This is a genomic window from Exiguobacterium sp. SL-9 (genome assembly GCF_004336985.1).
In the GTDB taxonomy this organism is placed as follows: Bacteria; Bacillota; Bacilli; order Exiguobacteriales; family Exiguobacteriaceae; genus Exiguobacterium.
Genome location: NZ_SJUO01000001.1, coordinates 226,585 through 341,927, shown reverse-complemented (window position 1 = coordinate 341,927; position 115,343 = coordinate 226,585). Strand labels below are relative to the sequence as shown.

General features: G+C 52.6%; 120 protein-coding genes and 2 pseudogenes (2 of these 122 only partly in view). 108 read left to right on the top strand and 14 right to left on the bottom strand.

What is annotated here, in order from left to right; translation table 11 throughout:
* The 18 genes from infB to EVJ34_RS01705 all read left to right on the top strand — a co-directional run.
* A protein-coding gene (infB, locus tag EVJ34_RS01790; RefSeq protein WP_131433984.1) for a translation initiation factor IF-2 crosses the window boundary here: on the top strand, positions 1-157 show its 3' end. The gene continues 2,063 nt to the left of window position 1, outside the view; the window shows 157 of its 2,220 coding nt (coding positions 2,064-2,220); the start codon falls outside the window, past its left edge; the stop codon is at positions 155-157.
* Positions 158-175: 18 nt separating this feature from the next.
* On the top strand, positions 176-526 hold the full coding sequence (rbfA, locus tag EVJ34_RS01785) for a 30S ribosome-binding factor RbfA (protein ID WP_131484557.1): 351 nt from the start codon (positions 176-178) through the stop codon (positions 524-526).
* A 48-nt stretch (positions 527-574) separates the two neighbouring features.
* A complete protein-coding gene (gene truB, locus EVJ34_RS01780) occupies positions 575-1,483 on the top strand; it encodes a tRNA pseudouridine(55) synthase TruB (protein ID WP_131484556.1) in 909 nt (302 codons plus the stop codon).
* A 14-nt stretch (positions 1,484-1,497) separates the two neighbouring features.
* Positions 1,498-2,424, top strand: a complete 927-nt coding sequence (locus EVJ34_RS01775; RefSeq protein WP_131484555.1) for a bifunctional riboflavin kinase/FAD synthetase — start codon at positions 1,498-1,500, stop codon at positions 2,422-2,424.
* Positions 2,425-2,548: 124 nt separating this feature from the next.
* Positions 2,549-2,818 (top strand): 30S ribosomal protein S15, encoded by a 270-nt coding sequence (gene rpsO / locus EVJ34_RS01770; protein WP_015881433.1) that lies wholly within the window; start codon positions 2,549-2,551, stop codon positions 2,816-2,818.
* A gap of 132 nt (positions 2,819-2,950) precedes the next feature.
* Complete coding sequence (gene pnp, locus EVJ34_RS01765; RefSeq protein WP_131484554.1) at positions 2,951-5,167, top strand: polyribonucleotide nucleotidyltransferase; 2,217 nt, start codon at positions 2,951-2,953, stop codon at positions 5,165-5,167.
* Between the two features lie 50 nt (positions 5,168-5,217).
* Entirely contained in the window at positions 5,218-6,435 is a 1,218-nt protein-coding gene (locus EVJ34_RS01760; protein ID WP_131484553.1) for a M16 family metallopeptidase, read from the top strand.
* 83 nt (positions 6,436-6,518) lie between these two features.
* Positions 6,519-7,979 carry a UDP-N-acetylmuramoyl-L-alanyl-D-glutamate--2,6-diaminopimelate ligase gene (locus EVJ34_RS01755; protein ID WP_236634504.1) on the top strand — a complete coding sequence of 487 codons (1,461 nt, stop codon included), beginning with the start codon at positions 6,519-6,521 and terminating at the stop codon, positions 7,977-7,979.
* Positions 7,980-7,982: 3 nt separating this feature from the next.
* A complete protein-coding gene (locus tag EVJ34_RS01750; protein WP_131484552.1) occupies positions 7,983-9,236 on the top strand; it encodes a lipid II:glycine glycyltransferase FemX in 1,254 nt (417 codons plus the stop codon).
* Positions 9,233-9,886, top strand: a complete 654-nt coding sequence (locus EVJ34_RS01745) for a M15 family metallopeptidase (protein WP_131433998.1) — start codon at positions 9,233-9,235, stop codon at positions 9,884-9,886. Before EVJ34_RS01750 ends, EVJ34_RS01745 begins: the two co-directional genes overlap by 4 nt.
* A gap of 95 nt (positions 9,887-9,981) precedes the next feature.
* A complete protein-coding gene (locus EVJ34_RS01740) occupies positions 9,982-11,649 on the top strand; it encodes a ribonuclease J (RefSeq protein WP_131434000.1) in 1,668 nt (555 codons plus the stop codon).
* 62 nt (positions 11,650-11,711) lie between these two features.
* Positions 11,712-13,895 (top strand): DNA translocase FtsK, encoded by a 2,184-nt coding sequence (locus EVJ34_RS01735; RefSeq protein ID WP_131484551.1) that lies wholly within the window; start codon positions 11,712-11,714, stop codon positions 13,893-13,895.
* 403 nt (positions 13,896-14,298) lie between these two features.
* Positions 14,299-15,018 (top strand): GntR family transcriptional regulator, encoded by a 720-nt coding sequence (locus EVJ34_RS01730; RefSeq protein ID WP_131434004.1) that lies wholly within the window; start codon positions 14,299-14,301, stop codon positions 15,016-15,018.
* A gap of 128 nt (positions 15,019-15,146) precedes the next feature.
* The gene (locus EVJ34_RS01725; RefSeq protein WP_131434006.1) at positions 15,147-16,232 is read left to right on the top strand and encodes a BMP family lipoprotein; all 1,086 of its coding nucleotides are present in this window, start codon (positions 15,147-15,149) and stop codon (positions 16,230-16,232) included.
* A 61-nt stretch (positions 16,233-16,293) separates the two neighbouring features.
* On the top strand, positions 16,294-17,820 hold the full coding sequence (locus EVJ34_RS01720) for an ABC transporter ATP-binding protein (RefSeq protein ID WP_131434008.1): 1,527 nt from the start codon (positions 16,294-16,296) through the stop codon (positions 17,818-17,820).
* Positions 17,817-18,881 carry an ABC transporter permease gene (locus EVJ34_RS01715; protein ID WP_131434010.1) on the top strand — a complete coding sequence of 355 codons (1,065 nt, stop codon included), beginning with the start codon at positions 17,817-17,819 and terminating at the stop codon, positions 18,879-18,881. The genes EVJ34_RS01720 and EVJ34_RS01715 overlap by 4 nt, the downstream gene beginning before the upstream one ends.
* Positions 18,878-19,837, top strand: a complete 960-nt coding sequence (locus EVJ34_RS01710) for an ABC transporter permease (protein WP_131434013.1) — start codon at positions 18,878-18,880, stop codon at positions 19,835-19,837. The genes EVJ34_RS01715 and EVJ34_RS01710 overlap by 4 nt, the downstream gene beginning before the upstream one ends.
* A gap of 82 nt (positions 19,838-19,919) precedes the next feature.
* Positions 19,920-20,726: a thermonuclease family protein gene (locus EVJ34_RS01705; RefSeq protein WP_131484550.1), complete on the top strand. Its 807-nt coding sequence runs from the start codon at positions 19,920-19,922 to the stop codon at positions 20,724-20,726.
* Positions 20,727-20,764: 38 nt separating this feature from the next.
* Here the strand turns inward: EVJ34_RS01705 and EVJ34_RS01700 are convergent, their stop codons facing one another.
* Entirely contained in the window at positions 20,765-21,013 is a 249-nt protein-coding gene (locus EVJ34_RS01700; protein ID WP_131434017.1) for a ferredoxin, read from the bottom strand.
* A gap of 143 nt (positions 21,014-21,156) precedes the next feature.
* Here EVJ34_RS01700 and EVJ34_RS01695 point away from each other — a divergent pair, with 143 nt between their 5' ends.
* The 7 genes from EVJ34_RS01695 (at position 21,157) to EVJ34_RS01665 (ending at position 27,931) form a co-directional block, all read left to right on the top strand.
* Positions 21,157-22,179 carry a YpbB family protein gene (locus tag EVJ34_RS01695; RefSeq protein ID WP_236636611.1) on the top strand — a complete coding sequence of 341 codons (1,023 nt, stop codon included), beginning with the start codon at positions 21,157-21,159 and terminating at the stop codon, positions 22,177-22,179.
* A complete protein-coding gene (locus EVJ34_RS01690) occupies positions 22,163-23,590 on the top strand; it encodes a RecQ family ATP-dependent DNA helicase (RefSeq protein ID WP_131484549.1) in 1,428 nt (475 codons plus the stop codon). The genes EVJ34_RS01695 and EVJ34_RS01690 overlap by 17 nt, the downstream gene beginning before the upstream one ends.
* Positions 23,591-23,631: 41 nt before the next feature.
* A complete protein-coding gene (locus EVJ34_RS01685; protein ID WP_131484548.1) occupies positions 23,632-23,835 on the top strand; it encodes a hypothetical protein in 204 nt (67 codons plus the stop codon).
* A 163-nt stretch (positions 23,836-23,998) separates the two neighbouring features.
* A complete protein-coding gene (locus EVJ34_RS01680) occupies positions 23,999-24,856 on the top strand; it encodes a MerR family transcriptional regulator (RefSeq protein WP_131434023.1) in 858 nt (285 codons plus the stop codon).
* 61 nt (positions 24,857-24,917) lie between these two features.
* Positions 24,918-25,499, top strand: a complete 582-nt coding sequence (locus EVJ34_RS01675; protein WP_131484547.1) for an adaptor protein MecA — start codon at positions 24,918-24,920, stop codon at positions 25,497-25,499.
* A 96-nt stretch (positions 25,500-25,595) separates the two neighbouring features.
* On the top strand, positions 25,596-26,513 hold the full coding sequence (locus EVJ34_RS01670; RefSeq protein ID WP_131434027.1) for a D-alanine--D-alanine ligase: 918 nt from the start codon (positions 25,596-25,598) through the stop codon (positions 26,511-26,513).
* 149 nt (positions 26,514-26,662) lie between these two features.
* Entirely contained in the window at positions 26,663-27,931 is a 1,269-nt protein-coding gene (locus EVJ34_RS01665; protein ID WP_131434029.1) for a Glu/Leu/Phe/Val family dehydrogenase, read from the top strand.
* 55 nt (positions 27,932-27,986) lie between these two features.
* On the opposite strand, the gene EVJ34_RS01660 is transcribed toward EVJ34_RS01665, so the two are convergent.
* Both EVJ34_RS01660 and EVJ34_RS01655 read right to left on the bottom strand, forming a co-directional pair.
* The gene (locus tag EVJ34_RS01660; RefSeq protein WP_131484796.1) at positions 27,987-28,994 is read right to left on the bottom strand and encodes a YpdA family putative bacillithiol disulfide reductase; all 1,008 of its coding nucleotides are present in this window, start codon (positions 28,992-28,994) and stop codon (positions 27,987-27,989) included.
* Positions 28,995-29,030: 36 nt separating this feature from the next.
* Positions 29,031-30,002, bottom strand: coding sequence for an asparaginase (locus EVJ34_RS01655; RefSeq protein WP_131434031.1), 972 nt, complete (start codon positions 30,000-30,002; stop codon positions 29,031-29,033).
* Between the two features lie 107 nt (positions 30,003-30,109).
* On the opposite strand from EVJ34_RS01655, the gene prsW reads away from it, so the two are divergent.
* The 27 genes from prsW to EVJ34_RS01520 all read left to right on the top strand — a co-directional run bounded on the left by prsW (position 30,110) and on the right by EVJ34_RS01520 (position 51,815).
* A complete protein-coding gene (prsW, locus tag EVJ34_RS01650) occupies positions 30,110-30,766 on the top strand; it encodes a glutamic-type intramembrane protease PrsW (RefSeq protein ID WP_131434033.1) in 657 nt (218 codons plus the stop codon).
* A 20-nt stretch (positions 30,767-30,786) separates the two neighbouring features.
* Positions 30,787-31,452 (top strand): flagellar brake protein, encoded by a 666-nt coding sequence (locus EVJ34_RS01645; RefSeq protein ID WP_131484546.1) that lies wholly within the window; start codon positions 30,787-30,789, stop codon positions 31,450-31,452.
* A gap of 74 nt (positions 31,453-31,526) precedes the next feature.
* On the top strand, positions 31,527-32,204 hold the full coding sequence (cmk, locus tag EVJ34_RS01640; protein WP_131434308.1) for a (d)CMP kinase: 678 nt from the start codon (positions 31,527-31,529) through the stop codon (positions 32,202-32,204).
* Positions 32,201-32,824: a lysophospholipid acyltransferase family protein gene (locus EVJ34_RS01635; protein ID WP_131434037.1), complete on the top strand. Its 624-nt coding sequence runs from the start codon at positions 32,201-32,203 to the stop codon at positions 32,822-32,824. Before cmk ends, EVJ34_RS01635 begins: the two co-directional genes overlap by 4 nt.
* Positions 32,825-32,964: 140 nt before the next feature.
* Positions 32,965-34,113, top strand: coding sequence for a 30S ribosomal protein S1 (gene rpsA / locus EVJ34_RS01630; RefSeq protein ID WP_034777315.1), 1,149 nt, complete (start codon positions 32,965-32,967; stop codon positions 34,111-34,113).
* Between the two features lie 129 nt (positions 34,114-34,242).
* Entirely contained in the window at positions 34,243-35,553 is a 1,311-nt protein-coding gene (gene der, locus EVJ34_RS01625) for a ribosome biogenesis GTPase Der (protein WP_131434039.1), read from the top strand.
* A 17-nt stretch (positions 35,554-35,570) separates the two neighbouring features.
* Entirely contained in the window at positions 35,571-36,614 is a 1,044-nt protein-coding gene (locus EVJ34_RS01620) for an NAD(P)H-dependent glycerol-3-phosphate dehydrogenase (RefSeq protein WP_131484545.1), read from the top strand.
* 80 nt (positions 36,615-36,694) lie between these two features.
* Complete coding sequence (locus EVJ34_RS01615; protein ID WP_114165607.1) at positions 36,695-36,895, top strand: DUF2768 family protein; 201 nt, start codon at positions 36,695-36,697, stop codon at positions 36,893-36,895.
* A 3-nt stretch (positions 36,896-36,898) separates the two neighbouring features.
* Positions 36,899-37,609: a hypothetical protein gene (locus EVJ34_RS01610; RefSeq protein WP_131434043.1), complete on the top strand. Its 711-nt coding sequence runs from the start codon at positions 36,899-36,901 to the stop codon at positions 37,607-37,609.
* Positions 37,610-37,718: 109 nt separating this feature from the next.
* Positions 37,719-37,991, top strand: coding sequence for an HU family DNA-binding protein (locus tag EVJ34_RS01605; protein ID WP_021067196.1), 273 nt, complete (start codon positions 37,719-37,721; stop codon positions 37,989-37,991).
* A 126-nt stretch (positions 37,992-38,117) separates the two neighbouring features.
* A complete protein-coding gene (locus EVJ34_RS01600) occupies positions 38,118-38,690 on the top strand; it encodes a heptaprenyl diphosphate synthase component 1 (RefSeq protein ID WP_131434045.1) in 573 nt (190 codons plus the stop codon).
* 20 nt (positions 38,691-38,710) lie between these two features.
* Complete coding sequence (locus EVJ34_RS01595; RefSeq protein ID WP_131484544.1) at positions 38,711-39,412, top strand: demethylmenaquinone methyltransferase; 702 nt, start codon at positions 38,711-38,713, stop codon at positions 39,410-39,412.
* 3 nt (positions 39,413-39,415) lie between these two features.
* A complete protein-coding gene (locus tag EVJ34_RS01590; RefSeq protein ID WP_131434049.1) occupies positions 39,416-40,378 on the top strand; it encodes a polyprenyl synthetase family protein in 963 nt (320 codons plus the stop codon).
* Positions 40,379-40,469: 91 nt separating this feature from the next.
* On the top strand, positions 40,470-40,886 hold the full coding sequence (gene ndk / locus EVJ34_RS01585) for a nucleoside-diphosphate kinase (protein WP_114165613.1): 417 nt from the start codon (positions 40,470-40,472) through the stop codon (positions 40,884-40,886).
* 117 nt (positions 40,887-41,003) lie between these two features.
* Entirely contained in the window at positions 41,004-41,783 is a 780-nt protein-coding gene (locus EVJ34_RS01580) for a CheR family methyltransferase (RefSeq protein WP_034779832.1), read from the top strand.
* A 10-nt stretch (positions 41,784-41,793) separates the two neighbouring features.
* Positions 41,794-42,954, top strand: coding sequence for a chorismate synthase (gene aroC / locus EVJ34_RS01575; protein WP_131434051.1), 1,161 nt, complete (start codon positions 41,794-41,796; stop codon positions 42,952-42,954).
* Positions 42,948-43,994 (top strand): 3-dehydroquinate synthase, encoded by a 1,047-nt coding sequence (locus tag EVJ34_RS01570; RefSeq protein WP_131434053.1) that lies wholly within the window; start codon positions 42,948-42,950, stop codon positions 43,992-43,994. The genes aroC and EVJ34_RS01570 overlap by 7 nt, the downstream gene beginning before the upstream one ends.
* A 1-nt stretch (position 43,995) precedes the next feature.
* Positions 43,996-45,246, top strand: a complete 1,251-nt coding sequence (gene aroA / locus EVJ34_RS01565; protein ID WP_131484543.1) for a 3-phosphoshikimate 1-carboxyvinyltransferase — start codon at positions 43,996-43,998, stop codon at positions 45,244-45,246.
* Positions 45,247-45,282: 36 nt separating this feature from the next.
* Positions 45,283-46,554, top strand: coding sequence for a tetratricopeptide repeat protein (locus EVJ34_RS01560; protein ID WP_131434057.1), 1,272 nt, complete (start codon positions 45,283-45,285; stop codon positions 46,552-46,554).
* A gap of 24 nt (positions 46,555-46,578) precedes the next feature.
* On the top strand, positions 46,579-47,112 hold the full coding sequence (locus tag EVJ34_RS01555; protein ID WP_034777333.1) for a ReoY family proteolytic degradation factor: 534 nt from the start codon (positions 46,579-46,581) through the stop codon (positions 47,110-47,112).
* Between the two features lie 165 nt (positions 47,113-47,277).
* The gene (locus tag EVJ34_RS01550; protein ID WP_201739653.1) at positions 47,278-47,718 is read left to right on the top strand and encodes a DUF2487 family protein; all 441 of its coding nucleotides are present in this window, start codon (positions 47,278-47,280) and stop codon (positions 47,716-47,718) included.
* A gap of 110 nt (positions 47,719-47,828) precedes the next feature.
* Entirely contained in the window at positions 47,829-48,332 is a 504-nt protein-coding gene (locus EVJ34_RS01545; RefSeq protein WP_131434059.1) for a QcrA and Rieske domain-containing protein, read from the top strand.
* 15 nt (positions 48,333-48,347) lie between these two features.
* Entirely contained in the window at positions 48,348-49,019 is a 672-nt protein-coding gene (gene qcrB / locus EVJ34_RS01540) for a menaquinol-cytochrome c reductase cytochrome b subunit (RefSeq protein ID WP_021067209.1), read from the top strand.
* A 33-nt stretch (positions 49,020-49,052) separates the two neighbouring features.
* On the top strand, positions 49,053-49,847 hold the full coding sequence (locus EVJ34_RS01535) for a menaquinol-cytochrome c reductase cytochrome b/c subunit (protein ID WP_131434061.1): 795 nt from the start codon (positions 49,053-49,055) through the stop codon (positions 49,845-49,847).
* Between the two features lie 99 nt (positions 49,848-49,946).
* Positions 49,947-50,561: a DUF1405 domain-containing protein gene (locus tag EVJ34_RS01530; RefSeq protein ID WP_131434063.1), complete on the top strand. Its 615-nt coding sequence runs from the start codon at positions 49,947-49,949 to the stop codon at positions 50,559-50,561.
* Positions 50,562-50,599: 38 nt separating this feature from the next.
* Entirely contained in the window at positions 50,600-51,283 is a 684-nt protein-coding gene (locus tag EVJ34_RS01525; RefSeq protein WP_131434065.1) for a zinc metallopeptidase, read from the top strand.
* Positions 51,284-51,344: 61 nt separating this feature from the next.
* Positions 51,345-51,815 carry a GreA/GreB family elongation factor gene (locus EVJ34_RS01520; RefSeq protein WP_131484542.1) on the top strand — a complete coding sequence of 157 codons (471 nt, stop codon included), beginning with the start codon at positions 51,345-51,347 and terminating at the stop codon, positions 51,813-51,815.
* Positions 51,816-51,855: 40 nt separating this feature from the next.
* Here EVJ34_RS01520 and EVJ34_RS01515 read toward each other — a convergent pair whose 3' ends face one another.
* Complete coding sequence (locus EVJ34_RS01515) at positions 51,856-52,731, bottom strand: YitT family protein (RefSeq protein WP_131434069.1); 876 nt, start codon at positions 52,729-52,731, stop codon at positions 51,856-51,858.
* Positions 52,732-52,842: 111 nt separating this feature from the next.
* On the opposite strand from EVJ34_RS01515, the gene bshB1 reads away from it, so the two are divergent.
* The 14 genes from bshB1 (at position 52,843) to nth (ending at position 66,471) form a co-directional block, all read left to right on the top strand.
* Positions 52,843-53,526, top strand: coding sequence for a bacillithiol biosynthesis deacetylase BshB1 (gene bshB1 / locus EVJ34_RS01510; protein WP_131484541.1), 684 nt, complete (start codon positions 52,843-52,845; stop codon positions 53,524-53,526).
* Positions 53,523-54,644, top strand: coding sequence for an N-acetyl-alpha-D-glucosaminyl L-malate synthase BshA (gene bshA / locus EVJ34_RS01505; protein WP_131484540.1), 1,122 nt, complete (start codon positions 53,523-53,525; stop codon positions 54,642-54,644). The genes bshB1 and bshA overlap by 4 nt, the downstream gene beginning before the upstream one ends.
* Positions 54,641-55,780 (top strand): CCA tRNA nucleotidyltransferase, encoded by a 1,140-nt coding sequence (locus tag EVJ34_RS01500; RefSeq protein ID WP_131484539.1) that lies wholly within the window; start codon positions 54,641-54,643, stop codon positions 55,778-55,780. The genes bshA and EVJ34_RS01500 overlap by 4 nt, the downstream gene beginning before the upstream one ends.
* The gene (locus EVJ34_RS01495) at positions 55,753-56,715 is read left to right on the top strand and encodes a biotin--[acetyl-CoA-carboxylase] ligase (protein ID WP_131484538.1); all 963 of its coding nucleotides are present in this window, start codon (positions 55,753-55,755) and stop codon (positions 56,713-56,715) included. The genes EVJ34_RS01500 and EVJ34_RS01495 overlap by 28 nt, the downstream gene beginning before the upstream one ends.
* Before the next feature lie 217 nt (positions 56,716-56,932).
* Positions 56,933-57,769 (top strand): 3-methyl-2-oxobutanoate hydroxymethyltransferase, encoded by an 837-nt coding sequence (panB, locus tag EVJ34_RS01490; protein WP_131434079.1) that lies wholly within the window; start codon positions 56,933-56,935, stop codon positions 57,767-57,769.
* The gene (gene panC / locus EVJ34_RS01485) at positions 57,766-58,596 is read left to right on the top strand and encodes a pantoate--beta-alanine ligase (protein WP_131484537.1); all 831 of its coding nucleotides are present in this window, start codon (positions 57,766-57,768) and stop codon (positions 58,594-58,596) included. The genes panB and panC overlap by 4 nt, the downstream gene beginning before the upstream one ends.
* 5 nt (positions 58,597-58,601) lie before the next feature.
* Positions 58,602-58,985: an aspartate 1-decarboxylase gene (gene panD / locus EVJ34_RS01480; protein ID WP_021067221.1), complete on the top strand. Its 384-nt coding sequence runs from the start codon at positions 58,602-58,604 to the stop codon at positions 58,983-58,985.
* A gap of 107 nt (positions 58,986-59,092) precedes the next feature.
* Positions 59,093-61,903, top strand: a complete 2,811-nt coding sequence (gene dinG, locus EVJ34_RS01475; RefSeq protein WP_131484536.1) for an ATP-dependent DNA helicase DinG — start codon at positions 59,093-59,095, stop codon at positions 61,901-61,903.
* A 66-nt stretch (positions 61,904-61,969) separates the two neighbouring features.
* Positions 61,970-62,155, top strand: coding sequence for a YpmA family protein (locus tag EVJ34_RS01470; protein WP_016509977.1), 186 nt, complete (start codon positions 61,970-61,972; stop codon positions 62,153-62,155).
* Between the two features lie 17 nt (positions 62,156-62,172).
* Positions 62,173-62,631 carry a hypothetical protein gene (locus EVJ34_RS01465; protein WP_236636610.1) on the top strand — a complete coding sequence of 153 codons (459 nt, stop codon included), beginning with the start codon at positions 62,173-62,175 and terminating at the stop codon, positions 62,629-62,631.
* A 21-nt stretch (positions 62,632-62,652) separates the two neighbouring features.
* Positions 62,653-63,840, top strand: a complete 1,188-nt coding sequence (locus EVJ34_RS01460; RefSeq protein WP_131434087.1) for a pyridoxal phosphate-dependent aminotransferase — start codon at positions 62,653-62,655, stop codon at positions 63,838-63,840.
* A gap of 20 nt (positions 63,841-63,860) precedes the next feature.
* Complete coding sequence (asnS, locus tag EVJ34_RS01455) at positions 63,861-65,162, top strand: asparagine--tRNA ligase (protein ID WP_131434089.1); 1,302 nt, start codon at positions 63,861-63,863, stop codon at positions 65,160-65,162.
* A gap of 59 nt (positions 65,163-65,221) precedes the next feature.
* A complete protein-coding gene (locus EVJ34_RS01450) occupies positions 65,222-65,809 on the top strand; it encodes a DnaD domain-containing protein (RefSeq protein ID WP_131434091.1) in 588 nt (195 codons plus the stop codon).
* On the top strand, positions 65,809-66,471 hold the full coding sequence (nth, locus tag EVJ34_RS01445; protein WP_131434093.1) for an endonuclease III: 663 nt from the start codon (positions 65,809-65,811) through the stop codon (positions 66,469-66,471). Before EVJ34_RS01450 ends, nth begins: the two co-directional genes overlap by 1 nt.
* Before the next feature lie 39 nt (positions 66,472-66,510).
* Here the strand turns inward: nth and EVJ34_RS01440 are convergent, their stop codons facing one another.
* On the bottom strand, positions 66,511-67,362 hold the full coding sequence (locus tag EVJ34_RS01440) for a DUF3800 domain-containing protein (protein WP_131434095.1): 852 nt from the start codon (positions 67,360-67,362) through the stop codon (positions 66,511-66,513).
* 363 nt (positions 67,363-67,725) lie between these two features.
* Here EVJ34_RS01440 and recU point away from each other — a divergent pair, with 363 nt between their 5' ends.
* The 8 genes from recU (at position 67,726) to EVJ34_RS01400 (ending at position 76,462) form a co-directional block, all read left to right on the top strand.
* The gene (recU, locus tag EVJ34_RS01435; protein ID WP_131434097.1) at positions 67,726-68,322 is read left to right on the top strand and encodes a Holliday junction resolvase RecU; all 597 of its coding nucleotides are present in this window, start codon (positions 67,726-67,728) and stop codon (positions 68,320-68,322) included.
* A 21-nt stretch (positions 68,323-68,343) separates the two neighbouring features.
* On the top strand, positions 68,344-70,956 hold the full coding sequence (locus tag EVJ34_RS01430; RefSeq protein ID WP_131484534.1) for a transglycosylase domain-containing protein: 2,613 nt from the start codon (positions 68,344-68,346) through the stop codon (positions 70,954-70,956).
* Positions 70,957-71,045: 89 nt separating this feature from the next.
* Positions 71,046-71,606 (top strand): hypothetical protein, encoded by a 561-nt coding sequence (locus tag EVJ34_RS01425; protein WP_236636609.1) that lies wholly within the window; start codon positions 71,046-71,048, stop codon positions 71,604-71,606.
* 14 nt (positions 71,607-71,620) lie between these two features.
* A complete protein-coding gene (locus EVJ34_RS01420; RefSeq protein ID WP_131484533.1) occupies positions 71,621-73,870 on the top strand; it encodes a DEAD/DEAH box helicase in 2,250 nt (749 codons plus the stop codon).
* A complete protein-coding gene (locus EVJ34_RS01415) occupies positions 73,867-75,024 on the top strand; it encodes a ribonuclease H-like domain-containing protein (RefSeq protein WP_131484532.1) in 1,158 nt (385 codons plus the stop codon). Before EVJ34_RS01420 ends, EVJ34_RS01415 begins: the two co-directional genes overlap by 4 nt.
* Positions 75,021-75,566, top strand: a complete 546-nt coding sequence (locus EVJ34_RS01410) for an SLOG family protein (protein ID WP_131434105.1) — start codon at positions 75,021-75,023, stop codon at positions 75,564-75,566. Before EVJ34_RS01415 ends, EVJ34_RS01410 begins: the two co-directional genes overlap by 4 nt.
* Positions 75,567-75,571: 5 nt before the next feature.
* Positions 75,572-75,868 (top strand): cell division regulator GpsB, encoded by a 297-nt coding sequence (gpsB, locus tag EVJ34_RS01405; RefSeq protein WP_483297297.1) that lies wholly within the window; start codon positions 75,572-75,574, stop codon positions 75,866-75,868.
* Positions 75,869-75,886: 18 nt separating this feature from the next.
* Positions 75,887-76,462 (top strand): nuclease-related domain-containing protein, encoded by a 576-nt coding sequence (locus EVJ34_RS01400; protein WP_131434109.1) that lies wholly within the window; start codon positions 75,887-75,889, stop codon positions 76,460-76,462.
* Between the two features lie 28 nt (positions 76,463-76,490).
* Here the strand turns inward: EVJ34_RS01400 and EVJ34_RS01395 are convergent, their stop codons facing one another.
* Complete coding sequence (locus EVJ34_RS01395; protein WP_021067239.1) at positions 76,491-76,784, bottom strand: hypothetical protein; 294 nt, start codon at positions 76,782-76,784, stop codon at positions 76,491-76,493.
* A gap of 95 nt (positions 76,785-76,879) precedes the next feature.
* Here EVJ34_RS01395 and EVJ34_RS01390 point away from each other — a divergent pair, with 95 nt between their 5' ends.
* Positions 76,880-77,128, top strand: a complete 249-nt coding sequence (locus EVJ34_RS01390) for a hypothetical protein (RefSeq protein ID WP_131484531.1) — start codon at positions 76,880-76,882, stop codon at positions 77,126-77,128.
* Positions 77,129-77,161: 33 nt separating this feature from the next.
* Here the strand turns inward: EVJ34_RS01390 and EVJ34_RS01385 are convergent, their stop codons facing one another.
* Complete coding sequence (locus EVJ34_RS01385; protein WP_131434113.1) at positions 77,162-78,697, bottom strand: FAD-dependent monooxygenase; 1,536 nt, start codon at positions 78,695-78,697, stop codon at positions 77,162-77,164.
* Between the two features lie 107 nt (positions 78,698-78,804).
* Between EVJ34_RS01385 and EVJ34_RS01380 the strand changes: the two genes are divergently transcribed.
* The 13 genes and pseudogenes from EVJ34_RS01380 (at position 78,805) to EVJ34_RS01320 (ending at position 90,320) form a co-directional block, all read left to right on the top strand.
* A complete protein-coding gene (locus EVJ34_RS01380; RefSeq protein ID WP_131484530.1) occupies positions 78,805-79,431 on the top strand; it encodes an NUDIX hydrolase in 627 nt (208 codons plus the stop codon).
* A gap of 41 nt (positions 79,432-79,472) precedes the next feature.
* The gene (locus tag EVJ34_RS01375; RefSeq protein ID WP_131434116.1) at positions 79,473-79,673 is read left to right on the top strand and encodes a DUF2187 family protein; all 201 of its coding nucleotides are present in this window, start codon (positions 79,473-79,475) and stop codon (positions 79,671-79,673) included.
* A 17-nt stretch (positions 79,674-79,690) separates the two neighbouring features.
* On the top strand, positions 79,691-80,875 hold the full coding sequence (locus tag EVJ34_RS01370; protein WP_131434117.1) for a DUF2157 domain-containing protein: 1,185 nt from the start codon (positions 79,691-79,693) through the stop codon (positions 80,873-80,875).
* The gene (locus EVJ34_RS01365; RefSeq protein WP_131434118.1) at positions 80,872-81,336 is read left to right on the top strand and encodes a GDYXXLXY domain-containing protein; all 465 of its coding nucleotides are present in this window, start codon (positions 80,872-80,874) and stop codon (positions 81,334-81,336) included. The genes EVJ34_RS01370 and EVJ34_RS01365 overlap by 4 nt, the downstream gene beginning before the upstream one ends.
* A gap of 226 nt (positions 81,337-81,562) precedes the next feature.
* Positions 81,563-82,270 (top strand): 3D domain-containing protein, encoded by a 708-nt coding sequence (locus tag EVJ34_RS01360; RefSeq protein ID WP_131484529.1) that lies wholly within the window; start codon positions 81,563-81,565, stop codon positions 82,268-82,270.
* 159 nt (positions 82,271-82,429) lie between these two features.
* Positions 82,430-83,146: pseudogene (locus EVJ34_RS01355) on the top strand (ABC transporter ATP-binding protein); the annotation flags it as partial.
* A gap of 10 nt (positions 83,147-83,156) precedes the next feature.
* Positions 83,157-84,662, top strand: a complete 1,506-nt coding sequence (locus EVJ34_RS01350; RefSeq protein WP_131484527.1) for an ABC transporter permease/substrate-binding protein — start codon at positions 83,157-83,159, stop codon at positions 84,660-84,662.
* A complete protein-coding gene (locus EVJ34_RS01345) occupies positions 84,659-85,537 on the top strand; it encodes a diacylglycerol/lipid kinase family protein (RefSeq protein ID WP_131484526.1) in 879 nt (292 codons plus the stop codon). The genes EVJ34_RS01350 and EVJ34_RS01345 overlap by 4 nt, the downstream gene beginning before the upstream one ends.
* Positions 85,538-85,669: 132 nt before the next feature.
* Entirely contained in the window at positions 85,670-87,022 is a 1,353-nt protein-coding gene (locus EVJ34_RS01340) for a sodium-dependent transporter (RefSeq protein ID WP_131484794.1), read from the top strand.
* 183 nt (positions 87,023-87,205) lie between these two features.
* On the top strand, positions 87,206-87,922 hold the full coding sequence (locus tag EVJ34_RS01335) for a 5-bromo-4-chloroindolyl phosphate hydrolysis family protein (RefSeq protein WP_131484525.1): 717 nt from the start codon (positions 87,206-87,208) through the stop codon (positions 87,920-87,922).
* The gene (locus EVJ34_RS01330) at positions 87,906-89,135 is read left to right on the top strand and encodes a toxic anion resistance protein (RefSeq protein ID WP_131434129.1); all 1,230 of its coding nucleotides are present in this window, start codon (positions 87,906-87,908) and stop codon (positions 89,133-89,135) included. Before EVJ34_RS01335 ends, EVJ34_RS01330 begins: the two co-directional genes overlap by 17 nt.
* A gap of 52 nt (positions 89,136-89,187) precedes the next feature.
* Entirely contained in the window at positions 89,188-89,763 is a 576-nt protein-coding gene (locus EVJ34_RS01325) for a deoxycytidylate deaminase (RefSeq protein ID WP_131484524.1), read from the top strand.
* Between the two features lie 200 nt (positions 89,764-89,963).
* Positions 89,964-90,320, top strand: coding sequence for a hypothetical protein (locus EVJ34_RS01320; protein ID WP_131484523.1), 357 nt, complete (start codon positions 89,964-89,966; stop codon positions 90,318-90,320).
* Positions 90,321-90,481: 161 nt separating this feature from the next.
* Here EVJ34_RS01320 and hisJ read toward each other — a convergent pair whose 3' ends face one another.
* Positions 90,482-91,294 carry a histidinol-phosphatase HisJ gene (gene hisJ, locus EVJ34_RS01315; protein ID WP_131484522.1) on the bottom strand — a complete coding sequence of 271 codons (813 nt, stop codon included), beginning with the start codon at positions 91,292-91,294 and terminating at the stop codon, positions 90,482-90,484.
* A 109-nt stretch (positions 91,295-91,403) separates the two neighbouring features.
* Between hisJ and EVJ34_RS01310 the strand changes: the two genes are divergently transcribed.
* The 9 genes and pseudogenes from EVJ34_RS01310 (at position 91,404) to hisIE (ending at position 98,351) form a co-directional block, all read left to right on the top strand.
* Positions 91,404-92,327 (top strand): ATP phosphoribosyltransferase regulatory subunit, encoded by a 924-nt coding sequence (locus tag EVJ34_RS01310; protein ID WP_131434137.1) that lies wholly within the window; start codon positions 91,404-91,406, stop codon positions 92,325-92,327.
* Entirely contained in the window at positions 92,324-92,932 is a 609-nt protein-coding gene (gene hisG, locus EVJ34_RS01305) for an ATP phosphoribosyltransferase (RefSeq protein WP_034777382.1), read from the top strand. The genes EVJ34_RS01310 and hisG overlap by 4 nt, the downstream gene beginning before the upstream one ends.
* The gene (hisD, locus tag EVJ34_RS01300) at positions 92,929-94,146 is read left to right on the top strand and encodes a histidinol dehydrogenase (protein WP_131484521.1); all 1,218 of its coding nucleotides are present in this window, start codon (positions 92,929-92,931) and stop codon (positions 94,144-94,146) included. Before hisG ends, hisD begins: the two co-directional genes overlap by 4 nt.
* A complete protein-coding gene (locus tag EVJ34_RS01295; RefSeq protein ID WP_131484520.1) occupies positions 94,143-95,156 on the top strand; it encodes a pyridoxal phosphate-dependent aminotransferase in 1,014 nt (337 codons plus the stop codon). The genes hisD and EVJ34_RS01295 overlap by 4 nt, the downstream gene beginning before the upstream one ends.
* On the top strand, positions 95,143-95,730 hold the full coding sequence (hisB, locus tag EVJ34_RS01290; protein WP_131484519.1) for an imidazoleglycerol-phosphate dehydratase HisB: 588 nt from the start codon (positions 95,143-95,145) through the stop codon (positions 95,728-95,730). The genes EVJ34_RS01295 and hisB overlap by 14 nt, the downstream gene beginning before the upstream one ends.
* Positions 95,727-96,314 carry an imidazole glycerol phosphate synthase subunit HisH gene (gene hisH / locus EVJ34_RS01285; RefSeq protein WP_131484518.1) on the top strand — a complete coding sequence of 196 codons (588 nt, stop codon included), beginning with the start codon at positions 95,727-95,729 and terminating at the stop codon, positions 96,312-96,314. Before hisB ends, hisH begins: the two co-directional genes overlap by 4 nt.
* Positions 96,292-97,005 (top strand): 1-(5-phosphoribosyl)-5-[(5-phosphoribosylamino)methylideneamino]imidazole-4-carboxamide isomerase, encoded by a 714-nt coding sequence (hisA, locus tag EVJ34_RS01280; protein WP_131484517.1) that lies wholly within the window; start codon positions 96,292-96,294, stop codon positions 97,003-97,005. Before hisH ends, hisA begins: the two co-directional genes overlap by 23 nt.
* On the top strand, positions 96,998-97,765 hold the full coding sequence (gene hisF / locus EVJ34_RS01275) for an imidazole glycerol phosphate synthase subunit HisF (RefSeq protein ID WP_131434149.1): 768 nt from the start codon (positions 96,998-97,000) through the stop codon (positions 97,763-97,765). The genes hisA and hisF overlap by 8 nt, the downstream gene beginning before the upstream one ends.
* Positions 97,714-98,351, top strand: a pseudogene (gene hisIE, locus EVJ34_RS15975) (bifunctional phosphoribosyl-AMP cyclohydrolase/phosphoribosyl-ATP diphosphatase HisIE). Before hisF ends, hisIE begins: the two are co-directional and overlap by 52 nt.
* Before the next feature lie 39 nt (positions 98,352-98,390).
* Here hisIE and EVJ34_RS01260 read toward each other — a convergent pair.
* Positions 98,391-99,314, bottom strand: a complete 924-nt coding sequence (locus tag EVJ34_RS01260; protein WP_131484515.1) for a DUF7916 family protein — start codon at positions 99,312-99,314, stop codon at positions 98,391-98,393.
* Between the two features lie 90 nt (positions 99,315-99,404).
* On the opposite strand from EVJ34_RS01260, the gene EVJ34_RS01255 reads away from it, so the two are divergent.
* On the top strand, positions 99,405-99,959 hold the full coding sequence (locus EVJ34_RS01255; protein ID WP_131484514.1) for a maltose acetyltransferase domain-containing protein: 555 nt from the start codon (positions 99,405-99,407) through the stop codon (positions 99,957-99,959).
* Between the two features lie 39 nt (positions 99,960-99,998).
* Here the strand turns inward: EVJ34_RS01255 and EVJ34_RS01250 are convergent, their stop codons facing one another.
* The 5 genes from EVJ34_RS01250 to EVJ34_RS01230 form a co-directional block, all read right to left on the bottom strand.
* On the bottom strand, positions 99,999-101,003 hold the full coding sequence (locus EVJ34_RS01250; protein WP_131484513.1) for a pyridoxal phosphate-dependent aminotransferase: 1,005 nt from the start codon (positions 101,001-101,003) through the stop codon (positions 99,999-100,001).
* The gene (locus EVJ34_RS01245) at positions 101,000-101,758 is read right to left on the bottom strand and encodes a transporter substrate-binding domain-containing protein (RefSeq protein WP_131484512.1); all 759 of its coding nucleotides are present in this window, start codon (positions 101,756-101,758) and stop codon (positions 101,000-101,002) included. The genes EVJ34_RS01250 and EVJ34_RS01245 overlap by 4 nt, the downstream gene beginning before the upstream one ends.
* Positions 101,759-102,019: 261 nt before the next feature.
* A complete protein-coding gene (locus tag EVJ34_RS01240; protein ID WP_131484511.1) occupies positions 102,020-102,742 on the bottom strand; it encodes a nucleotidyltransferase domain-containing protein in 723 nt (240 codons plus the stop codon).
* 30 nt (positions 102,743-102,772) lie between these two features.
* Positions 102,773-103,291, bottom strand: a complete 519-nt coding sequence (locus EVJ34_RS01235) for a DNA topology modulation protein (protein ID WP_131434164.1) — start codon at positions 103,289-103,291, stop codon at positions 102,773-102,775.
* A gap of 33 nt (positions 103,292-103,324) precedes the next feature.
* Entirely contained in the window at positions 103,325-103,819 is a 495-nt protein-coding gene (locus tag EVJ34_RS01230; RefSeq protein ID WP_131484510.1) for a hypothetical protein, read from the bottom strand.
* 140 nt (positions 103,820-103,959) lie between these two features.
* On the opposite strand from EVJ34_RS01230, the gene EVJ34_RS01225 reads away from it, so the two are divergent.
* From EVJ34_RS01225 to EVJ34_RS01180, 10 genes are all read left to right on the top strand, one after another.
* Entirely contained in the window at positions 103,960-105,423 is a 1,464-nt protein-coding gene (locus tag EVJ34_RS01225) for a phytoene desaturase family protein (RefSeq protein WP_131484509.1), read from the top strand.
* Positions 105,424-105,439: 16 nt separating this feature from the next.
* Complete coding sequence (locus tag EVJ34_RS01220; protein WP_131434170.1) at positions 105,440-105,868, top strand: GNAT family N-acetyltransferase; 429 nt, start codon at positions 105,440-105,442, stop codon at positions 105,866-105,868.
* Positions 105,869-105,969: 101 nt separating this feature from the next.
* Complete coding sequence (locus EVJ34_RS01215) at positions 105,970-106,401, top strand: YlbF/YmcA family competence regulator (RefSeq protein WP_114165669.1); 432 nt, start codon at positions 105,970-105,972, stop codon at positions 106,399-106,401.
* A 50-nt stretch (positions 106,402-106,451) separates the two neighbouring features.
* Positions 106,452-108,977 carry a DNA mismatch repair protein MutS gene (gene mutS / locus EVJ34_RS01210; protein WP_131484508.1) on the top strand — a complete coding sequence of 842 codons (2,526 nt, stop codon included), beginning with the start codon at positions 106,452-106,454 and terminating at the stop codon, positions 108,975-108,977.
* Positions 108,978-108,981: 4 nt separating this feature from the next.
* Positions 108,982-110,805 (top strand): DNA mismatch repair endonuclease MutL, encoded by a 1,824-nt coding sequence (gene mutL / locus EVJ34_RS01205; protein ID WP_131484507.1) that lies wholly within the window; start codon positions 108,982-108,984, stop codon positions 110,803-110,805.
* A gap of 163 nt (positions 110,806-110,968) precedes the next feature.
* On the top strand, positions 110,969-111,622 hold the full coding sequence (locus EVJ34_RS01200) for a 50S ribosomal protein L25/general stress protein Ctc (protein WP_131484506.1): 654 nt from the start codon (positions 110,969-110,971) through the stop codon (positions 111,620-111,622).
* A gap of 210 nt (positions 111,623-111,832) precedes the next feature.
* On the top strand, positions 111,833-112,669 hold the full coding sequence (locus EVJ34_RS01195) for a formate/nitrite transporter family protein (RefSeq protein WP_131434314.1): 837 nt from the start codon (positions 111,833-111,835) through the stop codon (positions 112,667-112,669).
* A gap of 196 nt (positions 112,670-112,865) precedes the next feature.
* Positions 112,866-114,710, top strand: a complete 1,845-nt coding sequence (locus tag EVJ34_RS01190; protein WP_131484505.1) for an anaerobic ribonucleoside triphosphate reductase — start codon at positions 112,866-112,868, stop codon at positions 114,708-114,710.
* Entirely contained in the window at positions 114,688-115,143 is a 456-nt protein-coding gene (nrdG, locus tag EVJ34_RS01185) for an anaerobic ribonucleoside-triphosphate reductase activating protein (RefSeq protein WP_131484504.1), read from the top strand. Before EVJ34_RS01190 ends, nrdG begins: the two co-directional genes overlap by 23 nt.
* A gap of 54 nt (positions 115,144-115,197) precedes the next feature.
* Positions 115,198-115,343, top strand: the 5' portion of a protein-coding gene (locus EVJ34_RS01180) for a fumarylacetoacetate hydrolase family protein (RefSeq protein WP_131484503.1). It continues 673 nt past the right edge of the window; only the first 146 of its 819 coding nucleotides appear in the window; its start codon is at positions 115,198-115,200; its stop codon lies beyond the right edge, outside the window.

Here is a 115,343-nt window from a genome sequence, read left to right as displayed (position 1 = left end):
ATACGAAGGAAAACTCGATACGCTCCGCCGCTTCAAAGACGACGTCAAAGAAGTCGCGACAGGCTACGAGTGTGGGATTAAAGTAGAGAAGTTCGACGACATCAAAGTGGAGGACGTCATCGAGGCGTTCATCATGAAAGAAGTCGAACGTAAATAAAGCGAGGAGGGAACACGTATGAACATTCGTGCCCAACGCGTCGCAGAGCAGATGCGTAAAGAGATCACAGATATCTTGCTCCGTGAAGTCAACGACCCACGTACGAAGAACGCTACAATCACGAGCGTTGATGTGACGGGAGATTTGCAGCAAGCGACGGCCTACTACACGGTGCTCGGAGACGACGCCGACGTGAAGGCTGAGACGCAGGCAGGTCTTGATAAAGCGAGTGCGTTCATTCGCCGCGAAATCGGCAGCCGCATTCGTCTTCGCAAAACGCCAGAATTGTCGTTCGAATACGATTCATCGGTCGCATATGGTAGCCATATCGATTCATTGATTCGTGACTTAAATCGGAACGACCAATAAATTGAAGGGGGGACTCGTGTCTCCCCTTTTTTGATGGGAGGAATTCAAGTGGAACCTACAGGTGTATTGATTTTAGATAAAGACAGCGGCATGACGAGCCACGATTGTGTGTTCAAGCTCCGCAAACTGTTCCAAACGAAAAAAGTTGGGCATACGGGCACGCTCGACCCGGAAGTGACCGGTGTGTTGCCAATCTGCCTCGGACGGGCGACAAAACTGTCGCGTTTTTTGACCGATGAAGGGAAACGTTACGCTGCCGAGATTACAATCGGGACGGCGACGATGACCGAGGACGCCTATGGCGAGGTCGTTGAGACGCGCGAAGTCGGTCCGGAAGCGTTCACTGCTGCGGACATCGATCGTGTCCTCGAGACGTTGACAGGAAAAATCGAGCAAATCCCGCCTTACTTCTCTGCTGTCAAAGTGAATGGGAAGAAATTGTATGAGTATGCCCGCAAAGGTCAAACAGTCGAGCGGCCGCGCCGCATCGTCGAGATTCATCGCCTCGTCCGCACGACCGACCCCATCATCGAAGACGGGGTCTGCCGTTTCCGAATCGATGTCGAATGCGGGAAAGGGACATTCATCCGCACGCTCGCCGTTCAAATCGGGGAGCGACTGGGTTACCCGGCTCATATGAGCGACCTTCGTCGGACCCGTTCCGGTTCGTTCGAGGAGACGGATGCTGTCACGTTGCGCCAACTTGGTGAGATGGAGACGGTCGAGGAGCGCATGAGCCATCTCATCCCGCTCGAAGACGTGATCAAACGCTGGCCAGCGATGACGATTCCAGCCAATCGGGAACGGTATATTCGAAACGGAGGTCGTTTGAACGACGTCTCGCTCGAATTTGAACTGTTTACTGTCTATAATGAAGAAGGAATTCCACTTGCCCTCTATCGACGGCTTGACGGAACAACTGATGCAACTGTCGAGGTCATGTTGACCATCGACTAAGGGGGAAATGAAGTATGGAAACGATACATCTGACTTATCCTGAGACACCGGACCTCGTCCCTTCGGTCATGGTGCTCGGATTTTTCGACGGCGTCCACTCCGGCCATCAAGCGGTGATTCGGCATGCGCAGGCGCAAGCGAAACAGCTAGTCGTCCCCGTGACCGTCATCACGTTCGACCCGCACCCGAAACAAGTGTTGTCGAACAAACCGGATGCGGTCCGCTATATCACACCGCTCCAGCGGAAATTGAACCGGATTGCGGCGCTCGGTGTCGAACGCTGCATCGTCATCACGTTCACAAAAGAGTTGGCGAGCCTGTCGCCACAACAGTTCGTGGATGACTATTTAATCGGCGCGGGCGCGGTCCACGTGACGGCAGGATTCGACTATTCTTACGGCAAGTTCGGCGAAGGGACGATGGAGACGCTGCCGTATCATGCGCGCGGTCGCTTCACGACCTCGGTCGTCGCCGAACAGACGAGCGGCGGCGAAAAAGTATCGTCGACGCGGATTCGTCAATTGCTCGGTGCCGGAGACGTCGATGTGGCGAGCGAACTGCTCGGTACGCCGTACGTCATCTGTGGGGAAGTCATCCACGGTGACGCCCGTGGTCGAACAATTGGTTATCCGACGGCGAACGTTGTCATGGACGCCTCGTATGTCATGCCGCGTCTAGGCGTCTACGCGACGCGTGTACGGCTTCAAGATGGCCGGACGTTCGACGCGATGACGAACGTCGGACGACGCCCGACGTTTTATGCGACTGGTGACGTATCGATCGAGAGCCATTTGTTCGATTTCTCAGAAGACTTGTACGGGCAACTGATTGAGATTGAATGGATGAATTATTTGCGTGACGAGCGAGCGTTCGACGGACTCGACGCGCTCATCGCCCAACTCAAACAAGATGAGACGGCCGCTCGGGCAATCCTGTCTTGACTTTGGATGGGTGGTACGGTATCCTATTTTGGTACGCAAAGTACACCGTTTCGCTTGGCTGATCGATTCACCAACGTCGGCTCGGCAACGCGGCAATTTTCTATTAAATGGAGGTGGAGAGGCAATGGCACTCTCAAAAGAACGTAAGAACGAAATCATCGCGGAATACGCGACAAAACAAGGTGACACTGGTTCACCGGAAGTTCAAGTTGCAGTATTGACTGAACAAATCAACACTTTAAACGATCATCTTCGTACACACAAGAAAGACCACCACTCACGTCGCGGTCTTTTGAAAATGGTTGGACGTCGCCGTAACTTGCTTACGTACCTTCGTAACAAGGACGTTACACGTTACCGTGAATTGATTCAACGCCTTGGTCTCCGTCGTTAATCCGAACGGACCATGTGACGGGCTGGGACACTTGTTCCTAGTCCGTTTCTTCTTTTTTAAAAGGAAAATCATTAGACATTCATATGAATGAGTTACATAATAAACTAGATAAGGTTTGAGAGGAGAATGTTCATGTTAGGTACGAAACAAGTATTTTCTACAGAATGGGGCGGTCGTCCGCTGTCTGTAGAAGTCGGCCAACTTGCGAAACAAGCAAACGGCTCGGCACTCGTCCGTTATGGGGACACGGTCGTGCTCGCCACGGTCACAGCATCGAAAGCGCCGAAGGATTTAGATTTCTTCCCGCTCACGGTCAACTATGAAGAAAAATTATACTCGGTCGGTAAAATCCCAGGAGGTTTCCTCCGTCGAGAAGGACGTCCTGGGGAGAACGCGATTTTGACATCGCGCCTCATCGACCGTCCAATCCGTCCGCTCTTCCCAGACGGATTCCGTCACGATATCCAAGTCATGATTTACGTCATGTCGAACGACCCGGACTGCCCAGCTGAAATGGCCGGCATGCTCGGAACGTCAATCGCGCTCTCGATTTCAGACATCCCGTTCGATGGCCCGATCGCCGGAGCGACAGTCGGACGCGTCAACAGTGAGTTCGTCGTCAACCCGACGACGGCTCAGCTCGAACAGACAGACCTCGAACTCCAAGTCGCCGGAACGGCAACTGCGATCAACATGGTTGAAGCAGGTGCAAATGAAGTACCGGAAGACGTCATGCTCGAGTCGATCTTGTTCGGTCATGAAGAAATCAAGAAATTGGTCGCTTTCCAAACGGAAATCGTGGAAGCTGTCGGGAAACCGAAGTTCGAATACACGGTATCGAAGTTTGATGACGCTTTGACGGCTGAGCTCGAAGCAGCTCGTCCAGAAATCAACGCCGCAGTTCAAGTCGAAGAGAAGCATGCACGCGACGAAGCCATCAACGAAGTGATTGCGAAATACGTAGCTGCATATGAAGAAACACTTGCTGACGAACCAGCCAAGTTGAAAGAAGTGTCTGGCATCTTGAACAAGTTCGTCAAAGACGAAGTCCGCCGCTTGATCACGGTCGACAAAGTTCGTCCTGACGGTCGTCGTCCGGAAGTCATCCGTCCACTCGCGTCGGAAACGGGCTTATTGCCACGCGCCCACGGCGTTGGCTTGTTCACACGTGGACAAACACAAGTCATGTCGGTCGCGACACTCGGCGTCATCGGCGATGCGCAAATCATCGACGGCATCGGTCTCGAAGAGAACAAGCGCTTCATGCACCATTACAACTTCCCGCCGTTCTCGGTCGGGGAAGCTCGTCCGGTGCGTGCGCCAGGACGTCGTGAAATCGGTCATGGTGCCCTAGGAGAACGTGCACTTTTGCCAATCATCCCGAAAGAAGCGGACTTCCCGTACACGATCCGTCTCGTCTCGGAAGTACTCGAGTCGAACGGTTCAAGTTCGCAGGCGTCAATCTGTGGATCGACACTCGCTCTCATGGACGCAGGTGTGCCGATCAAGGCGCCGGTTGCCGGGATTGCGATGGGTCTCATCATGGAAGGCGAACATTACACGGTCCTCACGGACATCCAAGGTCTCGAAGATCATCTCGGCGACATGGACTTCAAAGTAGCAGGAACGAAAGACGGGATCACGGCGCTCCAAATGGATATCAAAATTGCCGGAATCACGCGTGAGATTTTGGAAGAGGCACTCGAACAAGCTCGTTCAGGCCGTCTCCACATCTTGAACCATATGCTTGAGACGCTCGACGCACCACGTCCACAGTTGTCGCAGTATGCACCGAAAATCGTGACGATGACGATCAATCCGGATAAGATCCGCGATGTGATCGGACCGGGCGGGAAGATGATCAACAGCATCATCGACCAAACGGGCGTCAAAATCGATATCGAGCAAGACGGGACGGTCTTCATCGCGTCGACCGATCAAGACGGTATCGACATGGCGATGGCCCTCATCGGCGACATCGTCCGTGAAGTCGTCGTCGGCGAAGAGTTCGATGCAACGGTCCGCCGCATCGAGAAGTTCGGCGCGTTCGTCGAATTGTTCAAAGGGAAAGACGCGCTCGTCCACGTCTCTGAGTTCAGCTTAGAGCGTGTCGCGAACGTGGAAGACGTCGTCAAACTCGGCGATACAATCAAAGTCCGTGTGACGGAGATTGACGACAAAGGCCGAGTCAATGCCTCGCACAAAGTGCTCATCCTTGAAGGATTGTCACCGGAAGAACGCGAAGCATACGAAGCAAAACGTAAAGCGCAGCGCGAAAGCCGTCCACCACGTGACAGCCGTCCGCCGCGTCGTGACGGAGATCGCCGTCCGCCACGCTCGACAAACTAATCATGATGGCCATCGTCTGGTGCGATGGCCTTTTTCATAGGAGTGATAACATGGAATGGATCACATTAGATAACGGCGTCCGCATCGTGATCGAACCGATGGCGGATGTGCGTAGCACATCGACCGGTGTCTTCATCAAAGCTGGGACGCGAACGGAAGACGTGACCGAGATTGGGATCAGTCACTTGATTGAACATATGTTGTTCAAAGGAACGAAAACGAGAACGGCAAAAGAAATCGCTTCGTTCTTCGATGAACTTGGCGGTAGCGTCAACGCGTTCACGTCGAAAGACCACACGTGCTATTACGTAAAGACGCTTGACGAGCATGCGGTCGTCGCATTCGATGCGCTCGCCGACATGCTGTTCGATTCGTTATTTGACGAGGCGGAACTCGAGAAAGAGAAACGGGTCGTCTTAGAAGAGATTAAAATGTATGAGGACACGCCGGAAGACCTCGTCCACGAACTGCTCGCGAAAGCCGTCTATAAAGACGATATCCTCGCCGAACCGATTCTCGGGACGGAAGCGAGCGTCCTCGGGTTATCCCGGGACCAATTGCTCCGGTACGTCGCCTCGACGTATACGGGTAACCGCGTCGTCGTTTCGATTGCCGGCCATGTGACCGATGAATTGATTGAGGTGGTCACGAGAAGGTTTGCCGACCTCCCATCAGGGGAATCACCGAAAGAATCGACGACACCGATCTTGTATAGCGACGTGGTGAAAAAACAGAAAGAGACAGAGCAAGCACATCTGTGCTGGAACTTCGAGGCGATTGCCGCCAAAGACGACCGACTGCCGCATTTAGCTTTGTTGAACAATGCCATCGGGGCGACGATGTCGTCACGACTGTTCCAGTCGATTCGAGAAGAGGAAGGCCTCGCCTACTCGATTTACTCGTACTATACGACGTTCGACGACCACGGGACGTTCACAATCTATATCGGGACATCGCCGGAAACACTCGCTCAAGTCGAGACGATCATGACGCGTGAGCTCGAGACGTTGAAAGCGGATGGATTGTCTGACGAAGAGGTCGAGAAAGGTAAACGGCAATTGAAAGGGTCGCTCGTCCTCGGAAACGAGAGCACGAGTGCACGGATGAACCGTAACGGACGAAATCTCGTTCTGCTCGATGAAGTCGAGGACTTGAACGAAGTGCTCGACAAAGTCGATCGCATTGAAACGCGTGACGTCAACGCCCTCATCAATGAGGTACTCGGCCACGTCCCTGCCAAATCATATGTCCTTCCGTCCGAAGACTGACTTGAAACCGAATTGTAAGTTCTCTACACTGATTAAGAGGTATTCTTTACTTTGGACAGGAACAGGTGAAAGAAGGGAAAGACTTGAACTTAACGGATTTAGCTAACCACATACAATTGATTAATCAACCAAACTTACAAGGCATCACAGTGACCCATGTGACGACCGACTCGCGTGAAGTCGTCCCTGGGACGCTCTTCGTCGCCATCAAAGGCTATACGGTCGACGGTCATGACTACGCCGATCTAGCGGTCAGCAAAGGCGCTGTCGCCGTCGTCAGTGAACGGCCGCTCTCTTTGAGTGTGCCGAACTTGATCGTGCGCGACAGCACGCGTACGGTCGGTTTATTGGCGTCTGCGTTCTATCAATATCCGTCTGAGCAGATGCGTCTGTTCGGGATCACGGGAACGAACGGCAAGACGACGACGACAACCATTTTACGTGACGTACTTACAGAACTCGGACATAGTACCGGCTTGATTGGCACGGTCGAGGTTCGCATTAACGATACGGTCGTCCCAAGTAAAAACACGACGCCGCAAAGTTCAGAGCTCCAACAGTTGCTCGCCCGGATGCACGCAGAAGGGGTGACCGATGTGATGATGGAAGTCTCATCGCACGGACTCGAACTCGGCCGCGTCATCGGAACGGACTTTGATATCGTCGGATTCACGAACTTGACGCACGATCACCTTGATTTTCACGGCACGTTCGAGAACTATGCACGTGCGAAAGGCTTGTTATTCGCACAGCTCGGACAGATGGCGTCACGTCACAAAGTCGCCGTGTTGAACGCGGACGACCCATACAGCAAGCTGTATGAGACGATGACAGGGGCGCGAGTGATCACATATGCGATTGACGCGATGGCAGACGTGACGGCATCAGATATCGTTCAGACGCTGTCAGAGACGAGCTTTTGCCTCAACTATCAAGGCGAACGCCATCCGTTGACGGTCCAATTCATCGGCCGCTTCAACGTATATAACATCTTGCTCGCGACCGGTTGCCTGCTCGCGGCAGGCTATCGCTTGCCCGAAATCGTCCAGGCACTCGAAGCGATCCATCCGGCCAAAGGGCGGATGCAACGCCTCGATGTACCGGGCTATAACGTCTATGCGGATTATGCCCACACGCCCGACGGCATCGAGCAATGCTTGAAGTCGCTCGTCGGCGTGCCGAAAGAGAAGATTGTGTTCTTGATCGGGACAGGCGGAAATCGTGACATCACGAAGCGACCGACGATGGGGGCGATGGCCTCGAAATATGCGGGAACGGTCGTCATCACGACGGATGACCCGCGATTCGAAGCATACGACTCCATCACGAGCGGCATCGCTGCCGGGATGACCCACGACAATTTTGTTGAAATTGGGGACCGGGAAGAAGCAGTCCGCTATGCAGCCAAATTGGCCGAGTCCGATAATATCGTCGTCTTGGCTGGCAAAGGACATGAAAAATATCAAATCATTGGCAATGAGAAAATTCCGCTAGATGAAGAAGCGATCGTCCGAGCGACAATTTTGAAGACGGAGGAATCTTGATTTATGGCAGTACAACCGATCACCTTGACAGAGAAAGAGCATGACGAATTCGTCAAAGCACATGACCGTGGGGATTTGCTCCAACTTTCGAGTTGGGCCAATGTGAAACGACAAAACGGTTGGTTCGCCGAGCGAATCGCCGTCGCCACAGCCGGTGTGACGAGCGGAGTCGCGTTACTGTTGTTTAAACGGGTACCGAAGCTCCCGTTCACGCTTTGCTACGCGCCTCGCGGTTTCGTCGTCGACTATGACGATGTGGCGTCGTTGACCGCGTTGACCGAAGAGGCGAAACGGGTCGCCAAAGCGAATAAAGCGATCACTGTAAAAATTGATCCGAATATCGACCGAGACGAAGTACCCGGCCTCTTGACCGAAATGGCGAGCCTCGGCTTTACCCATAAAGGATATGGTGGGGGGTTCGATTACGCCCAGCCTCGGTTCACAATGGAGACGGACTTACGTCCGAGCGAGAAAGAGATTTTTGGCAAGTTCCATCACAAGTTCCGCTATAACGTGCGTTTGGCAGAACGAAAAGGAATCATCTGCACCGAAGTCGGACGTGACGGCCTCAAGACGTTCGCCGACTTGATGAAAGTAACGGGCGAACGGGACGGCTTTGCCATCCGTGGCCTCGATTACTTCGAGAACTTGTACGATTGCCTACAACCCGATGACGCACGCTTGTTCTTGACGAAACTTGAACCGAAGCTCGCGCTCGACCAACAGATGGCTACGCTTGAAAAAGCGGAGCGTGACCTCGGGAAAATTGAACGATCACTCGAGACGGAAACAATCGAGAAGAAACGGACGAGCTTGTTGAACCGCCAAAAACAGACGCGTGAACAAATCGAGAAGATTCAAGCAGCATTGCCGGAACTGACGGAGTTGCACGAGAAATACCCGAACGGACTCGTCTTGTCGGGTGGTCTGTTGACGCTCGCCGGACGACGCTCCTATTATTTGTACGGAGCGTCCTCGAATGAGTTCCGTGAATTCATGCCGAACCACCTTATGCAATGGACGATGATGCAAGCGGCCAAGGCGAGCGGTGCCGAACGCTATGATTTTGGTGGCGTATCGGGCAGCACAGAGCCTGATGACGAATACGCCGGACTCTATGCGTTCAAATCAGGTTGGGGCAGCGATATGATCGAGAAGGTCGGCGAGTTCGATCTCGTCTTGAATCGTCCGCTCTATTTCGCCCTTGAAACAGGATTACCGCTCGTCAAAGGACTCCGTAAACGGTTGCGCCGATGAAATGGACCGGCGTTTTGACGTTCGCGATGACGGCATTTTTAGTCGGAATCTTTTTAGCGTACACGTTGTCACGTCCGGGGCCGATGCCGTGGGTCGATGAACCGACGTTTGAGGCGGGGATGTGTGAGCGCAACACCCGCTCGGAAGATGTCATCGTCGAGCGGAGCGAGAAGGCGTTCGCCAAACTGCATCCGCATGTGCGGGAGCGAAGCGAATCATTCGTGCGTCTGGCCTATTCGTGCCTCGGTCTCGAGGTTCGCCTGACGTCCGGATATCGTTCAGCTGATGAGCAGAACGCCCTCTACGCCCAAGGCCGCTCGAAACCAGGTCAAGTCGTGACAAACGCCAAAGCGGGCGAGAGCTATCATAACTATGGACTCGCCGTCGATTTCGTCATCATTCACAACAACCGCGCCGACTATGATTTGGAGTCAGACCATAACCGGTCGGATGAACCGGATTGGCAAGAACTAGGGGAGCTTGGCAAGGCGCTCGGCTTCGAATGGGGCGGGGATTGGAGAAGTTTTCCGGATTACCCACACTTACAAATGGACTTCGGTTTGTCGATTCGTCAGCTCGCTTCCGGGAAACGTCCGGATGAGAAAGCGACGATGCCGCTTGCCGATGTGATGAAGCCTCTCGTCGATTGAACGGAAATGTTGGCATATCACCAGTTTTCCGATACAATATTCAGTAGCGATAAGTGGACGAAACAGAATATGCAACATCTAGGAGGTTTTTGTTAGTGTCAAAGAAGAAGACAGAGAACGTTAGCGTCTTTGCGCTTGGAGGCGTAGGCGAAATCGGGAAGAACATGTACGTCGTGGAACTAGACGACGACATCTTCGTCATCGATGCCGGCCTTATGTTTCCAGGCGATGAGATGCTCGGGATTGATATCGTCATCCCGGACATTACGTATTTGAAAGAAAATAAAGATCGGGTACGCGCGATTTTCATCACCCATGGTCACGAAGACCATATCGGTGGACTCAGCTATGTACTCCGTGATTTGAAACACGTTCCCGTATATGGGACGAAATTGACGCTCGGTTTGATCGAGCTCAAATTGAAAGAGGCTGGCTTATTGAAAGAAGTCGACCTCCGTTTGATTGACGCCAAAACGAAATTGACTATCGCTGATCATTTCATCACTTTCTTCCGCGTCAACCACTCGATTCCGGACTGTGTCGGGGTCTGTATCCAAACGTCACAAGGCGCCATCGTACATACGGGCGACTTTAAGTTTGACTACACACCGGTCGATGGGAAACAGTCAGACTTTAACAAGTTGGCAGCCATCGGTCAACGCGGCGTTCTATGCCTCTTGTCGGATTCGACGAACGCGGAACGTCCAGGTCAAACTGGTTCGGAATCGCTCGTCGGTGCCGAGTTGAATGATGTCATCTATCAAGCCGAAGGTCGCGTCATCGTCGCGTCATTCGCTTCGAACGTGCATCGTCTGCAACAAGTGTTCGCGGCAGCCGAAGCGAATGACCGCAAAGTCGCCGTCGTCGGACGCAGCATGGTCAACATCGTCGAAGTGGCTCAAAAGCTGAACTACTTACGCTTTAAGCCGAAGACACTCGTCGAGCTCTCGCAAGTGAATCGTTTGCCGGACAACAAAGTCGTCATCTTGACGACCGGTTCACAAGGTGAGCCGATGGCGGCCTTGACGCGCATGGCGCGCAACGCCCATAAACAAGTGAACATCCGCTTGAACGATACGGTCGTCATCGCGGCGACACCGATTCCAGGGAACGAGAAGTCGGTCTCGAAGACGATTGACCTGCTCTTCCGTTCAGGTGCGAACGTCATCTATAACCAACGGAAAGTACACGTTTCGGGACACGGTTCGGCCGAAGAGCTCAAGCTCATGTTGAACCTCGTCAAACCGAAGTACTTCCTCCCGATTCACGGAGAGTACCGGATGCAGATGGCCCACTCGAAGCTCGCCGAACAAGTCGGTGTGAAATCGAACAACATCTTTATCGTCGAAAAAGGGGATGTCGTGGAGTTCACGGGACGTAAAGCTCGGATGACTCGAAAAGTACCAGCCGGCAATGTTTTGATTGACGGAATTGGTGTCGGGGACGTCGGCAATATCGTCCTCCGTGACCGTCGTCTTTTGTCACAAGATGGTGTCGTCCTCTGCGTCGTCACGTTGAACCGGAAACAGAAGAAATTGATTTCAGGACCTGAACTCATCTCGCGCGGATTCGTCTATATGCGTGAATCAGAAGAGATGATCTCAGAAGCGAACCGCATCGTCACGAAACAGATCGAGAAGAGTCTCCAAGCTGGAAGTGATTGGACCGAGTTGAAATCAAATATCCGCGAGCGGCTCAGCGTCTACTTGTTCGAGCAGACGAAACGTCGTCCGATGATCTTGCCGATCATCATGGAGATTTAAGGAATTGAGATTGAGGCAAAAGTCATCAGACTTTTGCCTTGTTTTTTTAGGAGGAATCTAAGGTGGCACAAAAAACGAGAAAAACTCCGGTGAAGCGGAAGCGACCGACGACGAGACGTACGAAAAACCAGCCCATCCCACTACATACATATGGCTGGATCGCATTCGTCTTATCAATCACGGCGTTCATCTTCTCCCTGTTCGATTTCGGATGGGTCGGCAATCAGACGTCGCTCCTTGCGACGACGTTGTTCGGGGGCTGGGGGGCTGTTACGTATTTGGCAATTGCATTCACGTTGCTCGTCTTTTTAAACAAGTTTCGGCCGATGCAACGGACTGGCATGTTGTTATTGTTCGTCTCGTTTCTCATGTTCGGTGATCTCGTATGGGGGGCCGAACGGGGCGCGGTCAACGGGGCGCTCTATCGACTCAATCAATATTTACTCTCCGATTTCGGCATTATTTTTTTAGGTGCCCTCAGTATGATTGTCGGTATCTCGCTGTTATCCCCGACGATTTGGCGAACGCTCGGGGCTAGATTGCTTGAGACGGGTACGGCCATCAAACAAGAGTGGAACGACCGGGAACGGGTCAAACCGGCCCAAGTGTCAAATCGGAAGAAAACGGTTCCGGGACCAGCGAAAGTCGACCCGACACCGGCCGCGGTTGAAGCCGAGCCTGAAGCGGATGCGGTGACGATGCACGATATTCCAATCGTCGGGTTCAGTGAGAAAGTCGTCGCCGAGAAACGTCCGAAAACAGAGGAGGCGGCGCCGTCGGAAGAAGTGGTCGACCTACCGACCGAGGACATGATGATGACGGCGTCACAAGACGTATCGGACACGTATGAGTTGCCGACGTTCACGATTCTCAGTGAGCCGGTCGTGACCGATCTGTCCGGGGAAAACGCCCGCCTGAAAGCGAACGCGACGAAACTTGTCCAAACGCTGAAATCGTTCGGCGTCGGGGTGAAAGTATTGAAAATCCACCTCGGTCCGACCGTGACAAAGTATGAACTGCAACCAGACATCGGTGTCAAAGTGAGCCGCATCACCTCGCTCAGTGATGACCTTGCCCTCGCGCTCGCCGCGAAAGATATCCGCATCGAGGCGCCAATCCCCGGAAAGGCCGCCATCGGGATTGAAGTCCCGAACCAAGAAGTGGCACCGGTCTGTCTCCGAGAAGTGCTCGAAGCTGATCCGGTCAAGCGGGAGCAGTCGCCACTCCTTGTCGCTCTCGGGCGTAGCATCAGTGGGGAAACGGTGACAATCGCTTTGAATAAAATGCCGCACTTGCTCGTCGCAGGGTCGACCGGGTCCGGGAAATCGGTCTGCATTAACGGCATGATTGTGTCGCTCTTGATGCGCACACGACCCGATGAGGTCCGGCTCATGATGATTGACCCGAAAATGGTCGAGTTGAATGTTTATAACGGCGTTCCGCATTTGTTGACACCGGTCGTGACGGATCCGAAGAAAGCGGCCCAAGCGCTCAAGCAAGTCGTTGCCGAGATGGAACGGCGCTATGAGTTGTTCAGCCGTTACGGCGTTCGAAATATCGAAGGATACAACGAACTCGTCGACAAGTCGGACGATGAGGATGCGAAACGTCTGCCGTTCATCGTCGTCATCGTCGATGAACTCGCGGACTTGATGATGGTCGCCTCGAACGATGTCGAGGACGCCATCATGCGTCTTGCCCAGATGGCTCGGGCGGCGGGGATCCATATGGTGCTCGCCACGCAACGTCCATCGGTCGATGTCATCACGGGCGTCATCAAAGCGAATATCCCGTCACGTATCGCTTTCGCTGTCTCGTCACAGACAGATTCACGGACCATCCTCGACGGAGGAGGGGCCGAGAAGCTACTCGGACGAGGTGACATGCTCATGCTCGCCAACGGAATGAACAAACCGATTCGTGTGCAAGGTGCGTTCGTATCGGACCAAGAAGTCGAAACGGTCGTCAATCATGTCATCGCCCAGCAACGGGCCCAGTACGTCGAGGCGATGATGCCGAAAGAAGAAGAGGTCACGACAATCGACTCGGACGATACATTGTTCGATGAAGTCGTACAGTTTATCTTGACGCAAGAGACGGCGTCCACTTCGATGATTCAACGAAGATTCCGAATCGGTTATAACCGGGCCGCCCGTTTGATCGATTCGCTTGAACAGGCCGGCTATGTCGGACCTTCAGAGGGCTCCAAACCGCGGAAAGTACTCATTAACCAACCGGAAGCATAAAACAAAAAAACGAATGATAATTGACCGCATGTCATTATCGTTCGTTTTTTGTTTTATTTTAACGAATCTGATGTGAATGGGGGATGCCGAGGGAAAGTCATGTTAAGTTGAACTAATATAGCACATCTGACCTATTCGAGGCATTAAGACATACTACTAAAACTGTTGAACCGCTTTCATTTTTTAATACCGTTTTCATTTTACGATTTCTTTTCAAAGCAGGTCAGAACAGGTAATATAGACTATGAAGCGTTTGGAATCCCTTCACTTTAAAATATTTCCCTGATTCCGAACAAAAAGTATTGCGTTCTATTTCTCGAATCCCTATACTTAATATTGGCAAGGACATTCATACGTCAGATGTCTGAGCACTGGTAAGAAATAGGTAAAGGTGGTGAGGCCCATGTCGATCAAGCTCGATCATCGCTTGCTCTATCTTCGCGTGATTGAGAAAATCAAGCAAGATATCGACGATGGTGTCTATCGTGAAGGAGAGAAACTTCCTTCAGAATTCGAGTTGTCGAAGCAACTAGGAGTCAGTCGAGCGACGCTCCGAGAAGCGCTTCGTATCCTCGAGGACGAGAAATTTGTCGTGCGGAAACATGGCGTCGGGACTTTTATCAGTTCAAAACCCCCGTTTACTTCTGGGATCGAAGAGCTGTTCAGTGTCACGGACATGATCATGCGCGCCAAAATGACACCAGGAACGAAAGTGTTGGTGGCCGAAAAGGTTCTAGCAACCGAGAGAGAAGCCGAGCGTTTAAAAATCGAACCGAACTCACCGATTTATCGGATCGTCCGGATTCGATATGCGGATGAGACACCAGTTGTCTACTGTGTCGATAAAATTCCAGCCCATCTCGTCTCGAATCCGAAGGCGTTGACGGAAGGGAAGTCGTTGTTCGACGCGCTCGAAACAGAGGTAGGACGTCGGGTCGCATATGCGATCACGCACATCGAACCGAGTGTGAACGCTGAAATTTCGACGCAACTTCAAACGGACCAACCGTTACTGGCATTGAAACAATTGCATTACGATGAGAGCGATTTACCGTTGCTCGATTCGGCGAACTTTTTCCGAGCGGACCGCTTCGACTTCCACGTCGTTCGAAAACGCGTCTAAGCACGTTCGTTTTATCCGGAAACAGTTATTTTTGGGGAATAGCGTGAAAGCGCTTTCTTATACCGGTGTAAAGACTACTGATGACATGACAACCTTAATTGTTATGATCCGAAAGGGGAAACACGACGATGAACAAGAAAAAAACAATTCTCTCAGCTTTAGCAGCAGGTCTCACACTCTCGACAGTACTCGCAGCATGTGGCGGGGATGACAATGAAGGTGCTTCAAACGGAGAAGGCGGCGGTGAAGGTAGCGACTTCAAAGTGGCGATGGTAACTGATACAGGCGGTGTCGATGATAAATCGTTCAACCAATCAGCTTGGGAAGGTCTCACAAAGTTCGGGGAAGACAACAACTTGACAGAGAACGAAGGTTTCAAATATCTTCAATCATCAAAACAAGCAGATTACCAGCCAAACTTGCAACAATTGGCGCGCGACAATTTCAACTTGATTTACGGAATCGGCTTCTTGATGGGCGAAGACATCCAAAAAGTTGCTGAGCAGTTCCCAGACAACAACTTCGCCATCGTTGACATGGTCGTGGATGCACCGAACGTCGCATCAATCACGTTCAAAGAGCAAGAAGGTTCATTCCTTGTCGGTGTCGTCGCGGGTCTTACAACGACGACTGACAAAGTCGGTTTCATCGGCGGAGTTGAGTCAGACTTGATCAAGAAATTCGAGAACGGATACAAAGCCGGTGTCATGGCCGTTAACCCGGACGCGACAATCGACGTGAAATATGCTGAAGACTTCAACTCAGCTGAAAAAGGAACAGCCATCGCTTCAGGTATGTACGGCGCAGGCTCAGACATCATCTATCACGCAGCAGGCGGTACAGGTGTAGGGGTATTCACAGAAGCGAAAAACCGTAAGAAAAACGGTGAAGATGTATGGGTAATCGGGGTTGACCGTGACCAGTATGAAGAAGGTCTCCCAGAGAACGTAACGCTTACTTCAATGGTAAAACGTGTTGACACGGCAACTTACGAAGTTTCAAAACTTGCGATGGAAGATAAGTTCCCAGCAGGCGAAATCGTTGAGTTCTCATTGAAAGACGAAGGTGTAGGAATCGCTGAAACATCAAGCGAAAACGTCTCAGCTGACGTCCTCTCAAAAGTTGAAGAGTACCGTACACAGTTGATCGACGGAGACATCACGGCTCCAGCAACTGACGCTGAGTTCGAAGAGTTCATGAAAACAGTAAAATAATTCATTGAGTTAGGGGGGACCCATGCGGTCTCCCTTTACTTAAAGTTAGGGGTGGACTTTCTTGGAATATGTAATTGAAATGCTCAATATTCGCAAAGAGTTCGGAACGTTCGTGGCCAACGACAATATCACCCTCCAATTGCGCAAAGGAGAGATTCATGCGTTGCTCGGCGAGAACGGTGCCGGGAAATCGACGCTCATGAACGTCCTGTTCGGTCTTTATCAGCCAGAAGGCGGGGAGATTCGTGTACGCGGGGAGAAAGTGAACATTGAGAATCCGAACATCGCCAACGAACTCGGGATCGGCATGGTACACCAACACTTCATGCTCGTCGAGAAGTTCACGGTGACCGAGAACATCATCCTCGGATTAGAGCCGAAGAGTGGTTTGACGGTCGATCGGGCGACGGCGCGTAAAAAAGTCATGGAAATCTCGGAACAGTATGGTCTTCGGATTGATCCGGATGCGAAAATCGAGGACATCTCGGTCGGCATGCAACAACGGGTCGAAATTTTGAAGACGCTCTATCGCGGAGCTGAGATTTTGATTTTTGATGAGCCGACCGCTGTACTGACGCCGCAAGAGATTCAAGAACTCATTCAAATCATGAAGCGTCTGATTGAAGAAGGTAAATCGATCGTCTTGATCACGCATAAACTGAAAGAGATCATGCAAGTCGCCGACCGCTGTACGGTCATCCGCCGCGGACGTTATATCGGTACGATTGATATCGATGAGACGGTCAATGAAGATCGTTTGGCAGAAATGATGGTCGGGCGTGAAGTCAACTTTGATGCGGAATATTCCAAGGCAGATCCACAGCAAGTCGTCCTCGACGTCCAAAAGCTTGTCGTCAAAGACAGTCGTGGGCTCGCAGCCGTCGACGGCTTGGATTTACAGATTCGTTCAGGAGAAATCCTCGGGATTGCCGGGATTGACGGGAACGGACAGACCGAGTTGATTGAAGCCATCTCAGGCTTGAAAAAACCGGAGTCTGGAAAAGTATTGCTAAATGGGAAAGACGTGACCGGGTTCACACCGCGTAAAGTAACAGAGTCTGGTGTCGGCCACATCCCGCAAGACCGTCATAAGCACGGACTCGTCCTCGATTATTCAATCCGAGACAACATGGTCCTCCAAACGTATTATAAAGAGCCGTTCTCGAAGCGCGGTTTGATGAACTATAAAGCGGTGGCAGAGAAAGCGAAAGCGTTGATTGAGAAGTTTGACGTCCGAACTCCATCGGTCGATGTGCCGGCCCGCGCCTTGTCGGGTGGAAACCAGCAGAAAGCCATCATCGCTCGCGAAGTCGACCGGTCGCCTGACTTGTTGATTGCGGCACAACCGACACGGGGTCTTGACGTCGGGGCAATCGAGTTCATTCATGAACAGCTCATCAAAGAACGTGAAAAAGGACGCGCCGTCTTGTTGATCTCGTTCGAGCTCGAAGAGATTTTACATGTGGCGGACAGAGTCGCGGTCTTATATGAAGGCAAAATCGTCGGGATCCGTGATCCGAAAGAGACGACGGAGCAAGAACTCGGCTTCTTGATGGCCGGCGGTAAGAGAGGAGAAGAAACAGTATGAATAAGCTAGGATTCAATCGACTGCTCATCCCGCTCTTGTCAATCTTGATGGGACTACTCGTCGGAGCGATCGTCATGCTCATCGGCGGTTATGACCCGATCAGAGGGTTCTCTTCGCTGTTCGAAGGCATGGTCGGCAGTCCGTATGCGATCGGCGAGACACTTCGCGCCGCAGCGCCGCTCATCTTCTCAGGTTTAGCCGTCGCGTTCGCGTTCCGGACCGGCCTGTTCAACATCGGTGTCGAAGGCCAAGTATTGATTGGTTGGGTGGCAGCTGTTTATGTCGGAATTAACTTTGATTTGCCGATGTTCATTCACTTGCCGCTCGCGCTTCTCGCGGCCATGTTCGCGGCAGCGCTCTGGGCGTTCGTGCCTGGTTTCTTAAAAGCCAAGTTCCACGTCCATGAAGTAATCACATCCATCATGATGAACTATATCGCGCTCTATACGACGAACGCGATTTTACGCAGTGTCATCGGGGTGACGAACGAACGGACCGAGTCAATCAACGAGTCGGCATCGCTCGCGTCGCCATGGCTCCAAGAAATGACGCAGTTCTCACGCTTGCACTGGGGTGTCCTCATCGCTGTGCTCGCGGCCATCGTCTACTACTACATCTTGCAACGGACGACGCTCGGTTATGAGCTTCGGGCCGTCGGTTTCAACAAACATGCGTCGCAATACGCAGGAATGAGCGTCAACCGGAACATCATTCTCTCATTCGTCATCTCGGGTATGTTCGCAGGACTCGCCGGGGCGATGGAAGGTCTTGGTACGTTCAACGGCATGACACTCAGCGCCTCGTTCACCGGAGTCGGTTTCGACGGGATCGCCGTCGCGCTTCTCGGTGCGAACACGGCCGTCGGTGTCGTCTTGGCAGCCATCTTGTTCGCCGGACTCAATATCGGCGGACTCGCGATGCAGCTTGGGGCGAACATTCCGTCTGAACTCGTCAAAGTCATTATCGCGGCCATCGTCATCTTCGTGGCATCGGGTTATGCGTTCAACTATGTGATCGACAAATTCAAAGGAAATCGTAAGAAAGGGGTGGAGAAAAAATGAGCTTCTTAGAAGTCCTCTATATCGTCGTTCCGGTCGCGTTGGCCTATGCGACTCCACTCATCATTGCAGCGCTCGGCGGCATTTTCAGTGAACGTTCGGGCGTCGTCAACATCGCCTTAGAAGGTATCATGGTCATCGGTGCCGCGACTGGAATCATCACGACGCTTACGTTGACGAACATGGGGCTTGGCGGTCTCAGTCCATGGATCTCGCTCTTGGTCGCCATGGTCGTCGGTGCGCTCTTCTCGCTCTTCTTGGCTGTTCCGGCCATCCTGTGGCGAGCTGACCAAACGGTACTCGGTGTCGCCATCAACATGCTCGCGATCGGACTTGCGATCTTTGTCGTCCGCGTCCTCTATAACAAAGGGCAGACCGATTTCATCGAATTTCGGATCGCGAAAGAGAACGTGCCGATTCTCTCGGACATTCCTGTACTCCGTATGTTCTTCATTAACGTCCAGTACACGTCGTTCATCGCCATCGCGCTCGCGTTCGTCGTCTGGTTCGTCATCTTCAAGACGCCGTTCGGTCTACGTCTCCGCTCGGTCGGGGAACACCCGATGGCGGCTGACACGATGGGGATCAACGTCACGAAAATGCGCTTCATGGGCGTCATGCTCTCGGGTGCGTTCGGCGGACTCGCCGGTGCGGTCTACGCCGTCACCGTCACGACGAACTTCAGTGGGACGACGATTGTCGGTCAAGGATTCTTGGCCATCGCCGCGATGATCTTCGGGAAATGGAATCCGCTCGGCGCGCTCGGAGCCGGCCTGTTCTTCGGTTTCGCCCAAGCGTTGTCAATCATCGGAAGTAACTTGCCGGTCATCAGCAACGTACCACAAGTGTTGCTCTTGATTGCGCCGTACGCGCTCACGATCCTTGCCCTCGCAGGTGTCGTCGGACGTGCCGATGCACCAAAATCGGTCGGTATCCCATATATTAAAGGGAAACGCTAATCATCAAAAGGACAAATGTCCATTTCATCAAGGTTGTTTGACGCTTAAGTCAAACAACCTTTTTTGTTATACTGGTGTAGAGGTGAGACAATTGAAAAAATGGTGGCAACTGCTGATGGCTGTCGCGTTGAGCGTTTCGCTCGCGGGCTGCTCCGTTGATGACTGGTTCGCCGAACAGATCGACCCGCCGGAATCGCTCGTTGAACTAGAGTCCGAATTCCCCTCGGCGTCGGTCTCACAACTTGTCGAACGGCCGCTCGGTAAGACCGAGACGGTCACGCTCGACCGCGTCATCGATGGCGATACGCTCAAAGTCGAGTTCGAGAACGGGGCGACCGAGTCGATTCGTCTCTTGCTTGTCGATACGCCGGAAACGAGCCATCCGACGCTACCAGTCCAACCGTTCGGGGAGGATGCGAAATCGTTCGTCGAACGTTGGTTACCGGAAGGGGATACGATCACGCTCGAATATGACGTCGGGCGCTATGATCGTTATCAACGGACGCTCGCTTACGTTTGGTATGACGATGCGATGCTAAACGAGGAATTGTTGCGCCGAGGTCTGGCGCGTGTTGCCTATGTGTATGCGCCGAACACGCAACACATCGATGCGTTCCGGGAGGTCGAACGGGCCGCGCGTAAAGAGTTGCTTGGGATTTGGAGTCTTGAGGATTATGTGACAGGCAATGGCTTTGACCATGAGGCGACCGAGCCGGCCAAACCGGCACGGGACACGGACGATTGCGACATCAAAGGGAATATCAATCGGGACGGAGAGAAGATTTATCACGTTCCGGGCGGGGCGAGCTATGAGCGAACCATCCCCGAGGCGATGTTCTGTACGGAAGAAGAAGCGCGTGAGGCCGGTTTCCGGTCAGCGGCTCGATAAAAAAAGACATGTGCGCCTATGAGGCACACATGTCTCGCTTATTCGTACTTGAGCGCGTCGCCGTCGAACGATTCGTCCGCGACTTTGATCGAGTCGGTCGGACATCCTTCGAAAGCGTCCATCAAGTCCTCACTCAATTCGTCCGGGACTTCAATCGTACCCGTGTTGTCGTCCATCAAGTTGAACGCGAGGCCTTCGTCATCATAGTCGAAGATGTCCGGGGCGGCTGCTCCGCAGGCCCCACATGCGATACATGTATCTTTATCAACAATCGTAAATTTTGCCATTTGTAACCCTCCATACGTTTCGTCTCTCTGCATAGAAATGATTTTCTACTGACTATGAGTAATTGTAGTCTACATACCCAAATATTTCAATGAGGAAACGAATAACGTTTTGGAAGCATAATTTTGACCGAGGAGGTGGAACGATGGTTCATTTAGCGGACGGGGTGTTATTGCTCTCGATCGAGCGTTTGAAAGGGGAGCGCAGTGAGCGTAGTTTGTTTCATGTATTGAACGGAAAACGTTCGGCGACGACGCTGCAAGACGCCTTTTTTTATGACTTGGAACCGATTTTTGGATTGTTCCCCTATACGAAGTACGACTATGAAAAGTTGCTCGCTTCGTTCGAAAAACGAGGCTGGCTCAACCGTTCGAGTTTCACGTTGACCGATGCCGGCAAGATGCTAGCGTCTCCCGAGGCCGTCAGTGACCTGTTCGACCGTCTCGGCGGTGAATACCGGGATTATACGACGATGACGTGGAAACGGCTCAGCTTGTTCGTCCAGACGTTCATGTCGCTTGAGCACGAGCGGACGTTCTACCCGGTCCAGGCCGATCGGTTAGCTGAACGTTGGGTCAAACAGATCGTCCGGACCGAGCGGGAGTGGCAACCGCTGATTCACAGCTTTCATCAGGAGCTTGAGACAGCGCTTGAAGAAGTCGGAGACCCATATGCGACCGCCGTCGTCTATCGATTCACGGGCGCGTTCGAGACGGGATACACGTATGAACAAATCGCGGCGCTCTTGGACGTCGATGCGCGGACGGCCCGACTCTACTTTTTGGCCGGCTGGAACGCGCTCTTGTGGAAGTTGCCGCGGGACGCAAAGCTGCTCGGCTTCGCTCACGGTTTATCGAGCGAACGGATGACGTTGTCGGCGCGGGAATCGTATGAACAGTTTTTGGCCGGCCGATCGTTCCAACAAGTCCAATCACAGCGGCGGTTGCGTACGAGCACAATTGAGGACCACGTCGTCGAGATGGCGATGTATTTAGACGAGTTCCCGCTCGATCAATTCGTTCCACTCGAACAAATCAAGCAAGTCGAGCAGCTGCGTGACGAGTCGAGCTGGGCGCTCAAGCCGATTTTTGAACAAGTCGACGGAATCAGTTATTATCAAATCCGATTGGTGTTCGCACGATTGAAACGAGGTGAGACATTTGTTTGAAAAGACGTTGAAGCGGGTGTTCGGCTATGACACTTTTCGTCCGGGACAGCGTGAGGTAATCGATGCGGTCGCCGACGGGCAAGACGTGCTCGCCATTATGCCGACCGGGGCTGGCAAGTCGTTGACGTTCCAACTCCCGTCTTATATTAAAAATGACGGGCTGACGATCATCGTGTCGCCGCTCTTGTCGCTCATCGAGGACCAGATGCTCCATATCCGCGAACGAGGCGAGCGTGGGGTGGCGCGATTGACGTCGATGGAGACACTCGAAGAGAAGCAAGACATCTTGAACCATTTGAAACGTTACCGCTTCTTATATTTATCGCCCGAGCAACTCGCCGTGCCGCACGTGACGCGGGCGCTCGCACGGACGAAAATTCAAATGCTCGTCGTCGACGAGGCGCACTGTATCTCGCAGTGGGGTCACGAGTTCCGGCCTGAGTATGCCCGCTTAGGCGAATTGCGAAAACAGCTCGGCAGTCCGCAATGCATGGCCGTCACCGCGACAGCGCCGGAGGCGGTAAAACGTGACATTATCGAGAAGTTGGCGCTGTTCTCGCCGTCACAGTTTGTCCATTCGGCCAACCGTCCCGAGATTCGTCTGATTGTCGAACGCCTCGAATCGGAGGATAAGATGCGACGGTTGAGCGAACTCGTCCACGATGTTCCGAAACCGGCCGTCATTTATACGGCGACTCGGCGTGAGGCAGAAGCGCTCGCCCTCCACCTCGATGACGCCTTGTTTTATCATGGTGGCATGTCGACTGAGGACCGCCGGCTCGTGCAGTCGCAATTCTTACGAGATGAAGTCGCCATCATGGTATGTACGAGTGCGTTCGGGATGGGTGTGAATAAAGATAACGTCCGGTCGGTCATCCATTATCAGGTCCCGGCCACGCTCGAGGCGTATATGCAAGAGATTGGACGTGCCGGACGTGACGGAAACCCTGCTTTTGCCGTCTTACTTTATGCTGAGGGTGACGAACGCATCCAACAGTTTTTGATTGACCAACAATATCCAAAAGACAAAGATATCCGTCTCGCTTATTTGGAACGTGACAACGGCACGAGCCTTGCCCAGTTGCCGCGCCTGTTGCGATTGAACGAGGAAGACCCGGTCTGGGGCTTGTTGAGTCAAATGCTCGCCGAGCGGACGCTTGCCGAGGCGATTGATTGGGTAAAAGATAGAAAGCGGGCTCGGTATCGTCAACTCGGGCAGATGATGGACTATGCCCTCATCAAAACGTGTCGGCGTGACTACTTGTTGAACTACTTCTCGGAACAACCGGTCAAACAAGCCGATTGTTGTGACGTCTGTGGGGAAATCGTGTTCCCGCCGTCGGTTCAACCTGTGTCTAAAAATGTGACAGATTGGAAACATCGGTTGGCTCGCATCTTCTCCTTTGAATGATATCATAGTAAAATGATAAAAAAGGTAAAGGAGGGCACACGTTGCGATATCGGAACCAAGCGGACTCACTGCGTGAACAAGTGGTGGACACGTTGCCGTCTCGCGCTGAACGGCAAGAGCATGAGCGCAAAGAAAAATTGAACGATAATTGGCTAAAGCGGCCGCTCGCTATGATGCTGACATTGACGATGTTTGCCATTATTCTTGTATTTTTATATATAGGTCGTCACACCTTATTTTTCTGACAATACGACGGGGACGTCGTATTTTTTATTACGTACTTCGTTCGGTCAGACGGATCTGCTCAATCTCGCCAATTTCTCACAAGAATTGCACAATAAAACAGGTAAAGCGCTTCGGATGGGTCTATACTAAAAAAGAAGAACCTGTAGGAAAGGAGGGGCTGCTGTGCCGAAGTACTCCATTAAGACGGTCGCGTCTCTCACCGGGGTCAACCCGACGACGATTCGGGCGTGGGAACGCCGCTATCAATTTATTGTGCCGAGCCGGACCGAATCCGGCCACCGACTGTATTCCGACCAAGACGTCGAAAAGATTAAATGGGTCGTTGAGAAACAACGGGAAGGCTTGACCGTATCCCAAGCGATTCAACAACTACATGTTGCCCCGAAGCCGAAGCCTGCCCGCCTCTATGACGAGGAATTAATGGATGGGTTGCTCGAGGCGTTACTTTCGTTTGACGAACGCAAGGCGCACGATTTGATCAATCGTGCTTTTAATACGTTCAGCTTTGAAAAGGTCACGAAAGACATCATCGGTCCGTTGTTGATGGAAATCGGGACGCGTTGGGAGAATGGGGACATCACGATTGCGCATGAGCACTTTGCGACCGCTTTTTTGCGGGCTCGTTTGTCGACGCTCTCCTTACAGATGCCGATGAATCCATTTTTACCGCGGATCATTTGTGTGTGTTCCCCAGGCGAGATGCACGAGATCGGCCTGTTGTTCGTGACGCTTTATTTGCGCCAATACGGGTATGATGTGATCTTCCTTGGTGCAGGCTTCCCGAAAGAAGATTTAAACGAGGCGTTGCACGATATCGACGCGAAGTGCTTGATTTTCTCCTGCACATTGACGGAACATCTTGAAGGTCTAAAAGAAGCGATGCGCTTTATCCAAGCCGACCATCCGGATCTTGTCATCGGAGCCGGGGGATATGCGGTCAGCCTTCACGCATCCGAGTTTGGATCGGCCTTCCTCGGTGATACGCCTGAAGCATGGACTGAGTGGTTGTCAACTATTTGACAGGTTGAACAAACGAGAGTAGCTTATAAAGTAGGATTGATTAATCTTTGGAGGTTTTCGTTTGAGATTTGAAAAGCAAACTAAAGAACATTTAAGGGTATATTTGACCGCGAGCGACCTTTCTGTTCGAGGGATTGCCATCGATACGATTGTCGGAGAGAGCGGCCAAGACCTATGGCGGGAATTGCTCGAGACAGCGGAGGCGGAATTCGGCTTCATGCCCCAAGGTACTGTCGACTTGAACGTGACGATGTTTCCCCGCGACGGACTCGTCATTGACGTTCAAAAAGTCGAAGCGGCCGCCCCGGAATCGGATCAAGAACAAGTCGAGATTCGGCTCACGATTGATGTGATTCATCATCTGATTTATCAGTTTGAGGATATTGAGGACGTCATCAACGCCTCGGTCCGTCTATTCCCACATATGCAACAGACGGAGCAGGGTGGGGCGCTTTACCATTATGATGGACGCTATTATTTACATTTTGTCGAAGTGCTCAAACCGGACGTCGAGGAGCGCTTGGCCGCCATCTTGTCGGAGTACGGGCGCACGACGACTGTCAGTCCGTACGTCATGATGGAATACGGCAAGACGATTCAAACTGAACAAGCCGTGAAACAGCTGTACGATACGTTCGCGTAAGTACGGCTTTTTAACTGTTCTGTTTCTATTGTTTTCACCCGACACATGGTATGATAAAACTTGAATTTTTGAGATGTTAGCCGAAGGAGAGATTTGATGAAAGTCGCGGTATTATATGGTGGTGTATCAGGTGAGCGGGAAGTGTCGCTCACGAGTGGTAAAGGAATGATCGAGGCGCTCGAAGAACGCGGGCACGAGGTCGTGGCGATTGATTTTCACCCGGACCGGGCTGATGAGCTATTGACGCTTCAAGCCGATGTCGTCGTGAGCGCCCTGCATGGGAAATATGGAGAAGACGGACGCGTCCAGTCACTGTTAGAGATGGCCGGATTGCCGTACACGGGATCAGGTGTCTTGGCGTCAGCGCTGGCGATGGACAAAGCCCGTGCGAAAATCATATTCGCCGCTGCCGGCATCCGCATCGCCCGTGACGTCCTTATCGAGACGGGTGACGATATCGACGCGAAAATCGCTGAGTGGGGCGCTGAGTTCCCGTGCGTCGTCAAGCCTGCTCAAGAAGGGTCATCGAACGGATTGACGATCGCGATGGACGAAGCGATGCTTCGTCAAGGGATCGACAAAGCGTTCGCGTGTGATACGGCCGTGTTGGTCGAACAATATATTAAAGGCCGTGAGTTGACGGTGCCTGTTCTTGGGAATCACGGGGCCGAGACCGCACTGCCGGTCATCGAAATCATCCCGAAAAATGAGTTTTATGACTATGAGTCGAAGTATTCAGAAGGCGGGTCGATTCACGTCTGTCCGGCTGAGTTGCCGGATGCGTTGACCGAGGAAGTTCAAACGGCTGCCATCAAAGCACACCGTGCCCTCGGATGTAGCGGTTATTCTCGTTCGGACTTCCTCGTTTCTGAAACGGGACTCGCTTATATTTTAGAGACGAACACGCTCCCGGGTATGACACCGCTCAGCTTGTTCCCAGACAGCGCCCGTGCTGTCGGAATTTCGTACGGTGAGCTGTTAGAGCGATTCATTGAACTGGCACTGGACAAGTAAGAAGGGACCCACCCTTCTTTTTTGTTTTAGAAAACGCTTTCATTATTTTTGTAAAAGCCTTTCAAATTGGGCGCGTATCAGCTATACTTTTAAACGAATACGAGGTTGATTCTTGGGGGAGAATTGACAATTTAGGGGAGGAAACCTTCATGATTACGGATCAAGAAAAAGGTCATCAAAAACGAAAAAACATCCTTGAATCGACACAAGAAGTGATACACGAGGCGCTTGATAAACTTGGGTATCCAGAAGAGATGTACGAGCTCTTGAAAGAGCCGCTTCGGATGTTGACCGTCCGCATCCCGGTACGTATGGATGACGGATCGACAAAGATTTTCACAGGATACCGGGCGCAACATAACGACGCGGTCGGGCCGACGAAAGGTGGCATTCGCTTCCACCCGAGCGTGACGGAAGTCGAAGTGAAGGCGTTGTCGGTCTGGATGAGCTTGAAGGCCGGAATTGTCGACCTTCCATACGGTGGCGGTAAAGGCGGGATTGTCTGTGATCCGCGTGAGATGAGTTTCCGTGAAATCGAACGATTGAGCCGAGGTTATGTCCGAGCCATCAGTCAAATCGTCGGACCGACGAAAGATATCCCAGCTCCGGACGTGTTCACGAACTCGCAAATTATGGCGTGGATGATGGATGAGTATAGCCGCATCGATGAATTCAACTCACCCGGTTTCATCACGGGTAAACCACTCGTCCTCGGTGGCTCGCATGGACGTGAGACGGCCACGGCAAAAGGTGTCGCCATCATGATCCGGGAAGCAGCGCTGCGCCGAGGGATCGAGTTGAAAGGGGCGCGTGTCGTCGTCCAAGGATTCGGGAACGCCGGGAGCTTCTTGTCGAAGTTCATGCATGACGCCGGTGCGAAAGTGATCGCCGTCAGCGATGCATATGGTGCGATTCACGATGAGAACGGCCTCGATATCCCGTATCTTCTGGATCGTCGAGATTCGTTCGGGACGATTTCGACGCTCTTCAAGAACACGATTTCGAATAAAGAAATGCTCGAACTCGACTGCGACATCTTGGTCCCGGCCGCGATCGAGAATCAAATCACTGAAGACAACGCCGATCACATCAAGGCATCGATCGTCGTCGAGGCCGCCAACGGACCGACGACGAACGAAGCGACCCGTATCTTGACAGAACGCGGCATCCTGCTCGTTCCAGACGTGCTCGCGTCGAGCGGCGGGGTGACCGTCTCGTACTTTGAATGGGTCCAAAACAACCAAGGTTACTATTGGACGGAAGAGGAAGTGGAAGAGAAGCTTGAGAAAGTGCTCGTCCACTCGTTCAATACGGTATACAACACGTCGTCGGCCCGGAAGGTCGATATGCGTCTCGCCGCCTATATGGTCGGTGTACGTAAGATGGCCGAAGCGTCGCGTTTCCGCGGTTGGGTATAATCAGACAGCAAAAAAGAGGGAGAGCCTGGCATCAGGTTCTCCCTCTTTTTGTCGATTACGTTGTCACACCGTTACGCTCCCGAAGCGTCTCGGCAATGGCTTGGCCGTGGAACCGGCCGTTCTCGATAAAAATCTTATTGGCATCATTTCCGGCGGCGACGACACCGGCGATGAACAAGCCGTCAACGTTCGTTTCGAACGTCATGTCGTCAAATGCGGGCACGCCTGTCTCCTCGTCGACTTGAACCCCGGCATCGGCGAACAGCCCGTGGTCGGGCAAGTAGCCCGTCATGGCGAGCACGTGGTCGGTCTCGAGTCGGAGTTCTTCGCCGTGTTGACGATAGACGACGTGATGCGGCTCAATCCGTACAATCTCCGCCTCGAGCTCGAGGCGGACCTTGTCGTGGCGGACGAGCGAGTCGAACGTTGGCAGCACCCACGGTTTGACAGACGGGCTATAGCCGTCCCCGCGATAGAGTACCGTAACGTGGGCTCCGGCTTTCTCGAGCTCGATGGCCGCATCGACCGCGGAGTTTTTTCCGCCGATGACGGTCACGCGTTGACGGTAGAACGGATGCGCCTCTTTGAAGTAATGCGTGACGTGCGGCAATTCTTCACCCGGGACGTCGAGCGTACGAGGGCGTCCGTAATAGCCCGTGGCCAGGATGACATAGTCGGCCTTACGCTCTTTGGCGCCATCGCGATCATGATGTGACCGGACGAGGAAGCCGTCCTCGGTACGCACCACTGCTTCGACCGTCTCAAAGGGTTGGACGTCGAGCCCGGTCCGGCTGACGACTTCCCGGTAATAGACGAGTGCATCTTGACGACGCGGTTTCAAATCTTTACAGATGAACGGGATATCCCCGATTTCAAGCAAATTGGCAGACGAGAAGAACGTCTGATGAGTTGGATACCGATAGATGGCGTCGACGATATTGCCGCGCTCGATGACCGTGCACGAGATGCCGATACGCTCTAACTCAATCGCAGCCGACAGCCCACACGGTCCGGCGCCGACGACGATAGCATGTTTATTCAATGAAATCACCTCATCCCTCATTGTATGGAAGGACGAATCGGTTGGCAAGTCGCCAACTCAATGTTGGAAGCTAAAGCTGTGCTCCATGACCGCCTGGGACGATCCTGCTTCAAGCTCGACGAGGAGGCGGAGTCTCGCTTTTTGTGAGTTCAATCCGTTCGAGAAGATGATGCCCATCTCTTTGAGTTGTTGGCCTCCGCCGACGTAACCGTACACGTCTTGGACGATTCCATTAAAACAGCGGCTGACGATGACGACCGGCATCCGTTCGACGAGCATTTCGAGCGCCGGGACGATCGACGGCGGGACGTTTCCTTGCCCGAGCACTTCAAGCACGAGTCCATCATAGCCGAGCGCGTGCACGGCCTCGATCAAATCCGGCTCCATCCCGGCGACGACTTTCAATACCGCGACCCGCTTTGTGATCGAGGGTATCATCTTTGGTTGTTTCGTCGTCGGCTGACTGTAGATGAGGACGTGATCTTTCGTCACCATGCCGACGTTCCCGAAGTGGACCGATTTGAACGTGTCGACCGAGGACGTGTGCGTTTTTGTCACGTTGAACGCGGAGTGAATCTCTCCGTTGAAGACGACGAGCACCCCTTTACCGCGTGCGACATCACTTTGGGCGACCCGAAGCGCCGTGATCAGATTGAATTCGCCGTCCGAACCGACTTCGTTCGACGAGCGCATCGCTCCGGTCAAGACGATCGGTACCGGCGCACCGAGTGTGATTTGTAAGAAGTAGGCTGTCTCTTCGAGTGTGTCGGTCCCGTGCGTGATGACGACCCCGTCGTACGTGTCTTGCGTCAGTTGTTGATTGATGAACTGGGCGAGCTCGAGCATTTTTTCCGGTGTCATGTGCGGTGACGGGATGTTCGAAAAATGTTTCGTCGTGATGTTCGCGATGTCCGTCGCTTTCGGTAATGTCGCGTCAATCGGATTGACCTCGCTCGGCATGACGTGTCCCGACCCCGATTGAGACATGGCGATCGTACCGCCGGTGTGGATGAGTAACAAATGATTCATAACAGACCTCCAACTTTTTTGTTCGTTTCTTCCATTTTCTAGGTGCGACCTACTTTTTCTTTCCTCTATTTCAGTGTATGCTTAACGTGAGAGAGGAGAGATGCATCATGATTGCAATCGCCTTGTCTGCGGTTGCGCCAGGGTTCGCCCTTCTTTCCTACTTCTATCTCCGCCATGAGTTGGAAGCGGAACCGCTCGGCTATGTGATCCGTTCGTTCGTCGCCGGGGCCATTCTCGTCTTTCCGATCATGTTCGTGCAGTATGCGTTCGTGGAAGAAGGGGTGCTCGTGGGCCCGTTTTGGAAGGCGTTCGTGGCCACCGCGCTATTGGAAGAGTTTTTTAAGTGGTTCATGATTTATTATACAATATACATACATAAAGTCTTCGATGATTACTACGACGGGATTCTCTATGCGGTCGCCTGTTCACTCGGCTTTGCCACATTAGAGAATTTTCTATATTTATGGGTATACGACTCGATTGAAATCGCGATTTGGCGTGCCGTGTTGCCGGTGAGCGGTCATGCGCTCTTCGCTGTCGTCATGGGGTTTTGTCTCGGTCGGGCTAAACATTCCACCCATGAACGGTTTTGGCTATTCACGGCGGTCATGGCAGCTACGCTATTGCACGGCATGTTCGACTATATCCTGCTCGTCGAACCGATGAACAAAGTGCCGGCCGTCGTCTATATCGTCGTGCTTTGGATGGTCGCGCTCTTACTCGTGCGGACCGCCAATCGCTCCAATCATCGCCAATACAAATAGAATAAAAGGGGAATCGTTTCATGTTAAAAGTAGGTCAAGAGTTACGGATAGAAGTTGAAGGGAGAAAAGAAGGGAAGACGAAAATTGCGGCCATTAATGACCAAATCGTCTGGATCGAGTCCCCGAGTGAGACAGATACGTTGAAGACATTTTTCTTGCACGAAGACGAATCGATGCGCGTCTATTTCTTCGTAGGCGAAGAACAGCTCTATGCGTTCGACACGGTCGTGACGAGACGGGTGAGCGATGCGCAGTTGACGCTTCGCTACGCGTTCAACGTGCCGGATGAAAAGAAAATTAGACGCGTGCAGCGCCGCGAGTATTTGCGGGTCCCGGAAATGATCAACGTGACCGTATCCGCAGAAGATGGCCAAGCGTTCCCGTCGTTTGAGACGACGTCGCTCGACGTGTCGGCCGGAGGTATGCGAATCGTGGCGAACCGAACCCCGGTCGCGGTCGACGAGTCAATCATCGTCTCGTTTCATATCGCTGACGACCGTGGCGTACCGCAGACGTTCCGTGTCAAGAGTCGCCTCGTTCGCATTCATGAACAGGCAGTCAAACAAGAATTATCCCTTTGCTTTGAAGAATTATCATCTCGGGACCAAGAGACGATTTTGCGTTATTGCTTCCGAGCCCAGCTCGAAGCGAGAAAACGGACCGGCTCCGTATTTTCTTCACGATAAAAAACTGGTATGATGTTCTCGGAACAAATGACCGAGAGGAGGCGGGTATCGGGATGAGCCGATACCCGATTTTTATGAATAAACCGTTACAGATTGCATTAGATGGACCGGCTGGGGCTGGGAAAAGCACGATTGCGAAAACACTCGCCAAAAAATTAGGATACGTCTATATCGATACGGGCGCGATTTATCGCGCCGTCACGTATCGCGCGCTTCAAGACGGCGTCGGTCTCGAAGACGGCCCGATGCTTGCCGAGATGATTGACAACATGGATTTACGGCTCGTCCCATCTGAGGACGGTCAACGCGTGTTCGATGGTACCGAAGAAGTGACCGAGGTCATCCGGACGAGTGAAGTGACGAACAACGTCAGTTTCGTCGCGCGCCAACCGGAAGTGCGGGCCGCCCTTATGGACTTGCAACGAGACCTCGCCAGCAAAGGCGGAATCGTCATGGATGGTCGTGATATCGGCACGCACGTCTTACCTGGGGCGGACTTGAAAGTATTTATGACGGCTACGGTCGAAGAACGGGCCCGTCGTCGGCATGAAGAGAACGTGGCGAAGGGATTGCCGAGCGACCTCGGACAGTTACAGCTCGAGATCGCCCTCCGCGATAAGCGTGACTCAGAACGCGATGTCGCCCCGCTTCGCCAAGCGGATGATGCACATTTCCTTGACACGACTGAATTGTCGATTGATGGGGTCGTCGAAGCGATCGAACAATTGATGAAGCAGGTGATTGGACGATGAAACCGTTAAACAACGGACCGTTCGGCATGTATCGTCTTGCAGTTGCGGTCGTCAATATCATTCGCAGATTAAGTTTTCGCGTCGAATATATCGGACGTGAAAACGTTCCGCTCGACGGATCCATGATCGTCTGCTCAAATCACCAATCGAACTGGGACCCGGTGTTACTCGCCGGGGCGATGCCGAAACAACGTCAGCTCCGATTTTTTGCTAAAAAAGAACTGTTTGAAGTGCCGGTATTGAAACATATCTTAAATCGCGCCGGCCAAATTCCGGTTTCACGCGGAGAAGGCGATCGCCAGGCGCTCCGGGTCGTTTTGCAAAAATTAAAGGAAGATGAGGTCATCTCGATCTTTCCTGAGGGCACACGCTCGAAAGACGGGACGCTCGGCAAAGCCCAGGCCGGGGTCGGGTTCTTCGCGCTCCGTTCGGAGACATCGGTGCTCCCGGTGGCCATTATTGGGACGTACAAGTTCCGTTCGAAGCTTAAGGTCGTGATCGGCAAGCCGGTCGACTTGAGCGCGTTGAAAGCGGAGAAGGCGAGTGCGCAAACGGCGGCAGATTTGATTATGGCCACAATCGGTGATTTGTACATGCAGCATTCACGGAACGTTCGCTAATTTCAGGTTTAATCTATTGCTAGGAGAGGAACTAACCTGATAACACCTTGACAAATCTTTCGAATTATAAGAAGTTTATACTAGGTGTAAGCGCCTTTGGGCGCTCCTTTTTGTACTCATCGTGAGGGGGTAGTGTTGGAATGGTCGAAGAAATGAAAGATATGCCTGATTTTGAGATTAATCGGGGTCAAATTGTGACCGGTACTGTCGTCAAAATCGAGGACAAGCAAGCGTTAATCGATATCGGTTATAAAACCGAGGCAATTTTACCAATCAGTGAAGTATCAAGCATGCATTTAGACGATTTAAACGAATCACTCCATGTTAACGACGAAATCCGTGTCAAAGTGAAAAAGGTCACGGACGAAGAAGTGGTCGTTTCGAAGAAAGACGTCGATGCCGAGGCAGCTTGGGATCAAATCGTCGAGAAATTCGAATCTGGTGAAGTATTCGAAGTCATGGTGAAAGACAAGGTCAAAGGTGGACTTGTCGTTGACATCGGTATCCGTGGATTTATCCCGGCTTCGCTCGTAGAGAACCACTTTGTCGAAGACTTCTCATCCTATTTGAATAAACCGATTACGGTTAAAGTCGTCGAGATCGACCGCGAGAAAAATCGTGTCATCTTGTCGCATAAAGCAGTTGCCGAAGCGGAAATGAGCGCGAAGAAAGCGGAGACGCTCGAGTCGCTTGAAGTCGGTCAAATCATTGAAGGGACGGTTCAACGTCTCACTGATTTCGGAGCGTTTGTCGATATCGGCGGCGTTGACGGCCTCGTTCATATTTCGGAGATGGCCCATAGCCGGGTTGAGAAACCGAGCGATGTTGTAACTGAAGGGGACAAGGTCAAAGTGAAAGTCCTAGGACTTGACCTCGACAACGAGAAAGTGAAGTTGTCGATTAAAGAGACGCAGCCAGGACCTTGGGAATCGGTAGAAGGCAAAATTCAACCGGGCGACGTGATCGATGGGAAAGTCAAACGTCTCGTCACGTTCGGCGCATTCGTTGAAGTCGCGCCGCAAGTCGAAGGGTTGCTACACATCTCGCAAATTGCGAATCGACACATCGCGACACCGTCTGAAGTGTTATCAGAAGGTCAAGACGTGAAAGTAAAAGTGCTCGACGTCCATCTTGACGAGAAAAAGATTTCGCTTTCGATGCGTGCTCTTGAATCGAGCGATTCAACGCGTGAAGACGCGGACCAATCGTTGCTTGACGAGTATAGTGACCAAGGAGGTTTCTCTGTCTCTGAGTTGACAGGAGAAGAGACCTCGGACGATTCTAAATAAGACGATCGTTCAAGCGGGAGCCAGACTCCCGCTTCTTTTTGTATGGTCACAGAAATATGGCTGTGATATGATAGTACAGTTGCAATTAGAAACGATAAGTTATTGAATGAAAGTTAGAGAGGTGTTTATATGGGAATTCCAGCAGTGGCCATCGTAGGCCGCCCGAATATTGGGAAATCCACGATTTTCAACCGGATTATCGGAGATCGCGTGTCGATCGTCGATGACAAGCCGGGGGTAACACGCGACCGCATTTACGGGACGGGTGAGTGGTTGAACCGTAAGTTTCATTTAATCGATACAGGTGGAATCGAGGTCGGTGACGAGCCGCTTCTCGTTCAAATGCGCCATCAGGCCGAGCTTGCAATCGATGAAGCGGACGTCATCATCTTCATGGTGAACGGACGCGAAGGCATTACAGCAGCAGACGAAGAAGTAGCGAACTTGTTATTCCGTTCGAACAAACCGATCGTCCTCGCTGTCAACAAAGTCGACAACTTCGAGATGCGCGAGCTCATGTATGAGTTCTATTCGCTCGGATTCGGCGACCCGTTCCCGATTTCAGGGACGCACGGCCTCGGTCTCGGGGATTTGCTCGATAAAGTGCTCGATTTGGCACCAGATAAAGATGACTACGAGTATAACGAAGAAGTGATCCAATTCTCACTCATCGGACGTCCGAACGTTGGGAAATCGAGCTTGACGAATGCGATTCTCGGTGAAGAACGCGTCATCGTCTCGGATATCGCGGGGACGACTCGTGATGCCATCGATACACCGTTCACACGGGACGGTCAAGAGTACGTCATCATCGACACAGCCGGGATGCGTAAACGCGGAAAAGTATATGAGTCAACCGAGCGTTACAGCGTCATGCGTGCCCAGAAGGCAATCGAACGCTCGAACGTTGTCCTCGTCGTCATCGACGGCGAAGAAGGCATCATCGAGCAAGACAAACGCGTCGCTGGACTCGCCCACGAAGCGGGGAAAGCCATCGTGCTCGTCGTCAACAAGTGGGATGCCGTCGACAAAGACGATAAGACGATGAAAAAGATGGAAGAGAAAATCCGCAAGGAGTTCTTGTTCCTCGACTATGCTCCAATCGTATTCTTGTCGGCGCTTACGTCGAAACGTCTTCAGACGCTTCTGCCGGTCGTCAAAGAAGTGGCTGATTCACACCGCCGTCGGATTTCGACGAGCGTGTTGAACGACGTCATCGTTGACGCTGTCGCGATGAACCCGACACCGACGGACAAAGGACAACGACTCAAGATTAACTACGCGACGCAAGTGGCCATCGAGCCGCCGACGTTCGTGTTGTTCGTCAACGATCCAGAGTTGCTTCACTTCTCGTACAAACGTTATCTAGACAACCAGATTCGCCGCGCATTTGACTTCACTGGTACACCAATTCATATCGTGGCGCGTCAGAAAAACTAGTAATGGGGGTGCCTTCTATGGCAAAAGTTGCTGTCATCGGTGCAGGGAGTTGGGGAACGGCGTTATCGCTCGTCCTCGCTGACAACGGACATGACGTCCTGCTTTATGGACGTGAAGAAGAGCATGTGCATGAAATCAATACCGACCATACGAACTCGACGTATTTAAAAGATGCACCGTTACCGACCTCGATTCGAGCGACGACGGACTTGGCAGAAGCGGTCGCTGGCCGCTCGATCGTGTTCCTCGTCGTCCCGAGCTCGGCGATTCGTCCAGTGTCTCGTGAGTTGAACGCACTTCTCACGGAGCCGGTCGTCCTCGTGCATGCCGCCAAAGGAATCGAGCCGAAGACGCACAAACGTCTGTCGGAGATTATCGCCGAAGAAATCGATCCGTCGAAACGTCGGGCCATCGGTGTGTTGACAGGTCCGACGCATGCAGAGGAAGTGGCCGTCCGTAAATTGACGACGATCACAATTGCCTGCGAGGACTTGGACGTGGCCGATGAGATTCAAGAGTTACTCACGAACGATCAGTTCCGGGTGTATTTGAACTCGGACGTGATCGGGGCGGAGTATGGGGGTGCCCTTAAAAACATCATCGCGCTCGCAGCAGGGATGACCGATGGCCTCGGGTATGGCGATAACGCCAAAGCGGCCCTGATGACGCGCGGAATCGTTGAAATCGCGCGGCTCGGAGTCAAACTTGGCGCCAACCCGGCTTCGTTTTCGGGCTTGACCGGGATCGGTGATTTGATTGTCACGGCCACGTCCCAGCATAGCCGTAACTGGCGTGCCGGGAACGCGATTGGTCGCGGTGAGAAACTCGAGGACGTGCTCGGTCACATGGGCATGGTCGTCGAAGGGGTTCGTGCCTGTGAGGCGGCGCATACGCTCGCTCGGGAAGCCGGTATCGAGATGCCAATCACGGAAGCCCTTTACAACGTGTTGTTCGAAGGCAAGAGCCCGCATGATGAGGTACAAAAGTTAATGAGACGCCCGCAGAAGCATGAGATGGAAGAAGTCTTCCACTTTGAAGGCGGCGAAGAGCAAAGGGACTGACGTTTTCGTTCAGTTCCTTTGTTTTTTTTGCTACACTTATGTACGGAGAAAGAATTAAAGAGAAAGTCGAGGGGATAGACGTGACACCGTCACTCATCAAGATGTGGATTTCATTTGCGGGGATTGGAGCGTTTGCCATCGCCGCGCTCATGGTTGCAGTCAGCCATACGAAGCTTTCAGGATGGTTTGCGGCGCTCGTCCGCGTCATCGCATTCGTCATATTTTTATTCGGAACGATCATTATGATTTATGTGGTCGCTTCGGGACCGACAGGAGGGTAACACGTGAAACGGATTTTGTTGGTCGCTAGTCTTTTGGCGGCGACCGTGCTCAGTGGATGTATGTTCCCGGACTCGAACCGGGTCGATAACGTCCCGTATGAAGATCAATTGAAATCGGTCCAGACGGCTGTCGACTCGTTCAAAGAGACGACCGGTGTTTTGCCAATCAAAACGAAACCGGCTGAAACGCCTCTGATGGAGCGCTATCCCATCGAGTTCGCCCGTCTCGTGCCTGGTTATTTGGCCGATCCTCCGGCGAACAGTTTCGAAGGGGGCGGACTGTTTTTATACGTCCTTGTGGATGCTGAGACCGAACCGACTGTCAAACTCATTGATTTGCGCGTGACCGAACGGTTGCAAACGTTACAGACGAACATCAACGCTTTCCGGGCCAAAGAAGGGAAATTCCCGTTTGACGGCTCGGTCGGCAAAAATCAGTTCACAATCGACTATGACCTCATCTTCGTCTCGGAAGAGCCGACGGTCCCGAGTCCATACACCGAAACCGAGTTGCCGATCTATGTCGATGGGAGCGGACAATTATTTGTCGATTACCGGACCGACCTTGAAGCCGCCCTTGAGAACACGGATGTAGAGCCAAAAGTCGGGGAAGACATTCGGTATTTGCTTTATAATGACTCCCCGTTCGCCCCTGCTTATTCGCAAGGGTACACGATTAATGAACAAGGTGAGGTCGAGTTTTTAAACAACTGATTGTCAGAACCGGTCGAATATAGGCTTTTCACTTAAAAAATGTTGTCATATCAACGTTTGTACGATATGATTAATCCCGTAAACTCCCTGTGAGAGGAGGTGAATCGTGATGAACAAAACTGAATTGATCCAAGCAGTTGCGGAGAAAGCAAACGTTTCGAAAAAAGAAGCTACACAAGTTGTAGAAGCTACATTCGAATCTATCACTGAAGCACTCCAAAACGGTGATAAAATTCAATTGATCGGTTTTGGTACTTTTGAAGTTCGTGAACGTGCTGCCCGTAAAGGCCGTAACCCACGTACAAAAGAAGATATCGAAATCCCGGCGAGCAAAGTTCCTGCCTTCAAAGCAGGTAAAGCGCTCAAAGATGCGGTCAAATAATGTGCAATACATAAGTCGCCGAAAGGCGGCTTTTTTGTGCCTCAAAGCGAGTTCACATGGCGTGAATGTGACAAAAATGTGCTATACTATGTCAGAATGACAACGAAGAGGACGAGGGGGGATAGCATGGAACAGATGACATACGAAACCGTTGTCACCGACCTTGCTCGTCAAATCGAAGAACGCATGACCCATCCGTATTTGACGAGACACGAGATTGTACCCGCAGTCGACATGCCTTTACTTCGTTGGATGGTCGAGATGATTGAAATCGAATCGAATCAACAACGTCAGCTCGTGCTTGCGACGTATTTTGCGCACCAAGCGCTCGAACTGCACGATCAAGTAAAGGATAGCCCGAACGGATCGCTCGAACGGCAACTGAAAGTGCTCGCCGGCGATTATGCCTCGGCTCAATTTTATAAAATTCTGGCCCTATTTCCTGCAGACTATAGCAGTCGCTTCGGCCGGACGGTCCAGCTCGTCAACGGGGCGAAGTGTACGCTCGCGTTAGATACGGATGTGCCTGTCACGACGTGGATGGAAGCGAACTTCGGATTGATCAAAACGTTTTCTGAAGTGATCGGTCAGGCTTACTTGACCGCTTACGGAAAAACGATCATCGAACGAAAGGCGGCGGAACTTCGCCAAGAACAACGAGAACAGCTATCGACGCTCCTGGCGCACGCTGTCGCTTAGAACGGAAAGGATGTTACGTATTGCAACCGAAAGAAAAAGAGCAAAAAGTATATGACGTGTTTCAATCAATCTCACCGAGCTACGATACGATGAACTCGATCATCAGCTTCCGTTTGCATAAATGGTGGCGCAAAGCGACGATGCGTCGCATGCAAGTGTTCCCGGGGGCTAAATGTCTCGACGTCTGTTGTGGGACGGCTGACTGGACAATCCAACTCGCCGAGGCGGCCGGGAACACCGGCGTCGTCAAAGGTCTCGATTTTTCCGAGAACATGCTCGCGGTCGGACAAGAAAAAGTGGAGGCATATCCAACAATTGAACTCATCCATGGGAATGCGATGGCATTGCCGTTCGGCGACCACTCGTTCGATTATGTGACAATTGGTTTTGGTCTCCGCAACGTGCCCGATTACATGACGGTGCTCCGTGAGATGCATCGTGTGTTGAAACCGGGTGGTACGGTCGTCTGTCTCGAGACGAGCCAACCGACGGCACCGCTCTTCAGCGAGCTATATCGGTTTTATTTCGGGTCGGTCATGCCGTTGTTCGGCAAAGTGTTTGCCGGCTCGTATGATCAATATAAGTGGCTTCAAGAATCGACCGATCAATTCCCGGACCGGTTGACGCTAAAACGGATGTTTGAGACGGCAGGGTTCGAACAAGTCGAAGTGAAGACGTTCTCCGGCGGTGCGTGTGCCATGCACTTAGGAAAGAAGTGGTGACCGATGTCTTTGAAGCGACTTTATCGCCACATGAACCGAGAGATTGAACACATCGACCGGTTCTTGTCGACGCGAGTCCAAACCGATCATCCGGTCATCGAGGCGGCTTCGAAACAACTTTTAGACGCAGGCGGGAAACGGATTCGTCCGGCGTTCGTCCTGCTCAGCGCCGGATTCGGACAAACGAAAGATATTCGATTGACGAAAGTGGCGGCGAGTCTAGAACTGATTCACATGGCCTCGCTTGTCCATGACGACGTCATCGATGACGCCAAACTACGACGCGGCAAACCGACCGTCATGGAACGTTACGATGAGCGGGTCGCGATGTATACGGGCAATACGTTGTTCGGTGAAGCGATTCGGCTCGTCTCTGAGATTGACTCTCCAGACGTGATGCAAATCATGGCTGACACAATGGAACTCATCTGTGTCGGGGAAATCAATCAAATCCAAGACCAATATGATTGGGGTCAATCCCCGAAACGATACCTCGACCGAATCGCCCGCAAGACGGCACTGTTGATTGAGACGAGTTGTGCGGCTGGTGCTGTCGTCTCGGGAGCATCACCTGACGTCGTCAAACAGTTGCGATTGTTCGGCTATGATATCGGGATGGCGTTTCAAATGACGGACGACTTGCTCGATTTCACAGCGAAGAGTTTTCAACTGGGGAAACCGGTAGGAGAAGATTTGAAACACGGTCATAAGACGTTACCGCTCTTCTATTCCGCGGAAAATCCGGACTTCTTTGACCGGTTGCAACAAGTCAGTCACTCGTCTGACTCTTCCTTGACGCACACGCTCGTTCGTGAAGTGCAGCGTAACGGGACGCTCGAGCGAAGTCAACGGACGATTGACCGTTATGTGAACCGAGCGATCCGACGTCTCGACGGGTTACCGGACGTGCCAGACAAACGTTCGCTGATCGAGATTGCGGAATATATCGGAAAACGAAAATGGTAATTAGGACCTTGTAAACCCTTTCAATAATGACGGTGACCGTGTAAACTAATAACGTACATGGTACACATATTGATTTAGGGGGATTAGGGGAATGGAAAAAACATTTTTAATGGTGAAACCGGATGGTGTGAAACGTGGATTGATTGGGGAAATCATTTCGCGCTTCGAACATAAAGGCTATACGTTGAATCGTCTCGAGTTATTGACACCGTCAGTAGAAGTCGCACAATCGCATTACGCGGAACATAAAGAAAAGCCGTTCTTTGGAGAGCTGGTCGACTTTTTAACGTCTGGTCCTGTTGTGGCGATGGAGTGGGAAGGCGAGAACATCGTCGCTGTCTCTCGATTGATGATCGGGAAGACGAATCCGCTCGATGCGCAACCTGGAACGATTCGTGGCGACTTGGCCTCGACGATGTCACAAAACGTCATCCATGGTTCAGACAGCGTGGAGAGCGCAGAGCGTGAATTGTCACTCTGGTTCGCCACTGAAGCATCACACGTTTGATGACGATAAAAGGGACGGGGGCCTCCTGTCCCTTTTTGTATTGGGATTTAAGCGCTTTCGCACGTTTTGGCACGACATGATCTAGGAGAAGAGAAAGAATTGAGGTTGAAACTGGTGATAAATGATTATGCCATCTTCGTAAAAAAGTTTTATTTGAAGTCGGGAATCGACTTGAATTTATATAAAGAGGCTCAAATGAAGCGTCGCATGATCGCGCTTCGTGAGAAGAAAGGGTATGCCACTTTTATCGAGTATTTTAAAGCGATGGAAGCGGATCGTGGGTTATACGATGAATTTTTAGATCGCATGACGATCAACGTAAGCGAATTTTATCGCAACCCGGTCCGATGGCAACAGTTGGAGACAGACATCTTACCTGAACTCATCAGAAAGAGCCAAGGCAAATTGCGTGTGTGGAGCGCGGCCTGTTCAACTGGAGAAGAGCCGTATTCATTGGCGATGCTGTTATCGAAACATTTGTCACCTGCCCAGTTCACAATCACGGCGACGGACCTAGATGACGTGGTGATCGAAAAAGCGAAGCAAGGCAAGTACCATGAGCGGGCGCTCGTTGACTTGCCCCCTGATTTTCGGCAGCGTTATTTCACCCGCCGCGGTGACGACTATTACATCACGGAAGACATCAAAAAATTGGTGACGTTCAAAAAACATAACTTGTTGGCAGATGTGTACGAGCGGAATTTTGATTTGATTGTCTGCCGTAACGTCTTGATTTATTTCACCGAGGAAGCGAAAGAGAAGGTATATAAATCGTTCCATCGCTCACTTCGGCCAGGCGGGATTCTCTTCGTTGGGGGGACGGAGCAAATCTTTCAACCGAAACGGTACGGTTACAAGATGAAACAAAGTTTCTTTTACGAAAAATTTGAAGAGTGAGGTGGCGTAGATGCGTTATTTGACGGCAGGAGAATCGCACGGCCCTGGGCTTTCAATCATCATCGAAGGTGTGCCGGCGGGACTTGAAGTCGACGTCCAAGCAATCAATGAAGAGCTTGCCAAACGGCAATCCGGTTACGGACGAGGGCGTCGTATGCAAATCGAATCAGACCGAATCGAGGTAAGAGCCGGCATTCGTCATGGGGTGACGACAGGGGCCCCTGTGTCGTTTTGGATCGAGAACAAGGACCATACCCATTGGCGGAACGTGATGCAGGCCGAACCGATCGATGCGGACGTGGAAATTAAACGCCGTGTCGTCCGACCACGACCGGGACATGCGGACCTCGTTGGCGGCTTGAAGTACGACCATCGTGACCTTCGTGACGTGCTCGAACGCTCGAGCGCTCGGGAGACGGCCGCCAGGGTCGCCGTCGGCGCACTTAGCAAACAACTGCTCGCTTCGGTCGGCATATCGCTCGTCAGCTATGTGAAAGTCATCGGTGGTGTTACAGCCGAGGTGTCATACGAGTCGCTCGACACGATGCGCGCCACGATCGAGGCGTCGCCGGTCCGGACGCTCGACGAGGCGGCCGGTCAGGCGATGATGGGTCGAATCGACGAGGCGAAAGCCGCCGGTGATTCGCTCGGAGGTGTCGTCTGTACCGAAGTGCATGGCGTCATCCCAGGCCTCGGGTCGTACGTCCAATACGACCGGAAACTTGATGCGGCCATCGCCCGCGCCGTCATGAGTGTCAACGCCATTAAAGGCGTCGCGTTTGGCGACGGGTTTGACATGGCGTATCGGCCAGGTTCTGAAGTGATGGACCCGATCGCTTATGGTCCGGACGGCTATACACGACTGAGCAACCATCTCGGCGGTTTCGAAGGCGGGATGACGACAGGCATGCCGATCGTCTGTACGGCTGTGATGAAACCGATTCCGACGCTCTACAAACCGCTCCAATCGGTCGATATCGATACGAAAGAATCATTTCTCGCGCAAATCGAGCGCAGCGACGCTTGTGCCGTGCCGGCCGCCTCGCTCGTTGTCGAAGCGGTCATCGCCTTCGAGCTCGCCCGTGAGCTGTGCGAAACGTTCGGGCATGATACGGTCACCCGCATCCAGTCTCGTGTCGCTTCGTACCGGGAAGAGATCCGCACGTGGTGACGCTCCAGGTGAACGCCTCGACTCCCTATGAGGTCACGATCGAGCGGGATGATACCTGGCTCGATCGTGTCCCGTACTTCACCTGTTCAACCGTTTGGGTCATCACGGATGAGACGGTCGACCGGCTACACGGAAATACGTTCCGGGACCGGCTCGCGTGCAAACATGACGCAATCGTCTGGTCGGTCGTTCGCCCCGGGGATGGCTCGAAGTCGCTCGAGACAATCGAACGACTCGTGACAGACGGGTTGACGGCCAGTTGTGACCGGGATACGCTCGTCGTGGCGTTCGGTGGCGGCATGGTCGGAGATTTGGCTGGCTTTTTAGCGAGTGTCTATATGCGCGGTGTGCGTTACATACAAGTACCGACGACGGTCCTTGCCCATGACTCGGCCGTCGGTGGGAAAGTCGCGGTCAACCATCCGCTCGCGAAAAACGCGATTGGTGCGTTCTATCAACCGGCCGGCGTCCATTACAATGTCGACCGTCTCGAAACATTGTCCACGCGAGACGTCTTGAGCGGGCTCGGCGAATTGATTAAACATGCCTATCTGTCACGTTACGTCCTCGGTCACTCGTTCGAGGTGGAGTTGTTCAATGCTTTGGCCGAAGGACCACTCGATTGGGAAGAATGGCTCGCGCGTGGAATCGAAGTGAAGCGATTGGTCGTCGAGGCCGATGAACGCGAGCAAGGCGTGCGGGCGTGGCTGAATTTCGGCCATACGTTCGGCCATGCATTGGAATCGACCGAAGCGTACCGATTGTCGCACGGGGAAGCGATTCTCTACGGCATGGTGTACGCTTTCCTCGTTTCCGGCGACGAAGTGCGGGCCAGAGCCCTCGCTTCGTTCATGAAGCAGAACAGGATCACAGCGGTCAAATGGCAATCGTTTGACACGTACCTCGCAAGCATGGGACGTGATAAAAAGAATCGGGATGGTCACATCCGTTTCGTCCTGCTTGGCGATGAAGTGACCGTAGAAAGCGTCACGGCAGAACGGCTCAAGGAAGCGTTCCATCAGATGAAAGGGTGGTTTTAATATGGGATTGAATGGATTCATACGCGTGCCGAGTGATAAGTCAATCACGCATCGGGCTCTCTTGTTCGGGGCTGTAGCGACCGGGGAGACCACGATTTACAATCCGCTCCTCGGTGAGGATTGTCGTTCGACGCTCGAGGCGATTCGACGGTTAGGTGCCGTCGTCGTTGAAGCGCCTGACCATCTTCTCATCACGGGAGCAAAGACGCTCACGTCGGCCGAACTCGATTGCGGGAACTCGGGCACGACGATGCGTCTCATGACCGGGCTTCTCGCTGGATATGATGGGGAATTCACGCTTACCGGGGACGCCTCGCTCTCAAAACGTCCGATGCGTCGGGTAACGGACCCGCTCCGGCAAATGGGTGCCGCTCTCGACGGAGATTTCGCTCCGCTCCATATCTACGGACGGTCACTTTCAGGCATCGATTACACGTTGCCCGTTGCGAGTGCACAAGTGAAATCAGCCGTCTTGCTCGCCGGACTGCGCGCGGACAGCCCGACGATTGTCCGCGAACCGGTTTTGTCAAGGGACCATACCGAACGTATGCTACCGCTCTTTAAAGGACAGATTGAAATCACTTCTGACGAAGGGATCAGGACAATCCGGTTGTCGCCGTCAGTTCTTGAAGCTGCGAACGTGGCCGTTCCGGCCGATCCTTCTTCGGCCGCCTTTTGGTGGGCCGGTGCGGCGCTCGTACCGAACAGTTGCCTCACGACGACCGATGTCTGTTTGAACGAGACACGAATCGGTTTCTTGCGCACGCTCGAACGGATGGGGGCGAAGATTGAAGTGACGAACGTCCGTACGCTCGGGGAAGAATCGGTCGGTGACGTGACCGTGTCGACGAGTACGCTCCAAGGCATTCGGTTGGATGGGGACGCAATCCCGCACCAAATCGATGAGTTGCCGTTGTTTGCGCTCGTCGCCTCACAAGCGACGAGTCCGTCATCTGTCCGGGACGCGAGCGAACTCCGTGTCAAAGAGACGGATCGGATTCAGACTGTCGTGCAAGAACTTTCCGCGCTCGGTGTCGATATACGCGAAACCGAGGACGGGTTCGATGTCTTTCCGAGCCGCCTTCACGGTGGACATGTGTCTTCGCACGGGGATCATCGACTCGCGATGATGCTTCAAATCGCGGACTTATTGACGACCGAACGTGTGACGATTGAACATGTCGAGGCGGCGGATGTGAGTTACCCACGATTCCGTGACGATTTACAACGCCTCGGACGTGAGATAGAATAACGTCAATACGAGTAGTCGGTAGGAGGAACTATAACCATGTTAGACGAAATAGAATTGAACCATATCATCGAAATGCTCGAGAAGGGCGAGACCGAGCATGCGCTCATGCATCTTGAGTCGCTCGAGAAGGACGGGTCGGACGAGGACCGTTTGGCGATCGCCGACATCTACCTCGAACTCGGGCTTGCCGATCGTGCCGTGAACGTGCTCGCGGCGCTGTATGTCGATTACGCGGGCAATCCGCATGTCGCCTTGTCGCTCGCCGAGGCATACTTGGATAGTGACCGTGAAGAAGAAGCGATTGCCGTCCTTGAAAAGATTGACACGACGGATAAAGAAGCGCATATGCGCAGTCTCGTCTTGCTCGCAGATTTGTATCAATCGCAAGGCTTGGACGAGGTCGCCGTCAAGAAACTGATGGAGGCGCTTGAAACGAATCCTGACGAACCGCTTCTCATATATGGACTAGCCGAACTGTATGCGTCAATCGGTTCGTTCGAACAGGCCGTCCCACTCTATGCTCGTCTGCCACACTTGCGTTTGCCGGAAGAACTCGACTATCAAGCGGACTACGCCGAGGCGCTCACGATGATCGGCTCGTTCGAAGAAGCGCTCGACGAGTATGAGAAGGCGGACGACCGCAACTTGAATACCGTGTTCGGTCACGCGATGACCGCTCACCGCATCGGCCGCGACGAAATCGCTGTGAAACAGTTCGAGTCGCTCCAGGCGATGGACCCTGACTTCACGTCGCTCTATCTTCCTTATACGGAGGCGCTCGATGCGCTTGGCCGTCTCGATGAGGCACTCGTCGTCATCGATCAGGGAATCGACCGTGACGACTACAACGATGAGTTGCGGACGGTGAAGGCGAAGCTGTTCTTGAAGCAGGGCCGAACGGACGAGGCGGTCGCGGAACTCCGGGAGGCGCTCGCGCTGAACCCGGAATCGCTCCAGGCGACCGAACTCCTCTTGTCCGTCTTATTCGAGTCCGGCGATATGGAGGCCGTCCTTGAGACGATCGACACGCTCGAAGAGCATTCGACGTCCCCGCTTATGACCTGGTATAAAGCGAAAGCGGCCTATGAACTCGAAGCGTACGATCAAGCCGTCACGTTATATCGGTCGATTGAGCAAGTTTATAAAGAGGACGTGTCATTTGCCATCGAATGGGCTACACTATTGATAGAAGAAGGACAGCGTGCCGAAGCGCAACGAGTGCTCGAGCAAACGCTTGCGCTCACCGTCGACGTCGACGATCGCCAAGCTCTTGAGGAGCGGCTCGAACGGTTGACGGACCACGATTAATCGATACAAAGGAGATGGGGTCATATGGTCGAGCGGAAAAAGATGTTCTTAAAGCGATTCCTCGCTCATCATACGCTTCGTAAACGAGAGGCCAAATGGATTATCGACTACTGGCTCAGACATCCAGAAAAACTCGGGAACGTTCATTTCGTCACGAACGCCTCGGTCTCACCGCGTAGCCTGATCATGACGGCGTACGGCTTTGACGGGGAACCGTTCCGCTATCGCCGGGGTGACCTCATCACGGTCAATCCTGAGAAGGCGTATCACGACATCCGGCTCCACGATGGAGCGATCTACGTGGAGCTCAACTTCCAAGGAATGATGATCGACGAGATGTGGATCGATATCGTTGAATTGAATCCGTTCGAGCCCGTCGCTGAACTGAAGGATGAAGTGACGACGTCCGCTCAAACGGTCATCCGTGCCTCGGTCGCCCAGTTCGAGGAAGAACGTCTGCTCGTCGAAATCGACAAGGCGCTCGACCGGCGCGACGAGAAATTGTTCCGGAATTTGACGAGCCAACTGCATCAAGTGCGGGCCTCAAAATTATTTTAATAAAAACAAGCGCTTCCGTTATGGTCAGCGCTTGTTTTTTGGTATATTAATGACGTAGGAATACACAATAATTTCACATTTCGTTCATAAGTTTCGCATAGGGAACGTTTGTAGGTGCGCTACAATGGACATGATGATGTATGTCTAGAGGAGAGGAGGAGGAAGATGAGGTTCGATGGCATAGACGCGATGAAGTCGCTGACAGAACGCCAATACGTCGATACGCTCGTCGTCCCACTCGTCGAACTGGCGTTTGATGAGGACATCGTGCGTAAAGCCGAAGGCAACGAAGTCATTCAGGCGGTCGCACTCGAGACCGAACGGCAACTGTCGGGACGGACGATGCTCAGTCCGACGCTCAGTTACGTCGATGTGGATGCTGGCCGTGCGACGGCAGAAGCGGTACACATGAAAGCAATGGCCTCTGGGTTTTCCCACGTGTTGTTCATCTCCTCGGATTTGCGTTTTAAAGGGTCTGAACTGCCGATTATTTTTGTTCCGCCGCTTGCGTTAAAAGGCATGTCCGGCGAGCAGTCGCACACGATGGTTCAAAATTTTGCGACGCAAGTCATTACTGAGCTTTCGAGCCGTTGGATGGCGACATGAAGCGGTTGACGTAGAGGTTTTATTGATATACTATTTTGTTGAGTGAGAAATTTTTGTGAAGAATGCATAAAGAATTATGGGGTTATGCACACGAATGAGGGGGGAACGAAATGGCTCAAAATGGGTCAAAAGTCACACGCCGTCAGTTCTTAACGTATACGTTGACTGGTGTAGGTGGCTTTATGGCGGCAACATTGATCAGTCCGATGGTCAACTTTGCGATCGATCCGGTCTTAAAAAAATCGGATGCGGGCGATAAAGTAAAAGTCATCAGTCTCGACGACATCACGACTGAGCCGCAACGTGTCGACTTTAAGAAACAAACGCAAGATGCTTGGTATGAATTTGAAGAAACGCTTTCGGCGTGGGTATTTAAAGATGAGAGCGGCGAAGTCATCGCCTTGTCTCCAATTTGTACACACCTCGGTTGCCAAGTAGGATATGGTGGAGACCCGACTCGACCGACAGAGTTCTTCTGTCCGTGTCACTTCGGTCGCTATGAGAAAGATGGAACGAACATTCCGGGTACGCCTCCGACATCACCACTTGCACGCTACGAAAAAGAAGAAAAAGACGGCTTCCTATACTTGGGCAGTCCAGTCGCACAGTTGTGAGAGGGGGAATAGTCGATGTTACAAAAAATTTATGATTGGGTCGATGAACGCGTCGACATCACGCCGTTATGGCGCGACATCGCTGACCATGAAGTTCCAGAACACGTCAACCCTGCCCATCACTTTTCAGCATTTGTCTATTGTTTTGGCGGTCTGACGTTCTTCACGATCGTGATTCAAATCCTGTCAGGGATGTTCTTGACGATGTATTATGTACCAGACATCATCAACGCGCACGCGTCGGTGTACTATTTACAAAACGAGATCGCACACGGACAAATCGTTCGTGGGATGCACCACTGGGGCGCATCGGTCGCAATCGTCATGTTGTTCTTACATACGCTCCGCGTATTCTTTACCGGATCGTATAAGAAACCGCGCGAGCTCAACTGGGTCGTCGGTGTTCTCTTGTTCTTCGTCGTCTTGGCGCTCGGTCTTACAGGGTACTTGTTGCCGTGGGATATGAAAGCGTTGTTCGCGACGAAAGTTACGCTTCAAATTGCCGAGAGTGTCCCGGTCATCGGTGGCATCGCCAAGACGCTTCTCGCCGGTGGTGAGATCGTCGGCGCACGGACGCTCACGAACTTCTTCGCCATTCACGTCTTCTTCTTACCGGCGGCCTTGTTCGGACTCCTCGGAGCCCACTTCTTGATGATTCGTAAACAAGGGATTTCAGGACCGCTATAAGCCGATTCGAAGATATAAAGGGGGAGAAACGATATGCATCGCGGTAAAGGGATGAAATTTGTAACCGACTCTCGAGTAGGAATCTCGAATCGGAAACAAAATATTGCAAAAGACTATTCTGAATACCCAGGACGCACTGAAGCGTTCTGGCCGAACTTCTTGTTGAAAGAGTGGATGGTCGGTTCGGTCTTCTTGATCGGGTTCATCGCCTTGACAATCGTCGAGGCACCACCGCTTCAAAACATCGCCGATCCAACGAACACGTCTTACATTCCGTTACCGGACTGGTATTTCTTGTTCTTGTATCAATTGCTCAAGTACCAATTCGCAGCAGGGGATTGGATTTTGCTTGGAACGGTCATCTTGCCAGGGGTCGCCTTTACGGCACTCTTGATTGCACCATGGCTTGACCAAGGGCTCGAACGTCGTCCGGCGAAGCGTCCGGTCGCCATTAGCTTCATGCTTCTCGGTATTTTATCGGTCTTCTACTTGACGTGGGAGTCGGTTCAAACGACGCACTGGGACCAAGTCCACGAGCAAGGGATTCTTCAAGTACCAGGTGAGGGTCCGGAAATTGATACGGCTGCGCCAGGTTATGAGATTTACGCGGCCCAGTCTTGTGTGAACTGTCACGGTCAGAACCTTGAAGGCGGCGCTGCCGCTCCAGGTCTCGTCGGCACAGCATACACGGCTGAAGAGATTGCGGAAATCGCGGTCAACGGTGTCGGAACGATGCCGGCCGGCCAATGGGAAGGTTCGGATGAGGACCTCCAAGCCATGTCTGAATTCATCGCTTCGTACGGTGAAGGCGGCGAGAATAACCAATAAGCCATTGGTTCAAGAAGCGTGGCCCGTTAAACGGGTCATGCTTCTTTTTACTTTGGGTCTCTTACGTTACAATTAGGATAAAAAAGGATGAATACTCGAATGATACATATGTTACGCCCAATCCTCACGCATCGGATCGTCTTAGTGCTCTTGTTTATCATCAACTTGCTCGGCACGATTTACGGGTACGTCTGGTATGAGCCACAGCTTCGCGATACGCCGCTCCTCTACTGGCCGTTCGTGCCTGACAGTCCGACCGCTTCGCTTTTCTTCACGATCGTGCTCGGCCTTTGGCTCGCTGGAAAAAAATCACCGCTCATGGAGACGCTTGCCTTCATCACGCTCGTCAAATACGGAGTGTGGGCCGTCGTCATGAACTTGTTGTTCTTGAGAGGGCTGGGCCCGGACGCCGAGACGTTCACCATCCTCATGGCCGTCATGTTGATGGTGTCGCACGGAGCGATGGCGTTTCAGGCTTTCTTATACGCGCCGTTCATGACATGGACAGTTCGCTCGTTCGTCTTGACGCTCGTCTGGGTCATCCATAACGATGTTGTCGACTATGTGCTCGGTCAATGGCCGCGCTATCCGTCGCTCGCCGAACATATCGCCTGGATCGGCTACGGCTCGTTCTGGTTGACCGGAATATGTTTTTTTATGGGATACCACATCATCCTGCGCACTTCGCTTGATAATAAGTTCATAAGAATGTAAAATCAGATTATCAAATACACGCAGAGGTGATCGAGAACATGTCATTAGGTGGCTATATTTTCTATCTTGCACTGATTATGCTCATCCCGTTATGGGCCCAGATGCGAGTGAAAAGTACGTACAAAAAGTTTCTCCAACAACCGATTCAAAGTGGGGTCACGGGTGCACAAGTCGCTGACTTTATCATGAAACAAAACGGTGTCCACAACGTCCGCATCGAGATGGTCGATGGATTGATGAGTGACCATTACGACCCGGTCAATAAAGTCGTCCGTCTATCGCGTGAAGTGTATCAAGGTTCGACGATCTCATCGGCTGCGATTGCAGCCCACGAAATCGGCCACGTCATTCAAGATGCGACAGACTACAAGATGATGCGGGTCCGTCACCGGCTCGTCCCGGTCGTGAACATCACATCGAACTTGTCGTTCCCACTTCTCTTAGGTGGTTTCCTCCTCGGAGCGATGGGCCTCGCTCAACTCGGTGTCGTCATGATGCTCGGGGCGGTCGTGTTCCAACTTGTCACACTTCCGGTCGAATTCGATGCCTCGAAACGGGCCATGGCTGAACTGACGAGTCACGGCATCGTCACGGCAACAGAAGAGTCGGGCGCGCGTAAAGTGCTTAACGCGGCAGCATGGACGTATGTAGCGGCAACGCTCGTCGCCGTCGCCGAACTCATCCGCTTGGCGCTCATCGTCTTCATGCCACGTGACGAGTAGAATCAACGGTCCCGTCGAACGACGGGACTTTTTTTGTATCTCGTTTTGAAAGGAGCCACCCATGCCAAAACCACAATTGACGAAGGCGGGTCGCCTGCGTTTGATCGAACAACTCGAGACGCTTCGCGTCGATGGGCGGCGCGAGGCGCTCGAACGCGTCAAGGCAGCTCGGAAATTTTGTGACTTTCGAGAAGACGTGACGTATGTGGACGCGGTCCGCGAACAAGAGCGCATCGAGACAAAAATCATCGAACTAGCGCGTACGCTCGCCGACGCCGTCATCGTAGAACGGGAATCAGATGCCGGACAAGTCGGATTCGGTGACACGGTAACACTCCGAGAACTACCTCAAGAAGAAACCGAGACGTACCAAATCGTCGGCGAGCTCGAAGCCGATTTGGCGAACGGGACAATCTCCGCGACGTCACCGCTCGGCAACGGGTTGATGGGGGGCGCCGTCGGTCAAACCGTCTCAATCGCTTCACCGGGAGGCGCGCTCATGTTTGAGATCGTCCACATCAAGCGATTATGAAACGCCCCGTTCATTCGAACGGGGCGTTGTGCGTCGTGACTTATTTCAAGGGAATCCGGTTCTCATCGAACGTGAAGCCTTCACCGCCGACCTCATAGACATGGTGGAACGTGATGAAGGCGTGCGGATCAATCTGTTTGACGATCGTCTTCAATCGATTCACTTCGTTCCGGCCGACGACGACATACAGCACTTCAAGCTCCTTGTTCGAATAGCCACCTTTGGCGAGAAGTCGGGTCGTCCCGCGGTTCATCGTGGCATGGATGCCGTCGGCGATGGCTGTGCGGTGATCACTGATGATCATGGCTGCCTTCCCGGCGTATGTCCCTTCCTGCATCGAGTCGATGACGCGGGCACCGACATAGACGGCGAGTAGCGTGTACATCGCCTCGCGAATATCGAGATACGTCAAACTGAGGACGATGACGAAAAAGTCGAACACGAGGAACGTCTTGCCGATCGACCAGCCGACGTAGCGCTGCACGAGCCGGGCGATAATGTCGACGCCTCCGGTCGTCCCACCGTTATTGAAGATGATGCCGAGACCGACCCCGATGAAAAGACCTGCGAACAGACTCGCGAGCACCATATCGTCCGTCAAATCGATGACGAGGTTCGAGTACTTGGCGATGAGTCCGTACCAGAGCGAGAAACTGAACGTCCCGATGAGCGTGTAAATGAACGTCGTCCGCCCGAGCAGCTTATAACTGACGAAGAAGAGCGGGATGTTGAGCGCCAAGTTCGTGATCGACGGTGACCAGTCGAACAAACCTCGTAGAATCAGTGTGATCCCGGTGAAACCGCCTTCCGCCAAATTGTTTTGGACGTTGAAGTGATAAACCCCGAACGCAAAAATAAAGGAACCAATTAAAATAAAGAAAATATTGCGAAACCGAATCGGTAATTGTACCGTCATTTGGTTCACCTCCCATCTAGTAGCGTACTCGAAAAACCTCTCGGTTGCCTACCCTGAACATATGACAATCGAGACGGAGTCCGATATACTTTTCACAGAAGAGGTGATTTTATGAAAATAGTAGCAATTGGGGCCCATCCGGACGATATTGAGATTGGTATCGCCGGCATGACCGCCCAATGGACCGAGGACGGGGTCGAGGTGCTTTACGTCGATTTGACGAGAGCCGAACTGTCCTCGAACGGGGACGTCGTCACCCGGTCGAAAGAAGCCGAGACGGCCGACCTTGTGCTCGGTACCCGCCGCGTAAACCTCGGTTTCCCGGACCGGGGTTTGACCGGGGACGCAACGCAAGTCGAGGCGCTTGTCCGTTTGATTCGGACCGAACGGCCGACACACGTCCTCTATCCATATGGCGTCGACCGCCATCCCGACCATGGGGCATGTGCCCGACTCGTCGAGGAGGCGCTCTTTAACGCCGGGATCCGTAAATTCATGCCCGACGTTCCGGCGTATCGACCGGCGAGCGTCTATCAATATATGATCAATGCCCACGCGACGCCTGACGTCTGTATCGATATCTCTCCGACGATTGAACGGAAGCTCGACGCGCTTCGTGCTTACGCGAGCCAATTTACGCCAGTCGACGGGGTAGCGACCCCACTGACGGATGCGTACCTCGAGCGGGTCTTGGCCCGGGAACGTCATTTCGGCAGTTTGATCGGCACGGAGTACGCCGAAGGGCTCATGACGACCCGGCCGTACGTCGTCACGAAGGCGGGTGAGCTCGCATGAGACTACGCATCGGGGTCCTGTGCTATCCATCGGTCGGAGGTTCCGGCATACTCGCCACCGAGCTCGGCATGAAACTTGCCGACAGAGGTCATGACGTTCATTTCATCACGTCGAGCATCCCGTTCCGACTGAACGCCTATCATCCGAATATCACGTTCCATCAAGTCGAGATCAACCAGTACTCGGTGTTCCGCTATCCGCCGTACGACATCACGCTCGCCTCAAAGATTGCGAGTGTCATCCAGGCGTTCGGACTTGACGTGATCCATGCGCACTACGCCGTGCCGCACGCCGTCTGTGCAGCCCTCGGGCGCGAGATGGCGGGAACGAAGACACCGATCGTGTCGACGCTACATGGGACCGATATCACCGTGCTCGGGGAAGACGAGGAACTTAAGCCGGCCATTTTATATGGTTTGCGCCAATCGAATGCGATCACGGCCGTCTCGGACAGCTTGAAACAAGAGACGCTCGAGCGGATCGGGTCCGATTTGTCAATCGACGTCATCCATAATTTTATCGACGAGGCCGTCTATCAGCCGCAAGCCGACACAGCGCTTCGCGAACGATACGGTCTGTCCGAACAGGACCGGGTCGTCATCCACATCTCGAATTTCCGCCAAGTGAAGCGAATCGATCTCGTGCTCGAGTCGTTCGAACAGATGGACGTGCCGCACAAGAAGTTGCTCCTCGTCGGTGATGGTCCGCTCATGGGAGCGATGCGCCGCCTCGTGAGCGAGATGGGGCTTGAAGAGCAAGTCATCTTCGCCGGGAAGCAAGAGCAAGTGGCGGCACTCTTGTCGATTAGTGACGCCCATGTCCTATTGTCAGACAAAGAGGCGTTCGGCCTCGTCGCCCTTGAGGCGATGGCGACGGGGGTCCCGTCGGTCGTCAGCGATGCGGGCGGGTTACCGGAAGTCATCACGGACGGCGTGGAAGGGTTCGTCATCAAACGCGGGGACGCGCATGCGGCGACGAAGGCACTCGAGGCAATCTTGCTCGATGGAGAACTGCACGCACGTTTCCGTACGAACGGCCTCGAGCGGGCCAAACAGTTCGCCTCGGCCGATATTGTCACAGCGTATGAAACGTTGTATGAACAGGTGGTGGACCGATGACGGAATGGGAGTACGCCAAACGAATCATCGAGACGATCAACGCCCACGGTGGGGAGGCGTATATCGTCGGCGGCGCCGTCCGAGATTATATGCTCGGCACGCTACCGGACGATATTGATATCGCCACGTCGCTCTTCCCGGACGAAGTGATGCGCTTGTTTCCAAAATCAGTACCGACCGGGATTGACCATGGCACAGTGACGGTCATTCTCGACCATCATCCGTTCGAAGTGACGACGTTCCGTTCGGAAGGGACGTACTCGGACTCGAGACGGCCCGACCACGTCTCGCTCGGCGTCTCGCTCGAGGAAGATATGAAACGTCGCGATTTCACGATGAATGCGATGGCGTTCCACGATGGCAACGTCGTCGACTTGTTCGGAGGACGGATGGACCTTGAGGCACGTGTCATCCGGACCGTCGGTAGTCCATATGAACGCTTCAATGAGGATGCGCTCCGCATCATGCGGGCGTTCCGTTTCATGGCCCAGCTCGATTTCCGACTCGACGATGACGTGCAACGTGCTTCTCATGCGCTCGGTCACAAACTGCAAGATATCGCGATGGAGCGGATCGCCATCGAGTTTGAGAAACTGATGGTGGGCCCGGCGTATCGGAAGGCGCTCGAGGCAATCCTTGACCTCGGCATCCATCAGTATTTACCGAACGTCTCGACAGAGCTAATCGAGCGCGTCATCGCCGACAAGCGGACGCCAATCAATCCGGTCGGGGGCTGGGCGCTGTTCGTCTATTATGCCGACGACACCAATTGGCTGACACCTTGGAAACGCTCGAACGCGTTAAAACGGGAGGCAGGTGTCCTCGCCCGTCTGTTTGATTCAGGGCTCGACACGTTCACCATCTATGAGACGACGACGGAGACGCTAGCGACATACTTGCACATGTCCGGCCGCAGCGAGACGGCCGAACAGTTGAAACGGCAGTTGCCGATCCAGTCACGTCGAGAACTCCGATTCGATGGTCGCGATGCGTTACAGATTGGGGCGCGCGGACCGCTCATCAAACAACTGCTCGCCCATGTCGAGCGGCTCGTGCTCACTGACGAGCTCGACAACGAACCGGAACCGTTACGAAAGGAGGCCGAACAATGGCTTCGACACGCGGAAAAGTCTTAAATCTGTTGCAAGACGGGACAGTGTGGAGCGGGCAAGAGTTGGCCCGTCAATTAAGTATTTCACGTACCGCTATTTGGAAACATATTGAGACATTAAAACAAGACGGGTATGTCATCGAGACGATCCCCCGGAAAGGGTATCAATTATTCGGTCAGACCGACCGGCTCGATGAACCGGCATTTGTGTCGTTCCGGAAAGGGCGATTTGGACAAGTCGTCCATGCGTTCGAACAAATCGACACGACCCAGCGTATCGCCCATGAGTTGGCACAAAAAGACGCTCCGGAAGGGACGCTCGTCATCAGCGAGGAACAGACAGCTGGGCGAGGTCAACTCGGGCGGAACTGGTATAATCCGAGCCGCGTCAACATCGCGGCAAGCGTCATCTTGCGCCCGGCGTTGCCAATTCGCGACGCATCGAAATTGACGCTCATGGCGGCGAGTGCCTTCGCCCGCGCCCTACATGGTCAAGCCGTCCCGGCCGAAATCAAATGGCCGAACGACTTGTTGCTGAACGGGAAGAAAATCGGTGGGATTTTGACCGAGATGCAGACAGAAGGCGACCGAATTCAAGCCGTCATTCTTGGGTTCGGATTAAACGTCAATAGTGACGTCATCCCGGACGAGCTGGCTCATCGCGCGACATCGATCAAACTTGAAACGACCCAGTCGTATCGCAGAAGTGAACTGCTCGCCAATTTGCTCGTCGAGCTTGAAACCGAATATGATTTATTCCTCGAGTCGGGGTTTGGCCCTGTGCGCGACCATTGGCTCGAACACGCCGCCTATTTGGACGAACCGGTCACGTTGAACGCGTCAGGTAAGCCACGACGTGGTTTGATGCGCGGGATTTCGGATGAAGGGGCACTCCTGTTGGAACGAGAAGGAATGGTTGAGCCGATTTACTCGGCCGAGATCGCAGTTTGGAATGATTGATGGAAACGGCTTCGTGGTCTATAATGAATGTGCCGGACGCTATCGCTAGCGAAGTGTACCGGAACTGCAGACCGTCACTACATTTTTTTGTCTGCCTTGATCATTTTGACAGGGACAGAAGGACACTCATCTACTTGAGATCGTTTTCGTGCGCCTTCTTACCATTCGTGAGGAAGGCGTTTTTTCTAACCTGTCTCCACATTAGGAGGAGAACCATATGCATACGATGACTTCTTTATTGAAGAAAATGAAGCAAGAAGAGAAATTGGTCATGTTGACGGCTTACGACTACCCGTCAGCGAAACTGGCCGAGGCTGCGGGCGTCGACATCATTTTGGTCGGCGACTCGCTCGGAATGGTCGTACTCGGCTACGACTCGACGATTCCGGTGACGACCTCAGACATGGTCCATCACGCCAAGGCCGTACGCCGTGGGGCACGTGACACGTTCGTCGTCGTCGACATGCCATTCGCGACATACCACGGTGATTTCGATCGTACGCTTCAAGCGGCCGCATCCTTGTTCCAAGACGGGCAAGCCGATGCCATCAAGCTCGAAGGGGCCGGCGAAGTGCTCGAGACGATCGAACGTCTGACGAAAGTCGGTATGCCGTGCGTCGCCCACCTTGGTCTTACGCCGCAATCGGTCGGTGTGCTCGAAGGCTATAAAGTACAGGGCAAGTCGCTCGAAGATGCCGAACAGTTGATTGCTGACAGCCTCGAGGCCGAACGGGTCGGGGCGAAGATGCTTGTTCTCGAATGTGTACCGCACCAGTTGGCCAAAAAGATTGCCGAGGCACTTACGATCCCGGTCATCGGTATCGGTGCCGGTGCCGACGTGGACGGTCAAGTGCTCGTCTATCACGATATTTTGAAATATGGCGTCGACCGTCTGCCGAAGTTCGTCGAGGCGTACGCAGATGTGAACGCGGTCGCGACGACAGCGATTCGCAATTACGTCGAAGCGACGAAAGACGGCTCGTTCCCACTCGAACGACACACGTTCACGATGGATGAGTCGCTACTCGATACGCTCTACGGGGGCAAGGCATGAACATCGTCACAACACCACAAGCTTTACAGCAACTGTTGACAGACGCTGGAACGATCGGTTTCGTTCCGACGATGGGCTATTTGCACGAAGGGCATCTCAGTCTCGTCGAGGCGGCCAAATCAGAAAACGACCTCGTCGTCATGAGCATCTTCGTCAACCCAACGCAGTTCGGACCGAACGAAGACCTCGACCGCTATCCGCGTGACTTTGAACGGGACGAGGCGCTCGCCCGCGAGGCGGGGGTAGACGTCTTGTTCTATCCGAACGCGGAGACGATGTATCCGCTCGACATGGCTCGCGTGACGGTACGTATCGGCGCCGACGTCTTATGTGGAGCGAGCCGGCCCGGTCATTTCGATGGCGTTTTGACCGTGGTCTCCAAGCTGTTCAACTTGGTTCGTCCGACACGCGCCTATTTCGGTTTGAAAGATGCGCAACAAGTCGCCTTGATTGAAGGATATGTCCGTGACTATTTCGTACCGGTCGAGATTCGCCGCTGTCCAATCATTCGTGAAGAATCGGGTCTTGCTAAATCGTCCCGGAACGTCTATCTGTCTGAGACAGAGAAAGTGGACGCGAGTGACATCAATCGGGCATTGAACGAAGCGAAGGACGCGCTCGCACAAGGCCAAACGATTCAAGACGTCAAAGTGCGTCTTGAGGAACGCCTGCATCACATCTCGAACAGTACGGTTGACTATGTAGAAATCAAAGACTACCCGACGTTGACAGAGGTGACATCCGTGTCAACGGAACTATTGATTGCCGTAGCGGTGCAGTTCGAACGGGCCCGCTTGATTGATAATGTGATTTGGAAGAGAGGATGAATCCAATGATTCGAACATTTATGCACGCGAAACTACACAAAGCGACCGTCACCGAAGCAAATTTGCATTACGTCGGCTCGATCACGATCGATGAAGATTTGATGGACGCGGTCGGCATTATGGAGAACGAACATGTGCACATCACGAATAACCATAACGGTGCTCGTATCGAGACGTATGTCATCAAAGGAGAGCGAGGTTCGGGTGTCGTCTGTTTGAACGGGGCAGCGGCCCGTCACTTCCAAGTCGGAGATGTCGTCATCATCATGGCGTACGGTCAGATGACGGCCGAGGAAGCGAAACAGCATCGTCCGAAAGTCGCCGTCTTGAACGAACGGAACGAAATCGATCAACTTCTTTATGAAGAGATCGCGCATACGATTCTATGACACGAGCGGGGATAGCCGATAGAGGCATCCCCGTTTTTTCGTGTATCGTTCTATGGTAAGATGAGACAGACAGAAAGCACGATCGTGCCGAAGATGGGATGGATGTTATGGACACCTATGTGATAGTGGATTTGGAGACGACTGGTCATTCCGTCAAGTCCGGCGACGAACTGATTGAATTTGCGGCGGTGGTCGTTCAAGGGAGTGAAGTGATTGAGCGCTACAGTACCTTGATTCGCCCGAGTCGCCCAATCCCGCCTTTTATCACGCAGTTGACGACGATCACCAATCAAGACGTGGCGGAAGCCCCGACGTTTGAAGAAGTGATCCCAGATATATGGAAGATGCTCGATGGACGGATATTCGTCGCCCATAACGTATCTTTTGATTTGAATTTTTTAAATGAAAGCCTCGAACAAGCGGGCTATTTACCGTTCCAAGGACGGGCAATCGATACGGTCGAGCTGGCCCGGATTCTATATCCGACGCTCGAGAGCCATGCGCTCGAGTCACTCGCTGAGACGTTCGACCTCGTGCATACCGACGCGCACCGGGCACTCAGTGATGCCGAGGCAACAGCGGAACTGTTTATTCGTTTAGTCGAACGGTTGCGCGCTTTGCCGCTTGTGACGCTGAAACAATTGCGACGGCTGTCCGAGTCGTGGACGAGCAACGTCGAACCGCTACTCGATGAGTTGATTCTCGAAGTCGGGATACGAGCCGACGATGAGACGACGTTCGATATTCATCGGAAAATCGCGTTCCGACGTCTCGTCGATACGTTCGAGCCCGCTGTCGAACGCGAACCGTTTGAACCGTTTCTTCATCGGACGATCGAAGAGACGCTTCCTGCGCTGTTTGGCCAATTTGAGCCGCGTCAAAGTCAATTCGAGATGATGCGACACGTCTATAAAGCGCTCGATGACGAAGCGACGCTGTTGATCGAGGCGGGGACAGGGACCGGGAAAACGTTGGCGTATTTGATTCCGAGTGCCCATCATGCGCTTGAGACGAAGCGACCGGTCGTCGTCAGCACACATACGATTCAGTTACAAGAACAGCTGTTGAATCGAGATTTACCAATTTTAAAAGCGATTTTCCCTGAAATCGAGTTCACACTCTTGAAAGGGAGACGCAACTACATCGACCTCCGAAAGTTCGAGATGATTCTCGAAGAAACGAACGACGGTTTACTCCCGGCGATGTGCAAGGCGATGGTCCTCGTCTGGTTGACCGAGACGGAGACGGGCGACTTGGAAGAGTTGTCATTGCCCGGTGCGGCGTCACAAGGTCCGGCCTCATTCAAACGGTTGATTCAGGCCGATGCGGCCTCTGACTTCGGTCGGTTCGACCCTTGGTACAGTCGTGATTTCTTCACCCGTGCTGTCTTGCGCTCGAAAGAAGCTGACATCATCGTGACGAACCATGCCCTATTGTTCTCGGATTTGCAACATCAGGCCGGGATTCTCCCAACCGATACACCGCTCGTCTTGGACGAGGCGCATCAAGTCGAGGAAGTCGCGTCGCATCACTTCGGTGTGACGTTTGATGCGATCCAATTTGATCGCCTGTTCAAATGGTTCGGTTATGGTGCCGACGGCAAATTCCATTCACGGGTGCTCGGACTCGCCGATTTGACGGCCGTTTCAGAAGAAGCGGAGGCGTTCAGTAAGGCAACCGATCAAACGCTCGCCCGTGTCGACGATGAGCTGAACGATTTGCTCACGGCGCTCCAGTCACTCGGTAAAAAACGGGAGCAGCGTCAAACCGTCCGCTTCGAGCGGGAAGGAGAAACGTTCCGGCCGATCCGAGAGGTGGCGAAACGGCTCGAAGACCGACTGCGAACGCTCCGGACGACGCTCCGGCAACTGCATCGGCTTCTCGATGAACACAAAGAGCATATGACGTTCAAACAGCGGGCCGTGCTCGGTGATTTGAAGGCGTTCATCGGCGACGTGCGCGATATTGAGAGCGTGCTTTACGAGACGATGCTCACACGGGATGACGATGCCGTCAGTTGGGTAGAACTCAATCTGGCCAATCGCAAGTTGACTTCAGTGTACACCCAGCCGGTCGAGATCGGTCCGCTCCTGCATGAGCGGCTGTTTGCCAAACGGCCGACGATCTTGACGTCGGCGACGATGACCGTCTCAGGACGGTTCGGCTTCATCGAGCGGCGTCTCGGACTCGACGGGGAAAACGTTCGCCGCGTCGTGTTGGCGTCACCGTTTGATTTTAAGAAGCAAGCGAAACTGTTCGTCCCGGCCGACATCCCACTTATCAACGAAGTCCCGTTGCCGCGGTTCGTTGAACAGATCGCGGGCTCGATCGCTCAAATCGCTAACGTGACGAAAGGGCGCATGCTCGTCTTGTTCACGTCGAACGAATTGTTGCGCTTGACGCACGAGGCCGTCAAAACTCAGTTGGATGAGGCATATACGTTGCTCGCTCAAGGTGTCAGCGGTGGATCGCGTAGTCGCTTGACAAAACAGTTCAAACGGATCGACCAGTCGATTTTGTTCGGAACGTCGAGCTTCTGGGAAGGTGTCGACATTCCGGGCGAGGCACTCACCTGCCTCATCATCGTCCGACTCCCGTTCGCGCCTCCCGACCAGCCGGTCATGCAGGCACGGTCCGAGAAGATCGAGGCGACAGGCAAATCATCATTCTTTGAGCTGTCACTCCCGCAAGCGGTCATCCGCTTCAAACAAGGGGTCGGTCGTCTGATTCGCTCGAAGGAGGATTACGGTGCCATCTTCGTCTTCGACCGCCGCGTCGAGACGACGCGTTACGGGAAACAGTTCATCAACAGTTTGCCGGCCGTCGATCGAATCGATGGACCGCTTGAGACCGCACTCGCCGAACTAGAGCTATTTTTAGACGAGAAAGAGAAGACAGGCCTAGGAAATCAGAGATAACGCTAGGCAGCGTGAAATTATCGCTTTATAATAATGGGTATAGTGTTTTTTGAAGGAGGAGTAATCATGAATTCGAATATTGAGACGTTGGCGACGGTTCGAATCGAGCCGACGGCAGACGTCTACAAAATTGTCGACTTGTTGAACCGCACGTTGAAGAGCCAAGATTTAATGTTCGGTCTTGCTTTAGAGAAAAAAGTGAATGATCCGAAGAAAGAAGAGATGGTGTTTACCATCTATCGGACGGAATGACACGGAAGACAAAAGTAGTGATTGCGTTCATGACGGCACTCATCGGTGTCGTCATCGTATTTAGTGGCATTTATTGGTTCACGGTCGGCCACACCGAGCGAACGAAAGAGAAGATGATCGAGGAAGCGCGCGAGCGACTCGTCGCCGAGCAACCGTCCGTATCGATTGAACGTGCCGAATTGTTCAACGGGACAGAACCGTACATCGTCTTCGAGGAGACGGATCGGGTCCAGTTCGTGCCAGTCGATGATAAGTTGCCAATCGTGACACGGGATATCGCGACGGTCGATTTGGATCAAATCTGTGCCGACTCGGTCGCGGAGACCGGTGGTACGCTCGTCAGCTGTAAGTATGGCTTCGACGAACGGGCATTGATCGAGGTCGTGACAAAAGCGGGCACGTCTTACACGTACTCGTATTATACGCTCCAAGCGGGCGAATTCATTCGACGGGTCCAATTGACGGACTCGCCTTGACGAAACTAGAGGGGGATCTCCATGGAACATCTATTGGCACAACGTGTAAAGCAGTTGACACCTTCAACAACACTCGCCATCACGGCGAAAGCGAAAGCGTTAAAAGCGTCGGGTCAAGACGTGATTGGGCTAGGGGCCGGCGAACCGGACTTCAATACGCCTGAACGCATCATCGAGGCGGCCTGTCAGGCCGCACGCGATGGCGACACGAAGTATACCCCATCTGGCGGGACGGTCGCACTCAAAGACGCAATCATCGAAAAGACGAAACGCGACAGCAACTTGACGTTCACCCGTCCGGAGGTCATGGTCGCTTCCGGTGCGAAACACGCCCTCTATGCACTTTTCCAAGCGATTTTAGATGAAGGGGACGAGGTCATCATCCCAGTACCGTATTGGGTCAGTTATCCGGAGCAAGTGAAGCTCGCGGACGGCGTCCCGGTCTACGTCGACACGAACGAGGCGACGATGTTCAAATTGACGCCTGAGCTGCTCGAAGCGGCCATCACGGACCGGACGAAGGCGGTCATCTTGAACAGCCCATCGAACCCGACCGGTATGATTTATACAGAGTCCGAACTGTCGGCGCTTGCAGACGTCGTCAAACGGCACGATTTGCTCGTCGTCAGTGACGAGATTTATGAGAAACTCGTCTATGGCGATGCGGAGTTCGTCTCGATCGCGACGTTGCCTGACATGCGAGACCGGACCATCATCATCAACGGCGTCTCGAAGTCGCATGCGATGACGGGATGGCGCATCGGCTATGCGGTCGGTGATAAGACGATCATCGAGGCGATGACGAATCTCGCGTCGCACTCGACATCGAATCCGACGTCGATCGCGCAAGCGGCGGCGGTCGAAGCATACAACGGATCGCAAGATGATGTCGAGATGATGCGCGTTTCGTTCGCTGAACGACTCGAGATCGTCTATGATCGACTCATCTCAATCCCAGGGATCACATGTTTGAAGCCGCAAGGCGCATTTTACTTATATGCCAACGCCAAAGAAGCGGCCACGATGAGCGGTTACGACTCGGTCGATGCGTGGTGCGAGGCCGTTCTCGGTGAGGCGTTCGTCGCGCTCGTCCCGGGCTCAGGTTTCGGACAGGACGACTACGTCCGCTTGTCTTATGCAACAGAATTAAAACGGGTATTAGAAGCGCTCGATCGAGTGGAAGACTTCATTACACGTAACGCTCGATAAGCGAAAGGATGGATATGAACATGACAACTATTTCAATCAGCCAATTTAAAGACTATGAAGGCCAGACGGTCCGGGTCGGAGCTTGGATCGCCAACAAACGTTCGAGCGGGAAGATCGCGTTCCTTCAACTTCGTGATGGGAGCGGCTTTGCCCAAGCTGTCGTCGTCAAAGCCGACGTAGCTGAAGATTTGTTTGCGCTCGCTAAAGGCGTGACGCAAGAGACTTCGGTCTGGGTTACAGGTACGGTCAAATCGGACGGCGGACGCACGCCGCTCGGCTTCGAACTCGAAGTGACGGCGATGGAAGTGATCGCGGAATCGGTCGACTATCCGATTACACCGAAAGAGCACGGGACAGAGTTCTTGATGGACAACCGTCACCTATGGCTCCGTTCACGCCGTCAGCACGCGATCATGAAAGTCCGTAATGAATTGATCCGGGCCACGTACGAGTTCTACAACCAAGAAGGATTCGTGAAAATCGACCCACCGATCATCACGTCTAGCGCCCCGGAAGGCACGACAGAATTGTTCGAGACGGATTACTTCGGACAGCCGGCCTATTTGTCACAAACGGGCCAACTTTACATGGAGGCTGCCGCAATGGCACTCGGGAAAGTATTCTCGTTCGGACCGACGTTCCGGGCTGAAAAATCGAAGACACGCCGCCACTTGATCGAGTTCTGGATGATTGAGCCGGAGATGGCGTTCTTCGACCACGATATGAGCCTCGAACTCCAAGAGCGCTACGTCTCGTACATCGCCAAATCGGCGCTCGAGAACTGCCGCAACGAATTGGAACTGCTCGGACGCGACTTGTCAAAACTTGAGAAAGTACAAGCACCGTTCCCGCGCGTCCGTTACACGGATGCGATCAAGTTCTTGAAAGAGGAAGGCTTTGACGACATCGAGTACGGCGACGATTTCGGCGCGCCGCACGAGACGGCCATCGCCAACGCGCATGACCTCCCGGTGTTCATCACACATTGGCCGAAAGATATCAAACCGTTCTACATGAAAGTCGACCCGGAGAACCCGGAACTCGTCCTTTGTGCCGACTTGATCGCGCCAGAAGGTTATGGCGAAATCATCGGCGGCTCGCAGCGTGAAGACGACTACGACCGTTTGAAGGAAGAGATTATCAAAGAAGGCCTCGATGAGACAGATGCTTACGATTGGTATCTCGAACTCCGTAAATACGGATCGGTTCCGCATTCTGGATTCGGTCTCGGCCTTGAGCGGACGGTCGCTTGGATTAGCGGCATCGAACATATCCGCGAAGCGATTCCATTCCCACGTCTCTTAAACCGCATTCACCCATAATCGCCGATCGGGGATGACGTTGTCTTCCCCGATTGATTTGTCTAGAAAGGATGTGCGACATGGATGCACATAATATAATCAAGCTGTTCGAACAAAATCCAGTCGTCGTTCCGAGGAAACTGTTCACCGAGGCACGTCGCCTCAACTTGACGCCGATTGAGTTCAATCTCGTCATCCATCTGCTGGAAATGATCGGGGAAGGCATCGAGATGCCGCTTCCGAGTGAACTCGGAGACCGGATGAACGTGGCCGAGAGCGAGGCCCGCGCCGTGTTGCTCGGTCTGCTCCAAAAAGAGTTGATTGCCATCGATGCGTCGGCCGAGGTCGAACGGTACAGTCTGCTCCCGTTATTCTTAGCACTCGATGAAGGGGCAACCTCTGAAAAATCGGCCCATTCGTTGAATGAGAACATCATTCATACGTTTGAGCGCGAGTTCGGGACGATTACCCCGTTTGAGATTGAGCAGATCGTCGGCTGGTTGACCGAGGACGGCTTCAGTGAAGAGCTGATCATGGCTGCGCTTCGGGAAGCGAAACTACGCAACGTGCGCAACTTCAAATATATGGACAAGATTCTCCGGGTGTGGCAAGACCATAACGTCGAGTCGCTCGAGGACCTCGTCGATTATCAACGGAGGAAAAAGTGATGTTGACGAGAGCCCAATTGTCGGAAGTGTCGGACACGATGCGTCGCATGTTCCCGGACGCCCACTGTGAGTTGACGCACCGCAACCCGTTCGAGCTCGTCGTGGCCGTGGCCTTATCGGCGCAAGCGACCGATGCGCTCGTCAACAAAGTGACGCCTGGTCTGTTCGAGGCCTATCCGACCGTCGAACAGATGGCAGCGGCCGACGTCGCCGACATCGAGGCGTTAATCAAACGCATCGGTCTGTATCGCAATAAAGCGAAAAACGTGAAGGCGCTCTCGATGCAAATCGTGGAACGTCACGACGGAATCGTCCCGTCCGACCGTGAATCGCTCGAGGCATTGCCTGGCGTCGGACGCAAAACGGCGAACGTCGTCTTGTCCGTCGCGTTTCATGAACCGGCGTTCGCCGTCGATACGCATGTCGAGCGCGTCTCGAAACGGCTCGGTATCTGTCGCTGGAAAGACAACGTCCGCCAAGTCGAGGACACACTCATGAAGAAGTTCCCACGTGAAGAATGGTCACAGCTCCATCACCAGTTCATCTTTTTCGGACGCTATCATTGTAAAGCGCAACGTCCTGCCTGCGAGACGTGTCCGCTGCTCGATATGTGCCGCGAAGGGAAGAAACGAATGAAGTCCAAGCAAGCGAAGGGACAATGAACGAAAAAACTGCCTTGCCGATATTCGGCAAGGCAGTTTTCAATGGTTCCACGGATGGTCGCTCCATTCGCGGCGTTTTTTCGTGATCGGTACTTTTTTGAATCCCCAGTTACGGAAATCTTGGTCAGGACTTTCTTTACGAATGTAAATCTTGTCCTTGATGGCTTTGAAGATCCGGTTCTCATCCCCATAATGGACGAACCGTGGTTTCACTTCGATGACGCCGCGGCGCACACGCGAGAGTGGGAGGCAGACGAGGTCAGCGATTTCAAGCCCAGACTGATAGATTGTATGTTGTTTCTCCGAGAAGATGAAGCCTTTGATCTTTTGTCGGGACTTCTCGACATCGAGATGGACTGTTCCCGAATTGAAGATGTCGAAGAACGCCTTTTGGATGAGTAAATTCTGATAATCATCACGCGACTCCAAGACGACACGGGCGCTGACTGCTTCCGTCTCTTCTAAAAACGCATAAAACGATTTCATCAAGTGGGCGAAAGCGACGACGTACGGATCTTTCGGTGTCGAATAGAAGTCGCGGAGTTTTTGTTTATCGACTTCGACACTGATGATTGTACAGTTAATGTCGCGCAGAAAGTCCGGCAACTTGTTCCAAAAGTCACGAAGCATATCGATCGTGATACCGTCCTCTTTCCCATACGGATGCTCGGCCTTCAAGATTTCTTTTAAATGGAGCGGGATATTCTCCGTCTTGAACACATCGCGCTTGAAGGCATGTAATCGGCGCTTCAACTCGCACGGTATCCCGGCTTCGTCGGCATCGATCGCATATTTATATTCCATCAATACGCCGGTAAGGTTGAACTGGGTATTCCCTTTAGGCGTGCCCGTCTCGTCGACGAACATGACATACTTCTTTTGTGTTTCCATCTTACTCCTCCAACCATGGCCCAACCGCTTATCTAAGCGAGCCTGCTAATTGTTTTCCAACCTTGGTTTACGCTGCTGATTGCACATTAATTGCACACTTTTTCAAACTTACGTCAATCTGCGTTTAATCCGTCTTGATTATGGCTAATAAGTAGAAGACTTATTTCAGAAAAATAAATAGCTCTTCCGTAACAAGGTCGTGTCAATTTGACTACACAATGAACTACCTACTAGTTTAACATACGGGAGTTTGGTACGATATGGATTGCGGAAAATCCACAGAGGAGTCGAGCGACAGAACTCGACAATCAGACTTCAGACGGAAGGAACGGCTGGACCAACCTGTTAAACTAGAGACTAGGGGTGACGACATTGTTCCATTATCCGAACGGGAAAAAGCCGAAACCTGCGGCAACGCCGGTCCGCTCTAATCCGCAGACGTACGCGAACCGAGGAATGAACCTCGAGACGCTGCTGAACGACACGAACGAGTTTTACCGACTTCACGGGCGAGCGGTCATCCATAAGAAACCGACACCGCTGCAAATCGTGAAAGTCGATTACCCGAAACGGAGCGCGGCGAAAGTGACCGAAGCGTATTTCAAGCAAGCGTCGACGACCGATTATAACGGGGTGTATCGCGGGAGATATATCGATTTCGAGGCGAAGGAGACGAATAATAAGACGTCGTTCCCGCTTGGAAACTTCCACGACCACCAAATCAACCATATGCGCGAGTGTGAGCGGCATGGAGGGGTTTGTTTTGTCATCATTCGGTTTAGCCGCTATAATACGCAATATGTGTTATCAACGGAGCAATTATTAGTTTGGTGGGAACAGCGCGAATCAGGACGTAAGTCGATTCCGCTCTCCTATATCGAGCAAGAAGCAATTGAAGTTCCAACCCGGGCGATGCCGGCCGTTGATTATTTGACGGCGATTGAGGCGTGGCTCGATTGAAATAGAAGGAGTGAAGCATGAATGGAACGAAGTCGGATGGCACGTCGACAAGATACGACGACCAATAAACGTAAACCAGCGGCCAAAAAGTCGAAACAAAAGACGAAAAAATCGAAGTTTCGGCGCATATTCACGATACTAGGGATTTTGTTCATTATCGGCGTCATCGCCGGCGGCGCATACACGGCGTATGCAATCGCGACGGCACCACCGCTCGACGAAGAGAAGTTGGTCGATACGTACCCGATTCAGCTGTTATCAGCTGAAGGAGAGCCGCTCGAAGGAAGCGGACAAATTCGGGAGTACGTCTCCATCGATGACATTTCGGAAGTGATGCAACAAGCGGTCATCTCGATCGAGGACCGCCGCTTCTATGAACATAATGGAATCGACTTGCGCCGGATTGGTGGCGCCGTGGTTGCGAACTTGACGGACGGCTTTGGGGCCGAAGGCGGTTCGACGATCACGCAGCAACTCGTTAAACAATCGTTCTTGTCGACCGACAAGAAATTGAAGCGGAAGCTGCAAGAACAGTGGCTCGCCATCAAACTTGAGCGCGAGTACACGAAAGAGCAAATCCTCGAGATGTACTTGAACAAAAACTATTATGGTACAGGCGGGTATGGTGTCCAGACGGCATCAAAACGCTACTTCAATAAACCGGTCTCAGAAGTGAACTACCAAGAGGCGGCCATTTTAGCGGGTCTCCCGCAACGTCCGAGCGCCTATGACCCGATCAACGGGGATCAGGAACTGACGCGTTATCGTCAAGAGCAAGTGCTCTCAGCGATGAAGCGAGATGGACATATCACGGAAGAAGAATACAACCAGGCACTTGACGTCGAGATCGCGGACGTCATCTCGCCAGGTGAAGAAACAGAAGAAGAGACGTACACGCGCTCGATTTACGCTCGCGTCCAAGCCGAGCTCGAGGAAGACTATGGTCTCGAGCAGGCCGACATTTACGGGACAGGCTTGAAAGTGTATACGTCCATCAATAAAGACTTGCATACAAAGTTCAATAGCGATATTAAGAATGATAACGTCAACCTTCCAACAAGTGCGTTCCCAGAAGATCTTCGCATGGGAGCGACCGTGTTGAACACGAAGACGGGTGAAATCGTCGCCGTCATCGACAGTGAACAGGCGAAACAAGGCGATAAGAACTATCGCGACTATTCGCGCGAGAAACGCCAAATCGGATCGACGGCGAAGCCGTTCTTCGATTACGGTCCAGGGATTGAAAACGCGCAATGGTCGACCGGGAAAGTATTGATTGACAAAGCGTTTGACGAGGATGAAAATTATAAGCCTCTAAACTATTACGAAGGTTTCCGTGGTGCCAACACGATGCGCTATTACTTGACAATCTCGGGTAACACACCGGCCGTCCGTGCCTTCTATGAAGTACGTGACGAGTTCGGCCAAGAGGCGATTCAATCGTTCGTCGAGAACGTCGGCATCGAGCCGTCGATGTCGGGCGACGAGATGAACGCCTCGAACGCACTCGGGACGGCGGAAGCAAGCACGACACAAATGGCGGCTGCTTACGCTGCGCTCGGAACGAACGGCATGTATACGAAGCCGCACGTCATCCAAAAAATCGAGTTCAACGACGGCTCGACGATCAACTCGCCGATTAAAGCGAAGCAGGCGATGGAAGACTATACAGCCTATATGTTGACGGACATGCTTCGTGACGTCGTCAGCGGGTCGAACGGGACGTATGAACCAGGCGCGTTCCCGTACGACGTCGCCGGGAAGACCGGGACGACGAACGATGATAAGGGCGATGAGAAGGACAAATGGTTCACCGGTTATACGACCGACTACTCGATTTCGGTATGGACGGGCCGTTCAAATGACATACCAGTATCGGTGTTTAAACCGAACTACGCCCAATATTACTTCGAGTATATGATGCAAGAAGTGACAAGAGCGACGGGTCAACCGGATCGCTTCCAACAACCGGAATCGGTGCTTTCGCTCGGGAACGAGTTGTACGTCAAAGGGACGAAACCGAAAGACTTACAGCCGGACAAACTTGCTGCGCCGACCGGGGCATCAGTCGACTATGACGTACCGGGTGAAACGGGGACGCTCTCATGGTCGTACGACAAACAAGCGGTTCAAGCCGCTGGTTACCAAGGGCTTTCGTTCACGGTGACGGAGAAACGTCCAGACGGTAGCGAGCGTGTCGTCGGGACGACTGAAGACACGAGTATCGCCATCTCCGGACTCGGTGAAGGGGAGACGACGTTCACGATTGTGGCTAACGCGACGAACGCGCTCGTCGGTGACCAACAGTCGAGCCCGCTTCAAACTTCTTATACGGTCGAACGGAGCGAAGAGCCTGCGGCCGAAGAGGAAGAAGAACCAGCCACGGAAGAGACGCCTCCTGAAGAGGAAGGCGAGCAAACCGATGGTGAGAACAACGGCAATAACGAAAACAATGAGAATAACGGAAACGACAACAACACCGAAGACGAGAACACGGAAGAACCGACCGAAGAAGAACCGACAACCGATGAGGAATCGGATTCGGACGGGGACGTTGACCGTCAATCGACATCAGACTCGGAAGGCCGTGACAACGGCAACGGGAATGGGAATGGCAACGGTGGTCGTGATTGAACCGACTCACTGGAAACAGGGCGACATCAGCGCCCTGTTTTTCTGTTTCATTTGCTATAATGAAAAGAAAGCGAATAGGATGGTGACACATGGTACAACTCTCATTGAAACGTAAGATGAAAGTATTGTTTGTGATCGACCGACTGCAAGAGGATGATTTAGGCATCCCGTTACATGGCGTCAATGGCTTGAAGATGGGCCGGTTGCTCCTCGAGGAATCGATTCCGTTCGGACGCTTGATTGATGATCAAGCCGTGGCCGAGGCCAGTGGCCATCCTTATTTGAAACGGATCGGCGTCGAGACGGTGTTTCTCGGCGACGAGTCATATTACCCTGAACTTCTGCAGGGCAAGCGCCAAGCGCTCGCGACGCATGAAGATTATCATAAAGCGGTGCAGCGTTACACGAAGCATTTACAAGCGGTCCACTCGAAGTGTACGAAGCTACATACCATCGTCTTGTTCGGACGTTCGACGCAACGGTTGTTTGACGATGCGATCACGCGTCTCGAAGAAGAAAATGAGCATGTCGCCGATTCGTTTAAAGCGATGGACGTGCTCCGTTTGCCGGCCGTCCATCGGCTCGTACGCGACGAACGGATCAGCCAAGTCAAGGCTGTCGTGGAACGTCTCGCACCTTCGAAATCATAAAGAAGGTGAACTCTATGCGGAAAAAACGTTCCGTGGAAGAAATGATTCAGACGCTGAAGACCGACCCGGGTTTTTCGGGCAACGTGACGCATTGGCACACGGTCGAGGCGAAGCCGGCCCGGTATGCGCCGATTCCATCGAGCGTCCCGCCAGATCTCGTCCGAGTGCTCCATGGCCGCGGAATCGAACAACTATACACCCATCAAGCCGAAGCAATCGAGCAGACGTCTCGCGGCAACTCGACGGTCATCGTCACCCCGACCGCTTCCGGGAAGACGCTCTGTTACAATTTGCCGGTTTTATCGAAAATGATTGAACAACCGACGGCCCGGGCGCTCTACTTGTACCCGACGAAAGCGCTCGCCCAAGACCAAAACAGTGATTTGATGGAGATGGTCGAGGCGCTCGAAGGTGACCTTCGTTGTTTCACATACGATGGGGACACGGCGCCAGCGGCTCGTACGAAAGTACGAGACGCCGGCAATATCGTCATCACGAATCCGGATATGCTTCACTCTGGAATCTTGCCGCATCATACGAAATGGATTCGATTGTTCGAGAACTTGGAATACATTGTTGTCGACGAGTTGCATACGTACCGAGGGGTATTCGGTAGCCACGTCGCCAACGTGTTCCGCCGCCTGAAACGGATCTGTGCCTATTACGGGAGTCATCCGAAATGGATCATGACGTCGGCGACGATTGCCAACCCGGTCGAGTTGGCTGAACTGTTGACCGAGGAAGACGTCGTCCTCGTTGACAATAACGGGGCACCACAAGGGAAGAAACATTTGATTTTTTACAATCCGCCCGTCGTCAATGAGGCGCTCGGGATTCGTCGGAGCGCCACGCTCGAGACGAAGCGGATTGCCTCAAAGCTCGTCGAAGCGGACATTCAGACGATCGTCTTCGCCCGCTCACGGGTACGGGTCGAGGTGTTGTTGACGTATTTACAAGAACTGACGCGGCGCGAGCTCGGTCCTAAGTCGATCGTTGGCTATCGAGGTGGTTATTTGCCGTCAGAACGCCGTGAAATCGAGCGCCGCCTCCGGAACGGGGAAATCAAAGCCGTCGTCTCGACGAATGCGCTCGAGCTCGGTGTCGATATCGGCCAGTTGCAAGCCTGTGTCTTAAACGGATATCCAGGGACGGTCGCATCGATGTGGCAACAGGCGGGCCGAGCCGGACGCCGTCATTCCGAGGCGCTCGTCATTTTTGTCGCCTCATCGTCATCGCTCGACCAACTCGTCGTCGAGCAGCCCGATTTGATTTTAGACCGGTCTCCGGAAGCGGCCCGGCTCGACCCGAACAATTTGATCATTCTCGTCGACCATATGAAATGTGCCGCGTTCGAACTGCCTTTCCAAAAAGGGGAACGGTTCGGGACGGTCGAGACGGAAGACATTCTCGATTTCTTGACGGACGCGCACATCTTGCATGAACGGGCCAATAAATACTATTGGATGACCGACGCGTTCCCGGCTCACGACATCTCGCTTCGGACGAGTGACCAAGAGAACGTCGTCATCGTCGATCAAACCGCGAAGAACCAAGTCATCGGTGAGATGGATACGTTCAGCGCGATGACGTTACTGCATGACGAGGCCATCTATTTGCATGGAGCCGAGCAATATCAGGTCGAGCGACTCGACTTTGAAGAGAAAAAAGCGTACGTCCGACGTGTCGACGTCGACTACTATACGGACGCCAATCTGGCGGTCGAACTGAAAGTGTTAGAAGAGAACAAGACGACCGGCGTGAAGACGTTCGGGGAAGTGTCGGTCATCGCGATGGCGACACTGTTCAAGAAAATCAAATTTGGGACGCACGAGAATATCGGCTCCGGACCAATCCATTTGCCTGAACGAGAACTGCACACGACGGCGACTTGGTTCACGCTAGACGACCGGTTCGCCTACTCGGAAGCCGATATGGAAGATCAGCTTGAAGCAGTCAGCGATCTGTTGCGGCGGCTCGCCCCGCTCTATTTGATGTGTGACACGCTCGACTTGTTCACGACGATTCAAATGAAAGCGACCCATACGAACAAACCGACCGTCTATTTATACGACCGCTATCCAGGCGGAATCGGGCTGAGCGAAGCACTTTATCGCGACGCCGATGAGGTCTTGGACGCGGCCATTCGTACGGTCGAGGACTGCCCGTGCGAGAGCGGTTGTCCGCGCTGTGTCGGAATGATCGGCTACGGTGATTTCAAACAGCAGGTCGTCAGACAGTTGCATGCATTGAAAGGAACGATATGAAAGCAAAACTATCACGACTCATTAAAACGAATGAACCGAAACAAGTCGCCGTGACACCGGACGACGTCGAACAGGCGAAATGGCGCGAGCGCGGCGGAGAGATTTTGACGTTCGAACAAGAATGGTGTGTCCGCTTGAAACAAATTTATCCGCTCGACGAGACGTATCATGACTATACGTTCGGAGAGGCGAAAGCCTCGCTCGCGAGATCGACCCATCCGTTCTTTCAAGTCGATGTCCCATCCGAACAGGTATTGTTCATGGATACCGAGACGACGGGGCTCCGCGGATCGGGAACTTCGATCTTTTTAATCGGATTCGCACGTTTCCAAAGGGACCATCTCGAGATGATCCAGTACGTGTTACCGCACCCGGCGTTCGAGACGGCGTTTTATTATCACTTTTTGAACGACATCGGCGACGAGGTCCGTTTCGTGACGTATAACGGCAAGTCGTTCGACTGGCCCCAAATCAAAACGAGGCACACGTTCGTCCGCTCAAAAGTCAAGGCGCTGCCAGCCGTCGGACATGTCGATTTGTTGCATGCCTCGCGGCGATTGCTCAAACCGACGCTCGAATCGGTCTCGCTCAAAGCGGTTGAGGCACATTTCGGCCACGCCCGGACAGATGACCTACCGGGATTTTTGGCACCGATGCACTATTTCCAATATGTGAAGGACCGGGAACCGGATATTTTACAGCCGGTCATCGACCACCATCACGCCGACTGCTTAAGTCTCGTCTCGCTCTATAAACGGCTCTGTCATCTCGTCGAAGCTGACGAGACACCGTTCGGCGAAGAACGGGCGCACTGGTTGAACGATCTCGGCAACGCCGAGGCGGCGCTTCAAGAATATGAACGCCTCGAACGGCCGACGAAACGTGCCTTGATGCGTCAAGCGTTGCTGTTGAAACGGACCGGCCAGATGGAGCAGGCGCTGCCGCTGTTCGAACAGGTCGGTACGGTCGAGGCACTCGTAGAATTGGCGAAATACGCCGAACATCGCCAAAAAGATATCAATCGGGCCATCACCTATACCGAACAGGCCATCGCCTTGGCAGAACGGAAAGAGACGGTGCTTCGACAGACCGCCTTGACCGAGATGCGAGCGCTGCGCCATCGGATGAACCGGCTAGAAAGGAAGCGAACATGAAAGTTGTCGCCATCACAGGATATCGGCCGCATGAGCTCGGTATTTTTAAAGCAGACCATCCCGGTATCGACATCATCAAAGAAGCGTATGAACGAAAAATAGTCGAAACCATCGAACTTGGGGCCGAATGGTTCATTTTTAGTGGCACGAACGGTTGTGAATTATGGGCTGGAGAAGTATTGTTAGAGTTAAGAGAAACATATCCAATCAAAATCGCCGTATTTCCACCTTTTTTACAGATGGAAGAGAAGTATAAACCGTATGAGCAAGAATTGTTCATTCGTTTACAGCTCGAGGCTGACTTTTTTGAAGCACTGACCCAGCGTCCTTACGAGGACCCGAGCCAGTTGCGCGCAAAAACCGCCTTCTTTTTAGACAAAGCAGCAGGATTAATCACGCTGTATGACGAAGAGACGGGAGGAAGCCCTCGCTTTCTCGTCGAAGGGGCTAAACGAAAACACCAGATGGAGTTATTCTTGATCACGCAGGAAGAGTTGCGCGTGATTGAAGAAGAAAAACAATGGGAACAACATTGGGAGTGAATATGATGCAAACTGAATTAACAGCTGAAGCTATTTATAAACAAGAGTTCAAGACCGCCCTTCGTGGGTATTCACAGGAAGAAGTCGACCAATTTTTAGACGTCGTCATCCGCGATTATGAGAAGATGACGAAAGAAATCGAGCGGTTGCGTCAAGAGAACGAGTCGCTCCGTCGTGGTTCGAATGAACAAACAGAGCCGCTCAAACCTGCCCAACCGGTCGCGTCGAACTATGACATGTTGCGTCGCATCTCGAATTTAGAAAAGGCTGTCTTCGGAAAACAGGTCGGTCCAAGCGAATAAAGTGAGGAGGTGGGAACGATGTTACAAGTATTGACGGCCGTCAAAAAAGAGCCTGAAAAACGACAGACGAAAGGCTTGTTCCGCACGAAAGAAGAAGTCATCACACCGCCGAAGTCGTACACGGACGAGATTGTCGAAATCATCCGTCACACATGCCGGTTTGATTGGATGATGATCGAACAAGTCGAACTCGGTGATGATGTGCTCGATTATGTATTGGTCGGCCCGAAAGGCGTCTTTTTAGTCCGCATCAATCGGACGACGTCGGCCGTCCATATGACGAACCGTGACTGTCGTCTCGAGACGCCGCTCGGTTGGAAAAACATCTATCCACATCCGATGGAAGAACTTGAGCGGATGACGAAGCACGTCCGGAGCGTCTTAAAGAGGCAATGCGGACAGGCTGTCCCCGTCACGTCATTTTTAATTTTCCCTGAGACGCCGCGTCTCAAAGTCGAACGCATTAAGGCGAACTGTGCCGATACGTTCGATGTGATCGACGACGTCATCACGAAAACGAAGCTCGAGCTGTTATCGGAGGCGACAATCAAACACATTGCCTACTATTGCTCGGAGCGTCAAGTACATAAATGAAAATGGCGCTGAAGCTTCAGCGCCATTTTTATTTCAATAATTGTCGGGCCTTCTGTTCATCCTTGCGATGAACGAACAAGGCGACCCGGTCGTCCAAGTTTTTCGCAAGCGGCCGGAACAGACGGCCGGTCGGCAAGCCGTGTTCGACACGGCAGGTGATGCCTTGTTCCGTCAAATACGTATAGTCGTCGAGTAGCGCCTCGCCTTGTTTGCCGAACGCCTCACCGAAGCGGACCCACTGTAAGTTACGGACGGCGCGAATCGAGACGAGTACGACGAATGTGATGCCTAAGACGATAATCAATATTGTTTCCAAGTTCAAAGCGTTCAACCCCTTCTTTACATAATTTTAAGGGCGCAACCGCTTGAAAGCAACAACGATAGACCGGTATACTCAAAAGAAAGTGAGGGATGACCATGAAAACAACGATTCAATCGCGTCGCGAAGCCGTGACACTATTAGAGGATAAGCACGTGCTCTACATCCGCATCCATAACGGACAAACCGGGATGATCAAACAAACGGATGAGGGTATCATCATCGCAATTCCGAATGAAGAGACAGATAAAGTCGATTTTCGCAAGTTAGAAGACATCGAAGCATTTGAGGCGTTCTACGATTTGACGCTCTCGAAGCCAGGGACGCTGTATTACAATCAAGCGTGAACAGAGCTCCACTCGTGACGAGTGGAGCTCTTGTCATAGTGCCGGCAACCAAGCCGCCATCGTCTGTTGCAACGACTCAGGACGGAGATGCCGCTGTTTATGAAGCAAATAACCGTCTGGTCGGATGACGAGTACGCCACGCTTCATGAACAATGACTTCGCGAGTTCGTTACCTTGGTCGAAGAATGGGCGGCTCGTCTTCGAAAGTGTGATGATTTGGAAGAACGATTGATGGTCGTTCAAATAGTCATATAGTGCGGTCGCATCGCGCTGATCATCGTCGAGGATGATGACTTGGAACCGTCCGTCCGCGATTTCCGAAATTTTGGTGCGCAACCCGTCGTCGGTCCGTATGATCTCGATTTCTGGGAAAATCTTACCCTTGGCGACACGCAAGAACGGAATTCGGGAATGTCCGGGATAAGACAAGTGTAGTTGGGCGATCCGTTCCGTGATTTTTTGATTGATTAAGTTGACGCGCGTAAAGACGTCGGCACCGAGCGCTTGGAACGGCAAGAGGACAGGTAATGTCGTCTGTAACACTTCCGTCGCCACGTTCGTTGTCTGAAGCACGTTACGAGCCACGTGCTCTCTTTCGTCGCGATACGAGGCTACGACGCGGAACGGGGCACCGGCTTTCAAATGGAGCCACAACTTCCAACCGAGATTGAACGAATCGGCGATACCGGTGTTCATGCCTTGTCCGCCCACGGGTGAGTTGATGTGTGCGGCGTCTCCCATGAGAATGACGCGGTTGTGAATGAACGAGTCGACCATCCGGTTATGGACCCGGAAAAGCGAGAACCATTCGACTTCGTCAATCTCGACTTCCATATGGCTGCGCTGTTCGATTAACTTGCGCAGCTCTGACTCGTTGAACGATTCATCGTTCGCGAGGTTTCCCGTGATGCGGATCGTGTCATCCGTGAGCGGGAATACTTCCAAAACGCCCCGGTCGGAAAAGAAGATATGCACTTCTTCGCGCGAAATATTCCACTTGGCTTTCATATCGGCGAGCACCCACGACTCTTTGAACGACTTCCCGCTGAACGGAAGGGCAAGCATCCGTCGGATCGAACTATTCGCTCCGTCGGCCGCCACGACGTATTTAGCTTCGATTGTCCGATTCGACGCATCCGACTCAAGGTGGGCGAGAACTCGGGACGGATAGTGCGTCAATGAGACGAGTGATTCGCCGCGTTGGACAGCATGACCGTGTCCATTTAACGCATCCTCTAAAATCGCTTCCGTCTCATTTTGTCGTAGTAGCGTCACGAACGGGTAGGGCGTGACGAGACGAGAAAATTCAAGCTTGGCCGTCCATTGACCCGAGAAGTACAGATTACCTTTCTCGATAGTCCGTGCCCGGCCGAGCACTTCTTTGGCGACATCAAGACGAGAGAACACTTCGATCGTCCGCGGTTGAATCCCGATGGCACGGGAATTGTTCGACGGTGTCGTCTTACGATCAATAATTTCAAATGAGATTCCATACCTAGCTAACGTCAACGCGAGCGTGAGTCCGGTCGGACCCGCTCCGACGATTAATACATCAACTTTTTTATCCATCACATCCACCAACTCCTATCGTTAATAATGATATTTCCGACATTTGATGCGTTTAAACGAGGAGACAACGGTGGAAGTGTAGAAACAAAGAGAACGAGGTGGAGAGAATGGACAAATCATGGATCACGGAACAACATTTGCGTGACAGTTTCTCGATGGAAGAAAACTATGAACAGACGGCTGCCGTCCTGATTCCGTTGACCGAGGTCGACGGGACGTGGCATGTCGTCTTTGAAGTACGCGCCCATACGATGCGACGTCAACCCGGAGAGATTTCATTTCCGGGCGGCCGCCTCGATCCTGGTGAGACGCCGGTCGAGGCTGCGGTCCGAGAGACGAGTGAGGAGCTGTTGCTCGCGCTGGAAGAAATTGAAGTCATCGGTCGCCTGCAACCGCTCGCGACGCCGCATCGTCAACTCATCTACCCGTTCGTTGGGGTGATTCCGCGGCTGCCGGACGTCCATCACACAGACGAGGTCGATCACTTATTTTCCGTTCCGGTCGAGACGCTGCTTTTGCTCGACCCGTTCCATGGTGAGATGGAATGGACGATGAATCCGGATCAAAATATCCCGTTTGAGCGGATGGCGAATGCTAAAGCGTACGAAAAACGGGTAATTAAAATGAGAGAACCTTTTTATGAACATGAAGACTACATTATTTGGGGATTGACTGGAAAAATTTTGACACAATTTATTAAACGGCTTAAAGAAAACGTATTCAAACCGATATAATTTCGTTATAATGATAGAAACAAATTTAAGATTGGAAGTGAATGGGTGTGTCTGTAGAATTCGTTGTGGGTGATATCGTCAAGTCAACTCGTGAAGGTTGGGTCGCAGAAGTGACTGCCGTATTGACCAATACGGTCATCGGGGACGTTTCCATCATGGAAGAATTTCAACAACTGGGTCTCGAATTCGAGAAACAAGTTTTATTGAAAACAGATTTGGAATTGATCGAACGCGCCAGCTGACCTTTTAACCGAAAGGGATGATTCAGGTGTCCATTGACAAAAAAGTACGTGAATGGAAAGAGGCCGGTTTACTGGATGAAGTGACCGGTCAGCGCTTGGTCGAATATGAACATAAGAAATTGGCGGTCGGTGACAAACGTGAGCACAAACCGCCTATTCTTGTGATTATCGGATCGATTTTACTGGCGCTCAGCCTCTTCAGCTTTGTCGCTGCCAATTGGCAAGCGATTCCCGACCTCATCAAAATAGCCATTTTCTTATCATTCATGGTTGCGATGTACGTTGCGGCCGAACGCCTGCAAGTGAAGGCATCGCGTTATGTCACACTGTTTCGTCTGTTGGGCGTCGCTTTTTTTGTCGCCACAATGATTGTCATTTTCTCGACGTATAATCTGTCCTCGCAAATTCCGTTCTTATTCTGGTTATTCCTTGCCGTCGCAGTCCTACACAGATTGATGTATAAGCATCCCATTTATACGTTCTTGGCTGCGCTCGCTGCCTTTTTGGCGATCACGAACAGTTTTCAAGGCATCGGACTCCTGTTGATCATGTTCGGTCTGATTGTGACCTGGATCTGGTTCCATTACGGGGACAACGAGCTTGATCGCATTTTCGCCTGGTTCACCTTTTATGGTCTCCTCATCACAATCGGTCAATACGCAGGTTACGAAGGTCGCTTTTGGCCGCTATGGGCACTTGCCGCCTTGCATATCTTATTCTTGGTTTATCGCGAGCGGGGACAGTGGAATTATTTGTACCTCTTCGTCGCGGCGATCCTATCGATTGGTTATTTGATCAATGCGACAGAAGGTTGGTTGTCCCAGCGACAACCGTCCGTCATCGAAGCGACGATGCTGTCGGTCGTTCTCGTCGCCGTCTATTTGTTGCACCGGCGCCAGGATTTGATATGGGTCAGCTTACTCGCCGTCATTCCGTTTTCGTTATTCGAAGACACGGGCATCTTGCTTGCGGTATTGCTCGAAGTGGTCGCACTCGCTTATCTCGTCTATCAAGACCATAACCGCAAACCGATCGTCCTCGCTTTCATCTATTTCTTGCTCATCCAAATGACGATCTATTTCATTTACGTTTGGGATCGACTCGACATTTCATTGTTTTTCCTCATCGGAGCATTGATCGTCTTCGCGTTGTCGCTCGCATTATGGTGGCGTAGCCGTTCGAGAGGGGATGCTCAGACATGAAACGATGGACGCCTTGGTTAGTGCCGGTTGTGCAAGTAGTGATTGCGATTGGTTTTATTTTGCTCGTCTATGCGGTCTCTTGGTTTGGAGAAACATATACGTTCAAAGCGACGTCTTATGAGCCGTATGACCCGTTCTTTGGGGACGTTGTCTATTTGGAGTATGATTCGTTTGAAGGCAGACAAGATGTCGAATCAGGGACCATATACGTCTCGTTCAAGACCGGCGACGATGGGTATGCGACCATCGATCGGGTCAGTTCAAGACCGTTCTTCGGTGGCACACGGGCTAACTATTACGACCGGCAAGTGTATATCGATGACATGAGTTCGTATCGGGTCGTTGAGGAAGAAACGTCGGCGATCGAAGGAGCGAAAACGTTCGAAGTGGATGTCGACGTAGCGCCATGGGGCATGGTGAGACCCCATAATCTGCGGTCAATTGAAGCTGAAACAGAATGACAATCAGATTACAGGTTTGTTACAGGTGATATTGTAACGAATCTGTAATTTTTTGCGAAAACGCTTGGTAATACTGACTAAACAGCAAATGTTACAGATTGTAACCTCTTCTTTCGTCATGTGTCAGAAATATTTCACTTCACCAAAATCTCTTCTCGTGGTTAGAACAGCATGGTAAATTTACTCCTGTTCGTTAGACGACGAGAAAGGTGTTGACCTATTGACTATGCATTCATTAAAATATATAGTCGCGATCCTATTTACCGCATTCGGAACGTTCGTGTTTGCTGCGACGGCCGATGCCGCCCAAATTGGAATCGGGACTGAACAGAAAATTGTCCAAAACCCACTTGAATTAGAACGCCAGGCGATCGAGCTGGAGCGCCAACAAAAAATCGAACGTGAGAAACGTCTTGCCGAAGAGAAACGATTGGCCGAAGAAAAAGCCAAACGTGAACAGGCCGAGCGCGAAGCGAGAGCGAAAGCAGAGCGAATAGCTGAAGAAAAACGCGTCGCTGCTGAGAAGGCACGACAAGAAGAAGCGAAACGTCAAGCCGCAACGAAAGCCGAGAAGAAGCAACAAGCGGCATCAAGCGCGACCGTGACACCAGTTTCGACACAAGGACGTGTCATTCAAGCCGAGTCGACGGCGTATACGAACGATGCGGCTGACAACGGCTCTTACGGGGGACGCGTCTTGACGGCGACAGGCCATGACGTGACGGATTCGATTTATGTTAACGGCATGCGTATCATCGCCGTCGACCCATCTGTCATCCCGCTCGGTACGGTCGTTCAAATCGATGGGGTTGGTCAAGCGATCGCACTCGATACCGGGGGACGCATTAAAGGGAACATCGTCGATTTACTCGTCGACACGAAGAGCGAGGCCATCAATTGGGGCCGACGCCACATCACAATCACATTGCCATAATCTACAGGTTCTCCTTCAGGAGAGCCTTTTTTTACGTCAATCCATCTGGACTGGTCGTTTGGCAACGCCGTGAGCACGTTGCGTTGTTTAACAAACGCTGGAAACGGGCAAACTAATATTTGACTTTCATGAAAAGTTACGAGCCGAGGAGGGGTAGAGTTGATAGAATTTCAAAATGTATCCAAGCGCTATGAGGACGGGACGTTAGCCGTCAAAGACTTGGATTTGACAGTACGTAAAGGGGAGATTTTTGTTTTGATCGGCCCATCAGGGTGTGGCAAGACGACGACGATGAAAATGGTGAATCGACTGATTGATCATACTGACGGAAAAATTTTAATCGACGGGAAAGAGATTTACCAATTCGATATTTTTGAGTTGCGCCGTAACATCGGTTACGTGCTACAACAAATTGCCTTATTCCCTCATTTAACGGTCGAGGAAAACATTTCCGTCGTCCCTGAACTGTTGAAGTGGCCGAAGCAGAAAACGAAAGACCGCGTAACTGAACTCATGGAGATTGCCGGACTGGACCCTGTCTTACGGGCTAAAAAACCGACCGAACTCTCTGGCGGACAACAACAACGGGTTGGGGTGCTCCGCGCGCTCGCGGCCGATCCTGACGTCATCTTGATGGATGAACCGTTCTCGGCACTTGACCCGATTAGCCGGGGACAACTTCAAGACGATATTAAACGTTTGAACGATGAACTCGGAAAGACGATTCTTTTTGTGACCCACGACATGCAGGAAGCGATGAAGCTCGGCGATCGCATCGCCTTGATGCGTGATGGCGAGTTGGTCGTCGTCGGGACACCAGATGAAATAAGAACGAGCACGGACCCGTTCGTCCTCGATTTTACACAACGCGGAAGAGGTGAAGTAGATGCTTGAGACATTTCAAAACCGACGGGGTGAACTCGTCGAGGCGCTCATCGAGCACTTACAACTCTCCGTCGTATCACTCTTGATTGCCGTCTTAATCGCGGTCCCACTCGGGATTTGGTTGACACGCCGCAAGAAAGTGGCTGAGACCGCTATCGGTGTCACTGCCATCATTCAAACGATTCCTTCTTTGGCACTTCTCGGATTGATGATTCCGCTCGTCGGAATCGGTGCCTTGCCGGCGACAATCGCCCTCGTATTATACGCCTTGCTACCAATTCTTCGAAACACGTTCACAGGCTTGAATGAAGTCGATAAATCGCTCATCGAGGCGGCCCGGGCGTGTGGTATGAAGCCGAACCAAAGCTTGATGAGAGTCGAGCTCCCACTCGCCTTGCCGGTCATCATGGCCGGGATTCGAACGGCGATGGTGCTCATCGTCGGGACGGCCACGCTCGCTGCCCTCGTCGGAGCCGGTGGACTCGGGACGTTGATTCTTCTCGGAATCAACCGGAATGACAACTACTTGATTTTGCTTGGCGCCATTCCGGCAGCCATCCTCGCCCTCTTGTTCGACTTCCTGCTACGGCAGATGGAAGGTGCGACGGCGACGCGTAACAAGACGAAGCTGATCGCTGTTTCGACCGTGTTGGCACTGATCATCGCGGCACCGCTCGCGCTCGGTCGTACCCAACAGACCGACCTCGTCGTCGCCGGAAAACTTGGGCCTGAGCCTGAGATCTTAATGAACATGTATAAACTGTTGATTGAGGAAGAGACCGATTTGACCGTTTCCGTCCGTCCAAACTTTGGTGAGACGACGTTCGTTTGGGGAGCGCTTCAATCCGGTGATGTCGATATCTACCCAGAATTCACAGGGACGGTACTCGCCAGTCTCGTGAAAGAGACGCCAAACTCAAATGACGCTCGCGAAGTATATGAACAAGCGCGTGGCGCGTTGGCTGATGACGGTTACGCGTTGCTTGAGCCTATGCAGTTCAACAACACATATGCCATTGCCATCCCACGCGACTACGCCGAAGAGGAAGAGATCACATCGATTTCTGATTTACGCAATGTGCAAACGGACATTGCGGCCGGTTTCACGCTCGAGTTTACGGACCGTGAAGACGGATACCCTGGGCTTCAGCAGGCGTACGGACTCGACTTCCCATCTGTCGTCTCGATGGAACAGAAACTCCGTTACCGTGCCATCGCACGCGGTGACGTCAACCTCGTCGATGCCTACGCGACGGACCCTGACATCGCTGAGAATGATTTGCTCGTCCTTGAAGACGATCAACAGTTCTTCCCGCCATATCAAGGGGCACCGTTACTCAAACAAGAAACGTTAGACGAGCACCCTGAAATCGAAGACGCCCTCAATCAATTGGCCGGCAAAATTACAGATGAAGAGATGTCTGAACTCAACCGCCGTGTCGCGTATGGGAATGAGCGTGCTTATGACGTCGCGCAAGACTTCCTGGAGCAAGCAGGTCTTTTATGAGAGCCATGATTATCTCGAACCCAAAATCCGGTGCAAGTGAAACGATGCTCGGTGAGGTCGTCGGGACAGTCGAATCCTTGTATGACGAGATTTTGATTCGAAAGACGCTCGGACAAGGAGATGCGGCCCGCTTCGCCGAGGAAAGTGCTCCATTCGAACACTTGATTGTCATCGGCGGGGACGGGACCCTGCATGAGGTCGTTAACGGCCTCATGGTACTTCCGAAGGACGAGCGGCCGACGGTCGGCCTCATCCCAGGCGGTACGTGTAACGATTTTGCCCGTGCCCTCGATTTACCGGTCGAACCGATTGATGCGGCCCGGTTATTGAAGATGAGTCATGTCCAACCGGTCGATGTCATGCGGATCAATGAGCGGTACGGCCTCAATTTTATTGGGGTCGGTCTCATCGCCGACGCGTCGCGACAAATCGATCCGCTTCAAAAAGAATCACTCGGATCCATCGGTTACTTTTTAGCGACGATTCGTCAGTTCAGGGAAGTCGACCCGTTCGACGTCCGTGTCGAACAGGATGGAGAAGTCGTTCATGACGGTCCGGTCAGCTTTCTATACGTCGGGAACGGGGCATATTTAGGGACGGTACCTACAAAGCTACCGACCCAGTCGTTCACCGACGGACTCGTCGAAGTCGTTCACAGCTCGGCTATCGGCTTTCCAATGATTCGTCAACTGTTGACCCAGCAGCTTGGGCTCGAACAGTCGTCCCCGGAATGGGTGCACCTACAGATGTCGCAATTGACCGTCCATTTGAGTGAATCTCAAATCATCGATGTCGATGGGGAACACTTTGAGGCGGAACGGTTGGACATCGATGTCCTGCCGAGCGAGTTGTCATTTCTCGTTCCATCACACTAAAAATCCATAAAAGCTACCAGCGGAGAAAAGAATTCAGACTTTTCTCTGTTTTTAGTTGTCCTCGTTTCTGAACCGTGTTAGTATTTCACTATTATTATGAAAAAGATATGAAAACAGGAAGTAGGGATGGTAATGGCGCAAAACTCGTTCGCCTCAAAAATTGGATTCATCTTAGCGGCTGCAGGGTCAGCGATTGGTCTCGGTGCGATTTGGAAATTTCCATATGTCACCGGCACAAGTGGAGGCGGCGCCTTTTTGCTCATGTTTTTAGCGTTCACGCTCTTACTCGGTCTACCGTTGTTGATCGGTGAGTTCATCGTCGGACGCTCGACTCAAAAGACGGCATTGCTCGCATTTAAAAAGCTCGGCCACGGGCGATGGACGCTCGTCGGTTACCTTGGCGTCATCGCATGTTTCTTATTGCTCTCATTCTACAGTGTCATCGGCGGGTGGGTCTTGATTTATGTCGGTCTTGGATTAAGTGGGACATTGAACGGACGTTCGCCTGACGAGTTCGGCGCCGTCTTTGGAGATGTCGTTTCATCGCCAGGCATCGCCGTGTTCGGTCAATTCTTGTTCTTATTGATTACGCTCTTGATCGTCTTAAAAGGGGTCGAAGCCGGGATCGAGCGGATGAGTAAAATCCTGATGCCGCTCTTGTTCGTCAGTTTCATCGTGCTCGTGATTCGCTCGTTGACACTCGACGGGGCAATGGAAGGGGTTCGCTTCTTCTTGCAGCCTGACTTCTCGGCCTTGACGGGTGAATCGGTCTTGTTCGCCCTCGGCCAAGCGTTCTTCTCGCTATCGCTCGGAGTCGCGGCCATGTTGACGTACGCGTCCTACATTAAGACGAAAGGGACGCTTAATCGTTCGGCGAATATGATTGTGCTATTGAATATCGCCGTCTCGCTGTTGGCGGGTCTCGCGATTTTCCCGGCTGTGTTCGCATCAGGACTCGACCCGGCTGAAGGCCCGGCGCTTCTCTTCGTCGTTTTGCCGGCCGTCTTCAATCAAGTCCCGCTCGGTGGGTTCTTCATGGTATTGTTCTTCTTACTGTTCACGTTCGCCTCAATCACATCGTCGATTGCAATGCTTGAAGTCGTCGTCGCCGGTGTGACGGATAAATTGAACGAGAAGAAACAGACGATGTCGAAACGAAACGTCACACTCTTATCAGCAGCGATCGTCTTCGCGGTTGGAATCCCGTCGGCGCTCTCGTTCGGCGTCATGAGTGAGATGCAGTTCTTGAACGGTCGCACATTCTTCGATTCGATGGACTACGTCGTCAGCTACATTTTGATGCCGGTCGGTGCATTCTTGACGTCGATTTTCGTCGGGTATGTCGTCGATCAACGCATCCTGAAAGAAGAGATCCAAACATCGGGCGTTGGTGTCAAACTGTACCCGGTCTGGCATTTCTTGATTCGCTACGTCATTCCGGTGACAGTCGCCATCGTCATGGTGTCGACGTGGCTCACGGTGTAAGGTGATTACAACCTCCTGATTCAATGAATCGGGAGGTTTTTTGTATCCGAGCGCTCATGACTTTTCGTTCTTGCGACCGAGAGAGTGCACGGCGTCATTATGCTAAGCTTATAAAGATGACGAAACTTTTTTTGAAGGTTCACGTAAGGTACAATAGAAGTATCATGAGACGAGGTGAAACGGATGAAAACATGGATGAAATGGGCCCTGACCGGGGCGATCCTATATTTTGCCATAAGCGTTTTTGATTTCTCTTGGTTGTTTATCATCGTCGGGGCGCTCGTATTAAACGAAGTGTGGTCGAACAATAAACGGCGGAAGCGTGCACCCGCGCCCGTTGCCAAACGGGCCAAGAAGAAACTATTGCTCGATGAAGACGAACCGTTCGTCGGCTCGCGCATTCTGAAACCGCTCGAAGAAGCGGCGCCGGTTCGTCAGTTCGAGGCGACCGATGACCTAGAGCTCCAATTTTTACAGCGGACGATTGAACAAGGCTATGAGAAGCTACAACAAATCGACCGTGTCTTGCCAGAAATCAAAGACATCGAGGTGCGGCGTGAGATGAAGGCGGTCTCGAAGGAAGCGCACGAACTGTTCGCCGAACTGTTCGAGAATCCACAAGACGCGAAACACGTCCGTGACTTGTTCACGTTCTATTTGGATTCACTCGTGTCGGTCGTATTGAAATTCAAAGAACTAGAAGGAAAACGCGTCGTCATTCAAGAAGAGACACGTGAACAGCTGATCACCAATATGCGACTCATCGTCGACAAGTTCAAACAGCAACGCAGCCGTCTATTAGAAGATGACGCGGTCGACTTTGAACGAGAGTTGATCATGATGGAAAAAGTATTGGCCGATCAACCAGAAGGGAGAAAAAAACATGACTTCATCGAATGAAACGAACTGGCAGTCATGGCCAGAAGAAGAGCTCACTTCACAGACGAAAACGAAGACGGAGACCGATGCGATTTCGGACCCGTCCGTGGATTGGTCATCAATGACAGAGAAACATGAGGTGCCGGCCATTCAAGTCAATGCCGACGTCCCACAAGCGCATCGGGAACGGATCACGCGCATCGCCGAATCGATCGATATTAAAAAGACGGATTCGGTCATGTTGTTCGGTTCGAACGTGCAACGTGAACTATCGCAATTCTCGGACCAAATCTTGACCGAGGTCCGGATGAAAGATGGCGGCGATGCCGGGAAACTATTGTCCGACTTGATGCAGAACGTTCGTAAGATGGATCCAGACATGTTACAGCCTGAGAAGAAGAGTTTTATGGACAACTTGCCGCTCATCGGACGGGCGAAAAAGAAAGCCGAGAACTATAAACTCCAGTTTGAAAAAATGAGCGTCTATTTAGAAGAGGTCATCCATAATTTGGACCGGGCCAAATTCGGTCTGATGAAGGATATCACGATGCTCGATCAAATGTACGATAAGAACAAGCGTTATTTTGAAGAGCTCAACGTCTATATCGCCGCTGGGGAGACGAAACTTGACCACGTGCGCAGCTATGAGATCGCCCCGCTCCGTCAAGAAGTGGAGATGTCGAAAGACCAGGTCAAACTTCAACAGTTGAACGACATGATCCAACTCGCGGACCGGTTCGAGAAAAAATTGCACGATTTGAAACTGAGCCGGACAATCAGTCTGCAGATGGCACCGCAAATCCGGGTCATCCAACAAAACAACCAGATTTTAGCCGAGAAAATCGAGTCGGCGGTCGTCAATACGATCCCCCTCTGGAAAAACCAAGTCGTGCTCGCGCTCAGCTTGACGCGACAAAAGACGGCGCTCCGGATGCAGCAGGACGTCACGAAGACGACGAACACGTTGCTCGAGCAGAACTCGAAGATGTTGAAAGACTCATCCATCGAGATTGCCACAGAGAACGAGAAGGGCATCGTCTCGGTCGAGTCGCTCAAAGTGGCGCACGAGAACTTGCTCTCAACGCTCGATGAGACGCTCCGGATTCAACAAGAAGGACGTCAGAAACGTCGTGAAGCCGAACGTGAACTCGATCGGATGGAGCACGAGTTGAAAGAAAAAGTCATCGAGATTGCTTCAAAAAACAAAGAGTTGCCGAAAGAGACTGGATATTGAACGAGGAAAGTCTGAGCACTCAGACTTTCCTTTTCTTTGAGGAGGATACAACATGGAAAAACAACGGCTATGGGATGAGACGTGGTTGCAGTTCGCCGATATGATGGCGGTACGTCATTCAAAATGTGCCTCGAAAAGTGTCGCTTGCGTCATCGTCAAAGACGAGAAGCCGATTTCAATCGGCTTGAACGGGACGCCACCGGGGCATACGAACTGTAATGAAATCTTTTTAAAGCGGGAAGACGGCTTTTATAAACGGGACGAGTACGTTTCGGCGGATGCGGTCGAATGGCTCGAGGCACCGGTTTCGATCATCCATGAGGGTGTGACATTTATTAAATGTTCGGATCCATACGACCACCACAACTGGTCGAAGCAACATGAAATCCACGCCGAAATCAATGCGATTGGAAAGCTCGCTGCGGATTCGACGAACGCGTTCGGTGCGACGGCGTACGTGACTCATTCACCGTGCCACGCCTGTTCGCTTGCCTTGATTGCGTCCCGTGTGGCCCGTGTCGTCTATGCGGTCGGCTATGAGCATGGCGACGGCCTCGATTTGATGCGTGAGAGCGGGATTGACGTGGTACATATGCCGCTTGAAAAAAGTTTCAAAAACACATTGTAAACGTTTACATTCGGTGTTATATTATTAATGTACTGCCAATGGTGTTTTACTCTTCCATTATTCGTCTCTCTTCGGAGGGACCTTTTTTTATGGCTAGGTACAGGTGAGACAAAGTTTACACATAATGTTCAATATTTCACAATCTTTTCGGGAGTTTCTTTCTTATAATGAAAGTAGATTAACGAGAGGGGAAATGTTACATGGAAAAACAAGTTTGTTTCACAGATGGTGCCTATGATGTGGAAGCGTTGATCACACTCGAAGAGGTGTGGGAAGATAAGTTTGCGATTGGGACGCATAAAGAGCTGGCTGTCAAATCGTTGAAAATCAATGGGAACGACGTTTCGGAGTTGAAGCACGTTCGGGCGTTGCTTCGTTATTACCCGACGCTCGGTGTCTCGGGCATCTTGCTTGCGCTTGACGGTGCAGCCGCTGAGATTGTCGCCTTGTCGGGGGACACGGATCCGGCGCTCCAGTTTGTTGAGCTCGTTGCGTTGCAAATGGACGAGGTCTCGACTGAAGAATTGAAAGATTTATACGCTGAGATGGCGGTTTAATTTCGTAAGGATGACGTTCATGTCATCCTTTTTCTATTTTTGGGTTGCATCACCAGGGAAGTATGGTATGATTGTCAATAGATGAAGAAATGGAACGCCATATCGTTATCGACAACCAAAAATGGGGATCTAGATAGCTAGATCGCTGTGAAAAGCCACGTTCATAGGAACGTGGCTTTTTTTTGTATAGATTTGAAATCAGCAGCGAGATCACTAGCGACATGTGCGTCTGAACCGAGCACGAACGGGATACCGAGAGTGGTCGCCTCGATCGCGACATCAATCGCGTAAGGTTGCCCACAATCCGGTTTACGGAGCCCGGCCGTATTCAGATCGAGTCCGAAACCGCGTGTGGCGATGGTGTGTAGCAAGCGCGTCTGTTCGTCCCGGACATTCAAACGATTCCACGTGTAATTGTGCTGATATTTGATTGGTAAATCGATATGTCCAATCCGGTCCACTTTCAGTCGCTCCCATGGGTATGAAAGGCCCGTTGTGAGTGACGTGTAATAACGACGCATCACAGCCTCGAACGAGCCGAAACGTTCGACGAGTACATGAAACGTCTCCGCTGAGAAGTCGACAGGCAGGAGCTCGTCGTCGACGAGTAGAAAGTGTTGGGACAGGATTGTCTCATCAAGGTCTGCTGCGTATGGCTCAAGTAAAGACAACGTCTCCGATTCATAACCAGGCAAGTAGTCGATTTCCAGTCCGATACGGATGTCGAACTCGGGATTAGCTCGCTTCAGCGTCTGCAAAGCTTCTATATAACGTGGGAGCGAATCGAGCGCCATCGCCGAGTCTTGATCGGGCGTCGGGTCGTGAAATCGTTCGGGGAGCGGCGCATGCTCCGTGAACGTGAGCGTTTTAATTCCAAGCTCCGACGCGCGATTTATATACGCTTCAAGCGAATCAGACGAGCCATGTGGGCAAAATGGGGTGTGAAGGTGACCATCACGGGTAAAGTCAATCATTGGTCAACATTCCTTTCGAGTTCACCGGTTGACAGCACCGGCTTGGTTTGATAAATTTAACACACTACTTTAGTTTGGTAAAGTGATAATAAGATAAAGGGTGATATTGATGATCTGGTTCAACACAAAAGGATCCATCCCGGAAGGATGGCACGAATTGCAAGGGGAGGACGTCTTGCGTCCGAAGCAGTGGATGTTGTCATTTTTAGAACGAGCCGAGTCAAATGGCTACAGTGTCATTGAGCCACCGCTCGTGGAATATTATTCTCACTATCAAGACTTGGCCTTATTTGATGAATCGGCCTATTATCGCCTGTTCGGGAACGATGGCGAGTTGCTCGTCATGCGTCCTGACTATACGTTACAAATCGCACGGAAGCTCGCCGATGGTCATGAGCCGATGCGCGTCGCCTATGCGGGGGCCGTCTATCGACGTACCCCGAAGCATTCGGGTCAGCCGCACGAACGTCAACAGCTCGGACTGGAATGGATTGACGGCGACGCAGCCGATATGGAGCTGATCGCGTCATTCCTCAGTATGACCGAGCACGTGTTGCCGCAAGACGGCCTTCGGATTCAAGTCGGCTCGGCTGCTTTGGTCGCGGCCGTGGCGGAAGAGGCTGGCATTCCAGAGCGGACACTACGCCAATATTTGGCACTCCGCAACTTAGAATCACTCCGTGACCTCGCAGATACGTATCAATACCCGTTAATCGCGAAGTTACCGTTCTTAATCGGTGATTCGGCGCTTACTGAATTACGGGAAGCCGCCGAGCCAGGGCTGACAGTGGCGATCGATGAAGTAGAGCGAGCGGTCGAGCACTTACGCGCCATCGGTTTGAACGTATCGTATGACTTTGGTCAGACTGGTGATTTCGACTATTATTCGGGCTTGACGGTGACAGGAAGCATCGACGGGCGACGCGTCCTCTCAGGTGGCCGCTATGATTCGTTGTATGGACATTTCGGTCAATCACGTCGAGCATTTGGATTGTCGCTCGATTTAGAACAGTTAGGTGAGGTGATTTTATGAAAGTGGCCATTGCGAAAGGGCGCATTGAAAAAGCGGCCCGTGACTATTTCGAACAAGTCGGATTAACCGTTTGGCCGGAAAAACGCGGCCGGGAATTGACGGTTGAAGTCGACGGTCACGAGTTCATCTTCGTCAAAGGCGATGACGTCTATAAATACGTCATGCACGGCGCAGCGGATGTCGGCGTCGTCGGTGGCGACATTTTACGAGAGAAGACGCCTGGCGTCCTCGAAGTCGTCGATTTGCCGTTCGGACGTTGCCGGATGGCGGTCTGTGGACCGAAAGAACGAAAGAACGGAACGAAAAAACTGAAAGTCGCGAGCAAGTATCCGAATATCGCCATTTCTCACTTCGCTTCGAAACGTCAGAACGTCGAAGTGATCGCGTTGAACGGTTCGGTTGAACTCGCACCACTTACAGGACTCGCCGATTGTATCGTCGACATCGTTGAGACGGGGGCGACGCTCCGCGCGAACGACCTCGAAGAATACGAGACGATTTTCACGGTGAACGCCAAGTTCATCACGAGTGAGACGGCGCTCGCCAACGACCCTGATGAATTGAAGGCGTGGATTCGTCGTTTAAGCAAGGAGGAAGCGAAATGAGTACGGAAACGAATCGGAGCCGGCGTGAAAGCTGGGCGGAAGCAGTTAAGCCAATTCTCGAGGCCGTGGAGTCTAACGGAGACGAGGCGCTCCTCGCGTTCACAAAGAAATTTGATGGTGTCGATCTCATCGAAACGGTCGACTTGACATCCTTCACGCCACCTGAGGCGTACGGGGAGTTGACCGATGCGTTGACGCTCGCCGCCGAACGGATTCGCGCGTTTCACGAGCGTCAGCGTCGTCAAGAGGACGTGTATGAAGATGGCATGTTCCGGCTCGGACGTCGTTTCATGCCACTCGACTCGGTCGGCGTGTACGTTCCAGGCGGGACGGCCGTCTATCCCTCAAGCGTCTTGATGAACATTATCCCGGCGAAAGTCGCAGGTGTGAAACGAATCGTCATGGTGACGCCACCGAAACGAGACGGCATCGACTTGTCGCTATTGATTGCGGCAAAAATCGCAGGGGCAGATGAATGTTATCTCGTCGGTGGGGCACAAGCCGTCGCCGCCCTTGCGTTCGGCACCGAGACCATCAAACCGGTCGATAAAATCGTTGGACCTGGGAACGCCTATGTCGCGACAGCCAAATCGCTCGTCTCCCATATCGTCGGCATCGATTCAGTCGCCGGACCTTCTGAAGTACTAATCATCGCCGATGAGACGGCCAATCCGAAATGGGTCGCCGCCGACTTGCTCGCCCAAGCCGAACATGACGTCGAAGCGACGGCACTCGCTCTCGTCACGTCAGCCGAGTTGGCCGAACGAATCGATCAGGAATTGACTCACCAGCTGGCTGAGTTGCCACGCCGTGACATTGCGGTCGAGGCATTGAAGCGAGGTGGGGTACGCGTCATGTCGAGCGAACGTGCGATCGAGGTCGCCAATGAAATGGCAGCCGAGCACGTGCAACTCGCCGTCGCCGATCCGGAAGGCTACATGCAAGCCATCCGTCACGGCGGATCATTCTTCCTCGGTCATGAAGCGGCGGAGGCGTTTGGCGATTACATCGCTGGACCGAACCACGTCCTGCCGACGAGCGGGACGGCCCGCTTCTCGAGCGGCCTCTCGGTCGATGATTTTTATCGGAGACAAACGTTCCTTCAAATGACGGAGCTCGATGAGCGCATCACGCGTGCCGCGATTCGCATTGCGCAACAAGAACAACTTGACGGCCACGCCCGGGCGATGGCGGTCCGATTGGAGGACGCATGAGACTGAACTATGAGACGATTCCACGCTACGTCCCGCATGCGGTCAAAGGACACGCGTTGAATCAAAACGAAAGCCAATACGAGTTTCCAGAGCGATTAAAGACGGCCATCCGAGAGCTTCCGCTCGACTTGAGCCATTATCCGGTCGACGAGTTGACGGCGCTGAAACAAAGCTATGCGGCATATGCCGGTGTGAGCCCACAACAACTCATGGTCGGCAGTGGCAGCGATGAATTACTCGCGATACTTTGTCAGGCCCTCCTCGATGCCGATGACGTCGTCGCCGCACCGCTTCCCGATTTTTCGATGTATGGCATATACACGCACATCGCCCGCGGGAATTTCGTGCAACCGGATGCGGACGGCTTGTCGTTCGAGGCGCTCATGCAAACGATTGAAACGGAACGACCGAAGCTCGTCCTCGTATCGAATCCGAACAATCCGACCGGGAAGATGTGGTCGCTCGATGATCTCGAGACGATTGCCCGCCGAGTTCCATATCTTGTCGTCGACGAGGCGTATATCGATTTCACGATTGAGGACTCATTCAAAGACCGCCTCGCGGACCATGCGAACGTCATCATTCTCCGGACGTTATCGAAAGCGTTCGGACTCGCAAATCTGCGCATCGGCTTCATGATCGCCGATGAGCGCTTGATCGAGAAGATTGATCGGTTCCGCTCTCCGTTCAATGTGAGTGGGCTGAGTGCGGCCGTGGCGACGGTCGTGTTGAACGACTCCAATTACATCGGAGAGTCGATTATGTTCCATCAAACGCAACGACAAAAACTTGAATCATTGCTCGCCCCAATCGGTAACGTGCTACCGAGCCGGGCCAATTTCTTATATGTCGAGACAGCGGACAGCAAGGCGTGGGCAGAACGCTTCCTGGAGAAAGATGTCCATGTTCGTGCGTTCGCGGACGGGATTCGTGTCAGTGCTGGCACTGACGAGGCGTATCGATTGATTCAACAAACGATAGAAGAGGTGACTTCACTTGAGAACAGCTGAGACGAAACGAGAGACGAAAGAAACGAACATCGAGCTCAAGCTTGATTTGAACGGGACGGGACAATGTGACATCAAAACAGGCGTCGGCTTCTTTGATCACATGCTGACGTTGTTCGCGTTCCACAGCCAAATTGATTTGACGGCCCATGTCGAAGGGGACACATGGGTCGACGCCCACCACACGGTCGAAGACGTCGGAATTGCCCTCGGGCAGATGATTAACGAGGCGCTCGGCGACAAAATCGGGATTCGTCGCTATGGCACGAGTTATTTGCCGATGGACGAGACGCTCGCGCGTGCCGTCGTCGACGTGTCTGGCCGCCCGTTCCTCGTTTACCGGGCCGATATTAAAAATCCGAAACTCGGTGATTTTGATACCGAGCTCGCCGAAGAGTTTTTCCGGGCCGTGGCGATGAACGCCCGCTTGACGCTTCATCTAGAAGTGCTTTATGGATCGAACTCGCACCATATGATTGAAGGGCTTTTCAAGGCGTTCGGTCGCGCCCTCGCTGAAGCGATCGGGCAAGACGGGTCAAACCGACTCCCTTCAACGAAAGGACGGATCGAAGGATGAAAGTCGCGGTCATTGATTATGGAATGGGCAACGTGTTCAACGTTGAACGGGCACTCCAAGCCATCGGCTGTTACGTCACCATCACCAACGAGCCCGTGGACATCGAGGCGGCTGACGCCATCTTGCTACCGGGAGTCGGGGCGTTCCCGCAAGCGATGCAATCGCTGAACGAGACGGGACTGATTCCGCTGTTGAAACGGTCGGCACAGGAAAAGCCGTTCCTTGGCATTTGCCTCGGTATGCAGCTCTTATTCGAGTCGAGTACGGAAGGGATGCCGACAGAAGGACTCGGTTTGATTGAAGGACATGTCGAGCGGATGCGGGCGAAACGTCTGCCGCACGTCGGATGGAACTCGATTTTACGAGACGAGGACGTCTATTTCGTTCACTCGTATCACGTCGTGACCGATCCGGTCCATGTCGTCGCTTCTGCCGACTATATGGGGGAGAATGTGCCCGCCATCGTGCAAAAAGGACTCGTCACGGGGATGCAGTTCCACCCGGAGAAGAGCGGCGCGTTTGGACTCAGTTTATTGAAAGAATGGAAGGAGGCGGTCGAACGTGAGATTACTACCGGCCATTGATTTGATTGACGGAAAAATTGTCCGTTTGACGGAAGGCGATTTCAATACAGAAGAACAATACGGAGACCCGTATGAGAAGTTGAAGGAGTGGCAAGGACGTGTGCCGATGCTCCACTTGATTGACCTCGAAGGTGCGAAAGCAGGAGAACCGAGACATCTCGATGTCGTCCGCTTTGCCAAAACGTGTGGCTTCTTCGTCCAGACCGGCGGGGGCATCCGTTCCGAGGAAGCGCTTGACGCGGTCATGGCGACCGGGGCGGACCGAGTCTTGCTCGGGACAAAAGCGTTCACAGACCCGGATTTCTTGGACCGGGCGCTCGCGAAGTACGGTGACCGTGTCGCCGTCGCCCTCGATGCCTATGATGGCATCGTCGCCGTCAACGGTTGGCAAGAAGCGACCGACTTAAAAGATATCGATGCCGCGAAAGAGCTCGTTGACCGTGGTGTCAAGACGATTCTCTATACGGACATCGGGTCGGATGGGAAGTTGAACGGACCGAACCTCGAACGCATGAAGGCGCTCCGTGAAGCCGTATCGGTCACGCTCATCGCCTCGGGGGGTGTGACGACCGAGACTGATGTCGAGGCGCTTCAAGCGGCTGGAATCGATGAGGCGGTCGTCGGGAAGGCACTACTTTCTGGCCAAGTCAGCCTCGATGACTTAATCGAGTGGGAGGCGCGCCATGCTTAAACGACGCATCATCCCGTGTCTTGATGTGAAAGACGGTCGTGTCGTCAAAGGAATCGAATTTGTGGCGCTTCGGGACATCGGAGATCCTGTTGAAATCGCGAAATATTACGATGCCTCTGGTGCCGACGAACTCGTCTTTTTAGATATCACCGCAAGTACGGAACGCCGCCAGACGATGCTTGACGTCGTCAGTGCCGTCGCCCGGAAAGTGTTCATCCCGCTCACGGTCGGCGGGGGCATCCGTTCGCTTGAGGACATCTCCTCGCTCCTTAAAGCCGGAGCCGATAAAGTGTCGCTCAATACGCTCGCTGTCGAATCACCCGATTTAATTAAACGGGCGGCCGAACGATTTGGGTCACAATGTATCGTCATCGCTATCGACGTCAAGTTTGAGGACGATGATTATTTCGTCTATACGTATGGCGGCAAGAACCGGACCGAGTTACGGGCCGTCGACTGGGCGCAGCAAGTGGCCGCACTCGGGGCGGGCGAATTGCTCGTCACGTCGATGAATCAAGACGGCAAGCAGAGCGGCTATGATTTGCGAATCCTTGATTTGCTTCGCGAGGCCGTCGATATCCCGATTATTGCCTCTGGCGGTGCCGGGAACGCGAATCATGTCGTCGACGCGCTCGAGAAAGTCGATGCGGCGCTACTCGCCTCGATTTTGCATGACCGGAAAACGACAGTGGAAGAGGTGAAACACGTATGCAGCGAGCACAACTTGCCGATGCGGTTCGTTACGACGCAAACGGATTGATTCCAGCCATCATCGTGTCGACAGAAGACGATGCTGTCCTCATGTTAGGTTACATGAACGATGAGGCGATTCAGAAGACGCTCGAGACGAACACGGTCACGTTCTGGTCACGTTCGAAAGGACGACTTTGGATGAAAGGGGAGTCGAGTGGAAATACGCTCGAACTCGAAAGCATCCACGTCGATTGTGACCAAGACGCGCTCTTGGTCCGTGTCCGTGCCAATGGGCCGACGTGTCACACGGGAAATCGAAGCTGCTTTTTCACGGAGGTGGAAGGATGATTCACGAATTAGAGAAGTTGATTCAAGAGCGGCAGGCGTCACCGAAAGAAGGGTCGTATACGTCATATCTATTCGACCAAGGTGTCGACAAGATTGCCAAGAAATTTGGAGAAGAGTCGTTCGAGGTCGTCATCGCGGCACTGAACAATGAAGATTTGGTCGAGGAGTCAGCGGATCTCTTGTACCACTTGCTCGTCTTGCTCGCCGCCAAAGGGGTGTCATTACAAGACGTCGAGGCGCTCCTCGCCAAACGGCACGGGTCGACGACACCGGCGAAGCCACGGCGGGACGTCACCGACTGGTAACACAAAAAGGAACGAAGCCCATTGCGGCTTCGTTCCTTTTTAGCGGTTGACCGAGGCGGCCATGCGGATATACGTATGGCGTCGTCCACGAATCGCAATCGATAACGCTTGAATGTTCTCCGGTGTGGCGATCCCGGACAGACCGGCATCGCCGATATGGAAGATGTCGGTCCCGCCGCGCTTCGAGGACAAGGCGATGTCACGGATTGTCGCTTCATCGGACCCCTCCTGCGACGTACCGATGGCGGCGACGACGAGCTTGTTCAACGCCTGAATCTCGCGTGTCACTTCATAAAAATCGTCTTCGCGGACGCCGGGAACGGTCCCAGGCGCAGGAATCAAGATGATGTCGGCCCCGGCTTCAGCGAAGCGGACGTATGCCTCTTGGTCGAGTACACGGCCGACGCCGGCTTGATGCATCTTCCCGGCAATGATGACGCCCGCGAACTCTTGGCGTGCGTTAATGATGGCTTGCTCAATCGCCTCGTTCGTCACCCCGGTGTTCGGATTGCCGGTCAAACAGATGAAGTCGATCCCGAGCTCTGATGCTCTAGCGAACGCTTCCCGTGTCGCCAACCGTCCTTGTTTCACGTCATACATATCCTCTGATTTCTCAGAGAAGTCGACCGGTTCGAGGTTGACCCCAATCGGCAAACCGACGAGGCGCTTCAATTCCATGATTGGATTGTCAGACATCGTCTCGCCGGGTACGTTCCCGAACAAGGCGTGGCTTTCGAGACCTTTTATGTATGGATGGAACACGTCGAGCATATTCAACAGGATCATATCGGCCCCGAACGCCCGAGCGAGTTCGGCGTTCGTCACTTCTGGATAGAGTGGCTGCACGGTCGGGATGACCTCGGCGAGTACGGTCCGACCCTCGGCCTTCCGAATCGATCCGATCAAATCCGAGCGGTTGAACGTCAAGAAATCACTGGCTCTACAATCAAGAATTCGTTTCATCGATTTATTCCTCCTCTAGTTCGTCATGGTCCTATTCCCCGTTTTGTCAGAAATTCCTCTATACTAAAAAAAGAAAAGGGGGAGAAGCGGATGACAGAAAAAGAAAAAATGATTCAGGGCGAGCTTTACTTGGCCGGGGATGACGAGCTCGTCGCCGACCGGCGTCAGGCGCGGCGTTTGACGGAACGGTTCAATCGGTCCGGCATCGATGAACTCGACGACCGAAAAGCAGTGTTAGCAGAGCTATTCGGCTCGACCAGGGGTTCGTTTTATTTGGAGCCGACGTTCAAATGCGACTACGGCTATAACATTCATCTCGGGGAGCGGTTCTTTGCCAACTTTGACTGTGTGTTCCTCGACATTTGTCCAATCACGTTCGGTGACGATTGCATGCTCGGACCTGGTGTCCACGTCTATACGGCGACGCATCCGCTTGACCCGATCGAACGAATTTCGGGTCTTGAATACGGGAAACCGGTCACGGTCGGGCATCGGGTGTGGATTGGCGGCGGCGCCATCTTGAACCCTGGGGTGACGGTTGGCGATGATGCGGTCATCGCCTCTGGTGCCGTTGTGACGAAAGATGTGCCAGCCCGTGCCGTCGTCGGGGGTAATCCGGCGAAAGTCATCAAACTTATTCCGTGACAAAAACGCTCCGACTGGGACCAGCCGGAGCGTTTTTGATTAATTCGTCGTTTGTATCGCATACACGTTGAGTGCCTCGTTCGCCAAGGCGAGGGCTTGTTCATTGCCGAGCGTGATGCGAATCCCGTTCGGTTGTTTCGATGTGTGAACCCCGTGCGCGGCGAGGTGGGCGCATACGGCCTCCGGTTCCTCGAGCGTGACGTAAATGAAGTTCGCCTCGGCGGGATGGACGTGACCGATGGTGGCGAACAAGTCGATCCACTGTTTGCGCATGTCGGCGTGCCAAGCGATGACCTCATCGAGATAAGTCTCATCTTGTAAGAACACGTTGGCGATTTTCGCGCTCACGCCGCTGATGTTGAACGGCGGGACGAACTGACGGAAATATGCGGCGAGTTCGGTCGTCGTGACCATGAAGCCGAGGCGGGCGTTGGCCAGACCAAACGCCTTCGATAATGTCCGCAGCACGATTACGTTCGTGAACGCGTCAAGACGGGACACCATACTCGACGCCGGTGTGAAGTCGATATATGCCTCGTCGACGATCAAATAGGGCACGAGTCCCGCGAGTTCAGTCAGTTCAGCGACGCTCCACAATTTTCCGGTCGGATTGTTCGGGTTCGACAACAGCAACAGCTTCGGTGCGTGTTGCATAATTGCCTTGACGAGTGCTTCATACGATAGGTCATCGGCTTGCACGTGTCGGCCATGGGCGATCGTCGTGAAAATCGGGTAAAGCGCGAAGTCCGGACTCGGTGACAAGACGACGTCTTCTGGTGACAACAACGCCTGGGTGACGACGTGAATCATCTCGTCACTGCCGCAACCGACGAGCAGTTGATTCGGTTTGACACCAGCATAGGCGGCATAACGGGTGAACAACTCGTCAATCGGTTGGACCGGATATTCATGTAAGTCTTGGAACGAGATCGTCGCCAGTTGGTCATACAGCCGGGACGGTACCGGGAACTGACTCTCGTTTTGATTCAAACGGTACCCTTCTGGATAGGTAACAGGGTAAATCGGCAGCGAGACTTGTCTCATTCCGTCGGCTCCATCGAGAACCATTTTTTAGCGAGTTCATCGATTTCACCCGAGTCAATCATCTTGTTCAATTCTTCGTTGAATTGATCACGGAGGTCATCCTCTAATTTAAATGCGGCTGCAGAACCTTTCTCGCCATCTTCTTTAAGCGCGAACGTATAGAGCCCTGCGTCTTGGTCCAAGTATTTTTGGGCGACCGTATCCTCGATGACCATCGCGTCGATTCGACCCGTGTTCAACTCTTGAACGATTTCTGGAATCTTGTTCAATGAGACGAGTTCTGCGTCCGGAGCTTGCTCTTTGGCGATGTTCTCTTGAATCGATGCCGTTTGGACGCCGATTTTCTTGCCGGCGAGCGCTTCGATTTCTTTTAGCGACTCGTCTTTTGTCATAATCAAATTCGTCGCCGACAAATAGATGTCCGAGAAGGCGGCATTTTCTTTCCGTTCTTCAGTCGGTGTCATGCCCGCCATGACGAAATCGATCCGTCCGGTGTTCAGTGCCCCGAGCAGGCTACCGAAGTCCATGTCTTCGATTTTCAGTTCGTAGCCGAGGCGCTCCGTGATCGTCTCCGCGATTTCGATATCGAAGCCGACAATCTCGTCTCCGTTCGCCGTATCGACAAATTCATACGGGAAGTAATCGGCGCTCGTTCCCATGACGAGTGTCTTTTTCTCTTCGCCCGTCGTCTCCTGGCTACAACCTGCTAATAATGCACTTGCCACTAATCCCCCTGTAATGACCCACTTTTTCATGTATGAATTCCTCCTTCAAGATATGAGACTAAGTGTATATGCATGATTATTAATTGTAAAGCATAAAAATACAAAAAAGATAAAAAAGATGCACCCGCCTAAAAGTCACAGGATGCATCGGACGCTCAATTCATTGGGTGAGATGGGCATTTGACTCGAATGTAAACGTATGCAGCATCGGTTCGTTTAGACTGCCCATTATGAGCGGATTCACTGGAATCAAAGAAGCTGAAGAGTTGAATAAAGAATATTATTTTATCCTCACGTTCCATTCGGTTTCCCGCGACTGAACCCGGCAAATAACCGGCCGCCGAATGGGGAGAGCGTCTCATCGACGAAACGGATAAGAGCCTCTGTGTCGTTCGTTTGATAATAACGTTCAAGGGCATCAGTGAGCTCATGGGCTACTTGTGCGTCATAGCGATCGAGAGCGCGGTATGTCCATTTGGAGGAACCGATCCATTGTCGATTCGTACGCAGGATGAACTCACAGACTAACGTGGCGAGGGTGCCCGCGATGAATAACCCTTCTGCCCGATTGGTGCAACCAATCAAGTCATCGAGCGCATCGGTCAGGAAGTATCGTTTCATCTCAATCGTCTCGTCCGACCACGCCTCCGGCCCGCTGTCGAGCAAGGCCCTCGCTTCATGTTTGATGTCTGTGATGACACCGGAATCCTTCAAGATGATACCTTCGGAGACCATTGTCGGTAACGATGGAATGGCGCGCCGATAGTCTTGTTCGAAGAACGCGCGATACGACGTCAAGTTATGGGCGAACAGCTCGATATGCCATCCGGACTCGATGAACGATTCCCGATAAGATGAGACGAGGGTGTCGTCAAAGATGATGATGTCTAAATCCGACGTCGCGGTCGCCTCACCACGGACGATGCTTCCGGCGAGCAGCGCAGCCTGACAATTGGAGAAATGTGTTCTGACGAACGTCTTTGCCGCTCCAATCGGTTCAAGTTTAGCTTGCATGGAAGACTCCTTTATACAGACTTGGCTTCATTAACGTCCCATTGTGTCGAGATGCTTTAGAAAATCACAAACCTCGGTACGTGATCGCAATCGGATGATTTGCTTTTCGGCAGGAAGTGAGTTCAATCGTTTGATTACATCCGGGCGTTGCGACTTCGGATAATCCCATACCCATTTCAAAAATTTCGGATCAAACTGTTCTTCACAACCGGCCCCCATGTCCGGACGTGTCTTGCCACGGTACGTCAACATGCGCTTCAAGATGCGATATGTACATATGGTTTTCGGTAAGTCGAGAAAGATAATCGTATCGGCTGCGTCTAAACGAAAATTTAGCGTGCCGCCGTAATTGCCGTCGATGATCCACGACTCGCGTTCAATCAATGCTGACTGCGTGGCAAGTTGTTCTTGCCGTGTGGCGGGTGTCCAATTCGGTTTCCATAACAAGGCGTCCAAGTGATGGACATCGATGCCAAGTCGCATTCCTAATTTACGTGCGAGTGTCGATTTTCCCGATCCGCCAGAGCCGATCAAGAGTATTTTTTGCATGAGAACTCACCTTCCACATCGTCATGTTCTTGATTATTCAGATTGAAGAATACGCCATTTTTTAATTTGATTCTCCTCTTCGTATAGGACGCGCACTTCCATCTGGTTCAAAACGAGCCGTTGCTCGCTGGCGAAGAGCACAATCGGATAACCGATTGACAGCGGTTCGTCCGCTTCAAAGACGGGGCTGTGCGCCTGCATGGCATAATAGCCGTCCGAGCGTGTGTTGGCCGCACCTGCATCGACTTGAATCACCGTATCGAACCCTTGGAGTCGCAACACGTAACTATAAGTCGTGCGCGCCCCGCGTTCGAGCCGCCACTCCTCGATCATCGCCTCGCGGCCATCGTTCACTTCCTCGAGTAACACTTTTTGTGCCGTGTACTCACGTTCATACGGAATCATCTCTTGAATGTTGACAGCCGTCATGGTGGCGACTTTTTGTGATTCTTCTGATGGTGGGGTAATGAGAATACCGATAAAAATCAAGATTGGAATGAGCAGATAAATGATGACCCGACTTCGCATATGGTTTCACCTGTCCTTTATCGATTTTTTCGCCATCTTTAGCAAGAACCCTGCCTGACCGGCGAAATATGTCTACGGAACACGTTGAAATGTCTCGGATTTCGAGAAGGCATGTATGATGAAGGCAGGAGGGGATTAACATGCGAATCGGGATTATCGGTGGTGGAGTTGCCGGATTGACGACGGGTGCGCTCGCGAGCCGAATCGGCCATGACGTGACCGTATACGAATCGTCACGAGAATGGGGTGGATGCGCTGGCAAATTCGAACGTGGGGACTATCGGTTCCCGGCCGGGGCGACGCTTGGGATGGGCTTTGAACCCGGAGGCCTGCATGAGCGGGTCTTGTCATATTTAGGTGAAACGATTGACGTTCGTCCATTAGCCGAGGTGATGCACATCCATGTGGATGGGAAAACCGTCCATTATCATCAAGACCGGAATCAGTTCTTAGCAGAACTCGAGTCGACATTTCCGGAGCTTGCGCCGCGCATTCGGGCTTTCTTCAATGAAGTGTGGGCCGACTTTGAGACGATTCGTCCTTTGTTTGAAACACTACCGGCGTTGCCGTTTCGTACGGTTCGTGATGCAACGCTTGCGATCCGTGCGTTTCGACCGGCACAGCTCGGGGCGTTCCGGAAACTGTATCGACCGCTCGGCACGACGCTGTCGCATCATGGATTGGACGGGACGTCGTTCGAACGGGTGATTGATGGGATTTTGCTCGATAGCCTGCAGACCGGTGCCCGCGAAGCGAGCCACTTGCTCGCGGCTGTCGCGTTATCGATTTACCATGAAGGGGCATTTTACGTCGACGGTGGCTTGTATACGCTCGCTCATGCATTGGAGCGCTCGATTCAAAGAGATGGAGGCAAAACGCTTCTAGGGCGACAAATCGTTAAAGTCGAACAGGTCGCGGATGGTTGGCTCTTGACCGATCGCCGGGGCCGGCTCGACCTCGTCGATGTCATCGTGTCGGCGATTCCGCTAGAGGCGACAGCTCAGCTATTAAGCGGAGATCCATTGGTTCAGTTTAGCAAGCAGTACGCCCGTCACTTAAAGCGCTCACAATGGGGGACGTTCAGTCTGTACGTCACGTTACCGGAAGCGGTGTGCTCCGGACGTCCGCTGTTTCAACAAGTGTACAGTGACGGCTTACCTTCTGGGCACGCCTTCATCTCAATGTCGGCCGCGGATGATGCGCTCCGGACCGAACGACCGGAACGGACCATCACAGTCTCGACCCATATCGATTTGAGCGAGTGGCAAGGTTGGAAAGACAAGATGACGTATGAGAAACTAGAGACAGATTGGACCGAGCGTCTCGTCTCGGTAGTGGGTCGAGCGTTCCCAGACTGGACCGGCGAATCGTCAATCCTGCTTCCTGGGGGACCGGGGGCGTGGGTGAAGTATACGAAACGTCCAAATGGTGCGGTCGGAGGATACGCCCAGACACCTCAACAAGCGTTGTTCCATGCGGCGAGCTATCGGACGAACCTCCCGAATTTTTACGTTTGCGGCGACACGGTGTTTCCAGGTGCGGGGACAATCGGGGCGATGACGAGTGGACTTCACGTTGCCCGTGCGCTCGGTTCGAAGTTATGAGGGGAGACAAGTTAAGATGCATAAAAAACGGTTTGATGAATTGACGACGAGAGAACTCTATGAGCTGTTGGCGCTCAGGACCGAAATATTCGTCGTGGAACAAGATTGCCCGTATCAAGAAGTTGACGGGAAAGATATAGCGGCGGTCCACTACTGGATCGAGGCCGACGGTCGCCCGATCGCGGCGCTACGTGTCCTTGAGGAGGAGTCACCGATCGCCATCGGTCGTGTCGTCACGAAATCGACGCATCGGGGAGAAGGTCATTCGCGTCGATTGATGCAAGCAGCCGTGGCTGACTTTGGTGACCGTGATTTATACTTACAAGCCCAAACCTATGTCGAGCCGTTTTATGCGAGCTTCGGGTTCACCCGAACGAGCGAAGAGTACTTAGAGGACGGGATTCCCCACGTCGATATGGTCCGCGTTGCGACCGTTTTGATGTGAAGCGATGCGGTACCGTTTGTGATAAGTTCATGGTAGAATGATGGAGAATACTTGCGTGCGTCAAGACGTACGTTCAATCATAGAGAGCAAAGGGGTTTACGATGGTGACTGATCAGACAGTGATTCAAAAAGCAAAAGAATTGGCCGACTTGTTGGCGAGCACGCCGGAAGTGGCCCGCTTCAAAGAAGCGGAAACGAAAGTGAACGAGAGCGAGCGCGTCCAAACGTTGATCAAACGAATCAAATACTTACAAAAAGAAGCCGTCAACTGCAAGCATTACGGGAAGACGGAAGCACTCGCCAAAGTCGAGTTGAAAATCGACAAGGCGATGGACGAACTCGATTCGATTCCGGTCGTCCAAGCGTTCCAAGAGACGCAAGTCGAAGTGAATGATTTACTTCAATATGTGACGGTCACACTCGCCAACTCGGTGACAGATCGTATTATCGAGTCGACGGACGGAGACGTTCTCGCCGGTAAGACAGGAAGCGGCATGGCAGCGGAGAAATCACGCGGCGGCTGCGGATACTAACAAACAGCTGGCCTTTGGTCAGCTGTTCTAATTTCTAGAGGTGAACACGAATGGAAACGATACATCAAACTCCGATGATGAAACAGTACTTCTCAATCAAGGCAGATTATCCAGATGCCTTTCTCTTTTACCGGCTCGGTGACTTTTACGAGCTATTTTTTGAAGATGCTAAAATCGTCGCCAAAGAACTCGAACTGACATTGACTGCGAAGAACGGCAAAAATGCTGAGCACCCGATTCCGATGTGCGGGGTCCCGCATCACTCTGCCGCTATCTACATTGAACAGCTGATCGAAAAAGGGTTCAACGTGGCCATCTGTGAACAGATGGAAGATCCGAAAGCGACGAAAGGGCTCGTCAAACGTGAAGTCATCCAAGTTATCACGCCGGGTACATACATGGCTGCGCTCGGTGAGAAAGAGAACCGGTATTTACTATCGGTCGTGAACGTAGCAGGCCGTTTCGGGATTGCCCGTGGCGATGTGACGACAGGTGAGTCATGGTTAACGACGTTGTCATCGCAAGAAGCTGTGTCCCGAGAAGTGGAAGGGCTAGCGCCGAGTGAGATTATTGTTGCCGACGACGAATTAAGACAACAACTCGCTCCGCTAGGCATCCCGTTGTCGGTGCAAACGGAGCGGCTAGCGAGCCCGTTGTCGAGCGGGGCAAAAGACGAGGCCCAAGTGAGCGCGTTCGAACTGCTTTTCGCGTATTTGACGCGGACGCAAAAACGTGCCCTCGACCATCTCCAACCGGCCGTCGCCTATGAAGTCGAGGCCCATATGCAACTCGATGCGAATACGGCCCGGAACTTGGAATTGTTCCGGTCGGCCCGGTCCGGTGAACGGAAAGGGTCGCTCCTCGCCCTGCTCGATGAGACGACGACGGCGATGGGCGGACGGTTGCTAAAACGTTGGCTCGAACAGCCGCTCTATACCGAGCAGGCGATTCGGGACCGGCAAGATGCGGTCGAGAACTTGGTCGATGATTTCATGCTTCGTGACCAGTTGCGTGAACAGTTGCGCCACGTCTATGATATCGAGCGTCTCGTCGCCAAAGTCGGATACGGGACAGCCAACGCCCGTGATCTCGTCCAGTTGCGGAACACACTCGAGCGTATTCCGACGGTACGTGCCTTGCTCGAAGGCGTCACCGCCTCACGTCTTCGTCAAATCGATGCCACGCTCGATACGTTCGACGACTTGGCCAGCGTGCTCCAAGCGGCGCTCGTCGAGGCCCCACCCATCTCGATTAAGGAAGGCGGTATGATTCGTGCCGGCTACTCGACCGAACTTGACGAACTGCTTGAGGCGAAAGCGAACGGAAAGACATGGATTGCCAACCTCGAACAACAAGAGCGACTCGCTACGGGTATCAAATCACTGAAAATTGGCTATAACCGTGTCTTCGGTTATTACTTGGAAGTCACGAAAGCGAACGCGCGCTTACTCGAAGAAGGTCGTTACGAACGGAAGCAGACGTTGACGAACGCCGAGCGTTATGTCACACCCGAGTTGAAAGAGAAAGAAGCGCTCATCCTTGGGGCCGAAGAGAAGAGCTGCACGCTCGAATACGATTTGTTCGTCGCCTTGCGTGACCTAGTCAAGCAAGAGACGAAACCACTCCAGCAACTGGCGCGCTCGCTCAGCGAACTTGATGTCTTGCTCGCGCTCGCTATCGTTGCCGAAAAACGGGACTACGTCCGACCCACGACGTCGACGAACGTACAAATTGACCAGGGACGCCATCCAGTAATCGAGACGGTGCTACCGCGCGGTGAATATGTCGCCAACGATTTGACGCTCGACGATACGCGGCGCATGCTGTTGATCACGGGACCGAACATGTCCGGTAAATCGACGTATATGCGCCAATTCGCCTTGATCGCCATCTTGCATCAAATCGGATCGTTCGTGCCGGCTGAAGCGGCCGAGATTCCGTTGTTCGATCGCATCTTTACCCGCATCGGTGCGGCGGATGATTTGGTGAGCGGCCAGTCGACGTTCATGGTCGAGATGACGGAGACGCGCCAAGCGGTGACGGAAGCAACAGCACACAGTCTCATCCTGCTTGACGAGATTGGGCGGGGGACGTCAACGTATGACGGGATGGCACTTGCCCAAGCCATCGTTGAGTACATCGCTTCAACTATTGGAGCGAAGACACTGTTCTCGACCCACTATCATGAACTGACCGTGCTCGAAGACACGATTCCCGCCCTTGAGAACGTACACGTCCGCGCCATCGAGCGTGACGGCCGTGTCGTCTTCCTGCATGAGGTCCATCCAGGACGAGCTGACAAATCGTACGGAATTCATGTCGCCGAACTCGCCGAACTGCCGCGTGATTTAATTGAGCGGGCGCGGACCATCTTGTCTGAACTCGAGACAGAACCGAAAACGGGGCAGCTAACTGTGAAACAGTCGGTACAGGCTGAACCAGTGGCTCAGCTGTCGCTCTTTGAGGCGGAAGACGAGATTAAACGACAATTGCTCGCTCTCGATTTGTTAGCGATGAATCCGATCGAGGCGATGCAGGCGCTCTATGCGCTCCAACAATCCGCGAAGAAGGGGTGAGTCGATGGGAATCATTCAAGAGTTACCGGAACAACTGGCCAACCGGATCGCTGCCGGAGAGGTCGTCGAACGGCCGGCCTCGGTCGTGAAAGAACTCGTCGAGAACGCGATTGACGCCGGCGCCACGAAAATCGAAGTCGATTTGGAGGAAGCGGGCATTCGCCTCATTAAAGTCCGCGACAACGGTCACGGATTTTATGAAGAGGACGCCCCGCGTGCCTTTCTCCGCCATGCGACGAGTAAAATCCGAGACGAACATGACTTGTTCCGGATTCGTACACTCGGCTTTCGGGGAGAGGCACTCGCCTCGATCGCCTCGGTCAGCCATGTGACGCTTAAGTCACGTCGGGCCGAGGAAGACGGATTCGAGATGACACTTCAAGGGGGTGTCGTCACAGCCCAAACACCGGCTGCGACGAATGTCGGGACGGAGATTGCCGTCAGTCAATTATTCTATAATACACCGGCCCGGTTGAAATATTTAAAAACGTCGGCGACAGAACTAGCGAGCATCACGGATACGTTGAACCGGATCGCTTTGTCTCATCCGGAAGTGCGGCTTACGGCGTTCCACGAAGATAAGGAACTGCTCAGGACGAGCGGGAACGGGGACGTTAAACAAGTCATGCTCGCCATCTACGGTCGACAAGTCGCCGCTCAAATTGTCACGGCTTCGAGCAAAACGAACGACTATAGCTTGAGCGCCCATCTCGTCCGGCCGGAAGTGACGCGTTCGAACAAGCAGTACGTGACGCTCATTTTGAACGGGCGTAGCATCAAAAACTTTGCGTTGACCCAAAGTGTACTTGAAGGCTATCACACTTTGCTCCCGATCGGACGTTATCCGATTGCCGTCCTTGAGGTGAACATGGACCCGATGCTGATTGACGTGAATGTTCACCCGACGAAACGAGAAGTGCGGCTCTCAAAAGAGAAAGAGTTATGCCAATTGATTCGTGAGACGGTCCAACTGACGCTTCGGGAACAACGTTTGATCCCGTCGGTCAAACCGAAAGAACGACCGGCGCCCCGGACCGAACAAGAACGACTTGATTTCACGGTCGAACGCACCCCTGTTATGGTCGAACGCAACTCCGTCGCGGATGAACCGCCAACGTGGAACTATCCGATTCCGCGTGAACCGGTCACGTCACCGAGTCGTTGGTCGCCGACCCCGCTCATTAACGAGAAGACTGAACCGACAGCTCCAATCGTCGAATCGGAGGAAATCGAGACAGCGGGAGAGCGACTTCCACAGCTTGACGTCATCGGTCAATTGCACGCAAGTTATATCGTCTGTGGAGCCGAGGATGGGATGTATGTGATCGACCAACACGCGGCCCAGGAACGGATCAAATACGAATTGTTCTATGAACAGCTCGGTAATCCGGACAAGGAGTATCAATTGTTGTTGCTGCCGCTTACGCTCGAGTTCACGCAAGAAGAGACGCTCGCCATCGAGGAAGTCTCTCCGCTCTTAAAAGAAGCAGGCCTCGAGTTGGAGCCGTTCGGCGGCAACACGTTCCTCGTCCGGGAGATCCCGACATGGTATCCGCAACACGATTTAGAAGGGACGGTCCGTGATTTAATCGAGATGGCGATTCGGGATCGCTCCATTGACATTGCCAAATATCGAGAAGACGCCTCGATTTTAATGGCGTGCAAACGATCTATCAAAGCGAACCATCCACTCAACCACGACATGATGCGACAATTGCTACACGATCTCAATCGGACGACGTCTCCATACACGTGCCCGCACGGTCGTCCGATTTTGGTGAAGTGGAGCACATATGAACTTGAAAAGCTCTTCAAACGCGTCATGTGACATGCCTGTAATCTTTTTTTAATCTCCTGTTACGTTTATGGATAGGTGCATCTGGGAACAATATACACATGTCACTCAACACATCGAGGTTGAGAGGTGGCTTTTTCACTGCCTCACCCTCAAGATGTAGACATGATCGATAAACCAGTAGGGGGAAAAGATTATGGCAGACACGCTTAAAGTAACGAAACGAGAATTACGACCACGTTCGGTCCGGGCAAACTTACGTAAAGAAGGAAAAGTGTTAGGTGTCGTTTACGGCTACAAAGTTGAAAGCACACCGGTCGCATTCGAAGAGATGGCACTACGTAAAATTCTTCGTGAACACGGCGACAATGCTTTGATCGAACTCAATATCGATGGTAAAAAAGTGAACACGCTCGTTCACGGGACAGAAGTCGACCCGTTTACGAACGAATACAAGCACGTCGAATTTATGGCAGTGAAGATGGACGAAGCGACAGAAGTCGAAGCGGACGTCACGCTCGTCGGCGATGCAAAAGGTGCTAAAGAAGGCGGCTACTTGGCGCAGACGCTCTACAAAGTAACGGTCTCAGCGACACCAGCCAACATTCCGGAGCGCATCGAACTTGATGTTTCTGAACTCGGCATCGGTGACTCGCTCACAGTGGCCGACATTCCGACGAACAAAGATTACGAAATCGTATCTGAAGGTGATCTTCAAATCGCATCGGTGAATGAACCGGTTGCGGTCGAAGAAGAGGAAGAAGCGACAGAAGGCGAAGCTACTTCGTCAGAACAGTCAGCTGAAGCTTCATCTGAAGAGTCTGAAGAAGCCTCTGAAAACAAAGAATAATCGTTTTGAACGGCCCTTTGCGAAGGGTCGTTTTTTTATGGTCACAAATCCGACAAATGTAAACGATTACGATGTGAAAAATGTATCAACATATGGAAGGGACGATTGCAATTTAATCGATTCGGGCTTATATTGTTAATGATTTCACATATTTGTTCTTATTATAATGGTTTCATTCAAACAGAAAGAAGGGTTTGTGACATGGCATCAATGGAAATCCATGCACTCGAATCGTTGCGGAAAAAAGCGCAGGCTTCTTCGCAAATGATTCATTATCGACCAATGGAATACTTTTTACGGGCAATGCTCGCGGGGATCTTTATCGGATTCGCTTCAATTTTCACATTGAAAGTCGTCAACGGGATGTATTTGATCGACTCCCCGTTCACAACACTTATTGGTGGGTTCTCTTTCGGAATCGCCCTCGTCATGATCATCTACGGCGGAGCCGAGTTGTTCACAGGGAACACGATGTATTTCACGACGTCGACGTTGCGCGGCTATACGACGCTCAGCGACACGATGCTCGTCTGGTTGCTCTGTTTTGTCGGGAACGCCCTCGGCGGCATCTTGTTCGCTTTGTTGCTCGCTCCGACCGGTGTCATCCAAGAACTAGGGATGAACAACTGGTTGTTCGCGGTCGTCGAAAGCAAGATGCACCATACAACGGTCGAGATTTTCTTCCGTGCCATCTTCTGTAACTGGATGGTTTGTCTCGCCATCTTCTTACCAAAACAGATGAAAAATGAGTTCGCTCAAATCTTCTCGATGATTTTCCTCGTTGCCGTCTTCTTCGCGTCTGGTTTTGATCACGTCATCGCCAACTTCGTCTTGTTCGCGCTCACACTCGTCGTCCCACACCCTGAGGCGATCAGCTTTGCAGGCGCGATTCACAACTTGATTCCGGCTACGTTCGGGAATATCATCGGCGGCGCCTTGTTCATGGGTGCGATCTATACGTGGTTGAACGCGAAAGGATTGCGGGAAGCTCAGGAAACAGAAGAAAAGGAAGAAGTTGAATTAAAAATTGTGAAACCAGCCAAATAATGGTGAGTAGGTTTATCTCAAGGAACAGTCGAGTCCCAAACTAGGGCTCGACTGTTTTTGCGAATATCTCACAGTCAACGCTCACAATTTCGACTTCGCATTTTAACGGTGAAACGTGACATAATCTATATATAGAACATAAGAGAGTTAAAAACTCTTTTATAATCAATATATAGTGAGGTGATGCGGAGTGAATATGCTCCAGCTTTATGAAGATGTCTGTGTTCTCCCAGATCAAGATCTCGTACAAGAGAACGCCAACGTCGACGGGAAATCACCACTTGGCAAACTGGCGCGGTTATCCTCAGAAGTGTCGAAACAGTTGTCGACGTCGTACTTGTTGTCAGAGCGGTCACGTCAGGCCGTCGCGGACAATTTTTTGTATATCCATGATGCCGACTATTACGTGACAGGGTCGACGACGTGTTGTCAAATCCCGCTCGGCGAATTGCTGACGAACGGATTTCATACCGGACACGGGACCATTCGCCCGCCCCAAGACATCCGCTCGGCGATGGCACTCGCTTCAATTATCCTTCAAGCGAATCAGAATATGCAGCACGGAGGACAGGCGTTCCCGATGTTCGACGTCGATTTGGCTCCATATGTCGAAAAGACGTATGAACGTCAACTGGAGCGGCTCAAGAAGCTTCCAGTCGAATGGTCGAGCGAGCAACTCATTGAAGTCGCTGAGGCCGAAACAGTCACAGCAACGTATCAAGCCTGTGAGGCGTTCATTCATAATGCTAATTCGATGCATTCACGAGGCGGTGGACAAGTACCGTTCGTCTCGATCAACTATGGGACCGATACGAGCCGTTGGGGACGGATATTCATCCGGGAGTTGTTGCGTGCAACCGAACGGGGGCTCGGCAACGGGGAGACACCGATCTTCCCAATTCAAATCTTCAAAGTGAAAGAAGGCGTCAACTTCCATGAGGACGATCCGAACGTCGACTTGTTCCGACTCGCTTGTCGTGTGACCGGCAAACGGTTATTCCCGAACTTCTCGTTCGTCGACGCCCCGTTCAACCTGCAGTACTACGACGGGACGCACGCCTCGGAAGTCGCCTACATGGGTTGCCGGACCCGGGTGATGGGGAATCGGCATGGCGCCGAGACGTCGATTGGCAGAGGGAATTTATCGTTCTCGACCTTGAATTTGGTTAAGTTGGCACTCGTCGCTTCAGACATCCATTCATTTTATGAAACGCTCGACGTCTATGTCGACGTCGCCATCGAGCAATTGCTCGAACGGTTCGACTATCAAGCGAAGCGCCATGCCGACGAATTTCGCTTTCTTTACGCCCAGCACGTCTGGCGGGGGAGCGATACGCTCGGCCCGGAAGATGATCTTCGTGAGGTGTTGAAGCAAGGGACGCTCTCAATCGGATTCATCGGTCTCGCTGAGGCGCTGCGGGTGCTCACTGGGGGCACGCATGTCGAATCACGTGAGGCGGAACGGCTCGGCCTCGATATCGTCACGCATTTACGTAATCGGATGAAGCAGGCGTCGGAGCAGCACGATTTGAACTTTTCATTACTAGCCACTCCGGCAGAAGGGTTGTCCGGTAAATTTGTGGCAAGAGACCAACAAGCGTTTGGAATCATCGAAGGGGTGACCGATCGCGCCTTTTACACGAACTCATTCCATGTACCTGTGTATCAATCGGTCTCGATTCGCGATAAGGTCCGTCTCGAAGCGCCGTACCATGCGCTCTGTGATGCGGGGCATATCACGTACGTCGAAGTCGACGGATCGCTCGCTCATAATCCGGAAGCGGTCGAAGCGATTGTCCGGCTCATGCGGACCGAAAACGTCGGCTACGGATCAATCAACCATCCCGTCGATCGGTGTGGCCGTTGCGGTCTCGAAGGCATCATCGATGAATCTTGCCCAACGTGCGGCGAGCACGAGCGGATTGAACGGATTCGTCGGATCACCGGCTATCTGGTCGGCACGATGGACCGGTGGAATTCAGCAAAACGAGAAGAAGAACGAGCGAGGGTGAAGCATCATGCGCGTCCTATCCGTACTTGACGAATCGGTCGTCGACGGGCCGGGCATTCGTTCCGTCATCTTTACGGCAGGCTGTCCCCACCGGTGCCTAGGGTGTCACAATCCAGAATCGTGGAATCCACGCGGAGGTCAAGACGTCTCGGTCGAGGACTTGCTTGGTCGAGTCGAACAGTCCGGCTGGGACGGAGTGACGATTTCAGGCGGAGAGCCGTTTCTGCAGCCGAAAGAACTGGCCCGGCTCGTCAACGGGTGTAAAGAGCTACAGAAAAATGTCTGGGTGTATACTGGTTATACGTTCGAACAGTTACAAGCCATGGAAGACGAGCATATCTCGAGCGTGCTCGACCGTGCCGATGTGCTCGTCGACGGTCGCTTCGAACAGCCGCTCATGGACCGGTCGCTCCGATTTCGGGGGTCGAGCAATCAGCGAATTATATTCTTGAACAAAGCGTAATCGGGGCCGTCGCGCCCTGATTTTTTGTATACTAGCAAAAAAGGGGGAATTTTGATGAAATGGTGTAGTTTTCAAGTTGAAGGAGAGCAAAGGGTCGGTGTCGTAGCTGGGGAGTTCGTTTATGACGTCAGCGATCAATTACATACGACTTCGCTGTTAGAAGTCATCGCGCGTGAGTTTGAACCGGACGTCGATTTAGA

Bases quoted from the DNA above. Each gene is read 5' to 3' on its own strand.
- rbfA (WP_131484557.1), top strand. From the start codon at position 176: ATGAACATTCGTGCCCAACGCGTCGCAGAGCAGATGCGTAAAGAGATC.
- EVJ34_RS01775 (WP_131484555.1), top strand. From the start codon at position 1,498: ATGGAAACGATACATCTGACTTATCCTGAGACACCGGACCTCGTCCCT.
- rpsO (WP_015881433.1), top strand. From the start codon at position 2,549: ATGGCACTCTCAAAAGAACGTAAGAACGAAATCATCGCGGAATACGCG.
- pnp (WP_131484554.1), top strand. From the start codon at position 2,951: ATGTTAGGTACGAAACAAGTATTTTCTACAGAATGGGGCGGTCGTCCG.
- EVJ34_RS01760 (WP_131484553.1), top strand. From the start codon at position 5,218: ATGGAATGGATCACATTAGATAACGGCGTCCGCATCGTGATCGAACCG.
- EVJ34_RS01750 (WP_131484552.1), top strand. From the start codon at position 7,983: ATGGCAGTACAACCGATCACCTTGACAGAGAAAGAGCATGACGAATTC.
- EVJ34_RS01745 (WP_131433998.1), top strand. From the start codon at position 9,233: ATGAAATGGACCGGCGTTTTGACGTTCGCGATGACGGCATTTTTAGTC.
- EVJ34_RS01730 (WP_131434004.1), top strand. From the start codon at position 14,299: ATGTCGATCAAGCTCGATCATCGCTTGCTCTATCTTCGCGTGATTGAG.
- EVJ34_RS01725 (WP_131434006.1), top strand. From the start codon at position 15,147: ATGAACAAGAAAAAAACAATTCTCTCAGCTTTAGCAGCAGGTCTCACA.
- EVJ34_RS01715 (WP_131434010.1), top strand. From the start codon at position 17,817: ATGAATAAGCTAGGATTCAATCGACTGCTCATCCCGCTCTTGTCAATC.
- EVJ34_RS01710 (WP_131434013.1), top strand. From the start codon at position 18,878: ATGAGCTTCTTAGAAGTCCTCTATATCGTCGTTCCGGTCGCGTTGGCC.
- EVJ34_RS01700 (WP_131434017.1), bottom strand. From the start codon at position 21,013: ATGGCAAAATTTACGATTGTTGATAAAGATACATGTATCGCATGTGGG.
- EVJ34_RS01695 (WP_236636611.1), top strand. From the start codon at position 21,157: ATGGTTCATTTAGCGGACGGGGTGTTATTGCTCTCGATCGAGCGTTTG.
- EVJ34_RS01670 (WP_131434027.1), top strand. From the start codon at position 25,596: ATGAAAGTCGCGGTATTATATGGTGGTGTATCAGGTGAGCGGGAAGTG.
- EVJ34_RS01665 (WP_131434029.1), top strand. From the start codon at position 26,663: ATGATTACGGATCAAGAAAAAGGTCATCAAAAACGAAAAAACATCCTT.
- EVJ34_RS01660 (WP_131484796.1), bottom strand. From the start codon at position 28,994: ATGAGGGATGAGGTGATTTCATTGAATAAACATGCTATCGTCGTCGGC.
- EVJ34_RS01655 (WP_131434031.1), bottom strand. From the start codon at position 30,002: ATGAATCATTTGTTACTCATCCACACCGGCGGTACGATCGCCATGTCT.
- prsW (WP_131434033.1), top strand. From the start codon at position 30,110: ATGATTGCAATCGCCTTGTCTGCGGTTGCGCCAGGGTTCGCCCTTCTT.
- EVJ34_RS01645 (WP_131484546.1), top strand. From the start codon at position 30,787: ATGTTAAAAGTAGGTCAAGAGTTACGGATAGAAGTTGAAGGGAGAAAA.
- cmk (WP_131434308.1), top strand. From the start codon at position 31,527: ATGAATAAACCGTTACAGATTGCATTAGATGGACCGGCTGGGGCTGGG.
- EVJ34_RS01635 (WP_131434037.1), top strand. From the start codon at position 32,201: ATGAAACCGTTAAACAACGGACCGTTCGGCATGTATCGTCTTGCAGTT.
- rpsA (WP_034777315.1), top strand. From the start codon at position 32,965: ATGGTCGAAGAAATGAAAGATATGCCTGATTTTGAGATTAATCGGGGT.
- der (WP_131434039.1), top strand. From the start codon at position 34,243: ATGGGAATTCCAGCAGTGGCCATCGTAGGCCGCCCGAATATTGGGAAA.
- EVJ34_RS01620 (WP_131484545.1), top strand. From the start codon at position 35,571: ATGGCAAAAGTTGCTGTCATCGGTGCAGGGAGTTGGGGAACGGCGTTA.
- EVJ34_RS01605 (WP_021067196.1), top strand. From the start codon at position 37,719: ATGAACAAAACTGAATTGATCCAAGCAGTTGCGGAGAAAGCAAACGTT.
- EVJ34_RS01600 (WP_131434045.1), top strand. From the start codon at position 38,118: ATGGAACAGATGACATACGAAACCGTTGTCACCGACCTTGCTCGTCAA.
- EVJ34_RS01590 (WP_131434049.1), top strand. From the start codon at position 39,416: ATGTCTTTGAAGCGACTTTATCGCCACATGAACCGAGAGATTGAACAC.
- ndk (WP_114165613.1), top strand. From the start codon at position 40,470: ATGGAAAAAACATTTTTAATGGTGAAACCGGATGGTGTGAAACGTGGA.
- aroC (WP_131434051.1), top strand. From the start codon at position 41,794: ATGCGTTATTTGACGGCAGGAGAATCGCACGGCCCTGGGCTTTCAATC.
- aroA (WP_131484543.1), top strand. From the start codon at position 43,996: ATGGGATTGAATGGATTCATACGCGTGCCGAGTGATAAGTCAATCACG.
- EVJ34_RS01560 (WP_131434057.1), top strand. From the start codon at position 45,283: ATGTTAGACGAAATAGAATTGAACCATATCATCGAAATGCTCGAGAAG.
- EVJ34_RS01555 (WP_034777333.1), top strand. From the start codon at position 46,579: ATGGTCGAGCGGAAAAAGATGTTCTTAAAGCGATTCCTCGCTCATCAT.
- EVJ34_RS01550 (WP_201739653.1), top strand. From the start codon at position 47,278: ATGAGGTTCGATGGCATAGACGCGATGAAGTCGCTGACAGAACGCCAA.
- EVJ34_RS01545 (WP_131434059.1), top strand. From the start codon at position 47,829: ATGGCTCAAAATGGGTCAAAAGTCACACGCCGTCAGTTCTTAACGTAT.
- qcrB (WP_021067209.1), top strand. From the start codon at position 48,348: ATGTTACAAAAAATTTATGATTGGGTCGATGAACGCGTCGACATCACG.
- EVJ34_RS01535 (WP_131434061.1), top strand. From the start codon at position 49,053: ATGCATCGCGGTAAAGGGATGAAATTTGTAACCGACTCTCGAGTAGGA.
- EVJ34_RS01530 (WP_131434063.1), top strand. From the start codon at position 49,947: ATGATACATATGTTACGCCCAATCCTCACGCATCGGATCGTCTTAGTG.
- EVJ34_RS01525 (WP_131434065.1), top strand. From the start codon at position 50,600: ATGTCATTAGGTGGCTATATTTTCTATCTTGCACTGATTATGCTCATC.
- EVJ34_RS01520 (WP_131484542.1), top strand. From the start codon at position 51,345: ATGCCAAAACCACAATTGACGAAGGCGGGTCGCCTGCGTTTGATCGAA.
- EVJ34_RS01515 (WP_131434069.1), bottom strand. From the start codon at position 52,731: ATGACGGTACAATTACCGATTCGGTTTCGCAATATTTTCTTTATTTTA.
- bshB1 (WP_131484541.1), top strand. From the start codon at position 52,843: ATGAAAATAGTAGCAATTGGGGCCCATCCGGACGATATTGAGATTGGT.
- bshA (WP_131484540.1), top strand. From the start codon at position 53,523: ATGAGACTACGCATCGGGGTCCTGTGCTATCCATCGGTCGGAGGTTCC.
- EVJ34_RS01500 (WP_131484539.1), top strand. From the start codon at position 54,641: ATGACGGAATGGGAGTACGCCAAACGAATCATCGAGACGATCAACGCC.
- EVJ34_RS01495 (WP_131484538.1), top strand. From the start codon at position 55,753: ATGGCTTCGACACGCGGAAAAGTCTTAAATCTGTTGCAAGACGGGACA.
- panB (WP_131434079.1), top strand. From the start codon at position 56,933: ATGCATACGATGACTTCTTTATTGAAGAAAATGAAGCAAGAAGAGAAA.
- panC (WP_131484537.1), top strand. From the start codon at position 57,766: ATGAACATCGTCACAACACCACAAGCTTTACAGCAACTGTTGACAGAC.
- panD (WP_021067221.1), top strand. From the start codon at position 58,602: ATGATTCGAACATTTATGCACGCGAAACTACACAAAGCGACCGTCACC.
- dinG (WP_131484536.1), top strand. From the start codon at position 59,093: ATGGACACCTATGTGATAGTGGATTTGGAGACGACTGGTCATTCCGTC.
- EVJ34_RS01470 (WP_016509977.1), top strand. From the start codon at position 61,970: ATGAATTCGAATATTGAGACGTTGGCGACGGTTCGAATCGAGCCGACG.
- EVJ34_RS01460 (WP_131434087.1), top strand. From the start codon at position 62,653: ATGGAACATCTATTGGCACAACGTGTAAAGCAGTTGACACCTTCAACA.
- asnS (WP_131434089.1), top strand. From the start codon at position 63,861: ATGACAACTATTTCAATCAGCCAATTTAAAGACTATGAAGGCCAGACG.
- EVJ34_RS01450 (WP_131434091.1), top strand. From the start codon at position 65,222: ATGGATGCACATAATATAATCAAGCTGTTCGAACAAAATCCAGTCGTC.
- nth (WP_131434093.1), top strand. From the start codon at position 65,809: ATGTTGACGAGAGCCCAATTGTCGGAAGTGTCGGACACGATGCGTCGC.
- EVJ34_RS01440 (WP_131434095.1), bottom strand. From the start codon at position 67,362: ATGGAAACACAAAAGAAGTATGTCATGTTCGTCGACGAGACGGGCACG.
- EVJ34_RS01430 (WP_131484534.1), top strand. From the start codon at position 68,344: ATGGAACGAAGTCGGATGGCACGTCGACAAGATACGACGACCAATAAA.
- EVJ34_RS01425 (WP_236636609.1), top strand. From the start codon at position 71,046: ATGGTACAACTCTCATTGAAACGTAAGATGAAAGTATTGTTTGTGATC.
- EVJ34_RS01420 (WP_131484533.1), top strand. From the start codon at position 71,621: ATGCGGAAAAAACGTTCCGTGGAAGAAATGATTCAGACGCTGAAGACC.
- EVJ34_RS01415 (WP_131484532.1), top strand. From the start codon at position 73,867: ATGAAAGCAAAACTATCACGACTCATTAAAACGAATGAACCGAAACAA.
- EVJ34_RS01410 (WP_131434105.1), top strand. From the start codon at position 75,021: ATGAAAGTTGTCGCCATCACAGGATATCGGCCGCATGAGCTCGGTATT.
- gpsB (WP_483297297.1), top strand. From the start codon at position 75,572: ATGCAAACTGAATTAACAGCTGAAGCTATTTATAAACAAGAGTTCAAG.
- EVJ34_RS01400 (WP_131434109.1), top strand. From the start codon at position 75,887: ATGTTACAAGTATTGACGGCCGTCAAAAAAGAGCCTGAAAAACGACAG.
- EVJ34_RS01390 (WP_131484531.1), top strand. From the start codon at position 76,880: ATGAAAACAACGATTCAATCGCGTCGCGAAGCCGTGACACTATTAGAG.
- EVJ34_RS01385 (WP_131434113.1), bottom strand. From the start codon at position 78,697: ATGGATAAAAAAGTTGATGTATTAATCGTCGGAGCGGGTCCGACCGGA.
- EVJ34_RS01380 (WP_131484530.1), top strand. From the start codon at position 78,805: ATGGACAAATCATGGATCACGGAACAACATTTGCGTGACAGTTTCTCG.
- EVJ34_RS01375 (WP_131434116.1), top strand. From the start codon at position 79,473: ATGGGTGTGTCTGTAGAATTCGTTGTGGGTGATATCGTCAAGTCAACT.
- EVJ34_RS01370 (WP_131434117.1), top strand. From the start codon at position 79,691: ATGATTCAGGTGTCCATTGACAAAAAAGTACGTGAATGGAAAGAGGCC.
- EVJ34_RS01365 (WP_131434118.1), top strand. From the start codon at position 80,872: ATGAAACGATGGACGCCTTGGTTAGTGCCGGTTGTGCAAGTAGTGATT.
- EVJ34_RS01360 (WP_131484529.1), top strand. From the start codon at position 81,563: ATGCATTCATTAAAATATATAGTCGCGATCCTATTTACCGCATTCGGA.
- EVJ34_RS01350 (WP_131484527.1), top strand. From the start codon at position 83,157: ATGCTTGAGACATTTCAAAACCGACGGGGTGAACTCGTCGAGGCGCTC.
- EVJ34_RS01345 (WP_131484526.1), top strand. From the start codon at position 84,659: ATGAGAGCCATGATTATCTCGAACCCAAAATCCGGTGCAAGTGAAACG.
- EVJ34_RS01340 (WP_131484794.1), top strand. From the start codon at position 85,670: ATGGCGCAAAACTCGTTCGCCTCAAAAATTGGATTCATCTTAGCGGCT.
- EVJ34_RS01335 (WP_131484525.1), top strand. From the start codon at position 87,206: ATGAAAACATGGATGAAATGGGCCCTGACCGGGGCGATCCTATATTTT.
- EVJ34_RS01330 (WP_131434129.1), top strand. From the start codon at position 87,906: ATGACTTCATCGAATGAAACGAACTGGCAGTCATGGCCAGAAGAAGAG.
- EVJ34_RS01325 (WP_131484524.1), top strand. From the start codon at position 89,188: ATGGAAAAACAACGGCTATGGGATGAGACGTGGTTGCAGTTCGCCGAT.
- EVJ34_RS01320 (WP_131484523.1), top strand. From the start codon at position 89,964: ATGGAAAAACAAGTTTGTTTCACAGATGGTGCCTATGATGTGGAAGCG.
- hisJ (WP_131484522.1), bottom strand. From the start codon at position 91,294: ATGATTGACTTTACCCGTGATGGTCACCTTCACACCCCATTTTGCCCA.
- EVJ34_RS01310 (WP_131434137.1), top strand. From the start codon at position 91,404: ATGATCTGGTTCAACACAAAAGGATCCATCCCGGAAGGATGGCACGAA.
- hisG (WP_034777382.1), top strand. From the start codon at position 92,324: ATGAAAGTGGCCATTGCGAAAGGGCGCATTGAAAAAGCGGCCCGTGAC.
- hisD (WP_131484521.1), top strand. From the start codon at position 92,929: ATGAGTACGGAAACGAATCGGAGCCGGCGTGAAAGCTGGGCGGAAGCA.
- EVJ34_RS01295 (WP_131484520.1), top strand. From the start codon at position 94,143: ATGAGACTGAACTATGAGACGATTCCACGCTACGTCCCGCATGCGGTC.
- hisH (WP_131484518.1), top strand. From the start codon at position 95,727: ATGAAAGTCGCGGTCATTGATTATGGAATGGGCAACGTGTTCAACGTT.
- hisF (WP_131434149.1), top strand. From the start codon at position 96,998: ATGCTTAAACGACGCATCATCCCGTGTCTTGATGTGAAAGACGGTCGT.
- EVJ34_RS01260 (WP_131484515.1), bottom strand. From the start codon at position 99,314: ATGAAACGAATTCTTGATTGTAGAGCCAGTGATTTCTTGACGTTCAAC.
- EVJ34_RS01255 (WP_131484514.1), top strand. From the start codon at position 99,405: ATGACAGAAAAAGAAAAAATGATTCAGGGCGAGCTTTACTTGGCCGGG.
- EVJ34_RS01250 (WP_131484513.1), bottom strand. From the start codon at position 101,003: ATGAGACAAGTCTCGCTGCCGATTTACCCTGTTACCTATCCAGAAGGG.
- EVJ34_RS01245 (WP_131484512.1), bottom strand. From the start codon at position 101,758: ATGAAAAAGTGGGTCATTACAGGGGGATTAGTGGCAAGTGCATTATTA.
- EVJ34_RS01240 (WP_131484511.1), bottom strand. From the start codon at position 102,742: ATGCAAGCTAAACTTGAACCGATTGGAGCGGCAAAGACGTTCGTCAGA.
- EVJ34_RS01235 (WP_131434164.1), bottom strand. From the start codon at position 103,291: ATGCAAAAAATACTCTTGATCGGCTCTGGCGGATCGGGAAAATCGACA.
- EVJ34_RS01230 (WP_131484510.1), bottom strand. From the start codon at position 103,819: ATGCGAAGTCGGGTCATCATTTATCTGCTCATTCCAATCTTGATTTTT.
- EVJ34_RS01225 (WP_131484509.1), top strand. From the start codon at position 103,960: ATGCGAATCGGGATTATCGGTGGTGGAGTTGCCGGATTGACGACGGGT.
- EVJ34_RS01220 (WP_131434170.1), top strand. From the start codon at position 105,440: ATGCATAAAAAACGGTTTGATGAATTGACGACGAGAGAACTCTATGAG.
- EVJ34_RS01215 (WP_114165669.1), top strand. From the start codon at position 105,970: ATGGTGACTGATCAGACAGTGATTCAAAAAGCAAAAGAATTGGCCGAC.
- mutS (WP_131484508.1), top strand. From the start codon at position 106,452: ATGGAAACGATACATCAAACTCCGATGATGAAACAGTACTTCTCAATC.
- mutL (WP_131484507.1), top strand. From the start codon at position 108,982: ATGGGAATCATTCAAGAGTTACCGGAACAACTGGCCAACCGGATCGCT.
- EVJ34_RS01200 (WP_131484506.1), top strand. From the start codon at position 110,969: ATGGCAGACACGCTTAAAGTAACGAAACGAGAATTACGACCACGTTCG.
- EVJ34_RS01195 (WP_131434314.1), top strand. From the start codon at position 111,833: ATGGAAATCCATGCACTCGAATCGTTGCGGAAAAAAGCGCAGGCTTCT.
- EVJ34_RS01190 (WP_131484505.1), top strand. From the start codon at position 112,866: ATGCTCCAGCTTTATGAAGATGTCTGTGTTCTCCCAGATCAAGATCTC.
- nrdG (WP_131484504.1), top strand. From the start codon at position 114,688: ATGCGCGTCCTATCCGTACTTGACGAATCGGTCGTCGACGGGCCGGGC.